The 115,343-nt window shown below is 63.9% G+C and carries 95 protein-coding genes, 1 tRNA gene and 4 pseudogenes; 52 read left to right on the top strand and 48 right to left on the bottom strand.

The window, feature by feature from the left end:
- Positions 1-12 precede the first annotated feature (12 nt).
- Positions 13-405: a hypothetical protein gene (locus HNS03_RS02920; RefSeq protein ID WP_367192950.1), complete on the bottom strand. Its 393-nt coding sequence runs from the start codon at positions 403-405 to the stop codon at positions 13-15.
- A gap of 106 nt (positions 406-511) precedes the next feature.
- On the opposite strand from HNS03_RS02920, the gene HNS03_RS02915 reads away from it, so the two are divergent.
- Positions 512-1,282, top strand: coding sequence for a Crp/Fnr family transcriptional regulator (locus tag HNS03_RS02915; protein ID WP_367192949.1), 771 nt, complete (start codon positions 512-514; stop codon positions 1,280-1,282).
- A 218-nt stretch (positions 1,283-1,500) separates the two neighbouring features.
- Here HNS03_RS02915 and HNS03_RS02910 read toward each other — a convergent pair whose 3' ends face one another.
- Together HNS03_RS02910 and HNS03_RS02905 are read right to left on the bottom strand one after the other, a co-directional pair.
- Positions 1,501-1,698 carry a CsbD family protein gene (locus HNS03_RS02910; protein WP_367192948.1) on the bottom strand — a complete coding sequence of 66 codons (198 nt, stop codon included), beginning with the start codon at positions 1,696-1,698 and terminating at the stop codon, positions 1,501-1,503.
- Between the two features lie 165 nt (positions 1,699-1,863).
- Complete coding sequence (locus HNS03_RS02905; protein WP_367192947.1) at positions 1,864-2,904, bottom strand: YihY/virulence factor BrkB family protein; 1,041 nt, start codon at positions 2,902-2,904, stop codon at positions 1,864-1,866.
- A 146-nt stretch (positions 2,905-3,050) separates the two neighbouring features.
- Here HNS03_RS02905 and HNS03_RS02900 point away from each other — a divergent pair, with 146 nt between their 5' ends.
- Positions 3,051-3,311 carry a Rho termination factor N-terminal domain-containing protein gene (locus HNS03_RS02900; protein WP_367192946.1) on the top strand — a complete coding sequence of 87 codons (261 nt, stop codon included), beginning with the start codon at positions 3,051-3,053 and terminating at the stop codon, positions 3,309-3,311.
- Positions 3,312-3,359: 48 nt separating this feature from the next.
- Here the strand turns inward: HNS03_RS02900 and HNS03_RS02895 are convergent, their stop codons facing one another.
- Entirely contained in the window at positions 3,360-3,920 is a 561-nt protein-coding gene (locus tag HNS03_RS02895) for a type 1 glutamine amidotransferase domain-containing protein (RefSeq protein WP_367192945.1), read from the bottom strand.
- A 187-nt stretch (positions 3,921-4,107) separates the two neighbouring features.
- Here HNS03_RS02895 and HNS03_RS02890 point away from each other — a divergent pair, with 187 nt between their 5' ends.
- Both HNS03_RS02890 and ligD read left to right on the top strand, forming a co-directional pair.
- Positions 4,108-5,037, top strand: a complete 930-nt coding sequence (locus HNS03_RS02890; protein WP_367192944.1) for a Ku protein — start codon at positions 4,108-4,110, stop codon at positions 5,035-5,037.
- Positions 5,038-5,040: 3 nt separating this feature from the next.
- Positions 5,041-7,623 (top strand): DNA ligase D, encoded by a 2,583-nt coding sequence (gene ligD / locus HNS03_RS02885; RefSeq protein ID WP_367192943.1) that lies wholly within the window; start codon positions 5,041-5,043, stop codon positions 7,621-7,623.
- Positions 7,624-7,689: 66 nt separating this feature from the next.
- On the opposite strand, the gene HNS03_RS02880 is transcribed toward ligD, so the two are convergent.
- Positions 7,690-8,697 (bottom strand): cation diffusion facilitator family transporter, encoded by a 1,008-nt coding sequence (locus tag HNS03_RS02880; protein ID WP_367192941.1) that lies wholly within the window; start codon positions 8,695-8,697, stop codon positions 7,690-7,692.
- A 359-nt stretch (positions 8,698-9,056) separates the two neighbouring features.
- On the opposite strand from HNS03_RS02880, the gene mepA reads away from it, so the two are divergent.
- The gene (gene mepA / locus HNS03_RS02875) at positions 9,057-10,082 is read left to right on the top strand and encodes a penicillin-insensitive murein endopeptidase (RefSeq protein ID WP_367192940.1); all 1,026 of its coding nucleotides are present in this window, start codon (positions 9,057-9,059) and stop codon (positions 10,080-10,082) included.
- A 106-nt stretch (positions 10,083-10,188) separates the two neighbouring features.
- On the opposite strand, the gene HNS03_RS02870 is transcribed toward mepA, so the two are convergent.
- From HNS03_RS02870 to HNS03_RS02860, 3 genes are all read right to left on the bottom strand, one after another.
- A complete protein-coding gene (locus HNS03_RS02870; RefSeq protein WP_367192939.1) occupies positions 10,189-11,094 on the bottom strand; it encodes a CHAD domain-containing protein in 906 nt (301 codons plus the stop codon).
- Positions 11,095-11,220: 126 nt separating this feature from the next.
- Positions 11,221-11,892 carry a peptide-methionine (S)-S-oxide reductase MsrA gene (gene msrA / locus HNS03_RS02865; protein ID WP_367192938.1) on the bottom strand — a complete coding sequence of 224 codons (672 nt, stop codon included), beginning with the start codon at positions 11,890-11,892 and terminating at the stop codon, positions 11,221-11,223.
- 61 nt (positions 11,893-11,953) lie between these two features.
- Positions 11,954-12,277: a hypothetical protein gene (locus tag HNS03_RS02860; protein ID WP_367192937.1), complete on the bottom strand. Its 324-nt coding sequence runs from the start codon at positions 12,275-12,277 to the stop codon at positions 11,954-11,956.
- 597 nt (positions 12,278-12,874) lie between these two features.
- Here HNS03_RS02860 and HNS03_RS02855 point away from each other — a divergent pair.
- Positions 12,875-12,964: transfer RNA gene (locus tag HNS03_RS02855), tRNA-Ser, on the top strand.
- A 361-nt stretch (positions 12,965-13,325) separates the two neighbouring features.
- Here HNS03_RS02855 and HNS03_RS02850 read toward each other — a convergent pair.
- The 10 genes and pseudogenes from HNS03_RS02850 to zigA all read right to left on the bottom strand — a co-directional run.
- Positions 13,326-13,437: pseudogene (locus HNS03_RS02850) on the bottom strand (IS5/IS1182 family transposase); the annotation flags it as partial.
- Positions 13,438-13,590: 153 nt separating this feature from the next.
- On the bottom strand, positions 13,591-14,223 hold the full coding sequence (locus HNS03_RS02845; protein ID WP_367192935.1) for a DUF1007 family protein: 633 nt from the start codon (positions 14,221-14,223) through the stop codon (positions 13,591-13,593).
- Complete coding sequence (locus HNS03_RS02840) at positions 14,220-14,975, bottom strand: hypothetical protein (protein ID WP_367192934.1); 756 nt, start codon at positions 14,973-14,975, stop codon at positions 14,220-14,222. The genes HNS03_RS02845 and HNS03_RS02840 overlap by 4 nt, the downstream gene beginning before the upstream one ends.
- Positions 14,976-14,994: 19 nt before the next feature.
- Entirely contained in the window at positions 14,995-15,600 is a 606-nt protein-coding gene (locus tag HNS03_RS02835; RefSeq protein ID WP_367192932.1) for a HupE/UreJ family protein, read from the bottom strand.
- A gap of 169 nt (positions 15,601-15,769) precedes the next feature.
- The gene (locus HNS03_RS02830; RefSeq protein ID WP_367192930.1) at positions 15,770-16,765 is read right to left on the bottom strand and encodes a metal ABC transporter substrate-binding protein; all 996 of its coding nucleotides are present in this window, start codon (positions 16,763-16,765) and stop codon (positions 15,770-15,772) included.
- A gap of 18 nt (positions 16,766-16,783) precedes the next feature.
- Entirely contained in the window at positions 16,784-17,656 is an 873-nt protein-coding gene (locus tag HNS03_RS02825) for a metal ABC transporter permease (RefSeq protein ID WP_367192929.1), read from the bottom strand.
- Positions 17,653-18,402, bottom strand: coding sequence for a zinc ABC transporter ATP-binding protein AztA (aztA, locus tag HNS03_RS02820; protein ID WP_367192927.1), 750 nt, complete (start codon positions 18,400-18,402; stop codon positions 17,653-17,655). Before aztA ends, HNS03_RS02825 begins: the two co-directional genes overlap by 4 nt.
- Before the next feature lie 109 nt (positions 18,403-18,511).
- Positions 18,512-18,928, bottom strand: coding sequence for a Fur family transcriptional regulator (locus HNS03_RS02815; RefSeq protein ID WP_367192925.1), 417 nt, complete (start codon positions 18,926-18,928; stop codon positions 18,512-18,514).
- A 37-nt stretch (positions 18,929-18,965) separates the two neighbouring features.
- Positions 18,966-19,661, bottom strand: coding sequence for a DUF1826 domain-containing protein (locus HNS03_RS02810; protein ID WP_367192924.1), 696 nt, complete (start codon positions 19,659-19,661; stop codon positions 18,966-18,968).
- Complete coding sequence (gene zigA, locus HNS03_RS02805) at positions 19,651-20,868, bottom strand: zinc metallochaperone GTPase ZigA (RefSeq protein ID WP_367192922.1); 1,218 nt, start codon at positions 20,866-20,868, stop codon at positions 19,651-19,653. The genes HNS03_RS02810 and zigA overlap by 11 nt, the downstream gene beginning before the upstream one ends.
- 416 nt (positions 20,869-21,284) lie before the next feature.
- On the opposite strand from zigA, the gene HNS03_RS02800 reads away from it, so the two are divergent.
- Complete coding sequence (locus HNS03_RS02800; protein WP_367192921.1) at positions 21,285-23,270, top strand: PhoX family phosphatase; 1,986 nt, start codon at positions 21,285-21,287, stop codon at positions 23,268-23,270.
- Positions 23,271-23,725: 455 nt separating this feature from the next.
- On the opposite strand, the gene HNS03_RS02795 is transcribed toward HNS03_RS02800, so the two are convergent.
- Complete coding sequence (locus tag HNS03_RS02795) at positions 23,726-24,643, bottom strand: LysR family transcriptional regulator (protein ID WP_367192919.1); 918 nt, start codon at positions 24,641-24,643, stop codon at positions 23,726-23,728.
- Between the two features lie 90 nt (positions 24,644-24,733).
- Between HNS03_RS02795 and HNS03_RS02790 the strand changes: the two genes are divergently transcribed.
- The 6 genes and pseudogenes from HNS03_RS02790 to HNS03_RS02765 form a co-directional block, all read left to right on the top strand.
- Positions 24,734-25,057, top strand: a complete 324-nt coding sequence (locus HNS03_RS02790) for a nuclear transport factor 2 family protein (RefSeq protein WP_367192918.1) — start codon at positions 24,734-24,736, stop codon at positions 25,055-25,057.
- Positions 25,054-25,833, top strand: a complete 780-nt coding sequence (locus tag HNS03_RS02785) for an SDR family oxidoreductase (protein ID WP_367192917.1) — start codon at positions 25,054-25,056, stop codon at positions 25,831-25,833. The genes HNS03_RS02790 and HNS03_RS02785 overlap by 4 nt, the downstream gene beginning before the upstream one ends.
- Positions 25,834-26,003: 170 nt before the next feature.
- Positions 26,004-26,125, top strand: a pseudogene (locus HNS03_RS02780) (GMC oxidoreductase); the annotation flags it as partial.
- Positions 26,126-26,547: 422 nt separating this feature from the next.
- The gene (locus tag HNS03_RS02775) at positions 26,548-27,372 is read left to right on the top strand and encodes an alpha/beta fold hydrolase (protein ID WP_367192915.1); all 825 of its coding nucleotides are present in this window, start codon (positions 26,548-26,550) and stop codon (positions 27,370-27,372) included.
- A gap of 524 nt (positions 27,373-27,896) precedes the next feature.
- Positions 27,897-28,239, top strand: a pseudogene (locus tag HNS03_RS02770) (tyrosine-type recombinase/integrase); the annotation flags it as partial.
- A gap of 30 nt (positions 28,240-28,269) precedes the next feature.
- Positions 28,270-28,725 (top strand): annotated as a pseudogene (locus HNS03_RS02765) (transposase zinc-binding domain-containing protein); the annotation flags it as partial.
- 395 nt (positions 28,726-29,120) lie between these two features.
- Here HNS03_RS02765 and HNS03_RS02760 read toward each other — a convergent pair.
- From HNS03_RS02760 to HNS03_RS02720, 9 genes are all read right to left on the bottom strand, one after another.
- A complete protein-coding gene (locus tag HNS03_RS02760; protein ID WP_367192913.1) occupies positions 29,121-29,429 on the bottom strand; it encodes a tetrahydrofolate dehydrogenase/cyclohydrolase catalytic domain-containing protein in 309 nt (102 codons plus the stop codon).
- Between the two features lie 3 nt (positions 29,430-29,432).
- A complete protein-coding gene (locus HNS03_RS02755) occupies positions 29,433-30,332 on the bottom strand; it encodes a methylenetetrahydrofolate reductase (RefSeq protein ID WP_367192912.1) in 900 nt (299 codons plus the stop codon).
- On the bottom strand, positions 30,317-31,033 hold the full coding sequence (locus HNS03_RS02750; protein WP_367192911.1) for a formyltetrahydrofolate deformylase: 717 nt from the start codon (positions 31,031-31,033) through the stop codon (positions 30,317-30,319). The genes HNS03_RS02755 and HNS03_RS02750 overlap by 16 nt, the downstream gene beginning before the upstream one ends.
- A 166-nt stretch (positions 31,034-31,199) precedes the next feature.
- The gene (locus HNS03_RS02745; protein WP_367192909.1) at positions 31,200-32,597 is read right to left on the bottom strand and encodes an aminomethyl transferase family protein; all 1,398 of its coding nucleotides are present in this window, start codon (positions 32,595-32,597) and stop codon (positions 31,200-31,202) included.
- Positions 32,598-32,655: 58 nt separating this feature from the next.
- A complete protein-coding gene (locus tag HNS03_RS02740) occupies positions 32,656-33,966 on the bottom strand; it encodes a TRAP transporter large permease subunit (RefSeq protein WP_367192908.1) in 1,311 nt (436 codons plus the stop codon).
- A 5-nt stretch (positions 33,967-33,971) separates the two neighbouring features.
- Entirely contained in the window at positions 33,972-34,514 is a 543-nt protein-coding gene (locus tag HNS03_RS02735) for a TRAP transporter small permease (RefSeq protein ID WP_367192907.1), read from the bottom strand.
- Between the two features lie 86 nt (positions 34,515-34,600).
- On the bottom strand, positions 34,601-35,770 hold the full coding sequence (locus HNS03_RS02730; protein WP_367192906.1) for a TRAP transporter substrate-binding protein: 1,170 nt from the start codon (positions 35,768-35,770) through the stop codon (positions 34,601-34,603).
- 426 nt (positions 35,771-36,196) lie between these two features.
- Positions 36,197-36,877, bottom strand: a complete 681-nt coding sequence (locus tag HNS03_RS02725) for a TetR/AcrR family transcriptional regulator (protein ID WP_367192904.1) — start codon at positions 36,875-36,877, stop codon at positions 36,197-36,199.
- 303 nt (positions 36,878-37,180) lie between these two features.
- A complete protein-coding gene (locus HNS03_RS02720; protein WP_367192903.1) occupies positions 37,181-38,035 on the bottom strand; it encodes a LysR family transcriptional regulator in 855 nt (284 codons plus the stop codon).
- 96 nt (positions 38,036-38,131) lie between these two features.
- On the opposite strand from HNS03_RS02720, the gene HNS03_RS02715 reads away from it, so the two are divergent.
- From HNS03_RS02715 to HNS03_RS02680, 8 genes are all read left to right on the top strand, one after another.
- Positions 38,132-39,436: an aspartate aminotransferase family protein gene (locus tag HNS03_RS02715; protein WP_367192901.1), complete on the top strand. Its 1,305-nt coding sequence runs from the start codon at positions 38,132-38,134 to the stop codon at positions 39,434-39,436.
- A gap of 64 nt (positions 39,437-39,500) precedes the next feature.
- Positions 39,501-40,418 carry a VOC family protein gene (locus tag HNS03_RS02710; protein ID WP_367192900.1) on the top strand — a complete coding sequence of 306 codons (918 nt, stop codon included), beginning with the start codon at positions 39,501-39,503 and terminating at the stop codon, positions 40,416-40,418.
- Positions 40,408-41,568 (top strand): dipeptidase, encoded by a 1,161-nt coding sequence (locus tag HNS03_RS02705; protein WP_367192899.1) that lies wholly within the window; start codon positions 40,408-40,410, stop codon positions 41,566-41,568. Before HNS03_RS02710 ends, HNS03_RS02705 begins: the two co-directional genes overlap by 11 nt.
- Positions 41,569-41,656: 88 nt before the next feature.
- On the top strand, positions 41,657-42,763 hold the full coding sequence (locus HNS03_RS02700) for a hypothetical protein (protein WP_367192898.1): 1,107 nt from the start codon (positions 41,657-41,659) through the stop codon (positions 42,761-42,763).
- A gap of 234 nt (positions 42,764-42,997) precedes the next feature.
- Positions 42,998-43,465, top strand: coding sequence for a TRAP transporter small permease (locus HNS03_RS02695; RefSeq protein ID WP_367192896.1), 468 nt, complete (start codon positions 42,998-43,000; stop codon positions 43,463-43,465).
- Complete coding sequence (locus tag HNS03_RS02690; RefSeq protein ID WP_367192895.1) at positions 43,462-44,766, top strand: TRAP transporter large permease; 1,305 nt, start codon at positions 43,462-43,464, stop codon at positions 44,764-44,766. The genes HNS03_RS02695 and HNS03_RS02690 overlap by 4 nt, the downstream gene beginning before the upstream one ends.
- Before the next feature lie 422 nt (positions 44,767-45,188).
- On the top strand, positions 45,189-45,278 hold the full coding sequence (locus tag HNS03_RS02685; RefSeq protein WP_367192894.1) for a potassium-transporting ATPase subunit F: 90 nt from the start codon (positions 45,189-45,191) through the stop codon (positions 45,276-45,278).
- Between the two features lie 10 nt (positions 45,279-45,288).
- Positions 45,289-46,452, top strand: a complete 1,164-nt coding sequence (locus HNS03_RS02680; protein WP_367192893.1) for a potassium-transporting ATPase subunit KdpA — start codon at positions 45,289-45,291, stop codon at positions 46,450-46,452.
- Here HNS03_RS02680 and HNS03_RS02675 read toward each other — a convergent pair.
- The 10 genes from HNS03_RS02675 to HNS03_RS02630 form a co-directional block, all read right to left on the bottom strand.
- Positions 46,441-47,172 carry an IclR family transcriptional regulator gene (locus HNS03_RS02675; protein ID WP_367192892.1) on the bottom strand — a complete coding sequence of 244 codons (732 nt, stop codon included), beginning with the start codon at positions 47,170-47,172 and terminating at the stop codon, positions 46,441-46,443. The genes HNS03_RS02680 and HNS03_RS02675 overlap by 12 nt on opposite strands.
- Positions 47,173-47,356: 184 nt before the next feature.
- Positions 47,357-49,699: a molybdopterin-dependent oxidoreductase gene (locus tag HNS03_RS02670; protein WP_367192890.1), complete on the bottom strand. Its 2,343-nt coding sequence runs from the start codon at positions 49,697-49,699 to the stop codon at positions 47,357-47,359.
- 2 nt (positions 49,700-49,701) lie between these two features.
- Positions 49,702-52,044 (bottom strand): molybdopterin-dependent oxidoreductase, encoded by a 2,343-nt coding sequence (locus HNS03_RS02665; protein ID WP_367192889.1) that lies wholly within the window; start codon positions 52,042-52,044, stop codon positions 49,702-49,704.
- Positions 52,045-52,066: 22 nt separating this feature from the next.
- The gene (locus HNS03_RS02660) at positions 52,067-53,395 is read right to left on the bottom strand and encodes an NAD(P)/FAD-dependent oxidoreductase (protein ID WP_367192888.1); all 1,329 of its coding nucleotides are present in this window, start codon (positions 53,393-53,395) and stop codon (positions 52,067-52,069) included.
- A gap of 36 nt (positions 53,396-53,431) precedes the next feature.
- Positions 53,432-54,304, bottom strand: a complete 873-nt coding sequence (locus tag HNS03_RS02655; protein WP_367192886.1) for an ABC transporter permease — start codon at positions 54,302-54,304, stop codon at positions 53,432-53,434.
- A complete protein-coding gene (locus HNS03_RS02650; protein ID WP_367192885.1) occupies positions 54,301-55,305 on the bottom strand; it encodes an ABC transporter permease in 1,005 nt (334 codons plus the stop codon). Before HNS03_RS02650 ends, HNS03_RS02655 begins: the two co-directional genes overlap by 4 nt.
- Positions 55,302-56,384: an ABC transporter ATP-binding protein gene (locus tag HNS03_RS02645; RefSeq protein WP_367193274.1), complete on the bottom strand. Its 1,083-nt coding sequence runs from the start codon at positions 56,382-56,384 to the stop codon at positions 55,302-55,304. The genes HNS03_RS02650 and HNS03_RS02645 overlap by 4 nt, the downstream gene beginning before the upstream one ends.
- 265 nt (positions 56,385-56,649) lie before the next feature.
- Positions 56,650-57,816, bottom strand: a complete 1,167-nt coding sequence (locus HNS03_RS02640) for an extracellular solute-binding protein (protein WP_367192884.1) — start codon at positions 57,814-57,816, stop codon at positions 56,650-56,652.
- A gap of 344 nt (positions 57,817-58,160) precedes the next feature.
- Positions 58,161-59,123, bottom strand: coding sequence for an NAD(P)-dependent oxidoreductase (locus HNS03_RS02635; protein ID WP_367192883.1), 963 nt, complete (start codon positions 59,121-59,123; stop codon positions 58,161-58,163).
- An 11-nt stretch (positions 59,124-59,134) separates the two neighbouring features.
- Positions 59,135-60,616, bottom strand: coding sequence for an aldehyde dehydrogenase (locus HNS03_RS02630; RefSeq protein WP_367192881.1), 1,482 nt, complete (start codon positions 60,614-60,616; stop codon positions 59,135-59,137).
- A 332-nt stretch (positions 60,617-60,948) separates the two neighbouring features.
- On the opposite strand from HNS03_RS02630, the gene HNS03_RS02625 reads away from it, so the two are divergent.
- A complete protein-coding gene (locus tag HNS03_RS02625; RefSeq protein ID WP_367192880.1) occupies positions 60,949-62,319 on the top strand; it encodes an aminotransferase in 1,371 nt (456 codons plus the stop codon).
- Between the two features lie 476 nt (positions 62,320-62,795).
- Here HNS03_RS02625 and HNS03_RS02620 read toward each other — a convergent pair whose 3' ends face one another.
- Positions 62,796-63,197 carry a RidA family protein gene (locus HNS03_RS02620; RefSeq protein ID WP_367192878.1) on the bottom strand — a complete coding sequence of 134 codons (402 nt, stop codon included), beginning with the start codon at positions 63,195-63,197 and terminating at the stop codon, positions 62,796-62,798.
- Positions 63,198-63,214: 17 nt separating this feature from the next.
- Positions 63,215-64,663, bottom strand: coding sequence for an FAD-dependent monooxygenase (locus tag HNS03_RS02615; protein ID WP_367192876.1), 1,449 nt, complete (start codon positions 64,661-64,663; stop codon positions 63,215-63,217).
- Positions 64,664-65,240: 577 nt separating this feature from the next.
- On the opposite strand from HNS03_RS02615, the gene HNS03_RS02610 reads away from it, so the two are divergent.
- Complete coding sequence (locus HNS03_RS02610) at positions 65,241-65,879, top strand: TetR/AcrR family transcriptional regulator C-terminal domain-containing protein (protein ID WP_367192875.1); 639 nt, start codon at positions 65,241-65,243, stop codon at positions 65,877-65,879.
- 304 nt (positions 65,880-66,183) lie between these two features.
- Here the strand turns inward: HNS03_RS02610 and HNS03_RS02605 are convergent, their stop codons facing one another.
- Positions 66,184-67,164, bottom strand: coding sequence for a LysR family transcriptional regulator (locus tag HNS03_RS02605; protein WP_367192874.1), 981 nt, complete (start codon positions 67,162-67,164; stop codon positions 66,184-66,186).
- Positions 67,165-67,311: 147 nt separating this feature from the next.
- Here HNS03_RS02605 and HNS03_RS02600 point away from each other — a divergent pair, with 147 nt between their 5' ends.
- The 6 genes from HNS03_RS02600 to HNS03_RS02575 are packed head-to-tail and all read left to right on the top strand — an operon-like array spanning position 67,312 to position 73,990.
- On the top strand, positions 67,312-68,022 hold the full coding sequence (locus HNS03_RS02600; protein WP_367192873.1) for an enoyl-CoA hydratase/isomerase family protein: 711 nt from the start codon (positions 67,312-67,314) through the stop codon (positions 68,020-68,022).
- A gap of 4 nt (positions 68,023-68,026) precedes the next feature.
- Positions 68,027-69,058, top strand: coding sequence for an alcohol dehydrogenase catalytic domain-containing protein (locus tag HNS03_RS02595; RefSeq protein WP_367192871.1), 1,032 nt, complete (start codon positions 68,027-68,029; stop codon positions 69,056-69,058).
- Complete coding sequence (locus tag HNS03_RS02590; protein WP_367192869.1) at positions 69,052-70,623, top strand: class I adenylate-forming enzyme family protein; 1,572 nt, start codon at positions 69,052-69,054, stop codon at positions 70,621-70,623. Before HNS03_RS02595 ends, HNS03_RS02590 begins: the two co-directional genes overlap by 7 nt.
- A 17-nt stretch (positions 70,624-70,640) precedes the next feature.
- Positions 70,641-71,609 (top strand): TAXI family TRAP transporter solute-binding subunit, encoded by a 969-nt coding sequence (locus tag HNS03_RS02585; protein ID WP_367192868.1) that lies wholly within the window; start codon positions 70,641-70,643, stop codon positions 71,607-71,609.
- A gap of 33 nt (positions 71,610-71,642) precedes the next feature.
- The gene (locus tag HNS03_RS02580) at positions 71,643-73,511 is read left to right on the top strand and encodes a TRAP transporter permease (RefSeq protein WP_367192866.1); all 1,869 of its coding nucleotides are present in this window, start codon (positions 71,643-71,645) and stop codon (positions 73,509-73,511) included.
- Positions 73,508-73,990, top strand: a complete 483-nt coding sequence (locus tag HNS03_RS02575) for a RidA family protein (protein ID WP_367192865.1) — start codon at positions 73,508-73,510, stop codon at positions 73,988-73,990. Before HNS03_RS02580 ends, HNS03_RS02575 begins: the two co-directional genes overlap by 4 nt.
- An 83-nt stretch (positions 73,991-74,073) precedes the next feature.
- Here HNS03_RS02575 and HNS03_RS02570 read toward each other — a convergent pair whose 3' ends face one another.
- Positions 74,074-75,015, bottom strand: coding sequence for a LysR family transcriptional regulator (locus HNS03_RS02570; RefSeq protein WP_367192864.1), 942 nt, complete (start codon positions 75,013-75,015; stop codon positions 74,074-74,076).
- 192 nt (positions 75,016-75,207) lie between these two features.
- On the opposite strand from HNS03_RS02570, the gene HNS03_RS02565 reads away from it, so the two are divergent.
- From HNS03_RS02565 to HNS03_RS02500, 14 genes are all read left to right on the top strand, one after another.
- Positions 75,208-76,272, top strand: coding sequence for a C4-dicarboxylate TRAP transporter substrate-binding protein (locus HNS03_RS02565; protein WP_367192863.1), 1,065 nt, complete (start codon positions 75,208-75,210; stop codon positions 76,270-76,272).
- A 52-nt stretch (positions 76,273-76,324) separates the two neighbouring features.
- On the top strand, positions 76,325-76,846 hold the full coding sequence (locus tag HNS03_RS02560) for a TRAP transporter small permease (RefSeq protein ID WP_367192862.1): 522 nt from the start codon (positions 76,325-76,327) through the stop codon (positions 76,844-76,846).
- Positions 76,847-76,883: 37 nt separating this feature from the next.
- Complete coding sequence (locus HNS03_RS02555; RefSeq protein WP_367192860.1) at positions 76,884-78,209, top strand: TRAP transporter large permease; 1,326 nt, start codon at positions 76,884-76,886, stop codon at positions 78,207-78,209.
- 40 nt (positions 78,210-78,249) lie between these two features.
- A complete protein-coding gene (locus HNS03_RS02550) occupies positions 78,250-78,954 on the top strand; it encodes a cyclase family protein (RefSeq protein WP_367192858.1) in 705 nt (234 codons plus the stop codon).
- A 25-nt stretch (positions 78,955-78,979) separates the two neighbouring features.
- Positions 78,980-80,377: an amidase gene (locus tag HNS03_RS02545; protein ID WP_367192857.1), complete on the top strand. Its 1,398-nt coding sequence runs from the start codon at positions 78,980-78,982 to the stop codon at positions 80,375-80,377.
- Between the two features lie 505 nt (positions 80,378-80,882).
- The gene (locus tag HNS03_RS02540) at positions 80,883-83,171 is read left to right on the top strand and encodes an FdhF/YdeP family oxidoreductase (protein ID WP_367192856.1); all 2,289 of its coding nucleotides are present in this window, start codon (positions 80,883-80,885) and stop codon (positions 83,169-83,171) included.
- Between the two features lie 172 nt (positions 83,172-83,343).
- A complete protein-coding gene (locus tag HNS03_RS02535; protein ID WP_367192854.1) occupies positions 83,344-83,883 on the top strand; it encodes an RNA polymerase sigma factor in 540 nt (179 codons plus the stop codon).
- Positions 83,884-83,950: 67 nt separating this feature from the next.
- The gene (locus tag HNS03_RS02530; protein WP_367192853.1) at positions 83,951-84,901 is read left to right on the top strand and encodes a FecR domain-containing protein; all 951 of its coding nucleotides are present in this window, start codon (positions 83,951-83,953) and stop codon (positions 84,899-84,901) included.
- 110 nt (positions 84,902-85,011) lie between these two features.
- The gene (locus tag HNS03_RS02525; protein WP_367192851.1) at positions 85,012-87,441 is read left to right on the top strand and encodes a TonB-dependent siderophore receptor; all 2,430 of its coding nucleotides are present in this window, start codon (positions 85,012-85,014) and stop codon (positions 87,439-87,441) included.
- 11 nt (positions 87,442-87,452) lie between these two features.
- On the top strand, positions 87,453-88,277 hold the full coding sequence (locus HNS03_RS02520; protein WP_367192849.1) for a siderophore-interacting protein: 825 nt from the start codon (positions 87,453-87,455) through the stop codon (positions 88,275-88,277).
- A gap of 56 nt (positions 88,278-88,333) precedes the next feature.
- Positions 88,334-89,296 carry a FecCD family ABC transporter permease gene (locus HNS03_RS02515; protein ID WP_367192848.1) on the top strand — a complete coding sequence of 321 codons (963 nt, stop codon included), beginning with the start codon at positions 88,334-88,336 and terminating at the stop codon, positions 89,294-89,296.
- A 2-nt stretch (positions 89,297-89,298) separates the two neighbouring features.
- Complete coding sequence (locus HNS03_RS02510; protein WP_367192847.1) at positions 89,299-90,351, top strand: FecCD family ABC transporter permease; 1,053 nt, start codon at positions 89,299-89,301, stop codon at positions 90,349-90,351.
- A gap of 5 nt (positions 90,352-90,356) precedes the next feature.
- The gene (locus HNS03_RS02505) at positions 90,357-91,190 is read left to right on the top strand and encodes an ABC transporter ATP-binding protein (RefSeq protein ID WP_367192846.1); all 834 of its coding nucleotides are present in this window, start codon (positions 90,357-90,359) and stop codon (positions 91,188-91,190) included.
- A gap of 92 nt (positions 91,191-91,282) precedes the next feature.
- Positions 91,283-92,149: an ABC transporter substrate-binding protein gene (locus HNS03_RS02500; RefSeq protein WP_367192844.1), complete on the top strand. Its 867-nt coding sequence runs from the start codon at positions 91,283-91,285 to the stop codon at positions 92,147-92,149.
- Positions 92,150-92,180: 31 nt separating this feature from the next.
- Here HNS03_RS02500 and HNS03_RS02495 read toward each other — a convergent pair whose 3' ends face one another.
- Positions 92,181-93,062: a helix-turn-helix domain-containing protein gene (locus HNS03_RS02495; protein ID WP_367192842.1), complete on the bottom strand. Its 882-nt coding sequence runs from the start codon at positions 93,060-93,062 to the stop codon at positions 92,181-92,183.
- Positions 93,063-93,325: 263 nt separating this feature from the next.
- Here HNS03_RS02495 and HNS03_RS02490 point away from each other — a divergent pair, with 263 nt between their 5' ends.
- The 4 genes from HNS03_RS02490 (at position 93,326) to HNS03_RS02475 (ending at position 100,225) form a co-directional block, all read left to right on the top strand.
- On the top strand, positions 93,326-95,473 hold the full coding sequence (locus tag HNS03_RS02490; RefSeq protein ID WP_367192841.1) for a TonB-dependent siderophore receptor: 2,148 nt from the start codon (positions 93,326-93,328) through the stop codon (positions 95,471-95,473).
- Positions 95,474-95,607: 134 nt separating this feature from the next.
- Positions 95,608-96,453 (top strand): iron-siderophore ABC transporter substrate-binding protein, encoded by an 846-nt coding sequence (locus HNS03_RS02485; RefSeq protein ID WP_367192839.1) that lies wholly within the window; start codon positions 95,608-95,610, stop codon positions 96,451-96,453.
- Positions 96,446-98,434, top strand: a complete 1,989-nt coding sequence (gene fhuB, locus HNS03_RS02480; RefSeq protein ID WP_367192838.1) for a Fe(3+)-hydroxamate ABC transporter permease FhuB — start codon at positions 96,446-96,448, stop codon at positions 98,432-98,434. The genes HNS03_RS02485 and fhuB overlap by 8 nt, the downstream gene beginning before the upstream one ends.
- Positions 98,435-98,488: 54 nt before the next feature.
- On the top strand, positions 98,489-100,225 hold the full coding sequence (locus HNS03_RS02475) for an ABC transporter ATP-binding protein (RefSeq protein ID WP_367192836.1): 1,737 nt from the start codon (positions 98,489-98,491) through the stop codon (positions 100,223-100,225).
- 189 nt (positions 100,226-100,414) lie between these two features.
- On the opposite strand, the gene HNS03_RS02470 is transcribed toward HNS03_RS02475, so the two are convergent.
- A complete protein-coding gene (locus HNS03_RS02470) occupies positions 100,415-101,635 on the bottom strand; it encodes an MFS transporter (RefSeq protein WP_367192835.1) in 1,221 nt (406 codons plus the stop codon).
- Positions 101,636-101,835: 200 nt separating this feature from the next.
- Between HNS03_RS02470 and HNS03_RS02465 the strand changes: the two genes are divergently transcribed.
- The 5 genes from HNS03_RS02465 (at position 101,836) to HNS03_RS02445 (ending at position 109,435) form a co-directional block, all read left to right on the top strand.
- The gene (locus HNS03_RS02465) at positions 101,836-102,732 is read left to right on the top strand and encodes a LysR family transcriptional regulator (RefSeq protein ID WP_367192833.1); all 897 of its coding nucleotides are present in this window, start codon (positions 101,836-101,838) and stop codon (positions 102,730-102,732) included.
- Positions 102,733-103,671: 939 nt separating this feature from the next.
- The gene (locus HNS03_RS02460; protein WP_367192832.1) at positions 103,672-104,367 is read left to right on the top strand and encodes a YoaK family protein; all 696 of its coding nucleotides are present in this window, start codon (positions 103,672-103,674) and stop codon (positions 104,365-104,367) included.
- 104 nt (positions 104,368-104,471) lie between these two features.
- Entirely contained in the window at positions 104,472-105,608 is a 1,137-nt protein-coding gene (locus HNS03_RS02455) for a cupin domain-containing protein (protein ID WP_367192830.1), read from the top strand.
- A 704-nt stretch (positions 105,609-106,312) separates the two neighbouring features.
- Complete coding sequence (locus HNS03_RS02450) at positions 106,313-107,437, top strand: TAXI family TRAP transporter solute-binding subunit (RefSeq protein ID WP_367192828.1); 1,125 nt, start codon at positions 106,313-106,315, stop codon at positions 107,435-107,437.
- A 60-nt stretch (positions 107,438-107,497) separates the two neighbouring features.
- A complete protein-coding gene (locus HNS03_RS02445; RefSeq protein ID WP_367192827.1) occupies positions 107,498-109,435 on the top strand; it encodes a TRAP transporter permease in 1,938 nt (645 codons plus the stop codon).
- Between the two features lie 66 nt (positions 109,436-109,501).
- On the opposite strand, the gene HNS03_RS02440 is transcribed toward HNS03_RS02445, so the two are convergent.
- From HNS03_RS02440 to aspT, 4 genes are all read right to left on the bottom strand, one after another.
- Positions 109,502-110,926 (bottom strand): MFS transporter, encoded by a 1,425-nt coding sequence (locus HNS03_RS02440; RefSeq protein WP_367192826.1) that lies wholly within the window; start codon positions 110,924-110,926, stop codon positions 109,502-109,504.
- A gap of 64 nt (positions 110,927-110,990) precedes the next feature.
- On the bottom strand, positions 110,991-111,542 hold the full coding sequence (locus HNS03_RS02435; RefSeq protein WP_367192824.1) for a hypothetical protein: 552 nt from the start codon (positions 111,540-111,542) through the stop codon (positions 110,991-110,993).
- A gap of 154 nt (positions 111,543-111,696) precedes the next feature.
- A complete protein-coding gene (clcA, locus tag HNS03_RS02430) occupies positions 111,697-113,058 on the bottom strand; it encodes a H(+)/Cl(-) exchange transporter ClcA (protein ID WP_367192823.1) in 1,362 nt (453 codons plus the stop codon).
- 463 nt (positions 113,059-113,521) lie between these two features.
- On the bottom strand, positions 113,522-115,210 hold the full coding sequence (aspT, locus tag HNS03_RS02425; RefSeq protein WP_367192821.1) for an aspartate-alanine antiporter: 1,689 nt from the start codon (positions 115,208-115,210) through the stop codon (positions 113,522-113,524).
- Positions 115,211-115,343: the final 133 nt, after the last annotated feature.

Raw genomic sequence — 115,343 nt, 5'->3', positions numbered from 1 at the left:
GAGGGATGGGAATCAGGCCATCAATCCAAGGCGCTGCAACGCACCCCGCATGGCGTCTGAACTGAAAGGCAGCTTGAGCGGCTCGCCGGACGACGGCGAACGTGTCTCGACGGGTTCAAAGCGCAGGACCGGAATGGCCAGCTTGTCCAGCATCGTTTCCAGATTGGACCGCGTCGCCGAAGGCGACAGCGCCACGACGGCAAGGTTCGCTCCGCCAGTCATGATCGCCGCGACCGCATCGTCGGCGCTTCGGGCGAGCATCACCGTCCACCCAAGATCCGCCTCACGTACGAACCCGTCGAGCTGAAGCGCGAGCGCTTCGTTTTCAACGGCAAAAAGGACGACACTCGACAGATCCGTCACACCACTTGCTTCCTTCGAGCGAACCACCGCCGCTGCACCCATGGGGACGCGGGGTAAAAAGGGGTCGACCACGTCGATCGACGAGTGGATAATGCCACGGCCTCGGGGGACGGTCTTTTAACAATCACACCACTGCGGCGAGAAAGAGATGCGAACCGAAGGAACGACCTCCCCGACACGGTCGTCCGGGTATCGAACCCCCTGCACTGCCTGCCCCTTGCGCAATCTCAACTGCTTCCGAGACTTCGGGCAGAACGAGCTCGCGTTCGTGAACGACTTCAAGCGCGGCGAGTTGGCCGTCGATCCGGGCGCGGTAATCGTTCAGGAGGGCACGGCTAGCCCGCACCTCTACACCGTGCTCGACGGCTGGGCCTTCCGCTACAAGACGCTGCCCGACGGCCGGCGTCAGATCCTGAACTATGCCCTACCCGGCGATTTTATCGGGCTGCAAACCTCCGTCTTCGACCTGATGGACCACGGGGTCGAGGCGCTGACGTCGATGGTGCTGTGCCTGTTCCCTCGCGACGAATTGATGACGCTGTTCGAGCGTCAGCCATCGCTCGCCTATGATGTGACCTGGCTCTCGGCACACCAGGAGCGGCTCCTGGACGCGCAACTTCTGACGGTTGGTCGGCGCAACGCCTTGGAGCGGGCCGCCTTCGTCGTCTGGCACCTGTTTCACCGCGCACGTCAGCTCGGGCGGGCGGACAAAGGACGGATCGCGTTCCCGATCACCCAGCAACATCTTGCCGATACGCTCGGCCTGTCGCTGGTCCACACCAACAAGACCCTGAAACGGCTCAGGATGAGCGACACCATTCGCTGGAGCGAGCGCTGGCTGGAAGTCCACGACGAGGAGCGGCTGATGGCGCTAGCCAAGGTCGAGGCGCTCGAGGACCGACCGCGACCGCTTCTTTAAATAAAAATTGGCGCACCGGCCTCGCCGGTGCGCCCTCTCATCTCTCGAATATCGGTCAGATATGTCGCGTCTTAGCGCTTCGCCGTTATCCGGTTTCCACTTGGCCTAGAAACGCTCTGGACCCGTTCCGCTATTCTCGGAATCGCAGAATGGGTCTCAGTTAGTGTTTCGACGCGTTCCCGGACGGCCAACCGGTTTCCACTTGGCCTGGAAACGCTCTAATGCCGCTGCAGCCAGTCGTCGATCTGGCGCTCGGCATCTTCCTTGGCCAGGCCGTAGCGCTCTTGAATGCGCCCGGCCAGCCGATCACGGTTGCCGTCAACCACGGCAACGTCGTCGTTGGTGAGCTTGCCCCACTCCTGCTGCACCTTGCCGGACACCTGCTTCCACTGACCTTGAATCTGATCCCAATTCATCTTCATCCTTTCCGCGCGTCGAAAAGCTCCGAAGCAGCTTTTGACACTGCGCTTTGTTGAATTGATTTGGCTCGTTTCTTCGACCTCTTCGTATTTTCGAGGTCTCGACACCAAAACGCTTCGCCTCGTGCCGAAGTTCCCACCTTCACCTGAAGAAAAACGCTCTCAGGAGCGCAGCGCGCCGAGCGTATCGGCCACGTGCGCCTTGCGTTCGCCCATCGGCCGATCCGGACCGATGGTGGTATCGCGGGCGGTCTGGTGTTCCAGCTCCGAATTGAGCTCGGCTCCAGCCAGGAAGATATAGACGGCGGCGTAGATCCACAGCATCAGGCCGATCGCGGCGCCCAACGAACCGTAGGTCGCCGTGTAGTCGGCAAACCGGGACAGATAGTAGGACAGCCCCAACGCAACCGCGATCCAGACCGACGCGAACACCACCGACCCGACCGAAATCCAGCGCCAGCGGGCATCCCTCCGGCTGGGCCCGATGCGGTAGAGGACCGAGGCAGCCGCGGCCATCAGAAGGAAGAACAACGGCGCCATGGCCAGTCGCATGATCAGCTCGACGCCCTGCCCGATCCCGAGCGCCAGCAGCACGACGGGCATGACGACGATGCCGTTCACCACCAGGATCGAACAGACGATGATGCCGATGGTGACGGCGAACCCCGTCGCATAGAGGCGCAGGAGCGAACGCGTTTCGCTTTCCCCGTAGGCGACGTTCAGGGCCTTGAAGACGGCAAGAACGGCGGTGTTCACACTCCAAAGCGCCAGGCCGATGGATATCAGCGCGGCAAAGCCGAGACTGCCGCCGCGCACCGTGGTGATCCGCTCCAACTCGGAGGAGATCAGGCCAAGCGCTTCTTGCGGCAGATAGCCGGACATCCATTTGAGCTGTTCCTGCAAGGTCGAGGCATCGGTCAGGAGACCGTAGATCGAGACCAGGGCGACAATGGCGGGAAACAGGCCCAGGATGGCGTAGAAGGTAACACCGGCCGCGATCAGGCCGAGCTGGTCCTCCACGATTCGCCGGTAGACCCGCCAAACGACATCCAACAGCCCCCGGGCGGGAATGGCATTCGGCCACCGCGCGCTTCGGCCCCGCCCCGATGCAAGATCGCTTTCGTCCACATCCTGCATGCTGGTGGAGCCGGTCACCCGCTCGCGCGCCCGCAACGCCTCTTCGTCGCTGTCTTCTTCCGCCATCAATCGTCTCCCCAATGCGGATGCCGCCATGGTGTCTCAACCGCCGGCGGCGCCGGTCGTTCCCGGTTAACATCCCAGCCGACGGGAACCGACACACCGACTGGGATGTTCATGTGCCATATCGCCGATCGATTCGGAGGTGCCCCATGGCCAAGTCACATGGCAGACAGGTGAAGAACGACGCGCTCTATGAGGAGTTGCGCAAACAGGGAAACAGCAAGGAGAAGGCCGCACGCATCGCCAATGCCAAAGCGGCCGGCGACAAGCCCTCCAAAAAGGGCGGAAAAGCCCCGCCCTACGAGGAGTGGAGCAAGTCAGATCTTTACGAACGCGCCAAGGAAATCGGGATCGAGGGGCGCTCGTCCATGAACAAGGGCGACCTGATCTCGGCTCTGCGCTCTCATTGAGACCAAAAGGCCCGGACGTCGGTCGCGACCGACGTCCGGGGCAAGGATTTACGCCGCCCGGCGCTCGTGGCGTCCTTCCTGAACCTCTTCGATGATCTTGCCGACGAAGGCCTCCAGATCACCTGGATTGCGGGACGTGATGATTCCCTCCGAGACGACCACCGGCTCGTCCTTCCAGAGGGCGCCGGCATTCTCCATGTCCTTGCGAATGGACTTGTAGGAGGTCATTTCGCGGCCGCGAACGGCATCCGCCTCGATCAGAAGCCACGGGGCGTGGCAGATCGCGGCCACCGGCTTGCCCGCCGACAGGAACACCCGCAAAAGCGCCATCGCGTCGCCATCGACGCGCAACAGATCCGGGTTGATCTGCCCGCCCGGCAGAACCAGCGCGTTGTAGGCGGCCGGATCGACATTCGCGATTTTCAGGTCGGCGGGGACCTCGCGGCCCCAATCGCTCTTGTCCCATCCCTTGATCGGACCGCCATCGGGCGTGGCGACGTGTACCGTGGCGCCGGTTTCTTTCAGCTTGTGCAGCGGCACTTCGAGTTCCGACTGCTCGAAACCGTGGGTCGCCATGATGAGGATCTGCGTATCGGTGATGTTGGGCATGGTCTTATCCTCCTGCTGAGACGCCGGACCGCCTTAAGCGTCCGGCCGATTTTTTCCCCAGCCGGTCAGCTCGCCAACGTTGGAGCCGAACCGATCGTTCCGAGAGGAGGAGACGCAATGCGACGTTGAACATTTTGCCGCCGAGCGCGTTGATTCGCGTTCACAGGCCATGAGAGGAGGACAGGAGATGGCGCCATCGCGTCCGGTGTGGAGCGGACAGATCCGGCTCGCCCTGGTGTCCGTTCCGGTGAAGCTCTACAGCGCCACGCGCTCGGGGGCGAAGCTCGCTTTTCACCAGATCCACGAGCCGAGCGGCAAGCGCGTGCGCCACGAGAAAGTCGTTCCCGGTATCGGTCCGGTCGACCGCGACGACATCGTCAAAGGCTATGAGGTGGAGAAGGGCAACTATGTTCTCGTGACAGACGAGGACATCGACGAAATCAAGATCGAGGCAAAAAAGACGCTGGAGCTCGTCCAGTTCGTCGAGGCGTGCGAGATCGATCCGATCTATTTCGACCGGCCCTATTATGTCGTGCCCGACGACGAGCTTGCCGAAGACGCGTTCCGCGTCCTGCGCGACGCCTTGCGCGAAACCGGCAAAGTGGGGCTCGGACAATTCGTCATGCGCGGGCGCGAATATGTCGGCGCGCTGAAGCCGTGCGGGTCGGGACTGATGATCGAGACGCTGCGCTTCTCCGACGAGTTGCACCGCGCTTCGCCCTATTTCGCCGGGTTGAGCAACGAAAAGCCAGATCAGGAGTTGGTGTCGATCGCCGAGGAGCTGATCGACTGCAAGACCGGCCCTTTCGAAGCGGACGCCTTCAAGGACCGTTACAATGAGGCGCTGCGTGCGTTGGTGGAGCGCAAGGCGCAAGGGCGCAAGCCTTCGGTGGCCGTGGACGAAGACACCGCGGAGGGCAGCAATGTGGTCGATTTGATGGCCGCGCTGAAAAAGAGCCTCGGCGACGACAAAGCGTCCAACTCAAAATCGCGCACCCGGAAGTCCTCCGGCAAAGGGGCCTCGACGTCCTCTCGCAAGAGCCAGCAGACCTCCAAGAGCAACCGCTCGACAAGCACGAAAGGGCGCGCGCGCAAAGGCACCTCGAAGGCGGCTTAGATCATGGCCGATCTCGCCACGTACCGGACCAAACGCGACTTTACCAAGACCCAGGAGCCTGACGGCGACATCGCCAAGGCCGAGGCCGACGGCTTTTTCGTCGTCCAGAAGCACGATGCGAGCCGGCTCCACTACGATTTCCGCCTCGCGATCGGCGGTGTGCTGGCAAGCTGGGCGGTCACGCGCGGGCCAAGCCTCGATCCGTCTGACAAGCGGCTTGCGGTCCGGACCGAGGATCACCCGATCGACTATGCCGATTTCGAAGGCATTATCCCGAAGGACGAATATGGTGGTGGCACCGTCATGGTGTGGGATCGCGGGCCGTTCGTTGCCGAAGGCGATCCCGCCGAAGGCCTGAAAGAAGGCAAACTCAGCCTGATTCTGGACGGCACCCGCCTCAAGGGTGGATTTTCTCTGGTGCGTATGAAGCCCCGCGACAAGCGCGACCGCGGGCGGGAAAACTGGCTTCTGATCAAGAAAGACGATGCAGCGGCCGAAGAAACCGGCGATGTGCGCGACGCGGAGGTGAGCGTCCAGACCGGTCGAACCATGCAGGAGATCGCACAGGATAAGCCGGCGAAGACATCCCACCCGAAGAAAGGCGCAAAAACCACCGCCAAAGGAGCCACGTCGGGCACGCGCTCGCGTGCGAAAGACACAAAAGCCGCCGCCAAATCGTCCCGGCTCCCCGCTTTCCGTCGCCCGCAACTCGCCACCCTGGTAGACGATCCGCCCGAGGACGGGGGCTGGATTTTCGAGACCAAATTCGACGGCTACCGGATCCTGACCGCCTGCGATGGCGACCAGGTCGTTTGCTACACCCGCTCCGGCAAGGACTGGACGGCGAAATTCGGCCCGATCCCCGACGTGCTCCGGCGGCTGAAGCTCAAGGGTGCCCTGCTGGACGGCGAGGTGATCGTCACAGGCAAGGATGGCCGCAGCGACTTTTCCGCCCTACAAAACGCGCTGAAATCCGACCAAAGCGCCCTCTCCTATGTTGTGTTCGACATTCTGGCGTCCGACGGCGAAGACCTGACAGAAAGGCCGCTGACCAGGCGCAAAACGGTTCTGAACCGCATCCTGAAGCGCGCAAAGGCGCCAATCCACGTTTCCACCGCGATCGAGGGAGACGGCGACCGGATTGTCCGGCTGGCGTGCCGACGCGGTTTCGAAGGGATCGTCGCCAAGCGCGCAAAGGCGGCCTACCGTGCGCAACGCAGCCGCGACTGGCTGAAGATCAAGTGCATCAAGCGCCAGGAATTCGTGATCGGCGGCTGGTCACCGTCATCGACAAAGCGCCCCTTTGCCTCGCTCTTGCTCGGCGTCTACGAGGGCGAAAAACTGCGCTATGCTGGCCGGGTCGGCGCCGGGTTCGATGATGATCAGCTGCAAGAGATTGCGGACAAGCTGAAGCGGCGCGCGCGCAAGACACCGCCCTTCGCGGATGTGCCGGCGGAGATCGCGCGGCGGGCCAAGTGGGTGCGGCCGGATCTCGTCGCCGAAGTGCGCTTTGCGGAAATGACACGGGACGGCGCGGTGCGCCATGCGGTGTTCGAGGGGCTACGCGGCGACAAGCCAGCACACGACATCGTGGCCGAACGCCCTCTCCCGCTCAAGGCGGGCAAAAGCACCGCCAAATCGACGGCGAACCGGGAAAAGACGATGAGCGAAACCGACAGCGAGACCACGGTTGCCGGCGTTCGGCTGACCCACCCCGACCGGGTGCTGTTTCCCCAGATGGACGTCACCAAGACGGCGCTCGCCTCCTATTTCGACGCAATCGCCGACGTCATGCTGCCCGAGCTTGCCGACCGGCCCGTGAGCCTGGTGCGCTGTCCGGAAGGCCGGCAGAAATCGTGTTTTTTCCAGAAACATGCGGGCGCCGGCCTGCCCGACGCCTTCACAACCAAGCCCATCGCGGAGCGCTCCGGCGCCACAAAGGATTATCTGTTCGTCGCGGACCGGAAAGCGCTGGTCTCCTGCGCCCAGGTCGGCGCCTTGGAGCTCCACATCTGGGGCAGCCGGTTCGACCGGCTGGAAAAGCCGGATCGAATGGTGTTCGATCTCGATCCCGGCGATAGTGTGGCCTTCGCCGACGTGCGCCGGGCCGCCTTCGATCTCGCCGAGGTGCTACGGTCCGCCGGGCTTGCAAGCTACCCGCTTCTGACCGGCGGCAAGGGCATCCACCTAGTGCTCACCTTGGAGCGCCGCCAAAACTGGAGCGAAGTCACCGGCTTTGCCCGCGCTTTTGCCGCCAAGATGGAGGCGCTCGATCCGGATCGGTTCGTCGCCGCCATGGCGAAGCGCAAGCGCTCCGGACGGATCTTCATCGACCATTTCCGCAATCAGTTCGGCTCAACCGCGATCGCGCCCTTCTCGCCCCGCGCCCGCGAAGGCGCACCGGTCGCCGTGCCGGTCGGTTGGGACCAGTTGGAGACGATCAAGTCTGCCGCGACCTTCAGCCTCAAGACCGACGTGGCCGATATTGCTTCCCAAGCCAACGCCTGGCCCGGCGAGGCGGATCGCCGTGTGCGGCTGTCGGCAACGGCCGTCGAAACGCTAGGTCTCACCATCGAGACCGACTGACGCGCCGATGATTGGTCGGTAGATCCTCACACAGGGCACTCAGAATGGGCCGCTCGCCGTACGAGCCTATTGCGCTCGATCCTGGCGGGCGTGGTCATGGTGATCGTGGTCATGTCCGTGCGCCCCTTGATCGCCCTCCGGCTCTGCCGCGCAGGCATCCGTCTCGGCCAGGGTTTCCCGCCCAGGGGCTTCCAGTTCGACCGTGGCATGGCCAACACCGAATTTGTCGGCAAGACGCGCCCGGATTCCGGCGGTCGCCATCGCCGCATCGACCTCCTCGGCGATGACAGCGTGCAGCGTGACCAGGGCGCGTTCTTCCGAAAGCGACCAGATGTGGATGTGATGAACCTTTTCCACACCGGGCACCATGGCCTGCAAATCCTCCGCGATCGCGTCCGGATCGACGCCCTGGGGCGCACCCTCCAACAGGATATGGCTCGATTCCCTGAGCAACCGGATGGTCGTGCGAAGGATCAGCGCGCTCACCACCATCGACAGGATCGGGTCGATCGCCATCCAGCCGGTGAACAGGATCACGCCGCCGGCAATGATCGCCGCCACCGATCCGAGCAGATCGGAAAGCACGTGCAGCACGGCAGCCCGGATGTTGAGGCTCTCCTTGTTCCCGCCGGAGAGCACCAAGAAGGAGGCGATATTCACCAGCAGGCCGAGCCAGGCCACGATCAGAAGCGGGATCGACCCGACCGTCTGCGGATTGACCAGCCGTTCCACCGCTTCGACCACGATCCAGGCGGTCAGCAGCAGAAGCACGATGCCGTTGGCGAACGCGACCAGCACCGGCATCCGGTGGCGTCCGAAGGTGAGCTCCGGAGTGGCCGGCTTGCGGGCCTGGCGGAACGCCCACCAGGCGAGCCCCAGCGCGACCGCATCCGTCAACATGTGCGCGGCGTCGGCCAGCAGTGTCAGCGAATTCGCAATGATGCCGCCGGCCGCCTCGGCGACCATAAAGCTTCCGGTCAGGATCGCAGCGATCGCCGTCGCGCGCTCGTTCTCGGAGGCGTGGCTGTGCGAGTGGCCGTGGGAATGGCCATGTCCGTGCGAATGTGACGCCATCCGTCCTTCCGATCGCTCTCTAAGACAAACGGATCTCTACGGGATTTGGTTCACCTTCACAACCGACCTGCGATCGACTTTTACTTTTTTCATAGCCTGACGATGAAACCGGAATATCAAGAACTACTCTACCTCAGCAGGACAGCCTCGTAATTTTATAACATCACTAAGAATCCGAGCACTCTCACTGGCCAATTCTATTCGCGCCAGCCGAACGCAAACGGACGGAACTGCAGCGGCAATGGGGCAAGGAGATGAAGCCGTCGGCGACGAAGTCGATGATGGTCCCCGCTCGACCGAAGGGCGGCGACTCGGTCATACTTCGCGTCCCCGACAAGATCCTGGGAGGAGGGTCTTCGATGTCCTCGCCATCGCCGATCGTCGGCCTGCTGCTCGCCGGGCTTCTGGGCTTTGCGGGCCCTGCGCTCGCCCAGGATCTGGTCGACCGTCCGGTCCCTGCCGCCAAGCCGGACCCGGCTGCCCCGATCGCGGCCGAGATTGTCGAGCTGGCGGCACTTCCGATTCCAACCCCTCTTCCCCGTCCGTCGGTTCCGGACGGCTATCAGGTGCCTCCGCCCGACCTCTCGCTCCCCGCGCGCTACCTGTTCGGCGGGCGGGCCGAGCCCGCTCCGCTGGAGGCCCGATCGATCGGCTCCTATGCGCGCGGTTGTCTCGCCGGTGCGGTTCCTCTGCCTGTCGACGGCGCGACCTGGCAGGTCATGCGGCTGTCGCGCAACCGCAATTGGGGCCATCCGGAACTGATCGCCTTTCTAGAGCGCTTGGCCGCCGATGCGCCGGATCTCGGCTGGAACGGGCTTCTGGTCGGCGACATGGCCCAGCCGCGCGGCGGGCCGATGGTCACCGGCCACGCCAGCCACCAGATCGGCCTCGACGCCGACATCTGGCTGACCCCGATGCCGGACCACACGCTTTCCCGCGACGAGCGCGAGCAGATGAGCGCGGTCTCCATGCTGAAGGACGCCGGCATGACCGTCGATCCGGCAATCTGGACCGACAGCCGCGCCCGCCTGATCAAGCGCGCCGCCTCAGATCCCGAGGTCGAACGCATCTTTGTGCATCCGGCGATCAAGAAGGCCTTGTGCGACTTTGCCGGCGACACGGAAGCGAACGCCGACTGGCTGAGCCATGTCCGCCCCTGGTACGGCCATCATTATCATTTCCATGTCCGGCTAAAATGCCCGGAGGACCAGCGCGGCTGCAAGAACCAGGCGCCTCCGCCGCCGCGCTCCGGCTGTGGCGCCGATCTGGCCTGGTGGTTCACCGACGAACCCTACAAGCCGAAGCCGGGCACGCCCGGCAAACGGCGCGAGACCCTGCTCACCGACCTGCCCGCAGCTTGCCGCACCGTGCTTCTGGCGGATTGACTCTTCGACCCGTTCCGCTTTTCACAAAATCTCCGGAACGGTTCTAACTCTTTGTTTTAAAGCATTTCCGGGCAGCCAACCGGCTTCCGCGCGGCCGGGAAACGCTCTATTGGAGGACCGATGCCGGCGCCCGACCGCGCGCCGGCCAGATCGCCTCGATCTCGGCGCGAACGTCGCCAGGCGCTGGCGCATAGATCTTGTCCCCAAGTCTCAGCGCCTTGTCCTGCAGCTTGGCCCGCCGAACGTCGATCAGATCGTGAATCCGGTCGGCACTGGCCCCCTCGCCTGCCAGCAGCGGATCGTCGAGCAGCTTGGCTTGCAGAACCGCATGATCGTTCTCCAAGCCAAGCGTTTCGCCCAGCTTATCGAGCCGCTTCACGCCCTTCTTGCGCACCAGGTCGCATTCGCTCTCCGCCATCTGGCTGAGATGCCAATGATGCTTCACACGCTTGCGCCATTCATGAAACGGATGCTCGCCATGGTGGGCGCGAGCCGCGTCCATCGCCTTGCGAGCCGCCTTGTAGGCGTGCGCGAGCTCGTGGGCGAACAAGCCGGCGGGATCGTCCGGATCGGGCAGCGCCTGGGTTTCGGCCTCCGCAGCGCGAAGGCGGTCGACCACGGCCGCAATCGGCGTCTCCTCGGCGTGGGCGCGTTCGGCTTCGGCCAAGAGCGCAGCGCGGAGAGCCGAAAGCGCAGGCTGCACCCGCTCCGGCGCATGCTCAGCCAGCTTGGCGCAGGTCACCGCCATGACGTCGAGATCGCGCGTTCCGGAAAGCGCCGCCGCCGCATCCCGCAGCACGATTCGGCGCCGGTCGTAGTCGTCCCCGAGCACGGGCCGCAGAATCCGCAGCATGGAGCGGGCGTGCTTTAGCCTGCGCCGGGCCACATGCACGCAGGCTTCGCGCTCGAGCTCCTCGTCCTCCAGCGCCTTGCGCGCCGCGGCGAGATCGGCCGCAAGCACACGCTTTGCATCGAGGGAGCCTCCGGTCGCCCGGCTCGTCTTGTTCGCCATCGCCGCCCCGCTTCCCCGTTCGCCCCAAATATCCCCCGCCCCGCCACTACGGCGGCCAACCGCACTCACCATGCAAGCTGCCATGCGACGCGGATATGACGGCGGAACCTTTGTGCGATCAGCGACTTACGAGGCCGCGGCGTCGACACCGGTCCCGACGGGGCAACTCACACCCGTGCCGCCGAGGCCGCAATAGCCATTGGGCACTTTGTGCAGATATTGCTGGTGGTAATCCTCGGCGAAATAAAACGGCCGCTCACCTAGGATTTCCGTGGTGATGCGCCCCAGGCCACGGGCGGCAAGCGCCTTGTTGTAGGCCGTACGCGAGGTCTCGGCCTTGGCCCGCCGCTCTTCGTCGGCCACGAAGATCGCGGAACGATATTGCGTGCCGACGTCGTTGCCCTGGCGCATGCCCTGGGTCGGATCGTGACCTTCCCAAAAGATCTGAAGCAGCCGATCGAACGAGATCTTGGCCGGATCGTAAACGATCAGCACCCCTTCGGTGTGGCCCGTCAAGCCGCTGCACACCTCGTTGTAGGTGGGGTTCGGCGTTTCCCCGCCGATATAGCCGACGGCGGTCACCAGCACGCCTTCGGTCTGCCAGAACAGGCGTTCGGCGCCCCAGAAGCAGCCCATGGCGAAGACCACCTGTTCGGAGCCCTCCGGATAAGGTCCCTTCAGCGGCACACCGGACACCGCGTGCGTCTCAGCGGTCAAAATCGGATCGGCGCGTCCGGGAAGCGCTTCGCCCGGCCCCGGCACCGTCATCTTCTTGGTCAGCATGTTGAGGAGTGACATCGCTCCGCTCCCTTGTTGTCGCGCGCAGGCGGGCTCGCCGGCGCGACCATGGCATGTAACCCTACTTGGAGCGCCAAATCACGCGCGCAAGCACCAGAAACACGATCCCGAACCCGCCAAGCACCAGCCATCCGGGTGCAAGCAGCAACATTTGGATATAGGGATCCCAAAGCGTGGGGCTGAGATAGCGCTGAACGACAGCCTGGGCCAGGTTGAGACTGCCCTTGTCGAGCGAAAACCAAAGCTCGCCAAGCGAGGTGGAGGCCGGCTTGTCGATCTGGACGCTCATGTAGATGTCGTAGCCGGCGGCGGCCAGCCCAAGCAGGAACAGGACCGTCCCCACGATCCTGAAGGGCAGGCTGATGATCCATCGAACGGCGCGCATGGGATCTCCTGGCAGGCGCGGACTCAGGCAGGGCGAGGATCGGCTTTATGGGCGAAATCGCAACCAAACAAATTGTCAAAGCGCTTCCCCGCCGACCGATCTATCAGTTGCGCTCGGCGATGCCTATTCGGCGGCCGGCCGGATGCTGGTTTCTGGCTTTGATCGTGCAGTTCGTCCAGTCCGGCCCCGTCGCCCACCGGCCTTTGGCCATATGGGCCCATATCGCTTGGACGCCTTGCCGCCCCCTACTCTCTTAGGACACGCACTTTCCCCTGATCTTCACGTCGAGATTGGCGAAAGCGTTGCGTTCCCTCTTGAACCGGACAAGCCGGATCGGCTAGACCCTGCACTCCCGGTCGGGGACGGTCGTTGGTTTGGAACCATCGACCGGCTTGCGGCGCGCGATGACCCCGTGGTCCAGCGTGGCGGGGCCGGTTCGCTCGCCGAGCGCGTTCCGGCTCGATGGCAGCGTTCCGAGCGAGGCGCCAGTCTCGCGCAAGCGCCGGTCGGGAATGAGAGTAGGCTGGCAGACCTTCCCGCAAGCGCGGGAAATGCCGGCTCCGGACCCGCCGACGAGTGCGGCGGCACCGGTGATAAGGATGGGTGGCCGAGTGGTCGAAGGCGCACGCCTGGAACGCGTGTAGGCGGGCAACCGTCTCGTGGGTTCGAATCCCACCCCATCCGCCATTTCTCCCATCTAATTTTATGATTTTAAAAGATAATTTGGAATTCTAGGTCACATCACCCACAAGCGATCCACAAAAACTCTTGGGTTGATCGAGCGCTTGAGGGTTCTGTTTGGCCAGGCCAACAGGCGTTCGTCTTCCGCCTTTGGTCTGCAGAACACACAACAACCGACTGTGTCCCCTTTTGATAGCCAGTTGCGTTCCAGAGCATTTTGACAGTCGAACGGGCTTCGACTGAGGCTCGATCGGACCTAGAATGCGATGAGGGTGACGAGCGCGACGGCGGAGCCTGTCGCATCACATCCCTTGTCCGCAATCAGGTGCCGGACGGGCCGCGTCGAGCAGTTCGTCGACCATGACGGGATCTTGATGGTCTGACCGCCACGTGGCGGGCCGATGGCCTGCGCTTGTGCCCCTTTTTCCGCCGTAGGCCGCACGATGGGCTTTCACATGGGTCGAGTCCACCGAGGCGGAGAGTTCAAGAACACCCTTCGCCACCAGGGCCTCGAGGATGTTGGTCCACACCCGACGCCGCACAAGGATAAAGCGCGGCGGTCGGGAGTCACGCTCGTGAAGCCGCCCGACTGGGAACACGAAGCAACTCCAGTTCGTGGCAGAAGCACCATCTCAATTACAGCGGACAGTGATCTGATCCTGAGGAAACGCGCCGCTGAAGTCGAAGGCGTCCGGTGCGTCGCTAACCTTCGGCACGCAGTCTCCCGTGTCCCCGCGGACCAGCACCGGCTGCTGCTCTGTCGGTTCCGGGAGAACGACGAAATCGGGGTCCTTGATTTCCAGACGGACGTGCGCGGGTGAGATCGGTGACGGCAGCACCATCGTGAAGGCGAAGGTGACCACGCCGCGTGCCAGGGTCGCCGTGAAGTTGGACGGCACAAGGTCCTCGACCCTCTCGGGCCCCGACCAGAGATAGGTGAAGTAGTCGGCATCGGCGAGGTTGGCGAGAACGGTATCCCCCATCTTGCTCGATTCCTCCGTATCGAATTTGCCGTCATGGTTGGTGTCGAAGGTGTCGAGAAGAGTCTGGCTGAAGGTCTGGTCGAACGTCCAGGATTCGCCGATGGCGTCGATCTTGTGGTTCTGGAAGTTCAGGAGCACCCGATAGTTCATCAGGATGTTCGGATGCGCTTCAACGCGACCGATCGGGATGAGGAAGACGAGCGCGACAAGCCATTTCCAAGGCAGTTGACGCCAGGAGCAGCGCTCGTCTGTCTTTCTTGACCACATGTCGGGGTACCTCATGGTTCGCGAAGTCCGTCGGCTCCCAGGTCGAGCGGATCGCGGCGAGGCGGAGCAAGATCCGGAAATGCGTCTTCCGGCGGCGGCACCGGGAGAGCCTCCGTCGGTTGCGCCGGCGGCAATTCGGGAAGCGGCGGCCGTGCAAGCAGCGCCGCCCCACCGAACAGCACGCCGATCGCGACAAGCCAGCTTCCGAGGATCCGGGCCGGGATCGAGAACCAAGGCCGCCGGAAACCGCGCACGGTGAGGCCGACGGCGACGAGCGTCCACACCGCGACGACGACGCCTGTGACGAAGATGGCCGGATCGTGCAGCGTCGGATCGGTGATCTTGGTCGCCACGGCCAAAACAGCGCCGGCGATAAGAGCGGCCAAGGGCAACAGCCATTGCCGGATCGCGGAGGGAGCCAGCAGAACCAGCCCCGCTGCGACGCTTGAAATCGGAAAGGTGAAGAAGAGGTGGCTTTCAGCACCCGGAAGCGCGCCGAGCGTGGCCAGCAGCAAGGCAAGCTCAAGCGACCCGAGCAGGACACCAGCCGAAAAGACCGCCAATCCGGCGAGGGCGAAAGAGGCCGGTACCAAGGCAGACGCCGCCGCAAGCCCGATGAGCGGCAGCAGGCGCGCGGGGGCGGCCGCATCGCTCACTATCCATCCCGCGATCACGCCCCTGTCCGCGGGGTCGCGCAGGATCAGAATGATGAGAATGCCCACGCCCGCAACGACGAGCGCCGGACCGCTCCACCGTGCGACAGTCACGCGCGACCGATGGTTTTCGTTACGCGACGAGATAGTAGAGGCCTCCGATCGCAATTACGCCCCCCAAGGCTTGGCACAGACGACCGCCAAGCGGCCGATTGAGCACCAGACCGACGCCAATGCCGCACAGGTGGATAAGGCCGGTCGCGACCACGAAGCCGATCGCGTAGTCGGCGGGATCGGCGGCATAGGGAAGCTCCGCCCCGTGGGCATAGCCGTGGCAGATGGCGAACACGCTGACGAACAGCAGAGCAATCCACTCGGCCGGATGCCAGGCAATCAGGACGGCGAGCCCAAGCGCGATGATCGAAACGGCGATCCCGACTTCGACGAACGGCAGCGGAACGCCGACAATGCCGAGGATACCGCCGACGACCATGATCAGGGGAAAGGTGACTGGAAGGCTCCAGACGGGCCGCCCGCCCATCTGTGCGCCCCACAGCCCGACGGCAAACATCGCAAGGAAATGGTCCGGTCCCGTCAGCGGGTGTTCGAATCCGCTTCCGAAACCGCCCTGCGCGCCGCGGATGATGTGGGCGCTCGCAGCATCGGGGATGAGGCAAAGGAGGCCGCCAAGCGCCAGGGCGAATGCTCCCGAGGCGCACATGTGGTCAAAACGGGTCATCGGTTTCCGTTTCTTGATGTCAAAAAAGCAAAGAGGCCCGACCACCTCCGAAAACAGTGGTAGCCGAGCCTCTCTCAGTTGGCATGTTACAATGTTGCAATCCGAGGCCTCGCACCCCCGCCTGCCGCGACGGCCCCCGGCTCGAGGAACCCGGGGCCAAGGCCGTGGATCAGCTGCCGCTGAGCGCGCCGAGCAGTTGCTTGGAGTTGTAGTCGAACATGTCGACATAGGTCGGGGCGGGACCGTCCGGGCCCGACAGGGCGTCGGAATAGAGTTCGCCGCCGACCTTGGCGCCGGTCTCCCGGGTGATCTGCTCGATGACACGGTTGTCGCTGATATTCTCGACAAACACGGCCGCGATCTGTTCATCGCGGATCTGATCGATGATCGCGGCGATGTCGGCGGCCGACGGCTCCGCCTCGGTGCTGATGCCCTCCGGCGCGATGAACTCCACGCCGTAGGCCTTGCCGAAATACTGGAAGGCGTCGTGGGAGGTGACGACCTTTCGGTGGCCCTCCGGCAGCGCCCCGAATTCCTTTTTCAGCTTCGCGTTAAGGACTTCGAGCTGCCCCACGTAGGCCTCCGCCCGCTGCTCGTAGCTGTCCGCATGGGCCGGGTCGGCCGCGGCAAGCGCCTGAGCGATGTTGTTGGCGTAGATCACGCCGTTGCCGAGGCTTTGCCAGGCATGCGGATCGTAGTCGCCGTGATGGTGATGCCCGTCTTCGGCGTGCTCTTCGTGATCGTGGTCATGGTCCGCGTGATCATGATCGTGCTCGTCGTGATCATGGTCGTGGCCCTCTTCCGGTTCGGCCCACGTCAGGGGATCGACGCCTTTGCTGGCGGTCACCTTGGTGCCGGAAAATTCCGAAGCCTCCACCAGCCGCGGAAGCCAGCCTTCGAAGTCGAGGCCGTTGACCACGAGGACGTCCGCCCGGGACAGCGCCTTGGCGTCGGCAGGCGTCGGCTCGTAGACGTGGGCATCGCCGTTGGGACCGACCAGGGTGGTGACCGACACGGCATCGCCGCCGATCTGGTGGACCATGTCTCCCAGGATCGAGAAGCTTGCGACGACGTCGAGCTTGTCCTGGGCGACGGCACCGCCGGTGAGCGACACGGTCAGCGCAAGCGCGGACGCAGCGCCGACGAACATGCGGCGTGACAACATGGGAGTTCCTTTCATTCGCTAACGTTGGAGGTGGGGGAGACGAAGGGTCTCGGAGAGAATGCTCCCGCGAGGCCCGACCAGCACCGACAGCGCGTAGACCGCACCCGCCCCGAGAATGATCGCGGGCGAGGACGGCAGATGCGCGTGGTAGGAGGCGAGAAGGCCGGCGATCGACGACACGATTCCGAACAGAACACCGGCGACGAACTGGCCGGGGATCGTCTCCGACCAGAACCGCGCGGCGGCGGCCGGCAGCATCATGATGCCGACGACCATCAGCGTGCCGAGGGCCTGGAAGCCGGAGACGAGATTGAGGACGACGAGGGTCAGGAACACCAGGTGGACGGTGCGCCCTGCCCCGCCGACCGCGCGCAGGAACCCCGGATTGAAGCACTCCGCGACCAGCAGCCGATAGACGATCGCCAGGATGATCACGGTGAGCGTGGTGACCACGGCGATCAGCAGGATCGAGGCGTCGTCGAGCGCAAGCACGGTTCCGAACAGGACGTGCATCAGGTCGACATTGGAGCCGCGGGTCGAGACCAGCAGCACGCCGAGACCGAGCGAGATCAGGTAGAAGGCGGCAAAGCTTGCATCCTCCCTGAGCGGCGTCACCCGCGAGACGAGACCGGCCAACAGCGCGACCGTCAAGCCGGCGACGACACCGCCGATCGTCATGGCCCAGAGCGACAGGCCGGCGAAAAGAAACGCAACCGCCGCACCGGGCAGGATGGCATGCGCCATGGCGTCGCCCATCAGGCTCATGCGCCGGATGATCAGGAGCACGCCGAGCGGGACCGAGCCGATGCTGAGCGCCATGCAGCCGACGAGCGCGCGGCGCATGAAGCCATAGGTCGCAAAGGGTTCGAACAGGAACTCGGAAAGCGTCATGCCGCCCCCCGATCGCAGACCGGTGCGTCTTCGGCGAAGGCCTCGCTCATCTGGCGGGCACGCAGGAGATTTGCCGCGCTCAGAGCCTCGGCGGTTCTGCCCCAGGCGATCGGCTCGCGGGCGAGAAGCAGCGTGTTGGGGATTTCGTGCCGCACGATCTCCAGGTCGTGCAGCACGGCAACCACCGTTCGCCCTTCGCCATGCCAGCGGTGGACGAGATCGAGCAGATCCGACGTCGTGCGGGAATCGATGGCCGTAAACGGCTCGTCCAGAAGCAGCACCTTGGCGTCCTGGAGCAGCATGCGAGCGAACAGGGCCCGTTGCATCTGACCGCCGGACAAAGTTCCGATCGTCCGCCGCTCGAAGCCCTCCAGCCCGACCGCCCTCAGCGCGTCCGCGGCCCGGTCGAGATCCGTCCCGGCAACCCTCCGGAACGGCCCGATCCGCCGCCACAGCCCCAACGCAACCAGGTCGAGCACTTGCATCGGAAAGGCGCGATCGAGCTCGTTCTGCTGGGGCAGATAGGCGATGTCGCGCCGGTCGATCCCCTCGATCCGGATGCGGCCGTCGTCGATGCGCAGCGCGCCGACGATCGCCTTCAGAAGCGTCGACTTTCCGGCCCCGTTAGGCCCGACGACGGCGGTAAAGCTGCCGGGCTCGAACGCGCCGGAGAGATGATGCACGACGGGATGGCGCCGATAGGCCAGCGTTACGTCGTCAAAGCGGATCGTGGGCGCGGCACTCATAGCGCGATCCACCCGAGTGCCCAGGCCACACCGAGCCAGATGACCGCGCTCAACAGGAACGCCAGGACGAGCCGGTCGCCGGCGGACGCACGCAGCGTGGACTGTCCTTTCATGTCCGCGCCTCCTGTCTTGCGGTGCCTGTCTGGCTCGCCGCTTGGCAGGTCTGGCAGGTGCCGAGGAGTTCGAGGACGGAGCGGTCGATCGCGAACCCGACCCGGTCCGCGTCCGTTTCAAGACGCGCCGTCACCTCACCGTCGATCAGGGAGATCGTCTCGCCGCAGCCCTGGCAGATGAGGAGAAACTTGGCGCCGGGGGACGCCTGCTCCCCGGTCGCCACGTAGGCGTTGAGGGATTCCACGCGCGTCACCAGCCCCTGGTGGATCAGGTCGTAGAGACAGCGATAGATCGACGTCGGAGCGATCGGCCGGCCAAGCTCGACGCGGAGCCGGCGCAAGAGCTGGTAGGCAGTTAATAGACGCGCTTCATCCCTCAGAAGCGCCAGCACGTCCTGCCGTAGTCCGCCCATCCCCATAGCCTCCGCCCGCGCGGGCGGCCGCCCCCTCCTAGCGCCCATGGCGGGGCTCGTGACGACGAACCGAAGGGGCCGGCTTCGGCTGCCCGCCTGGCCAATCGCGGGCATCGTCGATCGCCAGGAACAGGCGGGCCGCCTCGCGACTGCGTACCGGCGGCGAGCGATGCAGCAACGCCGGCGCATCGGATCCGGCACTCTTGGTGCCGCGCAAGACACCGACCCAGCCGCGCTGGAGCTGCCGGCGGGCGGACACATCGGAGAGTTCGCCGTCCTCCACGAGATAGGCATCGCGCGGGGAGACCCATTCGGTGCCCGGACCGCGATAGGTCGTGATCAGTCGATAGGTCACGTTGTCGGCGTGGAACCGGCGGCACGCATCGTCGGTGACGGGCTCGAGCCGCAGAGCAAGCGTCGAGGCACCGGTCAGTTCGGAATAAAGGCGGGCCAGAAACGCAATGTCGTCGCGCAGCCAGACCTCAAGCCAGGACTGCAATCGACGCAGGTCAGCCAACGCCGACCGCAACGCCGTATCGATCTCGGCAACGTCGCCCTCGGTGCGCAGCGAGGGGAAAAGGTCGAGCGGCAAGTCGTCGATCGCTCGTGCGATCACCGGATCGAGCGCGCGTCCGAAAACCGCAATCGGTCCGGCCTTGTCGAGGCTGTTTGTGATCCGGTCCGGACCGGATGGGCCCGGGATGGCGCTGGACCGGAACGCTTCATGCCGCATCGGCCCGCCTCCATGCCGGGAAGGGATCGGGCAAATTGCGGTAGGTTGCCGCGTCGAAGCGATCGCCCTCAGGCACGTCGACGAGGCAGTCGTCAAGCGCGGCGCGGATCGCCGCCTCGTCCATCGCGTTGCCGATGAAAACCAGCTCCTGGCGCCGATCGCCCCAGACCGGCACCCAGTGCTGTTTCAGCATCGCGCGCCAGTCCGGGTGATCCGGCCAGCGCTCCTTGGGCACCGCGGCCCACCAGAAGCCCATGGCCTCGGTGCGGACGATCGCCCCCGCCAGGCTGAAGTCGGCCACCCATTCCGGTCGGGTCGCGAGCCAGAACAGCCCCTTGGCTCGGATCAGCCCAGGCCAGAATTGGCTGGTGAACGCCGCGAATTTCTGAGGATGGAAGGGCCGGCGCGCCCGGTAGACGAAGCTGGAGACGCCGTACTCTTCCGTCTCCGGTGTGTGATCGGCAAAGCCGTAAAGCTCCTTGAACCACAGCGGATGCTCATGGGCGCGCTCGAAATCGAACCGCCCGGTGTCGAGCACGTCGGAAAGCGGCACGCGCGCAAAGTCGGTCTCGATCAGCCGCGCATCCGCGTTGAGCGCCTTGATCACCGCCCGCACGGCCCTGCGTTGACCGGCGTTCAGCTCGGAGATCTTGTTGGCGACAACAACGTCGGCGAATTCGATCTGATCGACCAGCAGGTCGACGATCGAGCGCTCGTCTCCGTCCCCCGCCGTCTCGCCGCGGTCGCGCAGGAAGTCGTGGCTTGCATAGTCGCTGAGCAGGTTCGCCGCATCGACCACGGTGACCATGGTGTCGAGGCGCGCGATGTCGGACAGCGACTGCCCGTCTTCGTCGCGGAACTCGAAGGTGGCTGCCACCGGCAGCGGCTCGGCGATGCCCGTCCCTTCGATGAGCAGGTAGTCGAACCGGCCGTCGTCCGCGAGCCGCCGCACCTCGGTCAGGAGATCTTCGCGCAGCGTGCAGCAGATGCAGCCGTTGGTCATCTCAACGAGCCGCTCGTCGGTCCGCGATAGGTCGGCCCCGCCGCCACGCACGAGGTCGGCATCGATGTTCACCTCGCTCATGTCGTTGACGATCACGGCGACGCGGCGGCCCTCGCGGTTGTTCAGGATGTGATTGAGGAGCGTGGTCTTTCCGGCTCCGAGAAAGCCGGAGAGGACGGTCACGGGAAGGCGGGGATTGGTCATGCGGGCCATCTTGATACGTAACGTTATAACATAACATTCACTATCAATCCTTGCCGCCGCTGGCAAGGCATAGATGACCAGCGCCATTTCCGGCCAACTGGCTCCCTGCGCGACCAATATCGCGCGGGATTCGAGCACCCGAGCCGGTTCTTTTCGGTTGGAGCGGGTCAGCGTGGACGGGACATGACCCACGCCGGAGAGGATCCCGGATCTCACCGCCACGACGGCGAGCGAACCAACCGCCGGCACACGCCCGTCATCTGATCGAAATATTATAACATTACTAATTTCAAGCGGAGCGCCTACCCGGCCGTTTGATCCGACGGGCGATCAGGACCGGTCCCAAGCCTGGGCGCTGCCAGTTCCAAGCCAGATCTTGCCAGTGTGCCGGCGGCGTCGGCGCAGAAGGAGAAGCTATGTCCGACACAGAGTTCACGGGCTTCAAGACCAGCCTGTTGGAAGAGGCGGAAGGCGAAGGCCTGAACCCCACCACGAACCCGACCATGGGCGAGGTCATAGCCGCCCGCTTTTCGCGTCGTGGCTTCCTGCAGGGCTCTCTCGCGATCTCCGCGATCGCCGCGACGGTCGGCTCGACCGCCCTTTTGACCGCGAACAAGGCTGCGGCCCAGTCCGGTTCCCGCTTCTCCTTCGAGGAGATTGAAGCCGGGGTCGACGAGACCCATCATGTCGCGCCGGGGTACGACGCGGACATTCTGCTGCGCTGGGGCGACCCGCTGTTCGCCGACGCGCCGGAGTTTGATCCGAACGCGCAGAGCGCGGAGAAGCAGCGCCGCCAGTTCGGTTACAACAACGACTATGTCGGCTTCGTGCCGTTCGACGGCTCCCATCAGCACGGATTGCTCGTGGTGAACCACGAGTACACCAACGAACACCTGATGTTCCCGGAGATCGTCACCATCGTCGACGGCAAGGCGAAGGTGGCCCCGGCCGACCGGAACCGCGTGGACATCGAAATGGCGGCCCACGGCGGCACGATCGTCGAGATCCGCAAGCAGAACGGCAAGTGGCAGGTGGTGAAGGACGGCGCGCTCAACCGCCGCATCACCGCCACGACCGAAATGGAGCTGACCGGGCCCGCCGCCGGGCACGACCGGCTGAAGACGCAGGCGGACGCCACCGGCCGCGCCGTCATCGGCACACTCAACAACTGCGCTGGCGGCGTGACGCCCTGGGGCACCTACGTCATGGCCGAGGAGAACTTCCACGGCTACTTCCTGGGCGAACTTCCGGAAGGTCACCCGGAGGCGGCGAACTACAAACGCTACGGCGTGCCAGACGGCGCCTACGAATGGGGCAACTTCTACGACCGGTACGACGTCTCCAAGGAGCCGAACGAGCCGAACCGGTTCGGCTGGGTCGTCGAGGTCGACGTCCAGGATCAGAGCTCGACGCCGAAGAAGCGCACGGCGCTTGGGCGCTTCAAGCACGAGGGCGCGGAAAGCATCGTCGCGCCCAACGGCCAGGTCGTGTTCTATCTCGGCGACGATGAGCGCTTCGACTACGTCTACAAGTTCGTCACCGCGGGCACGTTCGACCCGGATGACCGTGCCGCGAACATGGACCTGCTCGACGAGGGCACGCTCTACGTTGCCCGCTTCGACGCGGACGGCACGATGGCGTGGCTGCCGCTGACCTTCGGCGAAGGCCCCCTCACCGCGGACAACGGCTTTGAAAGCCAGGCCGACGTGCTGATCGAAACCCGCGGCGCCGCCGACCTGCTCGGCGCCACCAAGATGGACCGTCCGGAGGACATCCAGCCCAACGCCACCAACGGCCGCGTCTACGTGATGCTGACCAACAACACCAAGCGCACCGACGAGCAGCTGAACGCGGCCAACCCGCGGGCCAAGAACGCCTTCGGCCACATCGTCGAGATCGCCGAGGCCGATGGCGACTTCGCCGCCACCAACGGCACCTGGGAGATCCTGCTCAAGTGCGGCGACCCGTCCGTCGCCGAGGTGGGCGCGTCGTTCTCCACCGAAACCTCCAAGAACGGCTGGTTCGGCATGCCGGACAACTGCCACGTGGATGCCGCCGGCCGGCTCTGGGTGGCGACCGACGGCAACTCCCCGGGCGCGACCGGCCGCACCGACGGCATCTGGGCGGTCGATACCGACGGCGACGCTCGCGCCACCTCCAAGCTGTTCTTCCGCGTACCGGTGGGTGCGGAAATGTGCGGTCCGCTGGTGCTCGAGGACATGGAAACGATGTTCGTCGCGGTGCAGCATCCCGCCGACGGCGGCGACGATTGGGACGGCTTCGGCCGCCCCTCCTACTACGAGGACCTGTCGACCCGCTGGCCCGACTTCGACGACGCCATGCCGGTGCGACCCTCAGTGGTCGTCATCACCCGACAGGGTGGCGGCAAGATCGCGTCGTAGAGCAGTTCCCGCTCAGATGCTTCAATCTGAGCGGTGAGACATGGGGCAAATACGACGATAGCGAGCGCACGTCTTTAGGTTCAAATCGGGTCGACTTGAACGGGACATGCTCAACAAAGGCTAGGGTCAGGACCCATAAATCCGGAGGTCATGAATCCGGAGGTCATGGGTGGAGGCGATTTGGTCGAATGCACCGATCGGCCCGCGTTCGGCAGGTGCCGAATGCGGACGAGCCGATCGGAGCTTGCTGCGTCGTCGAGCCGCTCGGACGGGGGAAAGGCCCCGTCCGAGCGGCTCTCCTGGCATCTCTTTGCCGTTTCAGGCGCCATGGCCTGCAGATCTATAGGTCCTGACCCTAGGTGCCCGGATCGGCTCAATTCGGGCAGCTTCATCGCACGAAGGACGCCGCTAGCACATTGCGGAAGACAGGCCTGTCGCGGCCATCTGCGACCCAATCAGGATGCCGCTTTCTGGCCGAAGCTCCGCGCCATGCCGATGAAGGTCTTGAGGGCGGCGGACGGATTGCGCCGCCCCGGATAGTAGAGGGCGAGCGGCGCGAGCGGTGGCGTCCAGTCCTCCAGCACCCGGATCAGGGTTCCCGCCTCGATCTCCGCCCGGACGTTCGCCTCGATGAAAAAGCCGAGGCCGATGCCTCCCAAAACCGCGGTCCGCGCCAGGCTCGCCTCGTCCAGGGTGATCGGCCCGTCGACGTCGATCTGAGCGCTCTGATCGCCTTTCCTGAACGCCCACCGGTAGAGGGCTCCGTTCGGCAGCCGGACGCGGATGCATTTGTGGCTGAGGAGGTCGGGCGGAACGCGCGGCCTGTCGTGAACGTCGAAATAGCCCGGCGAGCCGACCACGGCGTAGCGCTGTGGCCGGCCTAGCGGGATCGCGATCATGTCGGTCGGAACCAGATCGGCGGACCGAACGCCCAGGTCGAAGCCCTCGGCCACGATGTCGACCAGCCGCCCTTCCGTGACGAGATCGACATGCACCTGGGGATGTCGGCGGAGGAACTCGAACACCAGCGGCGACAGGATCTCGCGCGCCGCCGTGGCGAACGTGTTGATGCGGAGCGTTCCAGACGGCATCGCCTGCTGCGACCGCACCCCGTTCATCGCATCGCGGATATCCTGAAGGGGCGGCCCAATTTGATCGACGAACAGGCGGCCCGCGTCGGTCAGCGAGACACTGCGCGTCGTCCGATTGAAGAGGCGGACGCCGAGCTCCTTCTCCAATTTTCCGATCGCGTTGCTGAGCGCCGTCGTCGACATGCCGAGGTCGACGGCTGCCGCGCGGAATGAGCCTCTGCGAGCGATGGCCAGCACCGCCTCCAGATCGTTCAGCCCAGGCCGATACATTATCCCGCTCATCGCAACACCTCATTCCGCATCATCCCGATTATCGGGATGGCAGTCCACGACTAGATGTGGACAGCGTGAAACGAGACAGGAAGCTCTGGCATGAACCTGCCCCAACCGATCGAGACCTACTTCAATGCCGACAGCCGCAACGATGCTGACGCGATGCTTCAGGCTTTCGGAACCGACGCCGTTGTCAGGGACGAAGGCAAGACGCACCGCGGGTGCCAGGCGATCGAAGCGTGGTGGCGGGCGGCCAAGGCCCAATATCAGCACGTTGCCGAACCACTCGAGTGCACGAAAGAGCGCGAGGAATACCGCGTGCGGGCGCGAGTAACCGGCAACTTTCCCGGCAGTCCGGCCGTGCTGACCTTCGCCTTCCGCCTTGAGCACAACTGGATCGCGCGGCTGGAGATCACCGCATGAGCACGTTCCTGACGCTGGAGGGCAAGAGGGCCCTCGTCACCTCCGGAACGCGCGGTGCGGGCGCGGCTACCGTGGTGCTCTTCCGCGAGCTCGGCGCGACGGTGCTGACGACGGCGCGATCGCGACCGACGGGGGTTCCCGAAACGATGTTCGTGGCCGCCGACCTCACCACACCGGAAGGCTGCACCGACCTTGCCGACGCCGTGAACGAGCGGCTGGGCGGGACCGACATCATCATCCACATGCTCGGCGGATCGTCTGCGCCCGCCGGCGGCTACGCCGCGCTCGACGATGGGGAATGGACGCGCGAGATCGATCTGAACCTGATGCCGGCCGTCAGGCTCGACCGCGCGCTGGTGCCGGGAATGGTGGCACAGGGCGACGGCGTCGTCATCCATGTGACCTCCATCCAGCGCGAACTGCCGTTGCCGGACGCAACCACCGCCTACGCCGCCGCCAAGGCCGCCCTTTCGACCTACAGCAAGAGCCTGTCGAAAGAGCTTGGGCCCAAGGGGGTACGGGTCGTCCGCGTCTCGCCGGGCTGGATCGAGACGGAAGCGTCGGTGCACCTGGCCCAACGGATCGCGCGCGAGGCCGGCGCCGACATCGACCACGGCAAGCAGGTGATCATGGACTCGCTGGGCGGCATTCCGATCGGCCGCCCTTCCCGGCCGGACGAGGTTGCGAACCTGGTCGCGTTCCTCGCCTCCGACCGCGCCGGGTCCATCACGGGCACCGAATACGTGATCGACGGCGGCACCGTTCCCACGGTCTAGGCAGCTCGCCTGGTCAACCGTGACACCTCAGACCGGAGGGTTCCAGTCGGAAATGTCGGAGTAGATCGCGTCGCGAAGCTCTCTGATGTCACGGTTGAGCTGGTCGGCCTCGGGCGGGCTCTTGCCGGAGGCCGACAGAAACGCGTCCGCGAGACAGCCGGCCTCGCCCCCAGCTCCACATGTGCGGCATTGACAACCTGCGGATTGCGGACGCCTCCGTCATGCCGCGGATCCCGTCGGCAACATCATGGCACCCTGCGTCATCATCGGAGAGCGCGCTTCGGACCTGATCCTACCCGAGCACAGCACGGCCGGAGTGAGCACTCCACGGCCGGTCTGGGACCTCAGCAGTAACTCACCAGGGCAGGAATCTGCACAGCCGCCTGACGGCGGCTCTTCAGACAAGCCAGTTGGTTAAATTGACCTAACAGGCATCGCCGATTTTATTGACTGAGCTGACCCGTATTCGTGCTCTAATCCAAGCACCCGACCCCAGCCAACGGCTCCTGTTTCAGTATTCGCATCAGTTGACCAACAAGGCTGTCCGCCTCTCCTCACCAGGATGAGCGGACGCCACCGGCGCGGCTGCTCATTCGGCTCGCCTGCTGCGCCCCTCTGCCGTTTCCGCAGTCGCCGCTGCGCACTGCTTTTCCCGCGCCCGGCGATCGGCGCGGCCTCTTCCCGACAGCGTCCTTTCTCAACGGAGACGAGACCATGGGCTACATCACCACCAAGGACGGCACCGAGATCTTCTACAAGGACTGGGGCACTGGCCAGCCGATCGTGTTCCACCACGGTTGGCCGCTCAGCGCCGACGACTGGGACAGCCAGATGCTGTTCTTCCTTCACAAGGGCTATCGTGTCATCGCGCATGACCGCAGAGGCCACGGTCGCTCGACCCAGACCGCGCACGGCAACGACATGGACACGTACGCCGACGACGTTGCAGCCTTGGCCGACGTGCTCGACCTTCGGGACGCTGTCCACATCGGCCATTCAACCGGCGGCGGCGAAGTCGCCCGCTATCTTGGCCGCCACGGGACCGACCGGGCGGCCAAAGCCGTTCTCATCGGCGCCGTCCCCCCGATCATGGTAAAGACGGAGCAGAACCCCGGCGGGTTGCCACTCGAAGTCTTCGACGGATTCCGCGCGGCGCTCTTCGCAAACCGCGCTCAGTTCTTCCTCGATGTTCCGGCCGGTCCTTTCTATGGCTACAATCGGCCGGGCGCCGAGCCATCGCAGGGGGTCATCCAGAACTGGTGGCGCCAGGGAATGATGGGAGGCACCAAGGCCCACTACGACTGCATCAAGGCCTTTTCGGAGACCGATTTCACCGAGGATCTCAAGAAGATCGACATCCCCGTCCTGGTGATGCATGGCGACGACGATCAGATCGTTCCGATCGGGGACTCCGCACCGCTGTCGGCCGAACTGCTCCCGAAGGGCACGCTGAAGGTCTACGAGGGCCTGCCGCACGGGCTCTGCACGACGCATCCCGACCTCGTCAACGCCGATCTGCTGGCCTTCATCAAGAGTTGAGCCCAATCGAACGCGACCCGCGGGCCGGGCGATGGTTGCTCGCCCGCGGTACCTCCAAGCACCGACGGCTATGGCTCTGGAAAAAGGCTCGAGACCCATTCGAGCGTTTGCGTTAGGTTCCCTGCGCTTGATGCGAAAACCGCTGGGTTAGCCGTGTATGCGGTGTTCGAAGCCTCGGGGATCCGAGCGACCTGATCTCGAGCACGATGGTGGCTCGGTTCGTTCAGGGTGGTGTCATCCAGACGACGACCGATGCGCAGGTTCCCGAAGCGCATCGAACCTCGGCTCCGCCGCACCTGCCGGTTTGGCAATATTTATCTCCTCTTGCGCAGAACCACAGCCAGTCATCTAAAGCGACTGACCTGAGCCCCTTCTTCCCTCCAGCAATTCGGAGAGGCTCGGGTTTCGTTTCTGGCCTTATGCGGCTTGGTTTTCCAGCCTGATCCTCCCTGCGAACTCGGCCGGCGGGATATTGCCGAGTGCTGAATACGGTATGTGCGTGTTGTAGTCCTCCTTCCAGTGGAGGGCGGCAGCAGGGTGTGATGCACCGCGACGGCTGGCTGTTCCCGGGACAGCACGCGATGAAGCCGATCAGCACGCGGCAGCTCTATCGCATCGTTGTCGAGGCGGCCCAGGCCGCCGACATCGCCAAGCGGGTCGGACCGCACACGCTGCGCCATAGTTTCGCGACCCCACCTCCTGGAGGACGGCACCGACATCCGGATCATCCAGGTCCTGCTCGGGCACGCCAAGCTCAACAGCACCGCGTTCTACGCCAAGGTCGCGACCCGGACGGTGCGCACGGTCACGAGCCCGCTCGACAAGCTCGGGCTGTTCAAGCCGAGGGAGAGTTCGCCCGACGGCTAAGCCGTGCGCGGCTCGATCGAGGTCGCCGACATCTTCCGTGCCGCCGGGCCAGTCTACCGGGCCGCACATGCAGGTCATCTGAGCTTACATCAGCTCAAGGTGATGTCTGCGATCGAGCATTGCCGCACCGCAGCCCTTAGCGGTCACGTCGAGGCCTGCGAGGACTGCGGCCAGCGGCGCATTGCCTACAACTCCTGCCGCAACCGGCACTGCCCGAAGTGTCAGGGCGCGGCGGCCAGGACATGGCTTGCCGAGCGCGAGGCGGACCTCTTGCCGGTCGGCTACTTCCACGTCGTGTTCACGCTGCCGGCCGAGGTCGCCGGCATCGCATTCCAGAACAAGGCGCTCATCTACGACCTGTTGTTCAAGTCGGCATCGCAGACGATGCTGACGATCGCGGCGGATCCAAAGCATCTCGGCGTACGCATCGCCATCACCGCCGTGCTCCACACCTGGGGATCCGCGATGACCCACCATCCGCACGTGCTGCGGCGGGCGCATGATCGTGACCCAGGTGTTCAAACAATGGAGGCAACCGCGCGCGCCGCCGGACGCAACCACGGCGAACCCGGAGAACTGTCCATGACCCGGCATGACATACTCAAGCTTCAAGCCGCTGACGCTCAGTCTCCGGTAACGGATGTGCACGCATCAATGGTGATTGCTGATGCCGACAGGCGCGTGTCGGAACCAGAACCGGGCCAACACCATCCCCCCGGTGGCGCAACGAAGCGGCCTGTCCGCATCCATTCCGACGCTTCCAGACGGCGGCCGCGCCGTCCCCGGCACCGGCTAAATCCGAAATCCCCATAGCCCATCGCCTGGGGCCCGCGGGTTCCTTGCTCGGGGACTTTCGTACGCCTTTCGGCGCCCGAAACTCTTCACGAAAGCGGAAGTTGCACCAGGATACCGTGAACCGACGCATCGGCGTTGAGCTGATCAATCGTCGCCAGGACCTCCTCCGGCAGAACGTCGGCTGGATATCGGTACATGCGCGAGATGAGGCCGACGTGTTCGGCCGCCCGTATCTTGTTGCGGACGTAGACCTCGGAGGGTGGATCTTCGCCGATCAGCAGCACGGCCAAAGCTGGCGTGATCCCTCTGGCGCGCTGCAGCTCCGCGACGCGCTGCCGATATTCGCCCCGCAAGGACTCTGAGAGCTTCTTTCCGTCGATGACACGTGCCGACATCGTCTACTCGGCCCTCGAAACGTCGAGCTCTCCATGACGGCCTCGATCCCAGGTTCCGCGGTGCTCGAGCCATTGCGCGGCCTTCTTGACCCCGCCGAAGGGAAAGACATGGATCTGCTCGATCCGCGTCTCTCGGTCCTGCAGCCAATGGGTCTCGATCGGACCAACCACCCCTTCCGGAGAATGGCTGGTGGCGAGTGCCGCAATCGAGCGCGTGTTCTTCTTCAGGAAGCCGATCGAGTTGCCCACGCCGCAGGCGGCGGCATACTTGACGAGGGTGCTGATCTTCGCGGGTCCGGCGACGCCCAAATGTATTGGCAGGTCGATACCGTGCCGGAGCAGGGTTTCGGCCCAGTCGGCCTGCTTCCGGCCGTCGAAGCCGAACTGGGTGACGATCCGCACCTCGATACCGGAGCGCTCGCCGAAGGACTTCTTCATCCGGAGCGCTTCGAGGGCCGACTGCTCGGCGAAGTTCGGGCTGCCCTCGGGATGGCCGGCCACCCCGACATGGGAAATCCCGTATTTCTCGAGAAAGCCGCTCTCCAGCACGTCCATGGAAGACGCATAGTCTCCGACGGGCCGCGCCAGATCGCCGCCGATGACGAGGATATCGCGGACACCCCCGTCCTGTGTCATCGACTTGATTTGCGTCTCCACCGCCTGCCTCGTCGACAGGCGACGCGCCGCAAAATGCGGGACGGCCGTGTAGCCCAGGTCCGTCACGCGTCGTGCGGCCTTCACCAGTGCAGACGGTTCGTCGGAGCCTATGTCGGTGACGTAGACGCGGGTTCCCGGCGGAAACAGGCCGGGCAGATCGCCCGAGTCCAGCGCCTGCTTCGAAGATACCTCTATCGAGGCGGGGATGTGCCCGAGCCGGGCAGTTTGCTTCATGTCGACGACCATCGATCTCGTCCCACGCAACGCCGGTCATCCAGATCGGCGGTCACATAGTGCGCCGTCGCCCCGATCATCTTCACACCCCGCTCGTGCGCCTGGTGATACGGCTTCGCTCCATTGAAGCCCGGTAGGAACGAGTGATGGATGTTGATGCAGCGCCCGGACAGAAACTCCGTCAGATCGTCGGACAGGATCTGCATGTAGCGCGCCAGAATGACGAGCTCTGCGCCCGTCTCTTCGACCACGGTCTTGATCCGCGCCTCTTGCTCGGGTTTCGTCTCTTTCGTGATCGGGAAATCGTGGAAGGGAATATTCTCCTGCAGGGTGAGGTTCAGGGATGTCTTGGGATGGTTTGAGACAATCCCGACACACTCCATGTTCATCTCGCCGATCCGCATCCTGTAGAGCAGATCGCCCATGCAATGGTCGAACTTCGAAACCAGGATCAGAACCTTGCGCATCTGCAAGGTCGGCCGAAGGAAACAGGTGAGACCGAAGCGCCGCTTCTCTTCGGCAAGACCGGCGGTAAAGTCGTCGAGTGCGCTTTCGAGTGCGAATGCGACCCGCATGAAGAACTTGCCGGTCTCGTGATCGTCGAATTGTTGGGCCTCGACGATGTTGCCGCCATGCTTGGCTAGGCAAGAAGCAACCGCGGCAACGATGCCGGGTCGGTCATCGCAGGTCAGTGTCAGTACATAGTTGGCCATTCGGCGGCCCCAATATCCGATAGCTGCAGGATCTCTGCAGGGGCGCGTCGAGGCCACCGTGACCGTCTGCGGTCCGGGATCGGGCAAAGCTCACCCGTGCCGGCTCGCAGCCAGCGGAGAAGCCTGCAACGCGCTTGTTGTTCTGCAGAACGAGACGGCCGACCGGTTAGATGACGGCCCGCAACTTCTCTTGCGCCGTCTTCGAATATGGCGCGTCGCAGACACGGCAGCGGATCTGCGTCTGCTCATGCCGCTCGACATGCGGCTTGCGCGAGCCGCCGTTCACTTCGCCCCAGGTCAGGACAACCTCGGTGCCCGGCGCCGCATACGCCTCGTCGATGCCGCAGAGCGACACCATCGCCCGTTCGTTGATGTTGTAGCCACAGTACTGAGACATCCCCACGCGCGTGCCATCCTTGGAAAGCACTTCGTCGGCTTGAGGCCAGCCCCAGTAAGCCGTCGGCATCTCAATCGACTTATAGAGCGGGCCGTCCTCGAACGCGGAGTTCATCACGCGCTTGACGTCTTCGAGGTTCCACTCAAGCACACGCTTGACGCGCTTCGGCCCCTTAAGCCCCGCCTCGATGGCCTCGCGCCCGATAAAGTCATGATCGAACTTAACCAGCTTTTCGTAGCCCAAGGCGGACGGTGTCCAGTAGTAATCCTCGATGTTGTCGCTGTAGAGGCTCCCACCGAGCTGCATGTTTGCCTCCCAGCTGTCCGGCGCCAGCCACTCGCGATAGGCGCGATTTTCCTCGCCCGTATAGATGCCGGGAAGCGGATACGGGATCCAGGCGTTCTCCAGGGGCGTGCTGTAGTAGGTTCGCGTTCCCGCTTGCCGAATGCCGTACTTTTCTCCGGCGCTGAGGATCGCGTCGCGGACCGTATCCATCTCGTCGAAAGGCCCGGAGATCTCGGCACCGGCGTGCCCCGCCATGCCGTGGCGAAGCACGTGCACGCGGCATCCCGCAATCTTCACGTATTCCGTGTGGAAGAACTTGATCTCGGGGAAACCGCCTTCGCAGACCTCATCGAGGATCTTGCGTGCACTCGGCCCTTCCACTTCGAAACGGTACTTCGACCGCTTGCCGTCCGGCGTGTAAGGCGTGGTCGGCTCGAAGGTGATGTCGACGTCGTAACCGCCGGTCTCGCCATGATAGCGGATCCAGTTGAGCACCGGCATGCCGCTGATCAGCTCGAAGCCGTCTTTCTCGCCGTAGTAGTGCAGGATGCAGTCGCCGACGTGGTGACCGCGCTCCGTGTAGGCGATGTACTGCTTGCCCCGGTTGGTCGCGAGATTGGCGAACGAGCACGGGCTCAGATATTCGAGCAGGCGCTTGGCGTCCGGGCCCTTCACGAAGAGTTCCGGCATATGATGCGACTGGTTGAACAGAACCGCACTTTCGCGCCAGGCACGCTGCTCCTCGCGCCAGTTGGTGTATTCAGGCGCAATCAGCGACGCAAAATAGCCTGTCCGGGATTTGTGATACTGGGAAATCGTGTCATTATACAGATAATCTACGAAATTCGATTTGGAATCCATCAGTTCTTGAAGGCTTTTCATCACTTCCTCCACTGTACACGAGGTTTAGACAGAAGGCGCAGCTTCGCCACCGGTAAGATCAGCGAAGGAGCCCGGGAAGATAGGTCACGATCGGCGGGAACAGCACGATCAGGAGCATTCCCAGCAACGTCAGGCCGACGAAGAGCCAGGAGGCGGCGAATATCTCCTTGATGGAGACGTTGGCTGCGGCCGCCTTCAGCGCGAACATGACGTACCCGAAGGGAGGTGTGATCGCGCCGAGGGTGATGTTGATCAGGAAGAGGACCCAGAACCACACCGGGTCGAAGTCCAGGACCCTTATCATCGGGACGTATATCGGAATGAGGATCAGCATCAGGCCGATCTGATCGATGAACATGCACAAGACGAACGGCAGGAACATCATCAGGAACAGCATCAGCCAGATGTTCGCATCGAGAGATGTCACGATGTGGATGACTGCGCTGATCGCGCCGGTGAAGGCGAGAAGCTGCGTGAACATTACGGCGCTGACGAGGATGAGAAGAATGACCGCGGACAGGGCAGCCGCCTCGCCGAACGAGGCGTACAGCATGCGCAGATTGAGCTTGCGGTAGTAGGCTGCGGTCAGCAGGCCGCCCACGACGCCGGTCGCGGCCGATTCCGACGGCGTGGCGATGCCGAGCATGATCAATCCGACAACCATGAAGATGATCAGGCTGAACGGCAGAAGCCCGAACGCCGCTCGCCATTTCTCGCCAGCGGAGACCTTTCCGAGGGCTTCGGTTTCGGGCGCAAGCGTCGGATCCAGCCTGATCTTCACGAAACAGGCAATCACGTAGAGTGCGGCGAGCAGCAAGCCCGGCCCGACGCCTCCGATAAGCAGCGACGCGATCGAGACGTCTGCAAGCGTGCCGATGATGATCGCAAGAATACTTGGCGGGATGATCGGAGCCAGGCAGGCTCCGCCCAGTATCGTGCCTACCGAAAGACGCAGGTCATACTTCTTTTCGAGCATAGCCGGCAGCAGGGAGCGACCCATCATCGCGCCCACCGCCATGGAGGACCCCGACAAGGCCCCGAGCACGGTCGCGAGAGCGATCGACAGCACGTACTGACGCCCGCGGATGCGGCCCACAAGCTTGTCGATCGAGTCCATCAGCACCTGGACGCAGCCGGATCGGAACAGGATTTCGCCCAGAAGGATGAAGAGCGGAATGCTGCCGAGCGACGCCGTCGTCGCGGTGTCGTACATGCTGTTCACGACCATGCCGAAGCCGGCACTGCCCATCATGAACAGAACACCACCGATAATGATGACCAGAAATCCGATAAAGATCGGCATTCCGGTCAGGAATAAAGCGACCAGAAGCGTCAGGCCGGATGACAGTACCACCCACCAATCAGCCATCTTCTTTACTCAATACCGCTGGAGGGAGATGGCGCGGCCATCTGCGTCACGAAGCTGACTGGGAGCACGGCGGGATACGGAAAGAGGGAGCGCAGGAAATAGAGCGCCGAACTCGCAAACCCGTAAGTAATGAACCCAGACATCCAGATGACCGGAAGCGGATGGTTCTGAGCGGTCTGTATCCCAAGGGCGACTTGCCGGACGTTTTCCTGAAGGCTCATCCAGGCGGCGAACCCGCACACGAATGCGCCCACAATCGAACCCATAGTCGCCAGCGGGCGACGCACTGACGGCAGCAGTTCCGGGATCAGGTTGATCTCGATATGACTGCCGATCCGCGTGACGTGTGGCACCATCGCGAAAATGGTGATGCACAAAATGTTGGAGAACGCGTCGTTGGCCCAGTCGAGCGCCGAGTTTAGAAAATACCGCGTAACGACTTCTGCGCAGTAGATGATAACCATGGACGCAAGGCCGAATACACCGATGATATAGGTTGTATCCGTCAATACGTCGTGCGCCCTGAAGAAAAGGCTGAGCGGCCTCATTCTCTCACCACGGTCGGAAGGGAAGAAAAGGGGGGTGCCGAGGCGGCGCGTTCGTTCGCCGCCGCCTCGACGGACCAGCGAAGGGACTATTCGGCGTCGCCGTTTTCGCGCGCCATCTTCCTCAGCTCTTCCACACGGCCGGCCGTCTGGGGATTGCCCTCAATGGCGGTTTGCCAGGAGCCCGCTACGAGTCCCGCCTCGATCCCGTTGGCCAGTTCCGGATTCAGAGAGACCTCTTTCATGCCCGCCTCTTTGAGGTCGGCAATCGTCTTGTCGGCGAGTTCGGCGAACTCTTTGGTGCTGCTCTCCTCGACGCGGCGGCCGGCTTCCAGCACGGCCTTCTGGTCCTGCTCGCTCAGCGCCTTGAACTTGTCGAGGTTCATGGTGACCGTAAAGGGAGATGTCCCGAAGCGTGGGCGCATCATGTAACCCGCCACTTCCTGGAACTTCAGCCGCTGCATGCCGGCGATCGGGAACGCGACGCCGTCGACGACGCCCTTCTCAAGCGCCGAATAGGTCTCGCCGATCGGCAGGTTCACCAGAGATCCGCCGAGGGGAACGACGACCGGTTCGTAGTATTTGTTGCCTCTTATCTTCCGACCGGCAAGCGGCCTGTCGCCGTCGCCCAGAGGTTCACGGAGAATGACCTGATAGAAATCATTGTCTCCGCTTCCCGACGTGAAGGCGATCAGCTTCTGATTGAAGCGCTGAAGCTCCTGATCGGCGAAATCCCAATAGCCTTTTTCGCGCCACATCGCAGGATCGGGCGGCAACGCAAAGAAGGCTGAGGGCACCCCGGTGGTTCCGATATAGTAGATCGGCGTGGCAAATCCGACATCGAACACGCCTCTTGAGACGGGCTCAAACTGCTGCCCCGGCGGAACCACTTCGGGCCCGCTGAACTGGAACGTAATACGGCCGTCGGACTCTTCTTCGGCAAACTGTACAAAGCGCTGAGCGACGGCAATCGTCCCGTCGAAGCGGTCGTCCCAGGCGGTCAGGAACCGCAACTGGGTCGTATCCTGAGCAGACGCCATCGATGACGTTAACGCAGCGCCGGCCGCAAGCGCGAGCAAAGCTATCCTGAGTGCGAACACTTTATGCCTCCCTTCTTTGTTGTTCCAAACACCGAGCGATGGACAGATTTGTTCTCCGCCTGAGTGTTCGGTCAGGTCTTTTGACCTTTTTTGTCTCTGCGATACCCAGTCTTTGCCCGGGCCTTCGCCACCATTTCGATGAGGGGGGAGGATATCCAAAATGGGGTCCACGTCAACTTACAAGCATTACTCCTTGTAAATTTTATTTGGCCGCTACTGCGAAAGCCCACCGACTCTCCCGTCGCAAGCCGGTTTCCGGCGTCGGCGAGGAAAGCGAACCTCGGCCACTGCAAGAGATCAGGCTTCGTCGGACGGGCTGGCGAGAGCGCAGTCCATGCAACGGGATCGAGCGTTGCTTTTCGCCGTTGGCAGTTTCTGAACCCGTCCGCCGGAGAGAGGGGGGGGGAACGGCTTGGCCGTTGATCGGCGCTAGAATCGGTCAGATGCGCATTACGGACGTCATACGGGCTCACCGCTGCCAGTCGTCAGGTTGCTGCTGAGACGATGACCTTCGGCGAAGGCCCCTCACCGCAATCGGCGACCGCACCGAAGGGCGACCCTCCCGCGGTGGAAGAGAGGCTGCAGCTATCGACCGGCCGATCGAAGAGGTGTTGGCCGCGCATTTTCGGACGTGCAGCCGTTATCGTGCGGCCGAAGCACGAGGGGAGCCAATGCACGCCAAGTGCGGATGACCTCCTCGCGATCTACGTCATAGGGGGTCCATGACGTGACGTAGAAAAGCCCCCGGAGCATGTAGTGCGACAATTCGACAAACCGCCGTACTTCGTCTCTCGAATACCCAGACTCTACGAGCGTTTCTGTCCAAATACCATCAAGTATGCCGCGCGTTTCCTTGATGATCGGATAGACGATACAGGCAAGATCCTTGTCGGCGCGCGCCGCGATCAACACCTCAGTCATCGCCATATAGGCTGGCATGAAGAAGAATTCTTCCGAAGACTGCAGGAAGCGATCGACTGGCTGGACGGAGGCTTTCGCTGTGCGCGCCAGACTTTCGGCATGGTCGATCGCCTGATCCATCGCCTGTTGCGTTGCCGCGGCGACAAGGTCGATCTTGCGGGGATAATAGTGCTCCAAAGCTCCCCGCGAGACTCCTGCCCGCGCCGCGACACCACTCGCGCTGAAGCGCGAGTATCCTTCCGTAATCAGCAGATCCAGCGCGGCATCCATGACCATCGCCTTTGTCTGGGCGCGTCGTTCTGCCTGTGTTCGGCGTCGCTTGGCAGCGGCGGAATTGACCTGCATGCCCTCAGCAATTCCTAATTGAAGACCGTTCCTCGTCGCAGCTCTTTTTAAGGGCAAACCGCAGCGCGAGGGAAGAGCCCGCACACTCCTAAGCCGAACCGCGGGATAGGGACCTTTTTCATATTCGATGAAATGAAATTTCTCATCTTTGAGGAAATGCCTGTTTAAAGCGCGACACAAAGAAAATTTGCTCAGGCGGTGGAGATGACTTCGATCTTGATGCAAAGGGACATAACCCACAGGCCAGGCAAAATACCCGAATATATTTCGATCACAAAACCAAAATACTCCTACAATGCTCTATCAATGCACCCGAATCTGTTCGTGGATATAGTCGCCGAAGGTGCGTACAGTCGCAGATTGGCTGCCTGAAGCATATGACAAGGCAATCTCAATGCTTGGAAGTACAGGCATGGGATCATCCAGGATGAACAAATCCGGCGGTGTCGCCGTTCGTGTAATGACACTGATGGCCTGGCCAGACCGCGCGACCGCGAGTAGTCCCGCCAGACTGTTGCTCGCGAACGAGATCCTGTAGGGCATTTGCAGCCGGTCCATGGCGTTGCAGGCCGCCCTGTGATCCAGCGTGTTGGATGCGGAAAGCGCCAGCGGTATCACCTGCTGCTGCAGGATGGACGGCTGCGGACTGCTCGCAATCCAGACGAAACTCTCCGGGCGGAGAATGTCGGTCCCGTTGGACGCAGCAGGCAGCGAGATCAAGGCGAGATCAATCTGTCGGCGATGCAACATCGGGCGCAGCTCGACCGTCGGTGCGCAGACCACCTCGATCTCAACAGCCGGATGCCGCGCACTAAAACCTTTCAAGATGTCCGGCAGAAACGCCGTTAGATAGTCTTCGGGACAGCCGAAGCTGATCGAGCCGTAAAGTCCCGTCCCGGAAATCTCGGCCACAGCTTCGTCGTGTGCCCCGAGGATCCGTTCGGCGTGCACGAGTAGGCGCTCGCCTGTCGTCGTCAGCCTCACGCCGTTTCCGGTACGGTGCAGGATGGGCTGGCCGAGGCTCTCCTCCAGGCGGTGCATCTGCATGCTGACCGCCGACTGCGTCCGACCGACCTGAAGCGCCGCCGCGCTGATGGATCCCATGCGCGAGACGGCGACGAGGCTGCGCAGCAAGGAGAGGTCCAGCGAAATCGACATATCAATCCTGCTGATATCCAAATTGATAATTATGAATTTGGCTGAAGTTAGCGGCGTGAATAGGCTTGCTCAAGAAAAAAGCAAACGAGGTTTCGCGTGTCGCACAATGATGAGCCGGATTTCTGGGCAAGGGCAGCCAAGCATCTTATCCGCTACGGCGGCAGCTTCGAGCCCAAGATCATCGAGCGGGCCGAGGGAAGCTATCTCTACGATGCTGATGGCCAGGCAATTCTTGATTTCACCTCAGGCCAGATGAGCGCGGTGCTTGGACATTCGCACCCGCGGATCGTCGAGACGGTCCGCACACAGATTGGTAAGCTCGATCATCTTTTCAGCGGAATGTTGTCGCATCCGGTAGTGGATTTGGCAGAACGGCTGGCCTCCAAGGCCCCGGGTCTGGATCGCGTGCTCTTACTGTCCACCGGGGCGGAAACGAATGAAGCGGCCATCCGCATGGCCAAGCTCGTGACAGGCAAGCACGAAGTGGTGGCCTTTTCCAAGAGCTGGCATGGCATGACCGCAGCCGCCTCCTCAGCCACCTATAGCGCCAACCGTCACGGCTATGGCCCGGCCGCTGCGGGGTCATTCGCGATCCCCGCTCCGAATCCCTACCGTCCGCGCTTCACTCATGCCGACGGCAGTCTGGACTGGCAGAGCGAACTCGACGACGCATTCGCGTTGGTGGACAGCCAGTCGACCGGCAGTCTGGCCGCGTTCATAGCCGAACCGATCCTGTCGGCAGGCGGTATTCTCGACCTGCCGCCGGGCTATCTCGCCGCGCTGAAGCAAAAGTGCGAAGAGCGCGAAATGTTGTTGATCCTCGACGAGGCCCAGACCGGCATCGGCCGGACGGGGACCATGTTCGCCTTCCAACGAGACGGTATCATGCCCGACATCCTGACGCTCTCCAAGACGCTCGGCGCGGGACTTCCGCTGGCGGCCGTCATGACAACGGCTGAGATCGAGGATGATGCGCACGCACACGGCTTCCTCTTCTACACGACGCACGTCTCAGATCCGCTTCCGGCTGCGATCGGACTGACGGTGCTGGACGTCGTCGAGGACGAAGGCCTCCTCGAGCGGTCGGCGCGCGCCGGCGCGAAGCTGAAGCAGAGGCTGCAGGTTCTACAGCAACGCTTCGACTGCGTCGGGGACGTCCGCGGGCGTGGGCTTATGGTCGGCCTGGAAGTGGTCACGGACCGGCAGAGCCGGACGCCAGACCACGAGCTAGGTGCCAGGATCAGCCGAGAGGCGATGGCTCGCGGACTGAGCATGAACATCGTGAAGCTGCCGAGCATGGGCAGTGTGTTTCGGCTCGCGCCGCCGATGACGATCTCCGACGAGGAGATCGAGACCGGCGTGCAGATCCTCGGAGCGTCCATCGAAGCGGCGCTTGCCTAGGGTCCGTGCCGATCAGGTGGAAACTTTGATCGACGCGCAATCTCTCGAAATGACAGGACGAAACATGCCGACCCGATCCGGACTCGTCGAGATTGATCATTTGATGTGCACCGTTTCGGACATGCCGGCCGCCGTTACCGCGATGTCCAGGCTGGGCTTTCGCCTGACGCCGGAGAGCGAAATCGGCGGCATGTCGAACCGCTTGGCACAGCTAACGCCGATCCGCGCCGGCAGCGCCAACTTCTTCGAGCTTATGACGATCAACGACCGTACGCGGGTGCCGGCGTTGATGCAGGAGATCCTGTCGGGCCCGGACGGCCTGAAGATGATCGTGCACGTCTGCGACGACATCGAGAGTGCCACACGGGCCTTCGCCTATGCCGAAGCGCCGATCGGCGACACCTGGCACGTCGAACGGGAATGGGTGTCCGACGACGGTCTCATCGAAGACGTCCGCTTCACCGTGCTGATCCCGCAGCGCGGCGCGCTGCCCTTCTTCATGAACGCCTACAAGCCGAATTCGCTGTCCCAGTACACACAGCCGAAATTCCAGCATCACGACAATGGCGCGCTCAATATCAGGCGCGTTTATGCGGTCTGCCCCGAGGGCCGCCTCGCCGAGGAGGTGGCGAAACTCGAGACCGTTTACGCGTGTGTTGCGCGGAGGTCGGCGGACGGGTCGTTCACCATCACGCCGCGCGACGTGGTCCTCGACGTGTCCGACCCCGGTCTGTCGGCTCACCGGTTCGAAGGAGCGGTTCCCCTACCCGCCGACGCTTCGACGCTCGTCGGGCTGCAGATCGCGGTGGTGGATCTCACCCACACCGAGCGCCTGCTTCGCGCCAATTCGATCTCGCCGATTTGCCGACCCGGTCGCGTGGTGGTCCGGGCGGAGGATGCCTGCGGGATGATGATCGAATTCGTGCAGGCGTCGGAGACACATTGCGAAGCGACCGAGCGGGGGACTGGCAATGAGCTATGAAGCGCAGTTGGAAAGCGCAAGTGCGCTGCAGAAGGATGCCTTCGTCTTCGACTACGTGCCGTGTGGCGAGCCGATCCTGATGACGGCACGCCATCGCCGGGTCATGGAGGCGGGGTTGGCGGCCAAGCACTCCGTCGGGCGGATTCTGCGGGATATGACGCGCGACCGGCTCGACGAACTGGAGGCGTCACCGGAAACGTCTCGTCTGGTCGGATCCACGTGGGAGGCGAGTGGCGTCGACGCGGTGCAGGTCACGCTAGGCGGACGCGCACTTGCCCCGCAGTCCTGGGAGGAGTGCATCGACGACGTCGGATACTGGCTGCATCGTGCCCGTATCGGCAACATGCGAGTCTGCGCCTCGACCAAGGAGCTGCGAGAGGCGCGTGCCGATGGCGAGATCGGTCTCCTGTTCGTGTTGCAGGATAGCGGCGTGCTGGGCGCCGATCTCGATCGTCTCGACCTCTTGTTCCGTATGGGCGTTCGCGTCGCTCAGCTGACCTACAACACGCGCAATCTCATCGGAGATGGCTGCGAGGAGCGCGACCAGAGCGGACTCAGCAAGTTCGGAGTGGCGGCGGTCCGGCGCATGAACGAACTCGGGATCGTCGTTGACGTTTCCCATTGCTCCCACGCGACCACCATGGACGCGATCGCCGTGTCGGAGGGGCCGGTCGCAGTAACTCATTCCTGCTGTTCGGCGGTGGCCGCGCATCCGCGCGCCAAATCCGACGACGTCTTGAAGGCGCTGCGCGACGTCAACGGCTTTTTCGGCGTCGTCACCGTTCCAAATTTCCTGGCGCCCGGAGAGGATGCCACGCTCGCGACCATGCTTCGTCACATCGAGCACGCGGTGTCGATCCTGGGGACGGAGCGGGTGGGCATCGCCACCGACTGGGGCGGCTGGACGCCGGACCTGCCCGCCGAGCTTATCGAGGCGGCCACCGAGAACTTTCGAAAGCTCGGCTTCAAGGCCGACACGTCGCCGAAATTCGGCGTCGGCCTGCCCGAGTTTGACGCTTGGGAGAAGTGGCCGAACCTTACTGCGGGACTCCTGGCGGCGGGATATTCGGAAAACGAGACCCGCCAGTTGATCGGCGGCAGCCGGCTGGCCTTCCAGGAGCGTGTCGAGGCCCGCAGCAGCGTCACCTGAAGCGGTTCACTCGTGTGGCCATTCCAGCGTCCTCCGGCACAACCTTTCCACACAAAGCAAAAACCACGTCACCGAGCGGGAACCTACGATGAAATCAGCCACTTTTCTTGCCGCTTGCGCGGCCGCGAGCCTTCTTGCGTCGCCGACCGCCGCCGGCAACCTGACCTACGGATCCGGTGTTCCGGAGCGTTCGGCCGCCAATCAGTTCGGCGTGTTGCCGATGCTCGATACGCTGAGCGGGGTGACCGCCGGCAAGACGACGTTCACGCCGTTTCTGGGCGGGCAGATCGTCTCGCTGCCGGGTGGCCTTCCCGGAATTCGCGATCATGTCGTCGATGCCGGCTTCTTCCTTACCCAGTTTCATCCGTCTGAGCTGCCGACCGCCTCTCTGATGGCAGAGCTCACGGGACTGGGCACGGATCCCTACGCGACCATCGGAGCGCTGAACGAGGTGTTCTTCGCCAAGTGTAAGACCTGTGCGTCGGACATGAAGGCGCAGGGCGTGGTGCCCTTGATGGTCCAGTCGGCGACGCCGCTGACGCTGCAATGCACTCGCACGGTCGAGAGTCTGGACGACGTGGAAGGATTGCGTGTCGCAGTCATCGGCCAGCCGGAAATGCGGTGGATCAGCTCCGTCGGCGGTGTGCCGGTTCAATCCTCTGTCGTCGACCTTCTGAGCGCGCTGCAGCTGGGGCAGGCCGACTGCGGTCTGCTTCCGGTCTCCTGGATCAAGAGCTACGGGCTGCAGGACACGGTCAAAAGCGTTATCGACCTGCCTCAGGGGATCATCACAGGCGCGGTGCCGCTGGCGTTCAACGCCGCGGCCTGGGCGTCGCTCGCCGGGACCGATCGCCAGGCGATGATCGACGCCATGCCGCAGATCATGTGGGACTATGTGACGAACGCCTACGTCGAGCCGGATCAGGAGGCGCGGGCGGCCTTGTCCCAGAAGCTGCCGTTCTCCGACGGAGGCGAAGCACTGACGGCGGCTTGGGCGATGTTCCAGGCGAGCGAGCCGGGGGCGCTGAAGCAACTCGCCGAGGCACGCGGCATCGATAACGCGGACGCGCTCGTTGACGAGATCGTCGAGACGTTCCGCGTCTGGCACGAAGACCTGCTGCCAAAGTTCAAGGGCGACCCGGACACCTTCGCCAGGATCGTGAAAGAGCGCGTCTACGGCGCGTTCCCCTACTGACGAAGACTGCCCCGTCGAGCCGACGAGATTGCCTGTTCGGGTCTGTCCGATCTGAGCGTGACATTCTCAAGGTTTTGAATCGGGAGCCACGTCTCGTCTCACTCAGGTGTCGCCACCCGATCGGGAGTGACTCTCGGAACCATCGCGCTCGGAGTGCACCCGCCGGCAGCATCGTGAACGGTGCCCGCAGGAGCGATGGGGCAGTCGGAGCCCGAAGCCTCTGGATCTATTGGCATGCAGACCTTCATGACCCAGCTCTACCGGGGCGGGGAATACCTCGCCGGTGCAGCCATCTGCGCGATGGTCGTTCACATCGGGCTCGATGTGGTCGCCTTGGCCATCTTCGAGCGCCCGCTACGCGGCACCACCGAGGTCGTCAGCGGCCTCTACATGCCGTTCGCCGTCTTTGGGGCGCTTGCGGCTGTCCAGCGCGCCCGCGCGGAGATCAGGGTCGATGTCATCAACAATCTCTTGTCGGACGCAGCGCAGCGCCGGCTCGACGCAGTCGTCCAGATCGCAGTCGCGCTGGTCGCCATCGCCCTAGCCTGGCAGACCTTCGATTTGGCAGTGCGCGCCTACGATCTCGGCGAACACATCATGATCGGCATTCATAAGATCCCGGTCTGGCCGGGCAAGGCGGTGATCCCAATTTCCTTCGCGCTGCTCGCCGTGGCCTCACTCCATCGTGCGGTGCGACCATGACGCCCGGTATCATCGGCGTGCTGGTCGTCGTGGGCGCGATCGCGCTCATCCTGTTGCGCTTTCCCGTGGGTCTGGCACTCGCCGTCTCGGCGTTCGGTGGTGCCGCAGCGGTACTGCCTCTGCCGGCGGCGATCAGCCTTATGACGCGCACCCCGCACGAATTCGCGGCGAGCTGGGAATATGCGGCAGTGCCGCTGTTCCTCGTCATGGGGGCGTTGATCGTTCAGACCGGTATGACGGATTCGCTGTTTGCACTTGCAAGCCGGCTGCTTGCCCGTATCCCAGGGGGGCTGGCGATCGCGACCAACTTCGCCGGAGCGGCGTTCGGGGCAGCCTCCGGCTCGAGTCTGGCGACGACGGTGGCATTAGGGCGGCTGGCGACCCCCCGCATGCTAAAGGCCGGCTACGACCCGGGTCTGGCAACGGCCGTGACGGCCTGTGCGGGTACCTTGGCCGCGCTGATCCCTCCCTCGATCCCGTTGATCGTCTACGGCATCCTCGCCGAGCAATCGGTCGTGCGCCTGTTCTTCGCCGGCGTCGTCCCCGGCCTTCTGACCGCGGTCGGCTACGCGATCATGATCGCGATCCGCGCAAGGCTGAACCCGGCATTGGCGCCGCCGCCCGTGCAAGAGGTTCGTGAAGAACCGATCTCCGCCTCGGTTGCGGCGCTGCCGCTCGTCGCGGTCGTGGTGCTCGGCGGCATCTATGGAGGTTGGTTCTCGCCCAGCCAGGCGGGTGCCGTCGGCACACTGTCTGTGATCGCCATTTCGCTGTTCCGGCCGGGCGCACACTGGCGCGCCTATCGGAACGCTTTCGCCGATGCCGCCCGGCAGACGGCCTCCATCCTGCTGGTCGCCATTGGTGCCATGATGCTCACGCGGACGATGGCGCTCACTGGCCTTCCCATAGCTCTTGCCGATGGCGTCCAGCTGATGGGGGTCTCCAAGCCCGTGCTCCTCGTCGGGGCGTCGGTGCTCTTCCTCCTATTGGGCATGATCCTCGATCCGTTCGGGATCATGCTCCTGGCCGTCGCGGTACTCCTGCCGACATTCGAGAAGAGCGGCTTCGACCTCGTCTGGATAGGCATCATCATTGTCAAGTACATCGAGATCGGAGTGATCACGCCGCCCGTGGGGATGAACGTGTTCGCGGCCAAGTCCGTCGCTCCGGATTGGGTGAAACTCACCACGATCTTCAAGGGCGTATCTTGGTTCCTGCTCGTCGAAGTGATCCTCCTCGTACTTCTGCTCTCGGTCCCGCAAGTGACGATGTGGCTGCCGGATCTGATGACCGGGTCGTAGCTAGGACAATGAAGCGTTCCACGTCATGGAGTGATGGGCCTTGATACGCAAATGGGGCACGGTGAAGAACAGGAATGCCCGCTAGGAAATGCTGAGCAGATGAATGACCGCCTTGAGGAAGGTACTCGGAGCGCGCGGGCGGCAACTATAGGCACCTCGCGGTCAGAATATGGGTACGAGCCTATTCGACGTTGGCCAATAATCCGGGAATAGGCACTCTTTCTTCCCGCAGATTTTACGCTCCGTTTATCCTCCACCGCCCCATCGCCAATTGCGTGTTTATGGGCCGCGGGCGCATCTGAGAGGCTCCACTCGCTCCGGAGTCCTTCGATGCTGGATATCGCCTATCTCGCACTCGCGGTCTGCTTCTTCGCCGGCTCGCCCCTTTCGCTGCGGCTGATCGAACGGTTGTAAGGCGCGCCATGACGATCGATCTTGTTCTCGGCGCCGCGACGGCCGCCGGTCTGCTCGCCTATCTCGGCTACGCGCTGCTGCGCTCCGAGCGGTTCTGAGGCGCGTGCCATGTCCTCCGACATCCGGCAGTTCATCCTCTACTGCTTGCTCGTCGCAGCGCTCGCCTGGCCCCTCGGTGTCTACATGGCGCGGGTCTTTGCGGGCAACCGCACGCCGCTCTCGCTCCTCGCCGGGCCGATCGAGCGAGCGCTCTGCCGCCTCTCCGGCATCGACGCCGGAACCGGCCAGTCCTGGGTGCGCTACGCGGCCGCCTGTCTCGCCTTCAATCTCACGGGATACCTCGGCCTCTACGCGATCCTGCGCCTGCAGGGTCACCTGCCGCTCAACCCGGAAGGCTTTCCCGGCCTGTCGCCGGCACTCGCCTTCAACGTCGCCGTCAGCTTCGTCACCAACACCAACTGGCAGGCCTACGTCGGCGAGACGACGATGTCCTATCTTAGCCAGATGGCCGGACTGCCGACTCCGAACTTTCTTTCCGCGGCGACGGGAATCGCAGTCGGCGCCGCCGTGATCCGCGGCTTTTCGGGCCACAAGACGACATCGATCGGCAACTTTTGGGTCGATCTCACCCGCGCCGTTCTCTACATGCTGCTGCCGCTCTCGATCGTCGGCTGTCTGTTCCTCGTCTGGCAGGGCGTGCCGCAGAACCTGTCGCCGACCGTCACGGCCACAACCCTCGAAGGCGCGCAACAAGCGATCGCACAGGGACCGGCGGCCTCTCAGATCGCGATCAAGCAGCTCGGCACCAACGGCGGCGGCTTCTTCAACGCCAACTCCGCCGTCCCCTACGAGAACCCGACGCCGCGCTCGAACCTCTTGGAGATGGTGGCGATCCTGCTGATCCCGGCGGCCTTCTGCTTCATGTTCGGCCGGATGAGCGACATGCACCAGGGGCGCATCCTGATCGTCGACGACGAGCCGCAGATCCGGGTGTTTCTCCGCGTCGCGCTCCAGGTGCACGACTTCGAGGTCGTCGAGGCCGAGAGCGGCCGTGACGGCGTTCACAAAGCCGCCCTCGAAAGGCCTGACCTCGTCGTGCTCGACCGCGGCCTGCCGGACGTCGGCCTCCTGACTGTCGCGGATCTGCCCGCCGCCCCTGCCGCAGTCCTGAGCCTACGACCGCCCTGTCACCTGCATGATCTCAATGCCAAAGCCGCGCTTACTGCGAAACTGGCGAGGCGCCCGGTACCGTGGGCAACATCAGGCCGGTAGTCCATCATAACAAGCGGAGCGCAATGCGCCGCTTAATTGGCGCGCCGATTGCAGGACATGGTGTTTAAGGTCATCCATCCGTTCCGGAACGAACCTGCTCCTCGGGCCTGACAATGCGATGGCTCCGATCATGCCCTGATTGAACGCAAAGACCGGCGCGGAAATACCCGCGATATCGGGACCTCGTTCTCCCAAAACGACAATTGGAAGCTTGGCGAGGATGTCTGGTGGCAGAGGGACGTCACTGCTGAACTCTCCGAACTCGGTGAAGACGTGACCGGCTGCGCCCTTTCCGATTTCCACCGCCTCTCCCTCGATGACATGCTCGCGAAGCGGCTGATCGCTGTCCTCCCGGTAGAGACAGACTCGACGCGTTCCTTCGCGTCGGAAGTACGAGCCGCTTTCGCCGGTTTCCCGCACGATATTTTGTAGGACAGGCCGGACGAGAGCCTCCAGCTGGAAGCTCTGCTGGTAGACGCGCCCGACGCGGAAGGTCTCCACGCCGATCGTATAGCGCCGATCTTCGGTCGCGGCGATGAATCCGGCCTTCTGCAAAGAAATCAGGATCCGCAGGACCGAACTCTTCACGAGGCCGGTTCGCTCGCTGATCTCGCCCAGCGACAAGACCGGACTTCCGGACCCGAAGAGGCTCAGGATTCGAAGAGCCTTATCGACGGCTTCCACACCTTTGGTCTTGAGCTTAGGTTGATTATCCAGCATCGGCCCCTTGCATCCAGTGATTGTGCGAACTCTTGTGTTTATGGCTGACCGCCCCGACGGTGCAACGGCCCGACCTGGCAATCCAGCCAAGCCAATCTGCTTTGAGCGAAAGACGCTGGCCATGGGTTGAATCAAACGGCTTTCGTGCCGTCAATTTCCCATGCGTATCGTCAAACTTCCGGTCTCAAACCGTCGGCTTATCCTGGTCGCGGGGGCCCTCCCCTGCCGGACGAGCGATCAACCCGGGCCGATCGAAGGCCTGCGGAGGCGTCACGGGGGCCGAGGGTCGTCGAACCTCTACGAGGCAGCTTTGTGCCGAACAGCCCTGGCTCAGCGACGAGGCCGGACGGTCGGCGGTCAAGACGTTCGGGTTTCCGTGCCTCTCCCGCCCGGAGACGGGATCTGGATCGAACCATGCGCCGGTCGCAAGCCGCACCACCCCGCGCATCATCTGATCGGACAGGCGCAGCCCTGCCAAGCAGCACCCGCGATCGTTGACCACTTCCACGACCTCGCCGTCCGCCAGTCCACGCTCCGCGGCGTCGGCGGGATGCATAGTGATCGGTTCGCGGCCGGAGATCTTGCCGGCCCGGCTGTGCGGCGAGGCGTCCAGCTGGCTGTGCAGTCGGCGAGCGGGCTGATCGGAAATCAGGTGCAGGGGGTAGCGCGCGGCAGCATCGGCCCCTAGCCATTCGATCGGCGGCTGCCAGACCGGATGGCCCGGACAATCGGCAAGCCCGAACCCGGCGATGGTGTCGGAGGCAATCTCGATCCGTCCCGAAGGCGTGGGAAGGGGGGCGGCGACGGGATCGGCGCGGAAAGCGCCGAGACAGATGCGGCCAAGCTCGTCGTGGGCCGAGAGATCGATCCGACCGACCTCTCGAAAGGTATCGAAATCGGCCACCGACACGCCGGCGGCGCTCCATTTCCGGCGCATTCCCTCATAGAGGTGCCGCAACCAGGCTTCGGTGTCGCGGCCCTCCGAAAAGGCCGCCTCGACACCCATGTGGACGGCGATGCGGCGGAAGATCTCATAGTCGTCCAAGGCCATACCGGAGGGGGCAGAAACCGGCCGGGAGGCGATCAGATAGCCCTCGAGCGTGGCATAGCTGATATCTTCGCGTTCCGTCGGCATCGTCACCGGGAGAACGATGTCGGCGCGTCGGGCCGTCGGCGTCCAGAACGGCTCATGCACCACGATCGTTTCCGGCTTCCGCCATGCGCGCTCGAGCCGCCCCAGATCCTGATGATGGTGGAACGGGTTGCCACCAGCCCAATAGATCAGGCGAATATCCGGATAGCGGTAGTGGCCTCCATTGTAGGTGAAGGGGGCGCCCGGATTTTCCAGCATGTCGGCGATACGCGCCACCGGGATGAAGGCATCGACTGGGTTGCGCCCCTGGGGCAGGCTCGGCCCGGAAAGCCGGGCGTGGGCGCTGCCGATCGAATTCTCGCAGCCATAGCCGACGCCGAAGCCGCCGCCGGGCAATCCGATCTGCCCCAGCATGGCGGCAAGCGTGATCAGCATCCAAAAGGGCTGCTCGCCATGGTCGGCCCGCTGCAGCGACCAGGCGGCGTTGATCATCGTGCGCTTTTCGCTCATACGGCGCGCGAGATCCCGGATTTGCTCGGCGGGAAGGCCGGTCAGCGGCGCCGCCCAATCGGCCGATTTCGCCTGACCGTCCGTGGCGCCAGTCAGATAGGCTTCGAAGGTCTCCCAGCCCGTGCAGTAGCGCGCAAGAAAGTCGCGATCGTGCCGCCCACGAGCATGAATGTCGTGGGCGAGCGCAAGCATGAGCGCGGTGTCCGACCCCGGCCGGATGGGAAGCCATTCGACCGGGCCGCCAGTGTTGAGGCCCGAGGCCACGGGAGAGATGTTGACGAATTCGCAGCCTGCCTCCGCCATCCGCCGCAGCGCCCCTTGCAGGCGATGACGGCCGGCGCCGGCCTGGCTGATCTGGGCGTTCTTCGCGGGCACGCCGCCGAAGCTCACGAACAGCTCGCAATGATCGGCAAGCACGTCCCAGGACGTGTGCGCCTTCATCAGCTCGTCCATCGAACCGACCACATGGGGAAGGATCACCCGGGCCGCGGCCAGCGAATAGCTGTCGCGGTGGGCGACATAGCCGCCGATGCAGTTGAGAAAACGGTGGATCTGGCTCTGCGCGTGATGAAAGCGCCCGGCCGAGGCCCACCCGTAAGACCCGCCGAAGATGGCCGCGTTGCCGTGGGCGGAGCGCACGCGCGTGAGGTCGTCCGCGACCAACTTTGTGGCCTCATCCCAGTCGAGCTCAACGAAGGGTTCCTTGCCGCGCAGCTCCGGCCGTGCGCCGGGGCCGTAGTCGAGCCAGCTCTTGCGGACTGCAGGCCTGGCGACGCGCACGGCCGCCAGTTCCGGAGCAAGCTGGTGCAGTCCGATCGGCGAGGCGTCGGGGTCCTCACGCATCGGGACGAGACGGGGTTCGCCCGGCCCACCTTCGATTTCGTAGACCCCCCAGTGCGCGGCCGAATAGCGGATCCCGCCCATGATCAGTGACGTTTCTCAGCCGTCGCGAATGCGGCATGAGGAACAACGTCCGGAGCCTCGGCGAGCCACTTCTCGACCGAAACCAGCGCGAGTTGGCCCGCGCAGCCCTGACTGAGCGCCGAGGCCCCTCGGTCGGAGGTCACGGCGTTCGGATTACCGTTCACGCAGGTCAAACCTACGCCGGGAAGATCGACAGGCGCGTACCACGCTCCCGTGGCGAGCTGCACGATACCGGGCGCGATCGCCTCGGAGACCTTGGCCGCGGCAAGAACGCTGCCGCGGTCGTTCCAAAGCCGGATCACGTCGCCGTCCAGGACGCCCAGTCGGGCGGCGTCTTCCGGGTTGAGACGGGCCTGTTCCCGTCCGGCTGTCTTGCCGGCCATCGACGTCTCGCCGAAATCGAGCTGGCTGTGGAGCCGGTGCGCGGGCTGATTGGCGACGAGTTGAAAGGGATGCGACGCAGCTTTCGGTGCTCCGAGCCATTCCTCGGGCGGAAGCCAGGCCGGATGGCCCGGCAATCCGGCACCGGCGACGACGTCCGACCAGATCTCGATCTTGCCGCTCGGCGTTTCCAACGGATTGGCGACGGGATCGCGATGAAAGCGGCGAATGAGGCCATCCTCTTCGCGCACCGGCAACCGGACGACGCCGCCCTCGCGAAACGTCTCATAGTCGGGCGCTGCCATGCCGCAATCGGCGAGCGCGGCGCGGGTCGTCTCGTAGAGCGATGCCATCCACTCGTGGGCACTGCGCCCTTCGGTGAAGGTCGGGGCGCAGCCCAGGCGCTCGGAGAGCGCGGAGAAGATCTCGTAATCGTCGCGCGGGCCGTTGGCGCCATCCGCCCCGCGATCGACCAGAGGCTCCATCGCGTGCAGGAAGGGATCGTTGCCACTGGCACCGATGTCCTCGCGCTCGGCGGTGATGGTGGCGGGAAAGACCAGATCGGCGTGACGCGTCGAAGCGGTGGCGACGCTGTCGTGCATGATGATGGTGTCGGGCTTGGCGAATGCCGCCCGCAGCTTGGAGAGATCCTGATGATGGTGGAACGGATTGCCGCCGGCCCAATAAACCAGGCGAATGTCCGCGTAGGTCCGCGTCTCGCCCTTGTAGGTGTAGGATTTCCCCGGGTTCAGGAGCAGTTCGGAGATCCGCGCGACGGGAATGAAATCGCCCACACGGTTGCGGCCTTGCGGCAGGGTGGGCAGCGGCACGCCGAGCTGTTCCTTGCCGATATTTCCGATGGAGCCGAAGCCGTAACAGAAACCGGCGCCGGGAAGGCCGCTCTGCCCGAGCATCGAGGCGAGCGTCAGTGCCATCCAGACCGGCTGCTCGCCGTTTTCGGACCGCTGCAGGGAATAGGTCACGCTGATCAGCGTGCGCTTTTCAGCCGCCCGATCGGCGAGGTCGGCGATCGTCTTCGCCGGGACGCCGCAGATGTCCGCCGCCCACTCCGGCGTTTTGGCGACACCGTCCTGCGCGCCGGTCAGATAGGCCTCGAACCGCTCGTAACCCGTGGTGTAGCGGTCCAGATAGTCCCGATCCACGCGGCCCGTCGCATGGAGACGGTATGCCATGCCCAACATCAGTGCGGTATCGGTCGCGGGGCGCGGGGCGATCCGCGTCACGTTGCCGACATCGGCCGCATCGTCGGCCAGCGGGCTGACGGAGACGAATTCGCAGCCCCGAGACGCGGCCGCATCCAGGACGGAGCGCGCGACATGCTGCGAATTCCCGCCGGAGCTGACCGCGAGATTGCGCATCGGCAAGCCACCGAAGGAAATCAAAAGCTCCGTATCGTCTTTCAGCTCACGCCAGTACGGATGATCGCGGGTGAGCTTCGGCGCACTGCCCCAGACGAGAGACAGGATCACCGAGCCCGCTCCGGTCGAGTAGGTGTCGACGCTCGCGACATAGCCGCCGAACACCGTGTTCAGGAAGCGATGGACCTGGCTCTGAGCGTGATGGAAGCGACCGGCCGACGACCAACCATATGAACCGCCGAACACATTCGCACCGGGCAACGTGCCCGTTTGCGGAAGATCCGGCCCCGCACCAAGACGGCGCAACTCGGCAGCGGCCATGTCCAGTGCCGCGTCCCAATCCATCTCCACATAGCCGTCCTCGCCGCGGCGGGGATCGGGGCCCGGCCCGTTCTCCAACCAGCCGCGCCGCACCAGCGGGCGTTTGAGCCGGGCGGGATGATCGATTGCCGCGGGAATGTTGGCGAGCAACGGCGAGGGATCGGGATCCTGGTCGAAGGATCTGACGTCCAGCCGCCCATTTTTCATGCGCGCGCTGAACGCACCCCAGTGACTGCTGTGCTGACGGAAGCGGTCCGTCGTCATTTTCCGTGCCTCTTTGTCACGCTCATATCCAGTGATGAGCCGGATGCGGCTTCCCCTCTCGAAAGCGGGAAAGCCGGAAAGGAGAATCGTCGAAACCGGGCTTTTCACCAAGGATTTGCATCGCTGCAAGCCATCCGGCACCCGGTCCGAGCGCGAAGCCATGACCGCTGAAGCCGCTTGCGAGAAAAACCCCCGGGCGATCAGGAACAGGGCCGATCACCGGTACCATGTCCGGTGTGGCGTCGATGAGGCCGCCCCAACTTTCCGCCACGCGGACGTCCGAGAGGATCGGAAAGGCTGCGCGGAACGCGGTTATTCCCGCCTCAACGAGTTTGGGATCGGGGTCGGGATCGAGAATGCGCACCGCCTCGAACGGCGAAGGGGAATCCAATGCCCAGCGCCTGAGAGCGAACGGCCCGTCGAAAAACGACCGACCGAGACCGAGCGTCAGTTCCCCCTTTCGACGGAAGAACAGCGGCATGAACTGGCGGGCGCGCAGGAGCCCCATCGGCGTGAGGTCCACCCTGCCCCGGCCCCGCATGCCGATCGTATAGCCCCCGTCGATGCGTCGCCGGACCGAAAACAGCGGACTGCCGACGCCACCGGGATAGACCTCGGGCGCACTTTCGGTGCGAAAGGCGCTCGCATAGACGCCGGACTGCGGAAAGGAGATGCCCGCCCGGCGCAACAGCATCGACGACCACGCACCGCCGGCGACCAGGACGGCGCTCGTCCGGATCTCGCCCTTCTCCGTCATCACGCGGGTCACGCGTCCGGCCTCGGTCTCCCAGCCGCGGACGGCGCAGTTCTGCAAAATGATCGCGCCTTTTTGCTGCGCCCCGCGCGCGATGGCTGGCGCGGCCACCGACGGTTCCGCCCAGCCGTCGGTCGGCGAATGGATCGCCGCGATCCAATCGTCCGAGGTCGCGGGCAGCATGGCTTTGGTTTCCGCCGCCGAAAGGACGCCACCTGCCAGTCCGCAAGACGCCGTGGCCTTCTGCCAATCGCGCCACCGGGCGACTTCCGCCTCGTCCTTGGTGACAACAATCATACCGGTCTGGCGGTAGCCGGAATCGGCGCCGATGCGCTCGCTCATGCCCCGCCAGAGTTCCATGGAGCGCATCGCCAGCGCCACCTCCGGCAGCGCCCTCAGTTGCTCCCGACACCAGCCCCAATTGCGGCTCGACTGCTCGCCGCCGACAATGCCCTTTTCCACGACCACGACCGACTGGCCCCTTTCGGCCAGTGTCAGAGCCGCCGAAACGCCGATGATGCCTGCGCCGACGATGACGACGTCGGCGGTCTTCGGCAGTGAATTTTCCGAGCGAACGCTCTCCACGTGAGGCGACACAGGTCTTTCTTTCGTTCCTGCTGGCGTCAGCGGCCGTTACGGCCCCGCCAGTTCCGCAGCTTCCTCCGCACGCGCCGCCGACAGGCGGACGGCGCGGCGTCGGTCTTCCCGCCGCTTGATCCATTCGAAGACGAGGGTCGCGACGATGGTGAGGATCACGATGACGGTGGCGAGCGCACTGATGGTGGGAGAGGTGCCCGAGCGCACCCGCGCCGCCAGGACCGTGGTCAAGGTCTTGTCCGCCAGAATGGCGAAGGTCGTGGCGTTGTAATTTTCGAAGGAGGTCAGGAACGCCAGCACGGCGGACGAGAGCAGCGCAGGCCTCAGGAACGGCAGCAAGATGTCGCGAAAGACCTGCGAATAGGAGGCCCCGAGATCGAGGGCGGCCTCTTCCAGCGCGAGATCGAAGCGCTGCAGCCGCGCCATGATGATCAGCATGCAATAGGAGGAGATGAAACTCGACTGGGCGAGCACAGTCAGGACGGTGCCGTTATAGAGATGGGCGCGCAACCCGATCAGGCCGGAAAAATCGCGCCAGAAGACGACGGTGGCGATGCCGATGATGATGCCCGGCGTCAGAATCGGAGCGACGACCACGAAATAGTAGAAGGACTTGGCCGAGCGAAAGAGCTGCGTCATGACGATCGCGCCGGCCAGGGCGAGCGGCACGGAGATCACCACGACCCAGAAGCCGATCACCACGCTCGTGCGCAGCCCTTCGAGCAGGGTCGCGTCGCTCGCGAGCGCCTCGAACCAATGCAGGGTCACCCCATCGATCGGCCAGACCCGCGGATAGGTCGAGGTGTTGAACGCCGAAACGCCCATCACCACAAGCGGACCCAGCAAAAAGACGAAGAACGACAAGAAGTAGAGCCCGACGATAGTGCGGTTCAGCATGTGGCCGGTCATTTGGTGATCTCGCCAAGCTTCAGTCCGGTGATTTTCAGGACGCCAAGGACGAACACGATGCAGGCCACGAGCAGCGCCATGGCATAGGCCGCGCCCTGCGGCCAATCGAAGAGCTGATAGAACCGGTCGTAGATGATCGGCGTGAACCAAAGGGAGCGTGGTCCAGCCAGGACCAAAGGTGTCGCGATGGCGCCCGCCATCAGCATGAAGGAGAGGGTCATCCCCGACGCGATACCCGGCTTCGCCTGGGGCATCACGACGAAAAGGTGAATGTGCCACCAAGGGGCGCCAAGATCGCGCGCCGCTTCGATCTGATTGTGATCCTGCGCCTCGATCGCATTGTAGAGCGGGAAAATCATGATCAACAGGTTCGAATAGACCAACGCCAAATAGAGCGCGACGTTGGCTCCGATGAAATCGACCGGCGTGTCGGTAATCCCGAGCCAGGTCAGAACGTTGTTCATGAAGCCGTTGTACGACAGCAAGATGCGGAAGGCGAAGGCCCGCAGGATGTCGTTCACCCAGTAGGGAATGATCAACAACAGCACGAGCAACCGCAGCCGAGGAATGGATGCCGATTGAGCCATATAGTAGGCGATCGGATAGCAGACGGCGAAGTTGAGGAAGGTCAGACCGATTGAAATGCCGATCGTGCTGAAGAAGCTGCGCAAATGTAGCCAGTTCAGCTGATCGGTGCTGGTGGCGCTGCCGAACAGGAACATCCGGTAGTTCACGAGCGTGAATACGTCTTCCGGCCCTCCGGCCATGGATGGCGGCAGCTTCGGGTGGAACGACAGATCCACCATGAACACCATCGGCATGATGATCGTCAGAATGCACCAGAAGCCGACGCAGAGGATCAGATAGAGCCCGACGATCACGCCGTTTCGGGTGAAAAACTTGACGCGCTTCTCTCCCGGCCGCCGATCGAAGCGGACGATCAGCAGAAAGACGACCAGGATGAGCGCCGTCGCGGCGAAGGTCATGCTCAGATTTGTCATGACGAGCGCGCCGTGTCGGGCAGAACAACCGCGTTCGCCGGCGCGAAAGACGCCGTCAGCGGATCACCGTCGGCCGGAAGCTGGTCCAGATCGGCCGCCACCAGCATCGCCACGATCCGCGTGCCGGTGGGCGTTCGCAAGGTCAGATGCGTCATGCTGCCTTCAAAGGCCGCCTCGACAAGGGTCGTCGCGACGCTGCAATCGCCGTCGGAGGCGGTCAGCCTGACGAGCTCGGGCCGGATGAAGAGCGTCGCGGTGTCACCCGGCTCGAGGCCGCGGGCATTGCGACCGCTCAGCGCGCCGAGCGGCGTGTCGATTGTCGCAAGGCCGTCGGCGACGGAGACCACACGACCGGAAGTCGCGTTGCTCTCTCCGACGAAGGAAGCGACGAACGGCGTCTCGGGATGTCCGTAGATCGTTCGACCGTCGCCGACCTGCTCGATCCTCCCTGCGTTCATCACGGCGACCCGGTCCGACATGGTCAGGGCCTCGCCCTGATCATGTGTGATGTAGATGAAGGTGATACCCACACGCTGCTGGATCTCGCGCAGTTCGCGGCGCATGTGCTGGCGAAGTTTCAGGTCGAGTGCGGAAAGCGGCTCGTCGAGAAGCAGGACCTTCGGCTCGACCGCAAGCGCCCGGGCAATCGCCACGCGCTGTCTCTGTCCGCCGGAAAGCTCACTGACCTTCTTGTCCGCGTGCTGGCTCAAGGCGACCTGGTCGAGAAGACGTTTCACCTTCTCGTCCCGCACACCGCGCGCCACGCCTCGGACCCGCAAGCCGTATCCGACGTTCTCGGCGACCGACATGACCGGAAACAGCGCCAGATTCTGAAAGATCAGCGCCGTCGGCCGCTTATTGGGTCCGACGCCGGCCATATCGGCCCCATCGATCCTGATCTTGCCCGCCGACGGTTCGATGAACCCCGAAATCGCCCGCAACAGCGTCGTCTTTCCGCATCCCGATGGACCGAGGAAAGAGAAAAACTCGCCACTCCGGATATCCAGGTTGGTCTCGTGAACAGCCGTAAAGGACCCGAAGTCGACCCTGGCCTGTTCGAATTGGACTGCACTCGTCATTGCCATTGAAGGCTCAATTCCTTGGCAAATAAGCGGGAAAAACCGTGCGGATCATGCTGACTCGGATCGGCGAAGACGCCTGGAGCCGGCGCGCTGGACGGCAGGCGGACTGCGCAATCGAATTGCCTCGTCTGCCCTCACCGTCGATCAGGCGCTTGCGCACACGATCTGGCTTCGCCGAACTGAGAGCGGCGAAGCATCCTCTCGTCACGGCCGACAGGCCGCCATGCCGGCGGCTTGTGTCGACGCATGTGCCATGAAGCGATCAGGCCGCCTGGAACCGCTCGGCGTACTGATTGCGAACGGAGTTGAACCAGGCCGGCGCCGGCGGATACCACCAGAGCTTGTCCAGAGCGTTCTCGGGATAGGCGCTGCGGAAGAGCGCCTTGTCGGCCGCCGGGACGTAGTCGTCCGCCCCTTTGATCACCGCGTTGTAGTTCGACGAGGTGGCGATCTTACCGGCCACTTCCGGCTTGCCGATATAGCTGAGGAAAGCGTAGACCTCGTCGACGTTCTGGGCGGCAGCGGAGAGCGCGAAGCCGTCCATCCAGGTGAGCGCCCCTTCCTTGGCCGCCATGAACGTGTACGGCTCACCGTTCTTGATCATGGCCTTCACCGGGCCGTCCCAGGTCTGCCCGATCGTGCAGCCATTCTCGCGGAAGCCGGCCTGGATGCTGTCGGTGCTGTCCCAGAACTGCCGGATCTGGTTCTTGTGCTCGATGGCGTACGCGGTCAGCTCGTCGTAGATCTTCCGCATCGTCGCTTCGTCTTTGTAGCTGTCGAGCATGCGGTTGGTCGGCAGCTTACCGGTCGCGTCCATCCAGAGCCCGAGGCCCAGCAGGCCGGAATAAGTGCGCATCTGCACCTTGCCGACATACTCGGGATCCCACAGGAGGCCGTAGCTCGATTCCGCGTAGCTGAGCTTGTTTGCCTCGTTGTTCCAGGTCATCGCTTCCGTGCCCCAGACGTGCGGCAGGTGATAGAGCCCATCCCAGGTCCAAAGATCGCTCGAGGCCTTCAACAGCGAAGGCAGATAGGCGGAGAGATCGACCTTGGATTCGTCGAACGGTTTCAGCACCTCCAGAAACTGGAAGTCTTTGGCCCGGTTGAAGGACGGCATGCAGAGGTCGAAGCCCTGACCGAGCGTCGCCTGCATCTTGTTGATCTGCTCCTCGTTGGAGGAGAAAGGCGTTTTCGTGACGGTGATGCCCGTCGCATCCTTGAAGTCGGCGAGGACGGGTTCCGGCAGCTCGTCCGTCCAGCAGAGAATGTTCAGTTCGCCTGAACTCGCGAAGGCCCGTTTGACGTAGTAGGGAGCCGCCACAGTTGTGGCTCCGAGCACCGCAGCACTCTTCAGCAGTACTCTGCGCGAAACGCCCCTCGCCGTCTCGCCAACAAGACCGGTTCCGGTCTTCACCTTGTCATCGGCCATCTTTCACACTCCGCTGCTGCGTGCCTCGAACGCGGGCCTTGCCTCAATCGGGCTCAACCCCTCCTCACCCGTTCTACAGGCGCGTCAGATCATGATTATTCTACTTGATGAAACGCCGTACTACACAATGGAATGCTAGCCGTACCCCCAAAATGAGTCAAGCTGCCGTGGGCAGACGACAGGCATTGCTATTTTTTAATCAGCGGCCCGGAAAGCGGGGGCAATCGCGCCCTTAGAGAAACGTCGGGCCAAGGCTTTGCGCTGCAAAAGCGAGGCGAGCCGTGGAACTGGCACGGAAACGGAAACGAAATGGGCCGTGATCGCCCACGCGCGCTGGTTGCCTCTCAATAGCCCCGCGCCGGATCGACGAGATCTTCCATCGGCGTGCCGTGCAGATAGGCGTCGAGGTTCGCCGTCACCTTCGCTGCGAAGCGCTCCGCTTCTCGCCCCCCCTTGTAGGAGATGTGCGGCGTCAAAAGGATCTGCGGATGAGTCCAAAAGGGGTGGCTCGCCGGTAACGGTTCCGGCGCGGTGACATCGAGGGTCGCGCCTGCGACATAGCCCGCGGCGAGCGCGGCGATCAGGGCCTCGTCGTCGAGCACCGCTCCCCGTGAGACGTTGATGAGATGCAGGCCCGGCTTGGCCTGCCGGAACAGCTCCGCACCCATCAATCCCCGAGTCTGCGGTGTTGCAGGAATGGCGAGCACGAGGTGATCGGCGATCGAGACAAGGTCGGGGAGGCTCGCACAGCCTGTCACCGCGGGGTCGTCGAACGTGCCCGAACTTCTACGGCAAACGCGGATGTCTATGCCGAAGGCGGCCGCGCGCTTTGCGATCTCCTGGCCGATCGAGCCATAGCCGATCAGGCCGAGGCATAGGCCTTCAACCGCCCCCACCTCCTGGTCCGTCCAGGCGCTCGGAGAACGGGCGCGAACGTCGTCCAGCCGCTTTTCGAACCGCAGAATGGCGGCTAGAACATATTCCGCGATCTGCGGCGACGTGAGTCCGCGTCCGCAGGTGACGAACCGCACGCCGAGCAGACGGGACGGATAGATGTCGACGCCCGCGGAATAGGTCTGCACCCATGCGAGCTTTGGTGGCGGTGTCCAGTCCTGCGGCGTGTTGCGCCAGGACTTCAAGGCGCTCGTGATCAGGATTTCCGCTTCGTCAGGAAGCTGCCAGGGGCTCTCAGGATCGAAATGATCGATCACCGTCGGCCGGCAGCGATGATCGGCCAGCAGGCGGGTGAGGGCCGGATCGGTCTGGTTGACGATCACCGGGCCCGAGCGAGCGGTTCTCTCTGCCATCTCGCCGGGCCCTACAGCGGAAAGCCGTAAGGAACCTCATCCGTCAGGTTGAGCCAGACGCTCTTCGTCTGGAGATAGTCGGCGATCATCTCCACGCCCCCTTCACGGCCGAGGCCGGAGGCTTTGTAACCGCCGAACGGCGAGGTCTGCGACGTGATCTTGTAGGTATTCACCCACACGCTGCCGGCTTCGATCTCCGCCGCGACACGGTGAACCCGCGCGACATCGCGCGTCCAAAGCCCGGCCCCCAGGCCGAAGGCGCTGTCGTTGGCGATCGCGACCGCCTCCGCCTCGTCATCGAAGGGAATGACGGCGAGGACCGGGCCGAACACCTCCTCCTGGGCGATCCTCATGTCGTTGCGCACGCCCGTGAAAATCGTCGGCGCCACGAAGAGCGCCTTTCCGCCGCTCGGATCGGGCACTTGAACGCCGCCGGTCGCAAGCCTCGCGCCGTCCTCCTTCGCCCACCCAATGCAGGTCATGATCCGCTCGAATTGCGGGCGGGTCGCCACCGGGCCAATATCGGTCTCCGGCGCCATTGGATCGCCGAGCCTGATCTTCTCGGTTAGTTCGACGATGCGCGCCACGAAGCGGTCGTGGATGGACCGTTGCACGACGAGGCGCGAGCCAGCCACGCAACTCTGTCCGCCCGAGCCGAAGATGCCGGCGACCACTCCACGTGCGGCCATCTCCATATCGGCGTCCTCGAAGACGATGTTGGGCGACTTGCCCCCGAGCTCGAGGCTGACCGGTTTCAGCCCGCCGGCTGCGGCCGAATAGACCGCGCGCCCTCCCCCGACACCACCGGTGAAGGCGACCTTGGCGACGTCAGGATGCGCAACCAGGGCGGCGCCGGCCTCGGAGCCGAGACCGGTGACGACATTGAGCACGCCCTGCGGCAGTCCGGCTTCGAAGACCAGTTCAGCAAAGCGCAAGGCGGAAGCGGAGGTGAATTCCGAGGGCTTGACCACCGCCGTATTGCCGGCTGCGAGCGCCGGGGCCAGCTTCCACGCCAACAGCATCAGCGGCGAGTTCCACGGCGTCACCATCGCAATCACACCCAGCGGCTCGTGACGGACATAGTTCATGTGGCCGGGCCTGTCCGAGGGCAAAACAGCCCCGTTGAGCTTGTCGGCCAACCCGCCGAAGAAGCGATACCAGTCGGGGATGCGCTTCACCTGCGCGAACATCTCCTTGAAGGTCTTACCGTTGTCGCGCACCTCGATCCGCGCCAGCTCTTCTGCGTTCCGAGCAACGACGTCGGCGATCCCGTAAAGCGCCGCCCCGCGCTGTGACGGAGCCATCGTCGGCCACGGGCCGTGACGAAACGCCTTCTTCGCGGCGACGACCGCCCTCTCGACATCCTCCGCCCCCGAGCGCGGAACGAGCCCCCAGGCTTCCGCCGTATAGGGATTTTCGGTTTCCCAATAGGCCCCACCGACCGGCGGGCAGAATGCGCCATCCACAAAGTTTGCGAGTGTTTCGAGGCTCATGGCTTGTCCTTCGCGCTGGCCGGTCGGGTGTGGTGCGGGTGGACTACTCGACCTGAAGCCAAGATCACCTGAACGGAGACACAACCGTCCGTAATTCCATTCAATAGAATTTAGTTTCGTCTATTAGAATTCCGGAAGAGCCAAGATTCAAGAGGCCCACGTGAAGATCGGCTCAAGCGTCAGCCATCTCGGACGTGCCTTCTCACGAAAGAGCTGAAACACCGCTCTTGACGAACGCAAGACGGTGAATTCTACTGTTAGCAACACAATTCTATTGTACGGAACGCCATCAATTCCCGCCCACTCGGCGTTCCTTTAGAGAAACGATCCGGATGTCCCTCATCAATCGCAGTCCCGCCGCAGCTCTCGACGCCGCGCATCAGGTTCACCCGCACACCAACCTTCGCGAGCACCTCGACCTTGGGCCGACCCTGTTCGTCAGAGGCGAGGGAATCTACGTCTTCGGCGAAGACGGAAAGGAATATATCGAGGGTGTCGCCGCGCTCTGGTGCGCGTCGCTCGGCTTCGGCAGCGAGCGGTTGGGCGAGGTCGCGAAAAAGGCCATCACCGAGATCGGCTACTATCACAATTTCCGTGGGTCGGGCACGCCGGCGGCAGGGCTCCTGTCGGCCAAGCTCGCCTCCATCGCGCCGGACGGCATGGACAAGGTGCTGCTGCAGTCCTCCGGCACCGAGGCCAACGACACCGCGATCAAGCTCGTCTGGTATTACTGGCACGGGCGCGGCGAGCCGCAGCGGCGCAAGATCATCTCGCGAACGCAGGCCTATCACGGCACCGGCACCCTGACCTCCTGCCTCACCGGCAAGCCGAATTTCCACCAGGGGTTCGGACTGCCGTTCGACGGCTTCCTCTATGTCACGCAGCCCTACCACTATCGCCTCGCCGAGCCCGGCGAGAGCGAAGAGGAGTTCTCCACGCGTCTCGCCGAGGAGCTGGAAGCGCTGATCCTGAAGGAAGGCCCGGAGACCATTGCGGCCTTCTGGGCGGAGCCGGTCATGGGCTCCAGCGGCGTGATCACGCCGCCGGCCGGCTATTTCCAGAAGGTGCAGGCCGTCCTCGACAAATACGACATCCTGTTCGTCGCGGACGAGGTCATTTGCGGCTTCGGGCGCACCGGCGAGATGTGGGGCAGCCAGACCTACGGCATCCGGCCGGATCTGATCTGCGCGGCCAAGGCGCTCTCGGCGGCGGTCATTCCGATCTCCGCGGTGATCATCGGCGAACGGGTCTTCGAAACGATGATGGCCCAGAGCGATCACTTCGGAAGCTTCACCCATGGCTACACCTATTCGGGCCATCCGGTCGCCTCCGCAGTCGCGCTGGAAGTACTGACGATCTACGAGGAGATGGACATCGTCGGGCGCGTGAAGGGCCTCGAACCGATCTTTCTGAAGGGCTTTGCCGACCTGAAGGATCATCCTCTCGTCGGCGATTCTGGCGGTGTCGGGCTAATCGGCGCGATCGAGATCGTCGCCGACAAATCGACGAAGGCCATGCATGATCCGTCGCTCAAGGTGATGGCGCGGCTAGATGCCGCCACGCGCAAGCACGGGCTGATCACCCGCCTGATGGGCAACCGGATCGGCCTCTCGCCGCCCCAGATCATTACCGCCGACGAGACGCGGGAAATGTTCGCGCGCCTTGGCCGCGCCCTCGACGACGTGACGGCCGAACTCGGATAGGCAATCCGGAAATCCTAACCTGGGGCCCTCGTGGACCACCCCGTTTGCGAGCACCTCGCGAGAAGTCTCGAGAACGATAGAGCCATCGGAACCGCGCCACGCCAGATGATGATGTTGATCGTCCACGTCGTGCCGAAGGCGAACCGGTAAACTTCTTCCAAATGGCGTGGGGCTCGCGTCGGCGCGACGGGCCCAGCCATTGAAAACGGCGGCCAATGTTTTGCGGTTGCCGGACGCCAGACTTTAAGCGCCGCCGAAGCAGACGCATACGACCGACTTTGGCGCAAAGCCGACCGAGCGAAGGTGGCCGAGCAACCAGACCAACAAACAGCAACCGGATTGAGTCCGTAAGTCCACCTCGCGACAGCCACCTGCTCAGTGGCACACAACTGTCAAGCGCTACAAAACCTGCCTTCCTGGCGCTCGCTAGGCGGGCGGCGGCGATATAGCCGGTCGTCCTCCGTCCGGGGCGGATCTCACCCGAGCGCAATCACTGCGTCGATCTCGACGAGCCACTCCGGAAAGCCGAGGGACCCCACACCCAGATAGGTGCTGGCGGTCACCGGCCATGCGTCCCCGAATACGTCCGCTCCGGCCCCAAAGATCTCTTCGATCCGCTCCGGCTTGTGGTCGACGACGTAGATCGTCATCTTCGCGATCGCTTGCGGGCCAACGCCGAGAGCGACAAGCGCCGCCTTGATGTTCCGGAAGCACTGTGCGGCCTGGAGCCGGTGATCTCCGGGGCCAACGAGATCGCCCGACCTGTCGAGTGCGACCTGGCCGGCGAGGAACGCGATCCGACCAGTGTCCACTATAGTCAACTGCGCATAGAGGCCCTGGATTGGCGGGGCCACGGTCGGCGGATTGAGAATCTGCATTACAGGCATTCCTTCGCTTAACCTGCGGGAAAGACCGGGCCGACGTAGCCGTCGGGACGCACGAGTATCGCCTTTTCGCCCGGGACCAGTTCCTCGCCTTCCACGATGGTCGCCGATACGAAGCCGCCTGGAACCGATACGATCGGCGGGTTCGGGCTCGTGGTGCGCACCAACAGCCAATCGCCCCGGGTCAGCATTTCGTGGAGCCCGACCGTACGTCCGTCGTCCATCCGGACCGGTCGGTCCAGCGCACGCCGGCCACTGTGCCCCGGATCGTGCCTCCAGCCGTGTGGTAGAAGAAGCGGCGCTTCGTACCGGATCCCGAACCCCGAAAGCTCTTCCGCCAAGAGCCGATTCGCCGGAGGTAGCTGCAATATCGCGTCCAGGGTCTCGCGGAGCGCGAGGTTGCCCGGGGCGAAGTTCGCGATCAGCGAGGTCTGCGCCAGGGTGTTGCGGAAGAGCGTCTGCCCGACCGGGTGACGCTCAGCCTCATAGGTATTCAGAAGGTCGTCTGAGGCCTCCTTGCGCGCGACCCGTGCGAGCTTCCAGCCGAGGTTCATCGCATCCTGCAGACCAACGTTCATCCCTTGGCCGCCAGCCGGGGTATGAACGTGGGCGGCGTCGCCGCAAAGCAGAATTCGCCCCTTCCGGTAGGTCTCGGCAAGTCGCGTTTCGGTGCCGAAACGCGACAACCAGATCGGGTCGTGGGGCTCGACGTTTCTGCCGAGGATCTTCATCGTTGCAGCGGTGATCTCTTCCAGGGTGACCGGCTCCTGGACGGGGACGCCGGTCCGGTCTGGGTCGACCGCGACGATGCGATGGTGCACCCCGTCACCGAGCGGCGCCAACATCAGACAGCCAGCTTCGGTGTGCGTGGAGACGACTGGCGCGTCCGGAGGTGCTCCCAACACCACGTCGGCGAGCATCATACTCGCGCGATTGGGATGGCCTTCGAAGACAATGCCCGCCTGATTGCGGACAACGCTGCGGGCTCCATCGGCTCCGACCACATAGTCGGCCGTTACCCGGAACCGCCCGTCGGATCCCTCGCCGGCAACCTCCACGCCCTCGCCCGTCTCCGCCACCGTCTCCACCACGTGGCCACGGAAGAGCCGCACCCCCAGCTCCAAGGCGCGCTCCTCGAGAAGCTCCTCGGTGACGGCTTGAGGCAGAAACAGCGTGAAGGGAAATTCCGTTTCGAAGACGGAAAAGTCGAGCCGCGTATTGAGGACCGCAAAATGGCCGGTCGGAACCTTCACGCCTCGAGACAGGAAGCGCTCGGCGATGCCACGAAGCGCAAACAGTTCGAGCGTCCGGCCATGAACGGTCAGCGCCCGTGACTGGCTGACCCTCTCCAGGCGCCGCTCCAGCACGGCGACAGAGACCTTTCTGAGCGCAAGCTCGCTCGCGACGAAGAGACCGACCGGCCCACCTCCCACGACGACGACATCAACATTCATTTCCATGATCACCATCCAAACTAACGATGTTAGATTCAAACTAACGATGTTAGATTGACAGTTGCAAGCCAATAGCCACGTGCCGCTCCGCCAGCCGGGCAGGATCGCCGCAAGCAGCGCTGCGACCTTGGCGGAGTGCGAGGTGATGGCCAAATCGCCGGTCACGCCAAAGGCGACAGCGGGTGGAGCACATATGTCGCTGACGGTCCGACCGTGCGCAGCGGCGAGCGTGGCAATCGGGTCTTCGTAGCTGTGCCCAACAAAGGCTAGCTGCCGCGCATCCCTCAAACCGAAGCAGTTCGACGATGTCGGCAACATGAGTGAGCCAGCTCATGCGTGCTCTGAGAAGATGGGGCCACTCGCCAAGTCCTTTAGGCCCGGCGTTGCCACCCTGTGCGCATTCGTCCCTGAATCGTGTCACATGCTGCCAAATCCAGCCCCGCCTTAGGAGCCGTGGACCAGCACCACTGTGGGCACGTCCAACTTCCGCTTGCCGTAGCGAACAGTCATGTGAGATCCCTCCGGCTTACAGTGTTAGCCGCGAAGCTAACGCTGTTGGTTTTCCATTCGAGAGGAATGCGTTTTGGGACTCGAACGGGACGATGTGGTGCGAGCGGCGATAGATGTACTCGATAAGGGCGGCCTGGAAGGCCTCACGATGCGCAAGGTTGCCGCCGAGCTGAACATCCGTGCTCCGTCGATCTACTGGCACTTTCCAAACAAGCACGCCCTGATCGATGGCATTGCCGATGCGTTAATCGCCAATGTGCGGATTCCCGACAAGGCGGAAGGGCTTACATGGCAGGAGCGACTACAGGCGATTGCACGCGAGCTTCGCCGGTGCCTGCTCGCCCATCGCGACGGCGCACGGCTTTTCGCCGGAACCTACGTAGTGACGGACAACGTGCTGCGTGTTGCCGAGCCGATGTTGGCGGCGCTGTCCGAAGCCGGCCTGTCGCCGGAGGAGGCGGCGACCGGCTCGTTCACGCTGCTCTATATGGTGCTGGGTTTCACGGCCGAAGAGCAGGCCCTCGATCCGACCGTCCCGGAGGCCCTCGATCTCGCGACCCGGCGTGATGCGTTCGAGCAGCTTGCGGCGACACGCTATCCTTACCTTCTGCGCGCGGCAGCGCAGATCTTCGACACCAATTTTGATGCGCGTTTCGAAGCATCCATCGATCTGATCATCCGTGGCGCCGCGGCGGAGCGTGCGGGGACCTAAAGCATTTCCAGGTCGAGTGGAAACCGGTTGGCCGTTCGGAAACGCACTAAAATAAAGCGTCAGAATCGTTCTGCGATTTCGTGAAAGCACGTGCGTTCGGATGGTTTGAACCGCGACTGCCAAGCTATGACTGACGCAGCACGTCCTGCCTTCGGGATGGCGGTCGATCTGAGCCTTTGCGAACGGGGCAAAGCGGAATGATGACGATCCCTTCGTTCCGAGCATCCTCGACCGGCTAGCATACCATCCGCTCGCCGACCTTAGAGCGTCCAGCGCGATCGCACCAACCCGAGCGGCAGTCGAACTACTCCACGCGCCGGATGCGAGGGTCCGCCTCGAATTCCTGCACGACGAGTTCGATGAACGCGTTAGCGAGTTTCGATGGCATGCGCCGCTCCGGTCGTACGAGGCGGAAATCGAATGCGACCCGCGGCTGGAACGGTCGAAACACGAGCGACTTGCCCGAGAACACCGCCGCTGTGAAAGGGTCCAGGACGCTCACCCCCATATTTTCGGCCACCATCGCACAGGCCATGGACGAGATCAGCGCCTCTACCTGGGGACGCGGATCGATCTGCGCCTCGGCCAGAAGCTTGTTCAGTTGCAGGCTCACGGACGTGTAGTGCGGCAGGCCCACGCGCCGCAGGCCACGGAGATCGTCGAGACCCACGGTCTCTCGTCCTGCGAGCGGGTGACCGCCGGGCATCACGCAGACGCACTCCGTGGTGTACTGGGCGATGGTCGCGACCCCGGGCATGCGGCCCCAGCCCAGCGACACGGCCACATCGATGTCCTCGGCCGCCGTGGCGACCAAAGTGCGCTCTGAAGTTCTCTGTTCGCACAGCACCGAAATCTCGGGCCGGTCGGAGGTCAGCCGGGCGATCGCACGCGGCACCGGGCCAAGGCTGAGGGCGGGCACGACGGCCACATGGAGACTGCCGGCCCGCAGGTCCCGGATGTCGTCGGCAAACCGCGTCAACCGATCCAGGCTGGTAAAGCAGCGGTTGACCTCCTCCCAGAACTGCCGGCCTTCGGGGGTGATGGCAAGGCGCTTGCGGTCGCGGCGGAACAAGGCGAAGCCGACATTGCGCTCCAGATCCGCGATCAGCCGGGTGACACTCGGCTGCGAAAGGGCGAGCCGGTCGGCCCCGGCGGTGATGCTGCCTTCGCTCGCGACCACATCGAATGCCTCGAGCTGGCGCAGGCTGATCCGCGACGAGGACCCGCGCGCCCTCCAGCCGTCGACTTGCGCATCTGTTGCGGCCACACCCTGGCTCTCATCCATCGTCGTTCTCTCCGATCCATAGCATTCGCGTATGAAGTTGGAAAAATTCCGTATTTGTCTAGTTCCTAATCGCTGCATCTAATTCGTGCACTCAGACGATGAGGCAGACGATTGGACAGTATCCTTCTTGATCGACGGGACGACGGCGTGGCGGTCGTCTCCCTCAATCGGCCCGAACGCCTGAATGCCCTCGACGTGGCGTCGAAGGAGCGTCTTGGAGCCATGTGGAGCGAATTGGCCGCCGATACGGACGTTCGGGCCGTGGTCCTGTGCGGGGCCGGTCCGCGCGCCTTCTGCGCCGGTTCGGACATCACCGAGGTCCGGGAGACCAGCCGGATGGTTTCGACCGAGATCCTGCTTGCCGCCATTCCCGGCATGGCGACACCGCTCTGGAAGCCTGTGGTTGCCGCCCTGCATGGCCATTGCGTCGGAATGGGCCTTACCCTCGCGATTCATTGCGATTTCCGGATCTGTGCACCGCAGGCCCGCCTCTCCTATCCCGAGGTCAATCACGGCATGATCTCGGCGGTGAGCGCGATGCATTTGGCGGATCTAATCGGCCGCGACGCGGCGATGCGGATGCTGCTGCTCGGCGAGTCCCTCGATGCGGAGACGGCCCGGGCGGTCGGCCTCGTCAGCGAACTCGCGGAAGACCCGCTCTCCCGCGCCCTGGAGCTAGCAAGCGCGCTTGCCGCCAAGCCCGCCGCAGCCGTGCAGGCTCACAAGCGGCTCGCGGGCTTTGCGGTCCGCCGGCTCTCAGCCGCCGAGCGTGAAGAAGTGATCGAGGTGCGGGCGTGGCTGGAATCCTTCGGAGACTACAAAGACGGCGCTGCGCGTTTCGCGGCCCGGAAAGGTTAGGAAATTGAAGGCGTTAACTTTCCACGAATTCGGTGGGCCCGAGGTCTTCCAGGTGATCGAGATCCCGACCCCAGAGCCTGGACCGGAGGACGTCCTCCTCCGCGTTCACGCTGCCGGCATCTGCTACCATGACGTGCTATCGCGTGCGGGCAAGCTCCCGCGCGACCGGACTGGCGTGGTGCTCGGCCACGAGATTTCCGGAGAGATCGCCGCCTGCGGCGAGAACGTTGATCCCTCGCGTCTCGGCGAACGGGTCGTCGTCTATCATCGGCGCTTCTGCGGCGAATGCCGTCATTGCCTCGCCGGACGTCACGATCTGTGTCGCAACAGCGTTATCATCGGCGAGGATGGCGGCGGCGGCGGGTATGCGGAGTTTTGCTGCGTACCGGCGACCAATGCCCTCCGGATCCCGGACGAGCTGGACCTCTTGCCGGCGGCGCTTGCGGCTTGTCCGGTCGGGACGTCGGTCCGCGCCACTCTCGGCGTCGCCGACACGCGTCCGGGCGACGTCGTTCTGGTGACCGGCGCGAGCGGCGGGCTCGGCCTGCACCAGATCAAGGTCGCGAAGGCCGTGGGCGCCCACGTGATCGCGGTCTCCACCTCCGAGGCCAAGGTCGATGCCATCTCTGCGGCGGGCGCCGACGAGATCGTCGTGAGCCCCAAGCTCGATTTCAGCCGCGAAGTCTGGTCCCGCACGGCCAAGCAGGGCGTCGACGTTGTACTGGAGAATGTCGGCACCGCCACTTTGCCGGAGAGCATGCGCGCCTGCGCCCAGAATGCGGCCATCGTGGTGCTGGGCAACATCGGTGCGGCACCCGTCTCGATCAATCCGGGGCTGGTGATCGGGCGGCGCCTGCGGATCATGGGCTCCGGCAACTGCACCTTCGCCGACCTTCGCCAGGCACTGCGGATGATGGCATCAAAGCAGATTGTGCCGGTGATCGACACCGTGCTGCCTTTTGCCGAAGTCGGCCGCGCTCATGCCATGATCGAGGGGCGCGGCGTTACCGGCCGCGTGGTGTTGAGCGGATGGTGAGCAAGGACCATCTGGCGCAGGTCTTCGCCGAGCTGGCCGACCGCTACGGAGACCGATCGGCCGTCCGCGACGCAAAGGACACCTTGAGCTACGCGGTGTTTTTCGAGCGGGTCTTCCGCTTCGGATCCGGGCTCAAGACGCTCGGACTGGCTCCGGGCGACAAGGTCGGGCTGCTCCTTCCGGACGTGCGCGCCTATCTCGAAGCCGACTACGGCGTGATGGCCGCGGGGCTCGTACGGGTGCCGCTGGACCCGCGCATGGCGCCGGTCGAGAAGGTCGCGCAGCTTGTCTCCGCCGGCGCCAAAGCGGTCGTCACCACCGCGGACCATACCGGAGACCTCGATGCGATCCGGGCAGCCCTTCCCGATATTCGCGTTGTTTTGGCCGCCGGCGCCCTGCCGGATGCAACGCCGATGGAGACGGTGATCGCCGCCGGCGACCCCGAGCCTTGGGATGGAGGCTGTCCGGATGACCTGGCGGCCCTCAACTTCAGCGGCGGAACCACGGGCCGGCCGAAGGCGACCATGATCCGGCAGAGAAACCTCGCCGCCGTGATGGCGGCGACGTCGGTGGGCTTTGCGATCTCGCCGGACGACGTGTTCCTCAACATCCGACCGCTGTGGCCGATCGCCCAGGTCATCGTCATGAGCCATTTTGCCGCCGGCGCGGAGGTCGTTCTCGGCGGTCGCTTCGATCCGGCGCGCTTTGCCGATCTCTTCGCCGAAACCGGCGCCACCCGTACCTCGATGGTCCCGACCCAACTCGTCCGCGTTCTGGATCACATCCGCAAGGACGATCCGCGTCTCGCCCGCCTGACCGCGGTCCACGTCGGAGGCTCACGCCTGCCGCCTGCGACGTTTGCCCGAGCGCTCGATCTCATCGGCCCTCGGATCGGCGTGCTCTACGGACTGACCGAGGCGCCAATCACGACCTATCTGTCGCCTGCCGATTTTGCAGCAGCCCCAAATACCGCCGCGCGGAAACACCTGATGCGCGCCTCCGGCCGCGTTCTTGCCGACTACGAGATCCGGCTCGGAGAGGGTGGCGGCCCGGCATCGGACGGTCTCGGGCCTTCCGGCGAGGTGACGATCCGCGGCGACAACGTCATGGCCGGATACTGGCAGGAGCCGGAACTGACCGAGGCGGCACTGCGCGACGGTTGGCTCCACACCGGCGACCTCGGTGCCTTCGATGCGGAGGGGCGGCTCACCATCACGGGCCGGTTGAAGGAGGTGATCCGCTCCGGGGCGAGCTCGATCCTTCCGAAGGAGGTGGAGGACGCGATCGCCCAGCAGCCAGGCGTGTCCGAGGTGGCGGTCGTTGGCCTGCCCGACGAGGAATGGGGCGAGATCGTCGCCGCCTTCGTCGTCGCGAGCGAAGGCGCCGAACTGAGCCCGCGCGCGCTGATCGACGGCTGCGACGAAGGTCTCGCCCGGTTCAAGCGTCCCAAGCGGGTGTTCGTGGTCGATGAGATACCGCGCTCGCATTACGGCAAGGTGCTGCGGCCGCAGCTTTTGTCGAAGCTCGATCAACTGACGGAAGATCAGACCCGAAACCAGAGGTGAAATAAGGACCTACCGCCATGCGCATTCATCTGAAGGCTGCCGTCATCTCGGCGCTGTGCATCCTTTCCGCCGGTGCGGCCGTCGCACAGAGCTCGGCACCGCCCCGCCTCACCATCGCCTCCGGTCCCGTCAGCGGTGGCTGGTATCCGATGGCCGGCGTGCTGGGAGAGTTGATCGAGAAGGCCTATCCCGACACCAACGTCACCGTGACGACCGGGGGCGGTGTGGAGAACCTCCCGAAGGTGGCCGGCGGTCTCGCCGACGTCGGATTCACGCAGTCGGACATCTATGCCGCAAGCCGGTCCGGAACCGCGCCGTTCGAGCAGAAAGTGCCCGGCGTCGCCGCCCTCGGCTATCTCGGCTTCGTTCCGCAAGCCTTCTTCCTGGTCAAAGAAGGCTCCGACTACACCACGATCGAGGATCTTGTCGCCAAGAAGAAGGCGATCCGCCTGGTCGTGCCGCCCCGCAACAACGGCGGCGAACTGATCGTGCGTCGTCTGTTCGAGCAGATGGGTGTCACCTACGACGACATCGAGAGCTGGGGCGGAAACATCGCGTTCATGGGCTATTCCGAAGCGAGCGGCCTGATCGGCGACGGCCACGCCGACGCCTACGTCGGACCAGTCATCGGCGGGATCCAGGAACTCATCACCCAGCAGAAGATGCGGCTCATGCCGTGGCCGGAAGCCACTATCGACGCCGTGTTGCCCGCCGGCTACGGCAAGCAGACAATCCCGGCTGACAAGTGGTATTTCGTGACACAGGACGTCACCGTTCCCGTCTTGAAGAACATCCTGATCGTTCCGGAAAAGATGGACCCCGGTTTCGCCGGGGGGCTCGCCAAGGTGCTTGCCATCCATCCGGACGAGATCCGGCAATCAGCGGCTATGTTCGGCTCGTTCTCGGCCGACAACCTTCCGGACGTCGCGGGCGGACCGCTGCATCCCGGCGCGGAAGCATACTACAGGAGCATGGACAGCAAGTAGCCTCAGGCGCATCCAGTGACAGGATCGAACGCGATGCCGGCTCGCATCGTCGACACGCTCGGTAAGGCGGTGGCGCTGGGGCTCGCCCTGTTCCACCTCTACACCGCCGCCTTCGGCACGCTGGTCGCGATCGAGCAGCGAAGCATCCATCTCGCGCTCGCCGTCGCGCTGGTATTCCTGACCCACCCGGCAAGCCGCCGCGGCCGTGCCGTGACGGCGGTGGTCGACCTCGCTTGCGCCGCGCTCGGCGCCGTCGCCTTCCTCTTCGTTGCGATCAACCACGAGGCCATCCTGTTGCGGATGACCTTCATCACGCCGATCACCCCGACGGAGTTAATCCTCGGCGCCGCGGCGATCGTCCTGGTGCTGGAAGCAGCCCGACGGACCCTGGGGCTGACGATGATGCTCCTGCCGGTGGTGGCGATCCTCTACGCCCTGTTCGGCGACCTGTGGCTCGGGCCGCTCTCCCACCGGGGCTTCAGCCTGCCGCAGGTAATCGAGTACCAGTATCTCGGCACCGAAGGCATTTTCGGCATCCCGGTCGGCATCGCCGCGACCTACCTCGTGCTCCTCGTCCTGTTCGGGACGATGCTGGAACGCTCCGGCGTCGGCGACTTCATCATGCGTTTCGCCCTCGCGCTGGCCGGCCGCTCGAAGGGCGGACCGGCCCAGGTCGCCGTCGTCGCAAGCGCCCTGTTCGGCTCGGTCAGCGGATCTGCGGTGGCCAACGTCTACGCGAGCGGAACCTCGTCGATCCCGCTGATGAAACGGTGCGGTTATACGCCGGCCTTCGCCGGTTCGGTGGAAGCGGTCGCTTCGACGGGCGGCCAGCTCGTTCCGCCGGTACTGGGCGCCGCCGCCTTCGTCATGGCCGACATCATTGGGGTTCCGTACCTCACCATCGTCGGGGCCGCCGCAATCCCCGCGATCCTCTATTTCCTCTCGGTGGGCACGATGATCCACTTCGAGGCGGCCCGCACCGGCATGCAGCCGCTTAAGAGAGAGGAGCTGCCGCGGCTGCGTGAAGTCGTCCGCGAGATCTACATGCTCGTCCCCCTGGTCGGCATCTGCGTCGCGCTTTTCGAGGGCTACTCGGTTTCCCGCTCGGCCCTGATCGGTATCGTGCTCGCCTGGCTCGTCAGCCTGCCGCGCGCGAAGACGCGGATGGGTCCGCGCGCCGTGGCGTCGGCGCTCATGGACGGCGCCCGCCGCGCAGTGGTGATCTCGATCGCGACGGCCTGCGCCAGCCTCATTGTCGGCGTCTTCACCCTCACCGGGCTCGGCCTGTCGCTCACGTCGATGGTCGCGCTGGTCTTTCAAAACAACCTGTTTCTGGCGCTCACCTGCACTGCGCTGGCCTCCCTGGTCTTGGGCATGGGGGTACCGACGGTGGTCGCCTATCTCCTGGTCGCGTCGCTGGTGACGCCGATGCTCACAAAGCTCGGCGTGTCGGTGCTGTCGGCGCACATGTTCGCCTTCTATTTCGGGATCCTGTCGATGATCACCCCGCCGGTGGCGATGGCCGCCTGGGCCGGCGCGCAGCTCGCCCAGTCGAACTTCTTCCGCACGGCCCTTGTCTCGACGAAACTCGGTGCTGTCGCATTCGTGGTGCCGTATTTCTTCGTCTACCGTCCAGAGCTGCTCGGCATCGGGTCGTCCTCTGACATCGCCCTGTCGCTCGCCAGCGGCTGTGTCGGCGTCGTGTCCCTCGCTGCAGGCCTCCAGGGTTGGTTGTTGGTCCGATGCAATCCCGTCGAGCGCATTGCTCTGATCGTTGCCGGCCTGTCCCTGATCTGGTCCGGCGGGCTCAGCGACCTGGCTGGGCTTGCCGTTCTGGCCTCGGTGGTCGCCGTTAACTGGCGCCGGCGCGGCATCGCGACCGTCAAGGCGGGTGCAGCATGAGCCGCGAGCGCACGATTCTCGCCGAGCTCGGCCATGAACTACCTCCGACGGCGCCTCCCAAGGGGCGGTTCGTGCCGGGGGTGTGCGCCGGAAACCTTTTGTTCCTGTCCGGCGCGATCGGCACCGTCTTTCGGGACGGCGCGTGGAGCATGCCCGTCAAAGGCAAGCTCGGCGGCGGGGTCAGCCTTGAGGACGGGCGTCGGTCCGCCGAGCTTTGCGCACTGCATCACCTCGCCCAGATCGAGGCCCTGGTCGGTTCTCTGGAGCGGGTGCGCCGAGTGGTGAAGCTCTCGGGCTACGTCAACGCCGCCCCCGGCTTCACCAAGGCGCCGCTCGTGCTCGACGGCGCGTCGGACCTCCTGATCGCGGTGTTCGGAGACGATCGCGGGCCCCACGCGCGGATCGCGACCTATCAGCCCGAGATGAGCTTCGACGCACCGATCGAGACCGATCTGATCGTCCAGATCGACCCGATCTGAGCGCGGCCGGCATCTCAGATATCGCATCGCCACCACCAAGCTCGACAGTCAGACTTCTTTCTTTCGCCTTCGGCCGAATGACGTCACGCCGAAATACCGTGGGCAGTCGGCAGTCGTCCCGGCCAAGCGCCCCGCTGCACGAGATTGGTGCAGATTTCCACCACCAACCGCGCCGTCGCCATGCTGGCGCGCGGTCGCGTCGCATCGTGACGCGTCGCCAGATGGAGGGTCCACTCCAGTTCCGGCCGCGTAATCTCGACCGGAACGATCGTGCCCTCGCGGATATGATCCCTCACCAGATAGGTCGGCAGGATCGTGCAATGACCGGTCTTCACCAGATTGATCAGTCCCGGCAAAGAGTCGATGTCGGCCACGGCATTCAGCGCCAGCCCCTCAGCATGGCACGAGTTCTCGATATATCTGCGGATCGTATGATCGCGCCCCGGCAGCACAAGACCGAGTTGCACGACCTCCTCGAGACGAACCTTGCCGGACCGGGCGAGCGGATGGCCCGGCGGGGCCAGAAACTGCAATTTTTCCAGGAGAAGCGGTTCGCTCCGTAGTCCGGCCATCGGCTGGATATCGAACATCACCACGAGATCGAGACGGCCGAGGTGGAGAAGCTCGGCCAGCACGCCGCTCATGGCCTCGACGATATGGATCTTGATCTGCGGATAGCGCGCCCTGAGCAAAGGCAACAGCTCCGGGATCAGGCCGCCCGCGACGGTCGTCGGCAGGCCGAGCCGCACATGCCCGACGGGCTCCTCCGCAAGGTTCGAGACAACCGACGTGATCTCGGCCATCTCGTGCAGAATGTCGTAGGCCTTCTGCAGGACATAGCGGCCTTCTTCCGTCAGTTCCGCCCCGCGCGAGTGGCGGCGAACGAGGGTGACGGATAGCTCAGCCTCCAAACGCCTGAGGGACATGCTGAGTGCAGGCTGCGTCACATTCAGCCGCCGCGCCGCCGCCGACAAGCTCCCCGTCTCCGCAATGGCGATGAGGGATTTCAGATCGCGGACGTCCATCGCCACCCCGGGTGAGCAGATACCAGCGCCGGCATAGAAGAAAGATATAATTATAACTTATATCAAGTATCCTTTTTTTCCAGATTGTCAACAGAAACCGGGAATGGAAGCATTCGGCCATAAGCAAAACGAGGCGTCCGTTACTGCCACCCAGGAAGGACGCCCTTACACCGTTCGCAGAAAGGGTCCGTCATGTCGAAGCTCTCGCTTAGCGCCTCCTGCCTTCTCGCCGCCCTAGCATCCAGCACCAGCCTCGCCCAGGCCGATACCATCAACCTGAGGCTCGGCTCCGGCCATCCCATTGGATTTCTTGCCTATACCGAAAGCGCGCATAATTGGTTCGCGCCGGAACTCAAGAAGCGGGTCGAGGAGCGCACCGACCACACGGTCAACATCCAGGAATTGCACGCCGGCCAAGTCGCAAAAGTCACCGAAATCCTCGAGGCGACGCGTGACGGCATTCTCGATATCGGCTTCATCAGCCTGATCTTCGAGCCGTCCAACGCCTATCTGCAGACCTTCACGTTGTTCCTGCCCTTCAATTCTCCCGACGCCTACATGGTGACCGACGCGGCGAAGGCCACTTTCAAAGAATTTCCCGTGCTCTCCGAAAGCTTCGAGCGCGATCATAATCAGATCTATCTCGGCGGCTCGTGCCTGGAAAACTACGGCCTCGGCACGAATTTCGCCTGGGAGGCGTTTGAGGATCTTGAGGGTCACAAGATCGCCGGCGCCGGCACGAACCTCGAATGGATCAAAGGCGCCACGGCCGTCGCCTCCAATCTCAACGAAGCCTACCAGTCCATGCAGTCGGGTGTTTACGAAGGGTATTTGAGCGCGGCGACGTGGTGGTACACGTTCAAGCTCAACGAGATCGCGCCATACTTCACAAAGACCGATTTCGGCGCCCAGTATCTCAACGCCGTAACCATCAACAAGCAGACTTGGGACCGCCTGCCTCCCGAAGTCCAAGAAATCCTCGCCGAAATGGGCGAAGAGTGGGCCGCCGTTACCGCCGAAATCTGCGCCAGAAACGACGCGGAAGGCCTCAAGAAGCTGAGCGAGCTCGGCGTCGAGGTCACGGAGATCAGCGACAAAGCACAGACGGATTGGGCAACCGCGCTCCAGGATTTTCCAAACCGAATGGCACAGGAGCTCAACGATCGCGGCCAGCCAGGGTCCGGGGTCCTGAACTTCTACATGGATAAGGTAGAAGAACTCGGCCACGAATGGCCGTACCGCTACGAGATCCAGTGATCCGTCATCTCGCAAAAGGAGACAGGTCCGGGAAGACGGCGGAGACATCCAAATGCTCTACACGGTCGACCGGCTGGCATCCTTCGTCAGCCAGATCCTCAAATATGTCGCTTCCGTCCTCCTGATCCTGGTGGCGATCCTCATCACGGTGGACGTCGTGATGCGGTTCATCCTCAACATGCCGATCATCGGCATTGCGGAGATCGTCGCCAACGGGATCGTGGTCATCGCCTTTCTCCAGTTGGGCTATGCGGTCCGGATCGGCGGCATGCTTCGTTCAGAGCTGCTGCCGACCCGGCTCGGCCCCCGCGGTCGGGTCGTGCTGGAGGCGGTCGTTTCGTCCTTGGGCCTGCTTCTCTTCGCACTCATCGCTTGGGCATCCTGGGAACCGATGATGCGCGCGATAGCGGTGCATGAGTTCGAGGGACACGCTGCGTTCCAGGTGCCGACGTGGCCGCTGAAGTCCGTGATCGTCGTCTGCTCGATCCTCGCGGCGTTCAATTACCTGCTGATCGTCCTGCGGGCCGTCCTCCACGGCGACGTATCGGTGGAACGGGAAGCCGCTTCCCACTGATCTCTCCCTCTCTTTCCGACAGACGAGGTACCAGTTCATGGGCGGTCCCGAGTTCGCCATCGCCATTATTCTCATCCTGATCGGGCTTATTCTCTGCAGCGTGCCGGTCGTGATCGCACTCGGCCTGTGCAGTTTCTTCGGCCTGGCCTACCTGACCGGCAGCCTGCAGGTGGCGGGATCCCTCCTCGCCAACACGACCTACGAGGCGATCCGCGACTACGTCTTCGCGGTCATCCCGCTCTTCGTCCTGATGGGCGAGTTCATTTCGCGCTCCGGTGCGGCCGGCGATCTCTACAGCATCATCAACCGCTCCTTGAAGCGGCTACCCGGACGGCTGGCGCTCGCGACGGTCGGCGGCAACGCGGTGTTCGGCGCCGTGACCGGCGTCAGCATCGCCTCGGCCGCCGCCTTCTCGCGCATCGCCTATCCCCAGATGCTGCGCCACAACTACGACAAGTCGGTCGCGCTCGGCTCCATCGCGGGAAGCGCCTCCCTCGGCATGCTGATCCCGCCCAGCGTGCTCCTGATCGTCTGGGGCGTCATCGCGGAACAATCGATCGGGCGGCTGTTCGTGGCCGGTGTACTGCCGGGGATCGTGCTCTCGGCGATGTTCTTCGTCTTCATCGTGGCCTACGCCACCCTACGCCCCGCTGCCTTCGGCGCATCCTCGCATCAGGTATCCGCCGACGAGATCGAAGATGCGTCCGAACGCCGCCGCGAGATCTGGGGTGGCCTTGGCGTCGCCATCCTGATCCTCGTCGTCCTGGGCGGCATCTGGCTTGGCGCCTTCACGCCAACCGAGGCCGCCGGCGTGGGCGTCCTGTTCGCTCTGGTCCTGGCGCTGTTCAAGGGCGTCAGCCTGAAGGGGTTGGGCGAGGCCGTTCTCGAAACCGGCCGTATCTCAGCCCCGCTCCTGTTCCTTCTCATCACGGCGCAGATGTATTCGCGCTTGCTCGCTCTCGGCGGCATCGTGACCTTCATTCAGGACCTGTTTCTGAGCGCCGGCGATTCCCCGCTCATGGTGCTTGGGATCATGGTGCTCGTCTGGTTCTTCCTCGGGATGTTCATCGATTCCGTGTCGATCATCCTGCTGACGGTGCCGATCTTCGGGCCGCTCGCCGCCTCCATTGGCTACGACCCGATTGCCTTTGCGATCATCGGCATCGTCGCGATCGAGGCGGGGTTGCTCACGCCACCGCTCGGCCTCTGCGTCTACACCGTCAAGGGGGCCATCACCGACCCTGACGCGACACTCGCCACCATATTCCGAGGGTCGATCCCCTACTGGATCATCCTGCTCCTGCTCGTTGCGCTCATCGCCTTCGTGCCCGGTGTCGCGACGTGGCTGCCCTCGCTCATGTGACCGTTTCTCCCTCCCCTACGACCCAAGAAAGGAAGAGCCAATGGCCAAGCGCATTATCGACCTGAGCCTGACGATCGAAGACAACATGCCGGCTCACAAGCTGTTCCAGAGCCCGATCTATCTGAAGGCCCTCACCCACGAGAGCACCGTCTCGTTCGGTCTCGGCGTCGAGGGCGACGCGATGACCTTCCAGACGAACTATATCGGCATGCTCGACCATGTGGGGACACACGTCGACGCATACCTCCACGTCAATCCGAACGGTGCACCGATCAACGAGATGCCGCTCGATCTCTTCATGGGCAAGGCCGTGTGCTTCGACCTTCGCCATATCGGCGATCTCGAGGACATCACGCTCGCCCACATGGAGGAAGCCCAGGCGAAGGCCGGCGTGAAGGTGGACGGCCACATCGTTCTTCTTTGCACAGGCTTCCACGAGCGCAACAAGGACGACAAGCGTCAGATCGTTTGGGGCAATCCCGGCCTGACAGTCGAGGCCACCAAGTGGCTCTACGACCGCGGCTCCAAAATGCACGGCGTCGAGGGGCCGTCGACCGACAAGCCGACCGACAACATCTTCGCGCAGCACCGGCTCTGCCGCGATCTCGGCATCTCGCATTACGAATGGCTGGTGAACCTGGAACAACTCCTCGACAAGGGCGAGTTCGAGTTCATCGGCCTGCCGATCAAGTTCAAGGACGGTTCGGGCTCGCCGGTGCGCGCCATCGCCCTCGTCGAAGAATAATCGAACCGTCTTTCGGAGGATCGGAATGTCATCCGATTTCGCATTCAAGACCATCCGCGAGCTCTCCAGCGGCTTGTCTGTGAAAGAGTTCTCTCCGGTCGAGCTCCTCGACGACGTCATTCGGCGTATCGAGGAGCTCGAGCCGAAGCTGAACATGTTCGCGCATCTCGATTTCGACGGCGCGCGCAAACAGGCCGAAGCTTCGCAAGCCCGGCTGATGCGGGGCGAGAAGCTGGGCGAACTCGATGGCATTCCGACCTCCGTCAAAGACCTGATCGCCGTGGCCGGGATGCCCCAACGCTTCGGGTCGAAGTCGACGCCGGACGCACCGTCGCCCGTCGACGCACCTTCGGTAGAGCGTCTGCGTGCGGCAGGAGCGGTTATTCTCGGCAAATCGACGACGAGCGAGTTCGGTTGCAAGGCGGTCGGCGACAGCCCGCTGACCGGCATCACCCGCAATCCCTGGAACACCGAAATGACGCCCGGCGGATCAAGTTGCGGAGCCGCTGCGATGGTCGCCGCCGGGCTGGTGCCCTACGCATTGGGAACGGACGGCGGCGGCTCCGTGCGCATCCCCGCTGCGCTGACTGGCCTGTTCGGCATCAAGCCGCATTTCGGCCGCGTCGCTGTCTTCCCGACGTCCGCGACACCGACGCTCGCCCACGTCGGGCCGCTGGCACGCACGGCGGAAGACGCCAGCATCGTCCTGTCGGTGATCGCCGCCTACGACAAGCGAGATCCCTTCACGGTGAAGGGGCCGCAACCTGATTTCAGGGGGGCGACGCGGACATATCGCAAGCTCCGTATCGCCTGGAGCCCGACATTGGGCTACGGTCGGGTCGACCGTGAAGTGGCCGAATTGACCGAGCAAGCGGTACAGCGCATCGCCGGTCTCGGCGCCGAGGTCGAACTCGTCGAGCAGGTGATGGATGACCCGATCGAACTATGGACGGCGGAGTTCTACGCCGGGGTCGGCACCAAGCTGAAGGACACCATCCTCAACCGTCCCGAACTCCTGGATCCGTCGGTGCTGGAGGTTCTCCAGCTCGCTCTGGAACAGGAGATGGGTGCATATTACGAGAGCGTCTTTGCCCGCTACGCCTTTCGCGAGAAGATCCGCCAATTCTTCGAACGGTACGATCTCCTGCTCACGCCAACGGTTCCGGTCACCGCCTTTGAGGCAGGGCTCGACACGCCCCCTGGCTATGAGGACAAGAACATCGTTTCGTGGGCGACCTTCACCTATCCGTTCAACCTGACCGGCAACCCCGCCGCCTCCATTCCCGTTGGCTTGTCATCCGAAGGCCTGCCCGTCGGCCTTCAGGCCGTGGCCTCCGCCCACGACGATATTTCGCTCCTATCCGTCGGCGGCGCCTACGAACGGGCCACCGGACACTACAAGCGCGCATACCCTCCAGAATAAACACGACGAACAGAGAGCGGACGACCGCCTGCACGAACCCTTATTTGCGGCTACCCGATGTCCAGCGCGACCATGAGGGCCGCTCAGATCTCTTCCAGCTCGTCCTGGATCTCCGCAAGCCGCATCGGATCCAGCGTCGCCACCTAACCTCGGTTCACCTCACCGCTCGTGTAAGGTGCCGAACGGATTGGCGATGGTCCGCAGGGACCCTGTTCCAGGTCGATCTATCCCGGATCGTCGCTCATGAAACCGACGAGCTCGCATCGAGCTGAAGCCTGCCTTTCGTAAGCTCGATATCAACCTTCGGGCACAAACGCGTGCCCTTAGACATCCAAATTCGGACTGGTGGGGTCCAGCCCGGACCGCTAGCCTGGCAGTTGGGCGCGAAGGATCGACATTGCTCCGTTGACAGCAATCGCAAGTCCAGCGTGCCGGATGTGACCGTCCGAGATCCGGGATCGACCGCCGAGACTCCGTCAACCAGCAGAAAATTGGGGCCTCCACCATGAGCAAGTCCTCCGAAAGCAGCGGAAACAAAGTTGAAGGCGTCGAGCCCTATTCCGGCCCGGCCGGAGGTTGGGGAGCGCTCGCCGCCGTTGCGCGAGCGGTCCGCGAAGAAATGGGAGCAAGCGCGGACAACCGCGCGCTCCTGACCATGAACCAGCCGGATGGCTTCGACTGTCCTGGCTGTGCCTGGCCCGATCCCAAGCACACATCCTCCTTCGAGTTCTGCGAGAACGGCGCCAAGGCCGTCACCTGGGAGGCCACCTGGAAGCGGTTGACGCCGGAATTCTTCGCACAGCACACCGTTTCCGAATTGTGGACCTGGTCGGATCATGATCTGGAGGACGCCGGGCGCCTCACCGAGCCGCTCCGCTACGATGCGGACACCGATCGGCTGGTTCCGGTGAACTGGGAGGAGGCTTTTGCGGGCATCGCCGCCCGGCTGAACGCGCTCGACCATCCCGATCAGGCCGAGTTTTACACCTCGGGCCGCGCCTCGAACGAGGCCGCGTTCCTCTATCAGCTTTTGGCGCGCCGGCTGGGCACCAACAACTTTCCAGACTGCTCGAACATGTGCCACGAGCCGACCAGCGTCGGCCTGCCGCGATCCATCGGCGTCGGCAAGGGCACCGTCACGCTTGAGGACTTCGAGCACGCCGACGCGGTCTTCTCCATCGGACACAATCCGGGGACCAATCATCCGCGGATGCTGACGACCCTCCGGGCGGTCTCGCTGCGCGGCAAGCCGATCGTCGTTCTCAACCCTCTCAAAGAGCGGGGGCTGGAGCGCTTCGCTCCGCCGCAGAACCCGATGGAGATGCTGACACTCTCCTCCACCCCGCTTGCCTCCGCCTACCACCAGGTGAAGGTCGGTGGCGACGTGGCAGTCCTCAAAGGCATCATGAAGGCCCTGCTGGCCGAGGACGCGGCCCGCCTTGCGCGCGATGACGACGGTCTCCTCGATCGGGACTTCATCGAAGAACACACGGTCGGCTTCGACGAGCTCGTCAGCGATCTCGACCTGACCTCCTGGGAGGAGATCGAACAGCGCTCGGGCCTTGCCCAATCGGCGATCGAAAGCATGGCCGAGACCTACTGGTCGGCCGACAGCGTGATTGCCTGCTATGGGATGGGGATCACCCAGCACCGCCACGGTACGGAGAATGTTCGCCAGATCGTCAACCTGCTGCTTATGCGGGGAAATATCGGCAAGCCCGGTGCCGGTATCTGCCCGCTCCGCGGCCACAGCAACGTGCAGGGCGATCGCACCGTCGGGATCACCGAGATCCCGGCGGAGCCCTTTCTCGCCCGCCTCGACAAGGCGTTTGGGATCTCGGCGCCGCGCAAACACGGCCACAACGCGGTGGATGCGCTCGCCGCGATGGCGGACGGATCATCACGCGCCTTCATCGGTCTCGGCGGCAACTTCGCGGTCGCGATGCCGGACCCTCAGCTGGCTTTCTCCGCCTTTCGCGGGCTCGATCTCAATGTGCAGATTTTGACCAAGCTGAACCGGTCCGCGCTGCTTACGGCCAAGCACACCTACATTCTGCCGTGCCTGGGACGGACCGAGCGCGACGTTCGAAACGGCGTCCAGCAGTCCGTCACCGTGGAGGACTCCATGTCGATGGTCCATGCCTCGCGCGGCACCTTGAAGCCCGCATCGGAGGCCCTGATGTCGGAGGTCGCGATCATCGCGTCCCTCGCGCAGGCAACCTTCCCCGACGATGGTATCGACTGGGCCGCGATGGCCGACGACTACGGTCGTATCCGCGACAAGATCGAAGAGGTCTTTCCCGACTTCTACGACTTCAACGAGCGCATTCGCGAGCCGGGCGGCTTCCGTCTGCGGGTCGATGCCTCCGAACGGAAATGGGATACGCCGGACGGCAAGGCCCATTTCTTCGTGTCGGCAGGAACCGATGAAGACGACGGGCTCGATGAGGGAACCCTCATCTGCACGACCCTGCGCAGCCACGATCAGTACAATACGACGATCTACGGCCTCAACGATCGCTATCGCGGAATATCGGGCCGCAGAGACGTCGTGTTCGTCAACGAGGAGGATCTTGCAAACCTCTCGCTCGCGCAGGGCGACACGGTCGACCTGGTCACCCGCGACGGACGCGTCCTCGCCGGCATGACGGCCGTGTCCTACCCGATCGCTCGAGGGTCGGTCGCCGCCTACTATCCGGAGGCCAATGTTCTCGTCGGCGCAGCCGACTTCGATCGCGATTGCGGGGTCCCGGCCTACAAATCGATCCCGGTCACGCTTCGGCGTCACGGCTAGAGAGCCGATCCGCCTTTCTCGGGATCGCAACAGACGATCTTAACGACGCCCTACGCTCCAAACTTGACTAAAATAGTCATATTTGGTCGTGTGAGGGCGCGACGGAGGATTCATCCCCTTCCGCACGCCGTCACTGTGTCGAAGTCCGAGCCCCAAAACATCAATGAACATCATGTCACCGCATCGGTCAGAGGATCGCAGCCGGGAGCGCCACGCTCTCGATACGGCGATCCAGGCGTACTACGCAGACCTGTGCTCCGCGGTGCAACGAAGGGGCGTCGACCCCGCTCTCGCGCCCGATGTCGTTCATGATCTCTACGTCAATCTCGCGGCGTCGCCGGAGAAGATTACGCGGGTCTCCTCGCTCCGTTCGTTCCTGCTGCGGGCGGCGGCCAATCTCGGCGTCGACAGACTCCGCCGTGCGTCCTTCGAGGCTCGGCTTTTCACCATCCTCGACCAGAAGGCGGAGGAAATTGCCTCTTCGCCACACGCCATGGAGACGCGCCTCGATGCGCCGAAGCGGTTGACCGCCCTGCGCGACGCGATCGTCGTGCTCCCGCCCCAATGCAAGCTCGTTTTCGTTGCCCATTTGATCGGCGGCGTGGGCAAGGACGAGATCGCCCAGGAGCTCGGGATCAGGCGCCGCATGGTCGATCGCCATTTGCGAAAGGCATTGCTTCATTGCCTGGACCGCATGGAAGCGTTCGAATAGGTCAGGGTCTCGACCCTGAACGTCGGTTCGAACCGCCATGCCTGGATCTTTGGACGATCAATCGCACATGCCCGCGCCCGAAGCCGTCTCCGACAAGGACCGCATCCGCGGAGAGGCGGTGGACTGGGCAGTGCGCCTTACCGACGGACGGATGTCGGCAAGGGAGCGCCGCCAACTGGAGGCTTGGCTCAGCGATCCAGCGCAGGCCAGGGAATTTGAGAAAGTACGAAGCCTTCTTGGCGACGCGCGCAGCGCCGTCGTTCGCGATCCGGCGTTGACCAAGCGGCTGCTGCGTCGAGGAAGCGGATCCAAGACGTTGCCCGCCGTCGTCGTTGCCGCCATCGCCCTCGCCACCGGGCTCTTTTTCGCCTTCGATGGTCCGCTCCATCTTCGCGCGGACGTCGTGTCGGGCAGCGATGAGATGCCGGTGATCGTCCTGCAGGATGGCTCGCGCATCTATCTGAATGCCGACAGCGCAATCGACGAACGCTTCACCCCGGCGACGCGCGAGGTCGCCCTGCTCAAAGGAGAGGCGTTCTTCGAGGTGGTGCACGACGAAGCCCGTCCCTTCCTGGTCGTTGCCGGAAGCGGCACCATCCGGGATCTCGGCACGGCTTTCGACGTCAATCTCGTAGATGGTCAGGCGGAGGTGACGGTCGTGGAGAATATGGTGGAGGTGCACGGTGCGGGCGGGGAGACGGCTATGCTAACATCGGGCATGCGCATTTCCTACGATCCGCAGGGCGATCTGGGGCCGATCGAGACCGTGCCGGAGGCGTTCGTGGCGCAATGGCGCTCCGGCCGGCTCGTGTTCGAGGACCGCCCCCTCCCCACCGTGGTCCAGGAAATCTTTCGCCATCTGCCCGGTCGGGTTGTCGTCGCCGACAGCGCACGGCGCGCGCAGCGCATTTCCGGCACGTTCGACCTCACCGACCCCGAAGAGGCGATGCGGAGTTTCGCGCGCGCTTTCGATCTCCGCCTGGTGCGCGTCGGACCGTTCCTGACGGTGGTGTATTAAGACGAAAAAAGTTCCCGCACCGACGGACCAAGATCCGCTTTCCGAACGTCCTGTTGAAAGAGCGTCTTTTTCGCGGGCGCGACATCAGTCAACGGGGGTTTGCGTTTCACATGGTCCGAAGAGCCACTCGCCGCCGAACGTCTGCGGCCTTCACGCTTGCGCTCTGCTTCTGCACGGCCGCCCAGGCGCTCGTCGCCGCGCCCGATGCCCGGGCCCAGCAATCCGCCCAAGCGATTGCGATCCCGGCGGGCAGCCTATCGGCAGGGCTCAACAGGCTGGCGATGCAGACTGGAGTCCATCTGGGCTTCGACACCGCGCACGTTGGCGGCAAGCGAACGAAAGGGCTCTCGGGCACCTACACGCTGGAAGAGGCGCTCGATCGGCTTCTCGCCGGAACGGGGCTGCGATACCAGTTCGACGGACGAATCGTCACGATCGCAGGCGCGTTCGATGAAACGCCGGCCAGCGCCGGCCTGGATCCGACCGGCGCAGTCGTTCTCGACGAGATCAGCGTCAGCGGCAGCGGAGGCGTCATCCTCGCCGACGGATATGTCGGTCTGTCCAGTGCAACCGGGGCCAAGGTCGACACCCCCTTTGTCGAAACGCCGCAGTCGATCTCGTCCGTCACGGAGCAGCAGATCAAGGATCGCAATCCGCAATCCCTGCTCGACGCGATCTCCTACACCCCCGGCGCACGGGTGAACGCGTACGGGACGGATCCCCGGTTCGATTCGTTCTTCGTTCGCGGCTTCAACGTGTCCAACACTGGGGTCTTTCGAGACAACTTGCGCCAACCCGTGGCCGGCTACGGCTATTTCCTGACGGAACCTTACGGGCTGGAGGGCATCTCGATCCTGCGCGGACCCGCCTCCGCCCTCTATGGGGCAACGGGTGCGGGCGGTCTCTACAACGTCATCAGCAAACGGCCGACCAAAGTGCCTTTCCACGAAGTGCAACTGCAGCTCGGCACCGACAATCGCTATCAGGGCCAGTTCGATCTCTCCGGCCCGGTGAGCGGCAGCGATACGGTGTTCTATCGCCTCACGGGCCTCGGACGCTCGGCCGACACGGAGTTCGAGTCGGTCGCTGACGACCGTTACTTCTTCGCACCGGCGTTGACCTGGCAACCGGATGCAGCGACCAAGCTCACGCTGCTTGCCGAAGTCTCCCGTTCCGACACTGGCGGCAACCCGGCCTACTACAACGACTATTACGGCCACGTGAGTCCGTTCGAGGCGGGCGATCCCGCCTACGACGACATGACCCACGATCAGGCGCGGATCGGCTGGGAGTTCGAGCACGCGCTCAGCGACACCGTCACGGTCCGACAGAACGCACGCTACTCCACCCAAAGCATCAACACGGAGTATGTCTACACCTACAACGGCCCGCAGCACGCCCTGAACCCCGCCCTGATCGACCGGGGCAACGGACACGACAACCAACGCCTCGACGCGTTCGTCGTCGACAATCAGGTCCAGTTGGACGTGGCGACCGGGCCTGTGGAACACACGATGCTGTTCGGCCTCGATCTCTCCGCCACGTCCTATAGCGGGCTGACAGGGTCCGGCACGATCGCGCCGCTCAACACAGCTGCGCTCAACTATGGCGGCTACATCCCCTCTCCCGCCTATACGTCGCGTACCGACCAGGATCAGCTTCAGGTGGGCATCTACGCTCAGGATCAACTGCGCTACGGACCGTGGCTCCTGACGCTCACAGGTCGCCACGACTGGGTCCGGCTGTCCTCCGACTATACGGATCTCACCACGGGCGACGTCGAGGATCTCGACCAGGACGACGGCGAGTATTCGTTCCGTGCCGGCTTGACCTACCTCACGCCATTCGGGCTTGCGCCCTATGTGAGCTATTCGACCGCCTTCTCGCCGAACATCGGATGGAACACCACGACGAACGCGCCCTTCGAACCAACCACGAGCGTGCAGGAAGAGGTTGGCGTCAAATATCTGATGTCCGACTACAACGTCATGATGAGTGCGGCCTTCTTCAACATCGACCAGGAGAACGGCCTGTTCTACGAGGTCATCAACGGCGTCAACACGCAGGTCCAGCGCGGGAAGTTGCAGAGCCGCGGCGTGGAGCTGGAGGCGACCGCGAGCCTGGGCAACGGCCTCTCGTTCACCGGCTCCTACAGCTATACGCAGTTGAAGATCATCGAGGGCCCGGCCGATACCATCGACAACTACGTCTCCAGCGTCCCCGAGCACATGGCCGCGCTGTGGGCGGACTATACCCTGCCCCTCGACACCCCGTTTGCGGGTCTCAGCCTCGGAGCCGGCGTTCGCTATATCGGAAAGAGTTACGGCGACGATACCAACACGCTGGTCAACGAGCCTCGCACGCTCGTCGACGCGGCCGCGCGCTACGACTTCGGAGAAGTCGATCCGAAGCTCGACGGACTGCAGCTGCAGGTCAACGCGACCAACCTCTTCGACGTTCGCGACACCACGTGCACGGGAGGCTACTGCTATCTCGACCCGGGCCGTACGGTGATCGGCTCGCTGGTCTATCGGTGGTGACGGTGTCCGCCATGGGAATGCGTGGAAGCGCCTTTCATCAGGTCGAGCTCGTCGCACGGCGTAACCTGTCGGCCGGCATGGTGCGGCTCACCTTGTCCGGCGACCTTTCGGCGTTCCGTGCGACGGGGGTGAGCGACGAATATTTGAGGCTCTTCTTCCCCTGCGAAGAAACCGGCGAGGTCGTCCTGCCAATCATCGACGCGGAGGGCCGCTGGAGCTATCGCACAGACAAGCCGCCGGTTCGCTGCGCGACCTACACGGTGCGGCGGTTCGATCCGACCGTCCACGAGATCGACATCGACTTCGTCATACATGAGGGCGGGCTCGCCAGCGAATGGGCCCAGTGCGCCGATATCGGCAGCCCAATGATCATCAACAATCCCCGCGGCCTCTACGCGCCCCCCGCGGGGACCCGGCATCAGCTCCTCCTGGCCGATGCCACCGGGCTGCCGGCGCTTTCGCGCATTCTCGAGGAGACGCCTTCGGACGTCCGTTCGGAGATATTCGTCGAGGTCGAGGGGCCGGACCATAAGATCGAGCTTCCCGCGCATCCCGGGGCCGAGGTCACCTGGAACTGTGGCGAGTGCCGCCGATCGACGGCGGCTATGCTCGACTACGTTCGCACCCGTCGCGGCCCGGACATACCGGACTATGTGTGGGCCGCCGGCGAACAGAGGCCGATCCGGGCGCTCCGCAAGCACGTGCGATCCGTCTTCAAGCTGCCGACCGACCGGCACAAGCTCGTGGCGTATTGGATCGACGATCCCACCCGCATGCGACGACCGGCGACGGCGGCGCAAAGAAGCGGCACCGAAATGGCCGCATCGTCCGCTTGATACGGCCGATCTCGTTCGCGGGGCGAGCGGCGTCGACTGGGCGGGCGGAACTGGCCATGGCCATCGTCGCCCTTGCGCTGGTCGTGGTGCTGAGCCTCGCAATCGGCTCGCGGCAGATCAGCCTGCCGGAACTGTTCGCCGGCCTCTGGGCGGGCGAAGGACCCGATCGCGCCGTGCTTCTGGATCTCAGGTTGCCGAGAACGCTGCTGGGCATTCTCGCGGGGGCGGGCCTCGCTGTCGCCGGAGTGGTGATGCAGGCGACCACCCGCAATCCCCTCGCCGATCCCGGCCTTCTCGGGGTGAATGCCGGCGCCGTTTTCGCCGTCGTCGCCGGGATCGCCCTGTTCGGCCAGACAGGGATCCAGAGCCAGATCTGGCTCGCGCTTCTCGGCGCGGGCGTGGCGTCGGCCGCCGTCTATGCGGTCGGGTCCGTCGGCGGCACGCGGGCCACACCCCTCCGTCTCACGCTGGGCGGCGTCGCCCTCGGCGCCGTTCTCGGTGGCGCAGCCCGCACGATCATGCTGCTCGATCCGAGCGGTTTCGACTTTGCACGCCACTGGATGACAGGTGCCATCGCCGTCGTCGGATACGAGGTGCCGCTTTCGATTGCTCCCTTCGCTGCGGCCGGGTTCGTCGTAGCTCTCGCCGTGAGCCGGTCGCTCGACGCCCTGGCGTTGGGCGACGACCTCGCGCGCTCCCTCGGGCTGCGTCTTGCGACCACGCGCGTCCTGTCGATCGCCTCGATCGCCCTGCTCGCCGGTTCGGCGACGGCAGCTGTCGGACCGGTCGGCTTCGTGGGGTTGATCGTGTCCCACATCGCCCGGCAGATCGCAGGGTCCAGCCAACGCCGGATCCTCGCCTTCGCCGCACTGCTCGGCCCGACCCTCGTGCTTCTCGCCGATATCGTGGGGCGCGTCGTGGCGTGGCCGGAAGAGCTGCCGGCGAGCATCGTCACCGCAGTGGTCGGCGGACCGGTGCTCATCCTGCTCGCCCGGCGGCTTGCCGCTCAAGGACAATAGCCATGGGCGCCATCGACCCAATCGACTTCGGTCGGCCAATGCTGCGGCTGCGCGTGTTCAGCGGACGGTTCGCACAGCGGATCGACCTGCGAGCGGTTGGATGGAGCCTTGCGATCCTGGCTGCCGCACTGGCCGTCGCAGGCGCCGGCCTCCTCAGCGGTGCCTACCCGATCACGGCCGACGACCTCGCCAACCTCATAGGCGGCACGGCCGACGAGCGGGTGCATATGGTGGTACTCGAATGGCGCCTGCCGCGGATCGCGGCCGCCCTTTTCCTCGGAGCGTCGCTGGGTGCCAGCGGCGCGATCTTCCAGTCTCTGACCCGCAATCCCCTCGGCAGCCCAGATGTGGTGGGCTTCGACGCCGGCGCCTACGCCGGGGCATTGGCCGCAATGCTCCTCCTCGGCGCCGGGCCCGCCCTGGTAGGGGGCTGCGCCTTTCTCGGCGGGCTGGCGACCGCCGCCTGCGTCTATCTCCTCTCCCGCGGGACCGGCGGAGTTGGCCTCATCGTCATCGGGATTGCGGTCGGCGCTATCCTCGCCTCGCTCAATACCTGGATGCTGGCCGGCGCGCGGCTCGAGGTCGCCGCTTCGGCCGCGTTCTGGGGCGCCGGCTCCCTGAACGGCATCGATACGGCGGCACTCGGCGCAACGGCAGCGCTCGAAGCGGTTCTGCTCGCCTGGGCGCTGGCCCTGTCGCGATCGATGCGGCAACTGGAACTCGGCGACGACCTGGCCTGCGCAAGCGGCGTTCGGACCGAACGGACGAGGCTCCTCCTGGTCTTCGTCGGAGTGGGGCTCACCGCGCTCGTGACGGCAACCGCAGGTCCGATCAGCTTCGTCGCCCTCGCAGCCCCCCAGCTTGCACGGCGCTTCACCGGCTCCCCCCACCTGTCCATCGCATCGGCCGCCGCGATGGGAGGGCTCCTGCTTGCGGCGGCGGACTATACGGCCCACCACGCCTTCGCGCCGACCCAGCTTCCCGCCGGCCTGATCACGTTGCCGCTCGGCGGGCTCTATTTCGTTTGGCTGCTTCTGCGCGAAACCGGGCGGTAGGCGGCATGGTGGACCAATCGACCCCTTCCAGCCTTGCCGCGCGCGACGCTGCATTCGGCTACGGTGACAAGACAGTCGTCGACCGGCTCGACCTCGCCATTCCAGCCCGCTCTCTGACCGTCATCGTCGGCGCCAATGCGTCGGGCAAGTCGACCGCCCTGCGCGGGCTCGCGAGGCTGTTGAAGCCGCAGCGCGGAACGGTCGTGCTCGACGGCCGCTCGATCGCAGACCTTCCGACCAGAGACGTCGCCAGGCGGCTCGGCCTGTTGCCGCAGATGCCGATCTCCCCGGACGGAATCCGGGTGGCCGATCTGGTCGCTCGCGGGCGCCATCCGCACCAGTCGCTCCTCCGCCAATGGACATCGTCGGACGAGCGAGCTGTCGTACGCGCGATGGATGCCACCGACGTTGCCAACCTGTCGCACCGTAGAATGGACGAGCTCTCCGGCGGCCAGCGCCAGCGTGTCTGGCTTGCAATGGTGCTCGCTCAGGAGACGGAGTTCCTGCTGCTGGACGAGCCGACCAGCTTCCTCGACATCGCGCACCAGATCGAGCTCATGGAGCTGCTTGCCGTCCTCAACAGCAACGAAGGCCGAACGATCGTCGCCGTCCTCCACGACCTCAACCAGGCCTGCCGCTATGCCACGCATCTGGTGGCCATGTGCGAGGGACGAATCGTGGCCAAGGGCGCTCCGCGCGAGATCGTCACGGCGGATCTGGTGGAACGCGTCTTCGGCCTCTCCTGCGTGATTCTCGAGGATCCTATTTCCCACAGCCCCCTAATCGTCCCTGGGACGCCGTCGGCCCGCGTCGAAGCACGGGCACGGGGGCGGCGATGATTGCGCACGCCCTTCGTTCGCTGCTTCTTCTTGCGGGTCTCGCCGTCGCCGTTTGCGTCCTCGCGTTTCCGGCACGGGCGGATGGGTTTCCCGTGAGGATCCGGCATGCGCTGGGCGAAACGACCATTCCGCAGCCGCCGAAGCGGATCGTCGCGCTCGGCTACACCGACCAGGATTTCCTGTACGCGCTCGGTCACGCACCCGTCGGCGTGAGAGAATGGTGGGGTCGCCAGCCGTTCGCCACATGGCCCTGGGCCGAGGACGAGCGCCGGGCCCTCGGCGCGGAGCCGGCGGTCCTGCGTGGCCCGGCAATCGACGTGGAATGGGTGCTCGCGCTTGAACCGGATCTGATCGTGTCCGCCTACGGAGCCCTCGATCGGCCAACCTACGAAAAGCTCTCCCGGATCGCTCCCGTCATCGCCGCGCCGGCCGGATATCCCGCCTGGGGGGCGCCCTGGCAGGCCCGACTGCGGCTCCTCGACCAGGCGACCTCGGGCGGAACGGCCGAGACGGACACGATTGTTCGCAGCATCGAAGCGAAATTCGCAGAGATCCGGCGCCGTCACCCCGAGTTTGCGGGAAAAAGCGCGGCGGTTGCCGACCTCAGATCGGGTCAGTTCACGCTGTGGGGCAGCCACACACCGGCCGTCCGATTCCTGAGGGAGCTCGGCTTCCGCTTTCCCGCCGATCTAGAGGCCCGAGCCGATGCGGCCGGTTGGATCCGGCTCAGCCTCGAGCAGGCGCCGCTTCTCGACGTCGACATGCTCCTGTGGCCGAACGGCAAGCGAAAAGAGGTGGAGAAGATGGATCTCTACCGCACGCTGAAGGTGCACCTGGAGGATCGCTCCGTCTGGATCGACGATCCCGCTTTGAGCGCGGCCATCTGGTTCCAGACCCCCCTGTCCATCGAGTTCGTGCTGGAGCAACTCCCCGGCCGCATGGGGGAAGCTGTTGAGTGAGCCCCCCTCCCTCGACCCGGTAGAAAGAGCTTCAATTCCGATGCGCGCGACGCCAGGCGGCGGGCGTGGTGCCGGCAACCCGGCGGAAAACTCGAGTGAAGTGCGCCTGATCGGAGAAGCCCGCCATCAAAGCGATCTCCGTGAGCGGAAGGTCATTTTGCCGAAGAAGCTCCTGGACCTTCCGGATCCGCGCCGTCATGTGCCACTGGTAGGGTGGCATGCCAGTCGCCGCTTTGAACGCCCGGCTGAAATAGGATTGCGACAGCTCCGTCAGGGCGGCGAGTTCCTGAAGGCGAATGTTGCGAAGGGCGTTCGCCTCCATGAAGTCCTGCGCCCGCCGAAGCTGCCAATGGGCGAGCTTTGGTTGTGCGGAAGGCATCCTGCGGCCGAGCCGCATCAAATCGACGAACAGCGCCAAGGTAAGTCCGTCGCCGTAAAGGTCGTGATGGGCCTCGGGGCTCGTGCATTCGGCAGCGATCAGCTTGGCGAGGGCGAAAAGCCTCTCGTCGAAGAACATCAGGTTCGGCGTGTCCAAACGCTCCGCATCCAGCTCCTCGCCAAGCCGCTGGCTGAGCGTCGGCACATCGAAATGCAGGTCGAGATGACGTACCCGCCGGGGGCGCTCCGTCCGCGACCAAAGAGGAACGCCCGCCGGAACGTAGCTGATGTGGGTCGGACCGTCCGGCGGCGGAAGATCGGGCCCGCGCGGGCTGCTGCGCACGTTGAAGCCGGCGCCTTCATTCTCCAAAAGCACGAACAAACGAGCATTGCGGGAGACGTACTCGCCGCTGGCACCGGGCGCACAGGCGGCATGCCAAACATCGGCAATCACGCCATTCCAGCGTCGCCAGCACAAATCCTCCAGGACGGTGATTCCCTCGAGGGTCGACGTCATGCCCGGCTGAAACGTCATCGTGCAAACTCCGGCTGGTGCAGCGAGACGCTGCATCTGCATCCTTGCGCTGAAGCAAATGCATGCGAGCCGCCAAACGAAAGCGGCAGGATGCAGTGTCGCAATATCATCGCAAAACTATTCAATCCATGGCAGAAGTGAACAATCTGAATCGTTCGCGTATCGATATGACGTCTCCAACCCCGATCGATCGAACTTCGAGAATTTATATTTGAATAATTCTGAAATTTGATCGCGAGGTCTGTGGAAATACGGAGGCGTTCATGCATTTGAAAAGTCGGCTGCGGACTACAGTGGCGTGGAGCGTGGTGTCCATGTGCTTGGCTCCGGCGCTGGCGGTCGCCCAGTCCGCGGACAATTCGGCCGTCCGGCTCTCCACGATCAATGTCGAGGGGGCAACGGGCACGCGGGCGGCAACGGCGCCGGTGGAGGGCTATGTCGCCGATGTCACGCTGACCGGTTCGAAGACGGCGACACCGGTGCTCGAAATCCCCCAGTCGCTGTCGGTGATCACCGCCGACCAGATCGAGGCCCGCGCGGCAGAGAATCTCGGCGAGGCGCTGGACTACACCGCCGGCGTCTTCTCCGAACCGTTTGGAAACGATGCGCGCTTCGACACGCCGTACATTCGCGGCTTCTCAGCCGCCAACAGCCAGTTTCTCAACGGCCTCAAGATCATTCGCGAGCTCGGCGCGACCTCGATCGAGCCCTACGGAATGGAGCGCATCGAAGTGCTGCGCGGACCCTCCTCCGTCCTCTACGGACAGGGCAATCCCGGCGGCATGGTCAACCTGGTCAGCAAACGTCCGGTCTTCGAAGCGTTCGGCGAGATCAACGCCGAGGCACAGACCGACGACCGCTATACCGGCAGCTTCGACGTAGGGGGCCCGGTCGCTGGCCGCAGCGATCTCGCCTACCGGCTCACCGGCCTCGTCCGGAACGGCGGTACCCAGATGGACCATGTCGACGACGACCGGTATTTCCTGGCGCCGGCGCTCACCTGGGCCCCGTCCGCCGTTACCTCGCTGACGATAATGGCTAACATCCAGTACGACGTCTCCGACTCTCCGGTCGGTCTTCCGCTCGAATACACGCTGGAGACCACCAACGGCTACCGGGCACCACGCAGCCTCTATATCGGCGACCCGGACTTCGACAGCTCCGACCGCACGCTGGCGAGCATCGGCTATGAGTTCGAGCACACCTTCCAGAACGAGCTTACCTTCCGGCAGAACGCTCGCTATCTCTGGCTCGATTGGGACTATCAGAACCTCTACTACTCCGGTCTCAGCGCATCCGACCCATTCGTGGCGAACCGGGGGTCTTCATACAACACCGAAGATCTCGGCACCTTCACGATGGACAACCAGCTCCAGTACGGGTTCGCGACCGGACAGCTGACCCATGAGGTTCTGGCCGGTCTCGACATCCGGGCACACCGGGTCGACACGTTGACGGAGTTCGGCAACGCGCCGTCGATCGATCTGCGCAATCCGCAATACGGGCAGACGATCCCCGGCGGCGCTTGGTACAGCTCGGATGTGGACGGGACGCTGTCGCAGTTCGGCTTGTACGGTCAGGACCAAATTCGCCTCGACCGGTGGCTGCTGACGCTTGGATTGCGTCACGATTGGACGCGGATCGATTCCACGACGACCTCCGGCGCCACTGAAACCCGCCAGCTCCAATCCGACAGCGCCTTCTCCACACGGGCGGGCCTCAGCTACGAGTTCGACATTGGGCTCGCACCCTATGTTAGCTATGCGACTTCGTTCGAACCGGTGATCGGCAACATGCCAGTCGCCCTCGGCGGTGCACCGTTCGACCCCTCGACCGGCGAGCAGTACGAGGTCGGCATCAAGTACGAGCCGACCTTCTTCAACGGCCTGTTCACGGCCGCCGCCTACGATCTGAAGCAGAAGAACGTGACCTCGTCTGAGGTGATCAACGGTGTCAGCCAGACCGTCCAGAACGGTGAGGTCCACGTTCAGGGTGTCGAACTCTCCGGCACCGCGAGCCTGGCGCAGGGGCTCAACCTGCTCGTCAACTACACCTATACCGATGCGGAGATCACGGAGGGCGACAACGCCGGCAACCGTCCAGCGAACGTGCCCGAGCACATGGCCAACGCCTGGCTCGACTACACGGTCCAGACCGGAAAGTTGGAAGGTCTCGGCTTCGGCGGTGGTGTGCGATTTGTGGGCAGCCGCTACGATCTGGACTCCAACGCCAATCTGTTGCCGTCGAACACGTTGTTCGACGCCGCCCTTCACTATGAGCGGGGCAACTTCAAGGGATCCCTCAATATCAACAACATCACCGATGAGACCTTCGTCGCGACCTGCACCTCGTTCGGCTGCTACTACGGCGATGGCCGGACGATCATCGGGCGCCTGACCTACGAATGGTGACACGGACGCGGCCCGCGTTTCGGGCCGTTCCCGATGGAAGGAGATCCCGGCTCATGTCGACGCGGCGTAGCGGTAGCCGGATGACGGGCCCTGCTATCGGACCAATGTCGCGGCGAGCGTTCCTGGGCGGAGCCATGGCATGTGCCTCGGCTGGCTTCGCCCGAGCCAATGAGCCGCGGATCGCGACGATCGACTGGGCGGTGCTGGAAACCCTTCTGGCGATCGGGATCGTTCCCGTCGCCGCGGCGGAATTGATCCTGTTTCGACGCGTGTCGGTCGAGCCTATGGTCCCGGAGAGGGTCGCGGACATAGGCCTGCGCGGTAGCCCGAACTACGAGGCGCTGATGCTGGCCTCTCCGGATCTGATTTTCTCGTCCAACTACTACACCTGGGCCGAGCCGAAGCTGCGACTGGTGGCTCCGGTCGAAAGCGTTTCGGTCTACGACCTCGACATCTCGCCCTTCGAGGCTGCGGAACGCGCCGCGCTGACGATCGGGGCAGGCACGGGCCGCCGGAGCGCCGGCCAGGCACTCGTCGATGAGACGCACGCGCACATCGCGCGGCTGCGGGACCGGCTTGCCGGGTATTCGGGCGAACCCGTTATTCCGATCAATCTGGGGGATCCACGCCATTTTCGCGTCTTCGGTGCCGATTCCATGTTTGGCGGCGTGATCGAACGGCTCGGACTGACCAACGCCTGGCGGCAGCGCACCCGGTACTCAGCGACGGCTCCCGTCGGGCTGGAGGCGCTCGCCGGCATCGAGAACGCCTGGATCGTGGTGATCCCGCCGATCCCGCCCGATGCGCGTCGAATCCTATCCGAAAGTGCATTCTGGACGGCTCTGCCGAGCGTCCGAGACGGACGGGTGCTGACGTTGGCGCCGATCAATCCATTCGGCGCCTTGCCCGCCGCATTGCGGTTTGCCGAATTGCTCGCCAATGCGCTTACCGATCTCGGCCGGGAGCGCGGACTTGGCTGAGCTTGCGTTGAGGCGTCCGGCGCCGACGACCACGGCGACCATGTGGGGACTGCTGGCGCTCATCGCAGCCGCCTTCTTCGCACTCACCGTTGCCGACCGACCGACACTGCCGGGCCCCCCTTCCACGAGCCAAACCCTGGACCAAATCCTGCTTTGGCAGAGTATTGTGCCAAGAGCGGCGACCGCGCTTCTCGCCGGGGCGGCCCTCGGCCTCGCCGGTGCGCTGCTGCAGCGCGTGCTGCGCAATCCGATCGCCGATCCGTCCACGCTCGGGATTGCCTCGGGTGCCCAACTTGCCTTGACTGCCGCAACGGTCTGGGGATCCGTCCTTGCCGCCGTCCCCCGCGAACTGATCGCTTTCGCCGGAGGACTGGCTGCCGTTGGACTCGTGCTCGTGATCGGCTGGAAGCGCGGCCTCGAGCCGGTGATGGTTGTCCTATCCGGAATGACCATCTCGCTGATGGCGTCCGCATTCAGCGCCGCGCTGGTGCTCGCGAACGGCGACTATGTGCTGTCGCTGTTCGTCTGGGGCGCAGGCTCGCTGCAGCAGCAGAGCTGGGACGCAGCTATCACGCTCGCCGTCCGCCTCGTGTTGGGGTTGGGCGCCGCGTTGCTGCTCCTGCGGCCGCTGGCGCTGCTCGCCCTCGACGACGCGAGCGCGCGCAGCCTGGGACTCGCGATCACCGGTACCCGCCTGGTGCTGATCGCCCTCGCCGTCTGGTTGGCGGCAAGCGTCACCGCCGAGGTTGGCATCATCGGCTTTGTCGGTCTCGCCGCCCCTGCGCTCGCCCGCCTGAGCGGTGCCCGCTCGCCACGCCAGATGCTCGCGGCCGCACCGGTTATCGGTGCGCTCACCCTGTGGCTTGCCGATGGAATGGTGCAGGTTGCCAGCATCAGCGATGGCGAACTGATGCCGACCGGCGCGGCGACGGGCCTGCTCGGCGGACCGTTGCTATTGTGGCTTCTCCCCCGGCTGAGGGTCGACGACCGACCCATCGGTGCCCAAATGCAGGTCTCGGTTCGTCGCCGGAGGGCGCCCTGGCAAACGATTGGGTGGCTGGCGTTTGCCGCCGTTCCGCTGGTTCTCCTGTCTCTCAGTTTCGGCCGCGACTACGGCGGCTGGCAGCTTGCCCATGGCCAGCTCTTTGCCGACCTACTGCCGTTCCGGGCACCGCGTATGCTGGCGGCAGCCGCGGCGGGCGCCCTCCTCGCCGCCGCGGGAACGCTGATGCAACGACTGACCGGAAATCCGCTCGCCGGGCCGGAGGTACTCGGCGTCGGCGCCGGGGCTGGCGTCGGGCTTGCCGCCGTCCTTCTGCTAACCGCCTCCCCCGGCTTGACGATGATGATGGCGGGATGCACGGCCGGCGCGATCGCCGCAGTGCTTGCCATTCTGGCCATATCCGCATCCGTCGGCTTGCGGCCCGAGCACCTGCTTCTCGCCGGCATTGCCATCGGAGCGCTCAGCCTGGCGATCCTGAGCGCCGTGTTCGCGACCGGGGCGCCGAACGTTTTCATACTGCTCACCTGGATGTCCGGCTCGACGGACCGCTTCGGGATCGGGCCGGCAGCGGCTGCGCTCGCAGCGGCAGTCGCCTTCATCGCGCCGCTGACGCTGGCTGGCAGGTGGCTCGACATCCTGCCGCTCGGCGACGACGTCGGCCGATCGCTCGGTCTTGCCGTACGCACGAGCCGGATTACCCTCGCCTTCGCCGCCGCTCTGATGGCGGCGATCGCCTCGCTCATCGTCGGCCCTCTCAGCCTGGTCGGACTCATCGGACCGCATTTGGCCCGCCTGTCCGGCTTTGCCCGCGGCACGCACCAACTCGTCGCATCGGCATTGATCGGTGCCGAACTCATGATCCTCGTCGACTGGCTTGGACGAACGATTGCGTTCCCCTATCAGATCCCGGCCGGTCTGCTCGCCGCCGTGGTCGGTGGGTCCTATCTAATCTGGCTCCTGCGTCGCACCGGCGGGTGACGAAAACGGTTCGCCGCCGAGCAAAGCCCGCAAGAAAACGATCCTGGATTTTCAATGGACGTCATCAAACAGTTCTTCGCCTACTACCTGCCCTACAAGCGGCTGTTTTTGCTCGATTTCTCCTGCGCGGTGCTGTCCGGGCTGCTGGAGCTGGGCTTTCCGATGGCCGTGATGATGTTCGTCGATCATCTGCTGCCTGCCGGCGATTGGGGCGTGATCGTGCTGGCAGCCCTCGGACTGCTGTCCGTCTACATTCTGAACACGGGGCTGATGTCGGTGGTTACCTATTGGGGCCATATGCTCGGCATCAACATCGAGACCGAGATGCGCCGGCGCGCCTTCGACCATCTGCAGAAGCTCTCCTTCTCCTTCTACGACAACCAGAAGACCGGCCATCTGGTCGGCAAGGTCACCAAAGACCTGGAAGAAGTAGGCGAGGTCGCCCATCACGGGCCGGAGGACGCCTTCATCGCGGTGATGACCTTCGTCGGCGCGTTCGTGCTAATGCTGACGATCAATACGCCGCTTGCGCTCGTCACCGGGGCGATCGTCCCGATCACGGCGTGGCTCACCACCCATTACGGCGCCCGCATGACGCAGAATTTCCGCAGCCTGTTCTCTCGGGTCGGCGCCTTCAACGCGCGGTTGGAAGAAAATGTCGGCGGCATGCGCGTCGTCCAGGCCTTCGCCAACGAGGACCATGAGCGCGCGCTCTTCGCCCACGACAATGCCTGCTACCGGGAGACCAAGCTTGCCGCCTATAAGATGATGGCCGCGTCGACCGCCATCAGCTATTTCGGCATGCGGCTGACACAGGTCGTGATCATGGTTGCCGGGACCTGGCTGGTCCTGCACGGGGACCTGACCAACGGCGGGTTCGTCAGTTTCCTGCTGCTGATCAACGTCTTCTTCCGTCCGATCGAGAAGATGGCCGCCATCATCGAGATCTATCCCAAGGGCATCGCCGGCTTCCGCTCCTATCTGGAGCTTCTGAAGACCGAGCCCGACATCGTCGACCATCCCTCCGCTGCCGCCTTTCCCGAGACCTTCCGGGAAATCCGCTATGAGAAGGTCGGCTTCGCCTACGCCAGCGGCGCGCCGGTTTTGACCGACATCGATCTGACCATCCGCTCCGGCGAGACGGTGGCGTTCGTGGGTCCCTCCGGTGCCGGCAAAACGACGATCTGCTCGCTGCTGCCCCGCTTCTACGAGCCGAGCGCCGGCCGCATCACGATCGACGGCACAGACATCCGGAACCTGCGGCTGCGCGACCTACGCAGCCAGATCGGCATCGTCCAGCAGGACGTGTTCCTGTTCGCCGGAACGATTCGGGACAACATTGCCTACGGTCGGCTCGGGGCCTCCGAGGACGATATACGACAAGCGGTGACCAAGGCGCGGCTGGACGACCTTGTGAACCAGCTTCCCGACGGGCTCGACACCATCATCGGCGAACGCGGCGTGAAGCTGTCCGGCGGCCAGAAACAGCGGCTCGCGATCGCCCGCATCTTCCTGAAGGATCCGCCGATCCTGATCCTCGACGAGGCCACATCGGCGCTCGACACGGAGACCGAGCGGGCAATCCAAGCCTCTCTTGCCGCTCTCGCCGAAGGTCGGACCACGCTGATGATTGCCCACCGCCTCGCCACGATCCGCGATGCCGATCGGATCGTCGTCGTCACGCGCGACGGCATCGCCGAGGAAGGCCGCCATCGCGACCTCCTTGGGGCCGACGGTCTCTATCGGCGGCTCCACGACACCCAATTCGCACATATGGAGAAAGCGCAGTAGGAGGCACCATTCGGTCGGCAAGCCGCCGCGTGCCCCCTACTCGAAGACGTAGTTTACGCTTTCGGAACATGATCGACAGCTAGATTTTAATATTAGATATTTCAAATCCTTAGCTCATCGCCTTGGTTAATACTGCCCCCCGTCATTTGTTGGCGCACATGGCTGACGCGCTGCCTCCGGACCAACCAGTCAGGCCGGGCAGCCGCTTGGAAAGCCATGCGGGCGCGCGTTGAGAGTGACAGCGAAGGAGGCGGCGAGCAGGATCAGAAGGCTTGGGGCAAACGCGCCGATGCCGAACTGATCGAGCAGCACGCCGCCGAGGAGGCCGCCACCGGCGATCGCGGCGTTCCAGACCGTCACCAACATCGACTGGGCAAGGTCTGCCGCCGGGCCGGCGGTCTTGGCGCTCGCCGTCTGAAACAGCGTTGCGCAGCCGCCGAACGCCAGGCCCCACACCCCTGCCGCGCCGTAGATGACCGGCGGAACGTCGCTCCAGATCCAAAGCGCGGCCGAAGAGAGCGCGAAGAGGGCGATGCTGATGAGGGTCAGCTCCCGCAGGTGGCGATCGATCAGGACGCCGACAATCCAGATGCTGACGAGCGACGCCACTCCGAACACCAGGAGGACGACGTCAGTCCGCTCAATCATGCCCGCGGCTTCGAGAAAAGGCGCGACATAGGTATAGAGAATGTTGTGGGCGAGCACGAAGCTGAGCACGACGAAAAGCACCGGACGCATGCCGGGCAACGTGAAGACGCGTTTCAGTGACCTGCGTCCGCCTGCGGGCTCGCCGGCAAAGTCCGGCACCTTGGCCAACACCCAGAAAACCAGAACAATGGTCAACCCGCTGATCAGGCCGAAACAGGCACGCCAGCCGATGGCTCCGCCGAGGAACGTTCCCGCCGGCACCCCGAGCGACAGTGCCAACGGCGTTCCGGCCATGGCGACCGCGATCGCCCTCCCCTTCAAATGCTCAGGCGCCATGCGCGCGGCATAGCCGGCGGCAAGCGCCCAGAGCAGGCCCGCCGACACGCCGGCCACGAAGCGCGCAACCAGCGTCAGCCCATAGCTGCCTGAAACGGCCGTGATCGTGTTCGCGACCCAAAATCCGGCGATCGCAGCAAGAAGAAGCGGACGCCGCCGCACCCCTTGCGTGACCGTTACGAGTGGGATTGCAGCCACGAGCGAGCCAACGGCATAGACCGTCACGAGCTGTCCGGCCGCCGCTTCCGATACATCGAGGCCGGTGCCGATCCGGGGCAAGAGCCCCGCCGGCAGAGCCTCGGTCAAGATGGTGATGAAGGCCGCCATGGAAAGCGCGAGCAGGCCGCCCCAAGGTAAACGATCGGCTGCCTCCAACGTGGCACGGGCGTCTGAACCCCCAATGCGAGGCTCTCTCTCCCCGGTCATCGACCACCGTCCGGGCTCAAATGCGCCTTACATGTCTCGGCGGCGGCGCGCGGAAGGTGCATCGAACGAGCGACTGGGATCATGGGAAACCTCTTTTGAACCGTGTTCGGATCCGGAAGTTGGCATGCGGCTCATTCATGAAACACAGGCTGCAATTCCGATCACTTCGGACTAATATGTCCGATGTTATGTCGGTTCCCATGGATAGCCTCGGCGCGCTCAACGTCTTCGTTCAGGCTGCGGAAGCCCGCAGCTTCACGGCGGTCGGTCGCCAGCTCGGCGTGTCGTCCTCTGCTGTCGGCAAGGCTGTGGCGCGGCTGGAAGAACGCCTTGGCGTTCGACTGTTTCACCGTTCGACGCGCGCCATCACGCTCACGCCGGAAGGCAGCCTGTTCCTGGAGCGCTGCCGCCGCATCTTCTGCGAAATCGAAGCGGCCGAGCTGGAGCTTTCTCAGACCCGAGGCCATCCGAGTGGCGTGCTGAAGGTCAGCCTGCCCCTGGTTGGCATGCTGATGATGCCGACCCTGTCCGCCTTCATGCGGGCTTGGCCGGACATTGAGCTGGACCTCGACTTCACCGACCGCCTGGTCGATGTGATCGAGGAGGGCTTCGACGCGGTCATTCGCACCGGCGAGGCCGGCGATTCAAGGTTGATGACGCGAACGCTGGGTACCTTCCGGTACAAGCTGGTTGGCGCGCCGGACTATTTCGCCGAGTACGGCATTCCCCGGGAACCTGTCGATCTTGTGCACCATCGCTGCCTGCACCACCGCTATCCCAGCACCGGCAAGCTGGAAAAATGGGGGCTCTTCGATGAGGCGGGAGCGGCGCTTGGAGACATACCGAGGACAGCCGTTTCAAGCGCCATCGAACCTTTGCTCTCCATGGCCGAACGCGGCATTGGCGTCGCTTACCTGCCGGATTTCGCGGTTGTCGACCGGCTTGCCGCAGGAACGCTGGTAAGCGTCCTCGATGAGGCCGTCCAACGTGGTGGCACCTTCCGCATCCTTTGGCCGTCGAGCCGACATCTATCGCCGAAACTGCGCGTTTTCGTCGACCATATGGCGGAGACGCTATTCTCCGGTCACCTCTCGTAGATCGATCGGCTCACAGCCGCGTCTGCAGGACACCGAGCCCAACCGGACAGGCCTCGGTGCCAATCCTCCATTTTGACCCGCCTACTCCGGAATTTGCGCCCGAACGCCGCAGATTCAGGATGCCCCCTTCGACGGCGTTCCACGGGCGCCTCGTCGCCGCCCGCCTGCCGACGACATCAATGCTCGCGAGAAAACACCCGAAGCCGACTTGACGAAGCAACATAAGACGGCTCTAAAATAAGAATATCTCTAACATGTTCACATTTGACAATTTCGATCTACGGATGAAATATTTCTCATTTATTTTCCCTCAAACTATCATCGATATTATTTTCAATATTACGCTATACGGAAATTGTATTTGAGTAAAAATCAACGCGCGACATAGATTAGCCGGAAAGAGTTTCCGAGCTGGGTCGCTATGCTTGAATACATCCAACGTAACGGGTCCGCTCTGCTCAGAGGGACCAGGTCTAAACGGCGCTTTTTCCTCGGCCCTATTCGGTGCGCGCGGCTCTCTCGGTGCCTTCCGGGTGCTCCGAACGCCAAAAACGCCAACGCGGCCTCCCAGCAAGAGCTGATGCCCATCCGGCCTTGCGATGCATTCCGTATCCCGGCCGCACACTCCCTGCTCTCCGCAGACTCGTCGACTGAACCGTTCGGTCCGGTAGCCACAAGCCGGGTACGCACGATTCGACTTGCTGATCGAAAGCTTAGTCGAAGCAAACGGCGCACCGCCGCTCCTCTAAGTCCCGATATATGAAATCCGATCGCCCCCAACCCGATCGATTCCATTGAAAATCGCTGTTCCGGTCATTCCCGATACGCGTCGCAGTACCGGATCGTCCGTGCAGCCCCCGGTGGTCCAAAAGCGCAAGGGTGCGTCAAATGTCTTACAAGCAAGTTCCAGCTCATCCCGAAGCCGTACGGTTCCCCTTGATGGGAAGACCTTTGGTCGGCTTTCTTTTGGCGTTCATGGCCGGATCCATGAACGCCTGGACTTTGGAAAATGCTCAGACGTTCGCGACGGTTCAGTCCGGCAACGTGGTGCAAAGCGGTTACTGGCTTATTCAGGGTGATTGGGAGAAATTTACCTTCCCTTTCCTGTCGGTTATTTGCTTCGGACTTGGCTCGGCGATTTGCGGCGCGATCATGTCGGGCCTGCTCCGGCGCCACAAAGTGCTCACCACCACCATTCTGTTCATCGAATTTCTGATCCTGGCCGCGCTCGTCGTGGTGGTATGGATGGGCGGCTATGAACCGCACCTGATCGCCTATGCCGTCAGCTTCGTGGCGGGCATGCAGGGCAATGCCTACCACAAGGATCACGGCATGCTTTACGGCAACGTAGCCGTGACCTTCGTCGTGCAAATGGCCTTTAACTTCCTGATCCAGTCTTTCTTCAGCAAGAAGGGGATCAACAACGAGCCGAACCTGATGTGGTCGGGCATTTTCTTCCTCATCCTGCTTGGATTTGCGGGTGGTGGTGCCATCGGTTTCTTCGTCGACCAGATCATCGTCGCCGGCGCCCTGATCATGCCGGCGCTGATCGCCCTCATCCTGTTCTTCATCGCCCTTGGCGACACCAAGGAGGGCGAGCGCGTCGATCCGCTTCCCGGTGGGACCTTCGCTTAACCCGTAGCCCGCCCGCGCCGGCGGCCCTTGCCGCCAGCGCGATTGCCGTCTCCGGCGGAAAAGCCCGCCGGAAAATCCCGATACTTCGAGCCAAAGGAACTGACATGACTGACCAGAACGCCCCACAGCCCATTCGCGGCAGCCGAGGAGCCGACGATCCCGGTCCGCGCAATGTCGCCCTCGACAAGATGAACCCCAACATCTTCATGCCGCCGGCGACGGACAATGGCGGCATCCCGAACCTGAAATTCCCGTTCGCGATGGCTCATAACCGCCTTGAGGACGGAGGCTGGGCGCGCGAGGTCACGCTGCGCGAATGTCCGACGCTGAAGGAACTCGCCATCGTCAACATGCGCCTTGGCCCGGGCGTCATTCGCGAGCTCCACTGGCACAAGGAAGCCGAATGGGCCTACGTCACCCAGGGCCGCGTTCGCTTCTACCTCGTCGACGAGAACCGCGAGACGCTGGTCGAGGACCTCGAGCCCGGCGATCTGTGGCTCGCCCCCGCCGGATTTCCGCACGCCATCCAGGGCCTCGAGGAAGGCACCGAGTTCGTGCTGGTCTTCAATGACGGCAATTTCTCCGAAAACGAGACGCTGCTGGTCACTGAGCTCTTCGCCCACATGCCACGCGAGGTGCTGGCCAAGAATTTCGGCATTCCGGAGGCCGCCTTCGACACCATTCCGGCGTCGGAGAAATATATTTTCCGTCAGCCTGTGCCCGCCCCGATCGAGCAGGTTCGCGAAGAGCTGGGTGCCGGCAACATGACCGGCAAATATGTGTTCCGCGGCGGCGAGGTGCCGGAAAGCAAGTGGCCGGGCGGCGCAACCAAGATCATCGATTCCAACAACTTCGACATCACACCGATGGCCATGTTGATGATCGACATCGAGCCCGGCGGCATGCGCGAGATCCACTGGCATCCGGACGCTGACGAAATTCAGTATTATCTCTCCGGCCAGGCGCGAATGACGGTCTTCAACGCCGTCAGCAATGCGCGGACTTTCGACTACGGTCCTGGTGACGTCGGCTATGTGCCGAAGAACCTCGCCCATTATATCGAAAACACGGGCGACGAGCCGGTTCGGGTTCTCAACGTCTTCAACAAGGGCGCCTACCGCGACATTTCGCTGAACCAGTGGTTGGCATTGACCCCCGCGGCGATCGTGCAGGGCCATCTCGACGTCGACGATCGGTTGATGAAGGCGCTGCGCCGCACTCATTGCCCCGTCGTCAAATAAGGCAACACCGACGACCACGGTTCGACCGGCCCCTTCAGGGGCCGGTCTTCTAACGAACGACAGGCATTGGCAACGATGCCGATGATGCCGAAGGGCGAAACGCCGCCTCGGCAAAGAAGGAAACGGCACAGGGCCCTCCTGTGACAGCCGTGTCCCCAACAAGGCACCGGTTCCCGCACCTTGCGTGCGTTGCACCCCGCCTCCGGCGACGCCCCCTCCAGGCTTGATTCCACCGAGCAAGCCCGCGTGCGCCGGCCACCACGTCTTGGCAGTGCAGCTCCCCCCCTCGCCCATCCCCGCGCCGTCCCAAAGAGGCGCCACCCCGTCGCGCTCAACTTCGGGGACGTTGACGTCGCCGGACATCTCGCCATTCATTGAGAATTGAGGGGTTTCGCCTTAGAGACCCAATGGTGGGGGAATATCTTATGTCCGCGATGGAGACGAGCGCCGGCGAACGGCGATTTCCAGTAGAGCGCCATTGCCTATGGCCTATTGGGGAAATAGAACCCGCGCTTCCGTTTCCCATGCTCCCGACGTCATTCACGGCAGGACGGCGACAATTGCCGGTATGACCGGGTCGAGGGCAGGACGGAGACGAAAAATCTGGAGACGACACCGTTTTGCTCCGGTTCAAGCGCGCCGAGATCTCGTGCGAACCGGCACCGAAACGGCCAAGAAATAACGTCCAATAGAGGGAGGCACGCATGAGATTTCTATCGGGGGGCGGCATCGGATTGTTCGTCTTGCTGGCGCTTGCGCCGGCGGCCAGGGCTCAAGACCTTCCCAAACGGATGACGTGGACGTCCTACGATGCCGGCTCCCAAGGCTACACCGAGGCATCGGCGATCGCCGACGCCTTCGGTCGGAAATACGGAACCCGCGTACGCATCCAGCCGTCCGGCTCGAGCATCGGCCGGCTGCAACCCTTGCTGAATGGCCGCGCCAGTGTCGGCTTTCTCGCGACGGAGACATTTTTCGCCACCGAGGGCGTGGAAGATTTCGCGAACCCGAAATGGGGACCGCAAGATTTGCGGACCATTGCCGGCCGGCCCGGCTCGATCGCCATGGTCACCACCCAGGAGTCCGGCATCGACACGATCGCCGACATGAAAGGCAGGCGCCTCGCCCTGACGGTGGGCAACGCGTCCATCAACGTGAAGTGCGCCGCGCTTCTCGCCTTTGCCGGCCTGTCGCTGGACGACATCGAGCCGGTCTACTTCCCAACCTACTCCTCCTCCCAGTCCTCGCTCAATTCCGGCGAGGCGGACGCCACCTGCGGCGCCACCACCTCGAGCGCCATGTACGAGCTCGAAGCCTCGCGGCGCGGGATCAAGTGGCTGTCGGTACCGGCGGAAAACACGGAGGGCTGGGAGCAGCTGACCAAGGTCGCCCCGTTCTTCTCTCCCTTTTACGAGACCTCCGGAGCGGGCCTCAGCGAGGACAATCCGGTCCAGATCGTCGGCCTGCGCTACCCGATCATCGTCGTGCGGGCGGAAATGGACGACGACGTGGTCTACGCGCTCACCAAGGCGCTGGACGAAACCTTCGGCCTCTACGAGAACGCCACCACGGTCACCGAGCGCTGGTCCCTCGACGGTGCTGGCACGCCGCCAATTGACGCCCCGTTTCACAACGGTGCGATCCGCTATCTTCGGGAAATCGGGGTCTGGAACGACCAGCACCAGTCCTGGAACGACGCCCGGCTCGCCCGACTGAACACCCTCAAAGACGCCTGGATCACATACAAGGCGGCGAACGAGAAGCTCGACCGGGAGCCGTTCGTCGAAGGTTGGATGGCCAAGCGCTCCGAGCTTCTCGCCAACTTCTGATCCGTGATGCCGCTGCGGCTCTTGGGGCTGCGTCCGCCCGCTTCCTTACCGAGATAGATTATGGATTCAGAAGACCTCAAGCCGGCCGATATTCCGCTCGCCGCCGACATCAACCCACGCCTGTGCGGGGTGCCTTTCTGGGCGGTGCTCGCGCTGGGCGCGGCCGCCTTCCTGCTCACCGTGAACCAGGTGTTCCGGCTGCAAGTGTTCGGCTTCATGCCGGTGGGCAACGCGTTCCTCTATTACTTGGTCGGGCTCTACCTGGCCGCGACCTTCCTGATCCTTCCCGCCCGCAAGGCCGATGCCCGGCACGTGCCGTTCTATGACTGGCTGCTGGCGTTGGTCGCCCTTGGCTCCGGCACCTGGCTTGGGGTCCACGGGCTCGACATCATCCGGCTGGGCTGGGACTACGAAGCGCCGCTCCAGGCAACCATGATTTCCAGCGCGATGCTCGTCGTGGTGCTGGAAGGGGTTCGGCGGAGCGCGGGCGCCGCTCTCCTCTGCGTCGCATTGATCTTCGGCGCCTATCCGCTTTTCGCCGGCGTCATGCCCGGCTTTCTCTGGGGAACGGCCTACAGCTTCGGCGAAACGATCCGTGCCCACGTCATGGGCGTGGAGAGCATCATCGGCATTCCGATGCAGGTGGTGGCTAATCTGATCATCGGCTTCGTGCTGTTCGGCTCGACGCTGATCGTCACCGGCGGTGCCCGCTTCTTCATGGATCTGGCGGTTGCGCTTTTGGGCTCCACGCGTGGCGGTCCCGCCAAGGTCGCGGTCCTGTCGAGCGGGCTGATGGGCAGTCTCTCCGGCAGCGTGGTGACGAACATCCTCACCACCGGACCGATCACGGTCGGCATGATGAAGCGGTCGGGCTACCCGAAACACTACGCCGCCGCCGTGGAGGCCTGTGCCTCGACGGGCGGAACCCTGATGCCTCCGGTGATGGGCGCGGTCGCCTTCATCATGGCCTCGTTCCTGTCGGTGTCCTACGCGACGATCGCGGTAGCGGCCTTCTTTCCGGCCTTCCTGTTCTATGTCGCACTCTTGCTGCAGGTGGACACCTACGCGGCCAGCAAAGGGCTGGAGGGTCTGCCTCGCGAAGAGCTTCCCAAGCTGCGCAACACCCTGAAGAGCGGCTGGCCCTATCTCCTCAGCCTGGTCCTGCTGGTCTACATGCTGCTTGTCCTGCGGCTGGAGACCTACGCGCCCTACTATGCCTCGGCGCTGCTGATTGCCGTCGCGCTCCTCAAAAAGGGCAAGGATCGTTTCAATCTGCGTCGGGCCGGCGAACTTTTGATGGAGCTCACGGTCTCCACCGCGAAGCTCGTCTCCATGCTTGCCGGCATCGGGCTCGTCGTCGGCGGCTTGACCTATAGCGGGGTGGCAGGCGCCTTCGCGCGCGAGCTGCTGCTTTACGCCGGCAACTCGGTACCCATGCTGCTCTTGGCGGGAGCGGTGGCGAGCTTCGTGCTGGGCATGGGGATGACGGTCTCCGCCTGCTATATTTTCCTATCGATCCTGCTTGCGCCAGCGCTGGTCGGGAGCGGGCTCAACAAGGTCGGCAGCCATCTCTTCATCCTCTACTGGGGCATGCTGTCCTACATTACCCCGCCGGTGGCGCTCGCCTCCATCACAGCGGCGAACCTTGCCGGCGCGAACGCTTGGCGCTCCGGGCTCGCCTCCATGCGGCTGGGGGCGGTGCTGTTCGTCCTGCCCTTCGTGTTCGTGCTGAACCCGGCGCTCATCCTGGAAGGGAATTGGCCGCAGGTCGCCCTTTCCGTCACCACCGCGATGATGGCCGTCTGGCTGCTCGCCTCCGTCTCCGAAGGCTATCTCTACTCCTGCGGGCCGATCGATCGGTGGGCGCGCGCCCTTCTCGCGATCGCAGCCCTCGCGCTCATTTATCCTGGTCTGGCCAGCGATGCCGCCGGCACGGCCCTGGTGGTACTCGTCTACGGCTGGCTGCGTTTTTTCCGGCGTCCATTCGCCACTCCGTAACCGCGGCGCCCGGGATCGCTCCATCCCGGGCGAGCGGGACAACGCGCCCGATCATGCGGCGAAGGCCTACCCGTCAGCCCCTGCCTTCTTGCGTCGCGGAGAGCCCTTCTCGTGTGGCAGGAAGATCGCAGCCACGACGAGCGCGATGAAGAAGACCGCCGCAACGAAGCCCACTCCCGCCGCGACTGCCTCCGCGCCCGCTTGCGGCACCGGATCGCGCGTTGCGAGCGGATCGACGCCCAGAACCACCGCTCCGACCAGCGCGACGCCAAGCGTGCCGCCAAGCTGCCGCGCGGTGAGCAGCAGGCCGGACGCCTGGTTGCGCTTCTCGTTCGGCTCCTGCTCCAGGGCATCCGTTCCCGGACCGGAAATCGTGATGCCGAAGGCGAACCCCACGCATACCAACGCGGGAACGAGGAGACCGTACTGAAGCTCCGTCAGCGCGAAGGCGAGATAGAAAAGGGACGCTGTGGCCAGCATCATGCCGAGGAGGGTTGGAACGCGCACCCCGTACCGGTCGTAGGTCCACCCGCCGATCTGCGAGCCGACCACCTGAGCCGCCACCATCGGCAGCATGGCGATGCCCGCCCGCGTCGCGCCCATCTTCAGGATGTCCTGCAGATACATGGCAAAGTAGAGCGAGATCGGCAGGATCGTGAAGCGCAGGATGAAGGCGACGAACAGGTCGGCCGAAAACGCACGCTGAGTGAGCATCCGCAAATCGATCAACGGCGGGTGGAAACGCAGCGACAGGACGACGAAGGCTGCGACGCAGGCGGCGCCAATCGCGCCGCTGCAGAGCGTCGCCGGGCTTGTCCACCCCCAAACCGAGCCTTGCTGCAGCGCCAGAATGACGCCCGCGATGCCGATCACGAGCAGGCACGCATTGCGCACGGAGATCGGCACTGCGCGATCGCCGAAATTGGGCGGCCGTGCGATCGAGACGAGGACGAGCGCCAGAACGCCCAGCGGGACATTCAGCCAGAACACCGCGCGCCAGCTCACGAACTCCGTCAGAAAACCGCCCAGCAGCGGCCCGAGCGCGAGGAAGATCTGACCGATACCGCTATAGACGGCCATTGCCCGGCCAGCCAGGCTCTTGTCGAACACGCTGAGGACAATGGCGCCCGTCACCGGCATCATCAGCGCCGCACCGATGCCCTGAACGCCGCGGAAGCCGATCATCCAGGCCTCGCCCCAAGCGTTCTCGGGCGCAAATCCGCAAGCCGCCGACGCCAGAAAGAATACGAGAACGCCGAAGCGAAACAGGGTCACGCCGCCGAGCTTGTCCCCCAGCCGACCACCAATGGCGACGAACGCCGCCATCGCCAGGAGATAGGCGTTGACGATCCACGTCTGCCCCGAGGCATCCAGGTGAAGATCGTCCGTAATCGTCGGCAACGCGACGGCGACCACGGTCTGATCCGTCAGCACCATGGAGAGGGAGCCCGTCATCGCAGCGAGGATGAGCCATCGGTTCGCTTGAGCCATAGTAGCCCTCTGGCTGAAACGCTTCAAAACACGCGTGTGGGAAAGATGCGCCGGCGGGCCGCCGTCAGGCGCGCTGGCTGCGGTGCCACAGGAAGGCGAAGAGCCCGATGACGAGGACCGCGACCGCCGCGAAGAGAAGCACAAAGGCCAACCGGTCGACCCAGGCGACAACCGGGACGAACAGCGCGAGGATCACGCCGTTAAGCGCCATGCGCCAGGACAGGGTGTGAACGCCTGCGACGAACGTGCCGAGCGCAAGCAGCAGCATCACGAAAAGCCCCGTTATGTCGGACGCGGCGTCGGACTGCACCGTCGGCAGGTAGAGCAGAATCATGATGGTGAGAAAGGCCCCCCAGTGCAGGATCTGCGTCCCCACGAGCCGGAAACGCTCCTTGCGGTCGGCCGCGTAGTGCCAGCCGACATAGATGCAGGCCACGCAATTGCAGACGGCCACGAAATCCCAATAGGCCCCCATCGGCTGCATGTTGAAGGTCGCGTAGCCGACGCCGGCAAGCATGAGGAGCAGGATCGCGAGATAGGGCAGCTCTCGCAGGAGAAAGCCCCAGATCCCATGGGGTCGCGCGTGCCCTGCTCCGGTTTGCGTGAAAGGTTCCATCGCTGGTCGGTATCCGTGTCTCGGGTTTCGCGTCTTCGGACTTGTTGACGGTCACCGCGCGGGCTGCGCCACGGCCCGACCTGGGTTCAGACAGGAAGCGAGAGCGTGTGCGGGCGACGAGGGCGCCGGTTTGCCGGCGGGGACGCCGTCTTTCTCAGCGCGCATCCCATCCCCCCATAGTGCGCTCGATCCGGTCTTCCGGGGGGCGCGGCGTTCCGGCGAGGTGGAGCGTGCGATCTAGCAGCACCTCGTAGATCGGCTTGCCGCCCAGCGCATCGGCAACGACGTTGGCAAGCAGGCAGGTGATGATCGCCGGCACCAGCACCGAATAGGCTCCGGTCAGCTCCGCGATCAGGACCACCCCGACGAGCGGCGCACGCACGGTGGACGAGAACAGTCCTCCCATGGCCGCGATCGCGAACGCCGCGAAGGCTCCCGCCGGCAGCTCGAAGAAGACGTCGAGGACAAGGCCGTAGAGCACGCCGATGGCAGTGGCGAGCGCCAGGATGGGCGCGAAAATGCCGCCCGGCACATTGGTGGAATAGCTCGCCATCGTCATGATGAAGCGCACGACGACGATGAGGGCCATGGTCGCGAGCGGCAGGTTCTCCGTCATGAGCGAGACGGCCAGGTTCTCGCCCCCCATCGTCGCCTCCGGCCGAACGATGAGAAGAATGCCGATCACAAAGCCCACAACAGCCGGCACGACATAATAGTTGGAGCGCCGGCCGACGGCGGCGGCGATGTCCATGCTGCCGATCAGGCAGCGATTGAAGAGCAATCCCACCACGCCGAGGAGGAGGCCGAGCCCCACGAAGGCCGGCAGCAGGGAGAGCGGCAGCTCCGGCACCGTGATGAACATGAACGGGCGCCGGCCGGTGATCATCTCCGTGACCAGGCCGCTCGTGACCGAGGCGATCATCACGGCCGTGTAGGTTTTCAGGCTGTAAGGAAACTGCCGGCGGGTCTCCTCGATCACGAAAAGGATGGCAGCCAGCGGCGCGTTGAAGGCGGAAGCGAGCCCGGCGGCCGCGCCAGCGGCCAGAAGACCGCGACTGTCGTGGGTGTCGAATTTCAGCTTTTCGGCGCAAGCCTGGGCGACGGAAGCGCCCATGTGGATCGTCGGCCCTTCGCGGCCGGTCACGAAGCCGGCGCCGAGAGAGCAGAGGCTGCCAAAGAACTTGACGGGCAACACCCGACGCCAATGCACCGCGCGCAGCCCCTCCAACGTCCCCTCGATTTCCTGCACGCCCGAACCGCCCGCCTCCGGCGCGAAATTGCGCACCAGGACGACGGCGACGACGCCGAGGCTTGCCGCGATGCCGCCGGAGATCAGAAGGAGCCCGAGGTCCCCGACTTCGACCGAGGCACGCAGAGCGGCCGGCCAATGGAGCGCCGCATCAACGATGAGATGAAGGACCGCGCCGATCACACCCGTGATCGCGCCCACCAAAATCGCGATGACATAATAAGGCAGATCGCTGCGCCGACCGCTGTCGGCATGGCTCGGATCCATGGACGAGGGTGCCTTTCTTCCGTTCGCTGAGGGCGGGACGCGAGGTGTCTCGCCAAGACGTCGCCAGCCGCGAATGCGCCGACCGGCTGTTGCTAGCCGGTTGCGGGTTGGTGAGCTCGGTCAAGCAAGGGGCATGCGCAGGCGGGGCGGGATCGGGCATCGGCAGGCGCGCGCGTTCACCCGCTTCGTAAAAAATCTGCGCCGGGACATGTTCGACACATCTATGAGTCTTGGGTCAGCGTTTCAGCCATTCTGTCGCGTCACTTTATTCCGCCGGACCCCACCTGTCGAATAAAACGAGGCCGAAAACTGAAAATTATTCTGGGAATCGCCAACATTTAGGTGAAACAATACTACTCTTGCTATCGAACAATAGCGAAATGGCAATTTGGCAAAAGCGCATTGGCCCGGATCGTCTCAAGAAGAGCTCTAAATTGGCGATCGCCCGGATCGACGTCGAAAATCAAGAAAGAAGAACGATCACCATGCCAAACAGGGTGAGAATCGTCGACGACGTGGCGTAGGCAACCGAATAGCCCAGCGCGGGGACCTGGCTTTCGGCGCGATCCAGCACCATGCTGAGTGCCGCCGACCCGCTGCGCGCGCCCGCGCAACAGCCGAACAAGATCGCATCGTCGAACCGGAAGAGATAGCGGCCGATCAGGATCGCCGCGAACAGCGGCACGGACGTCGCAACCACGCTCCAGAGGACAAAGGCGAAGCCGAGTTCCTGCAATCCGTGTAAGACTCCCGGCCCTGCCGATAGCCCGATGACGGCGATGAACATGTTCAGACCGACGGAGTTCATGAACCAGCCGGTCGCCCTCGGAACGCGGCCGAAGGCCGGCCGGACGGATCTGAGCCAGCCGAGCAACAGGCCGACGAGCAAGACACCGCCCGCCGTAGAAAGGGTCAACGGCACCTCGCCGACTTTCCAGGTCAACGAACCGAGGATGGCGCCCGCCGCAATGGCGATTCCGATGAAAGAGACGTCGGCTCTGTCCGTTTCCCGATCCGCATAGCCGAACTTGCGCGCGGCGGCGGAGATGTCCGCCGGTCGTCCGACCACGGTCAGGATATCGCCGCGATACAGCGTGGTGGCCGGCAGGATCGGGATACTCACCGCCATGGCACCCCTGTGGATCTGGGTAAGAAAGATGCCTCTTGCTTCCGGAAGATGAGCAAGCTGTGCCAGCGACTTGCCCACGAGCTGCCTGGAGGTGATCAAGATGTCCGTGCCTTCGACGGGGACACGCAGAAGCTCCGGATCGTCGACTTCCGTAAACACATGCCCGACCACATCCAGGAGCGTGCTGCGGGTCCCGGAAATCGCGACGACATCTCCGCCTTGAATGACCGTGGCGGAGGTCGCTTCGATGATCTCGCTGGCGCGGCGCAGCCGCACCACGAACAGGCGATACTGCGGAAACATGGCTTCGATCTCGGCCGACGTCTTGCCCGCCAGCGGCGAGTCGGCCTCGATCCGGTACGCACGCGCCACATATTGGTGCCAGGCCGTGCCCCGTCCGCTGGGATCGCTGGTTCCGCCCATCCGTTCCGCATAGGCCCGGCAGGCGGCCGCCAGATCGATCCGCATGACGGCCGGACCGATGATCCCGAGGATCAGCACGGATCCAAAAGTGCCTACGATGTAGCTGACGGCGAACGCGGCGGGCATCAGTTGCGAAACGGCATTCATGGCCTCAGGCGACAGATTTAGCCGGTCGATGGCCGTGGTCGACAGACCCAACGCGGACGACGTGGTGGTGGCACCGGCAAACAGCCCGGCCGTCGTGCCCAGATTGGTGCCGGCAAGCCAGGCGACGAGAAGAACCGATCCCAGACACAAACCGCACACCACGCAGGCGAACACAGCCTGTGAGGCTCCGCCGGAGAATAGCCCGCGCACGAATTGAGGGCCCGCGCTGTAGCCCACGGAAAACAAGAACAGGACGAAGAAGACCGTCTTGATGTCCGGCGAAACCGTGATTCCCAGCTGGCCGATCACCAGGCCGGCGAGCAGTGTCGCGGTAACGTCTCCGAGCGAAAGCCCCCGAACCTTCAATTTCCCGACGAAATACCCGATCGCAAGACACAGGAACAGCGGGATCTCGACGTGCGTTCGGAAGATGGAAACCAACCACTCGACCATGTCGGTTCAATCCTTTCCTAGGCGAAGTGGAAACCACACCGCGTTAGTGTCCTGAGGCGCGGTCGGGAGCGTTTTGGGAGGTCATTTTCCCGAGCGAGAAGGCCAGCGTTGAGGCGGCGACCAGCGAGGCGGC

The organism is Amorphus sp. 3PC139-8 (assembly GCF_040750475.1).
In the GTDB taxonomy this organism is placed as follows: domain Bacteria; phylum Pseudomonadota; class Alphaproteobacteria; order Rhizobiales; family Amorphaceae; genus Amorphus.
This window is presented reverse-complemented; position numbering and strand designations above follow the sequence as displayed.

What these genes read in the sequence shown, in the direction of transcription:
- HNS03_RS02920 (WP_367192950.1), bottom strand. Translation starts at nt 405, where the DNA reads ATGGGTGCAGCGGCGGTGGTTCGCTCGAAGGAAGCAAGTGGTGTGACG.
- HNS03_RS02915 (WP_367192949.1), top strand. Translation starts at nt 512, where the DNA reads ATGCGAACCGAAGGAACGACCTCCCCGACACGGTCGTCCGGGTATCGA.
- HNS03_RS02910 (WP_367192948.1), bottom strand. Translation starts at nt 1,698, where the DNA reads ATGAATTGGGATCAGATTCAAGGTCAGTGGAAGCAGGTGTCCGGCAAG.
- HNS03_RS02905 (WP_367192947.1), bottom strand. Translation starts at nt 2,904, where the DNA reads ATGGCGGAAGAAGACAGCGACGAAGAGGCGTTGCGGGCGCGCGAGCGG.
- HNS03_RS02900 (WP_367192946.1), top strand. Translation starts at nt 3,051, where the DNA reads ATGGCCAAGTCACATGGCAGACAGGTGAAGAACGACGCGCTCTATGAG.
- HNS03_RS02895 (WP_367192945.1), bottom strand. Translation starts at nt 3,920, where the DNA reads ATGCCCAACATCACCGATACGCAGATCCTCATCATGGCGACCCACGGT.
- HNS03_RS02890 (WP_367192944.1), top strand. Translation starts at nt 4,108, where the DNA reads ATGGCGCCATCGCGTCCGGTGTGGAGCGGACAGATCCGGCTCGCCCTG.
- ligD (WP_367192943.1), top strand. Translation starts at nt 5,041, where the DNA reads ATGGCCGATCTCGCCACGTACCGGACCAAACGCGACTTTACCAAGACC.
- HNS03_RS02880 (WP_367192941.1), bottom strand. Translation starts at nt 8,697, where the DNA reads ATGGCGTCACATTCGCACGGACATGGCCATTCCCACGGCCACTCGCAC.
- mepA (WP_367192940.1), top strand. Translation starts at nt 9,057, where the DNA reads ATGTCCTCGCCATCGCCGATCGTCGGCCTGCTGCTCGCCGGGCTTCTG.
- HNS03_RS02870 (WP_367192939.1), bottom strand. Translation starts at nt 11,094, where the DNA reads ATGGCGAACAAGACGAGCCGGGCGACCGGAGGCTCCCTCGATGCAAAG.
- msrA (WP_367192938.1), bottom strand. Translation starts at nt 11,892, where the DNA reads ATGTCACTCCTCAACATGCTGACCAAGAAGATGACGGTGCCGGGGCCG.
- HNS03_RS02860 (WP_367192937.1), bottom strand. Translation starts at nt 12,277, where the DNA reads ATGCGCGCCGTTCGATGGATCATCAGCCTGCCCTTCAGGATCGTGGGG.
- HNS03_RS02845 (WP_367192935.1), bottom strand. Translation starts at nt 14,223, where the DNA reads ATGAGGTACCCCGACATGTGGTCAAGAAAGACAGACGAGCGCTGCTCC.
- HNS03_RS02835 (WP_367192932.1), bottom strand. Translation starts at nt 15,600, where the DNA reads ATGACCCGTTTTGACCACATGTGCGCCTCGGGAGCATTCGCCCTGGCG.
- HNS03_RS02830 (WP_367192930.1), bottom strand. Translation starts at nt 16,765, where the DNA reads ATGTTGTCACGCCGCATGTTCGTCGGCGCTGCGTCCGCGCTTGCGCTG.
- HNS03_RS02825 (WP_367192929.1), bottom strand. Translation starts at nt 17,656, where the DNA reads ATGACGCTTTCCGAGTTCCTGTTCGAACCCTTTGCGACCTATGGCTTC.
- aztA (WP_367192927.1), bottom strand. Translation starts at nt 18,402, where the DNA reads ATGAGTGCCGCGCCCACGATCCGCTTTGACGACGTAACGCTGGCCTAT.
- HNS03_RS02815 (WP_367192925.1), bottom strand. Translation starts at nt 18,928, where the DNA reads ATGGGCGGACTACGGCAGGACGTGCTGGCGCTTCTGAGGGATGAAGCG.
- HNS03_RS02810 (WP_367192924.1), bottom strand. Translation starts at nt 19,661, where the DNA reads ATGCGGCATGAAGCGTTCCGGTCCAGCGCCATCCCGGGCCCATCCGGT.
- zigA (WP_367192922.1), bottom strand. Translation starts at nt 20,868, where the DNA reads ATGACCAATCCCCGCCTTCCCGTGACCGTCCTCTCCGGCTTTCTCGGA.
- HNS03_RS02800 (WP_367192921.1), top strand. Translation starts at nt 21,285, where the DNA reads ATGTCCGACACAGAGTTCACGGGCTTCAAGACCAGCCTGTTGGAAGAG.
- HNS03_RS02795 (WP_367192919.1), bottom strand. Translation starts at nt 24,643, where the DNA reads ATGAGCGGGATAATGTATCGGCCTGGGCTGAACGATCTGGAGGCGGTG.
- HNS03_RS02790 (WP_367192918.1), top strand. Translation starts at nt 24,734, where the DNA reads ATGAACCTGCCCCAACCGATCGAGACCTACTTCAATGCCGACAGCCGC.
- HNS03_RS02785 (WP_367192917.1), top strand. Translation starts at nt 25,054, where the DNA reads ATGAGCACGTTCCTGACGCTGGAGGGCAAGAGGGCCCTCGTCACCTCC.
- HNS03_RS02775 (WP_367192915.1), top strand. Translation starts at nt 26,548, where the DNA reads ATGGGCTACATCACCACCAAGGACGGCACCGAGATCTTCTACAAGGAC.
- HNS03_RS02760 (WP_367192913.1), bottom strand. Translation starts at nt 29,429, where the DNA reads ATGTCGGCACGTGTCATCGACGGAAAGAAGCTCTCAGAGTCCTTGCGG.
- HNS03_RS02755 (WP_367192912.1), bottom strand. Translation starts at nt 30,332, where the DNA reads ATGGTCGTCGACATGAAGCAAACTGCCCGGCTCGGGCACATCCCCGCC.
- HNS03_RS02750 (WP_367192911.1), bottom strand. Translation starts at nt 31,033, where the DNA reads ATGGCCAACTATGTACTGACACTGACCTGCGATGACCGACCCGGCATC.
- HNS03_RS02745 (WP_367192909.1), bottom strand. Translation starts at nt 32,597, where the DNA reads ATGAAAAGCCTTCAAGAACTGATGGATTCCAAATCGAATTTCGTAGAT.
- HNS03_RS02740 (WP_367192908.1), bottom strand. Translation starts at nt 33,966, where the DNA reads ATGGCTGATTGGTGGGTGGTACTGTCATCCGGCCTGACGCTTCTGGTC.
- HNS03_RS02735 (WP_367192907.1), bottom strand. Translation starts at nt 34,514, where the DNA reads ATGAGGCCGCTCAGCCTTTTCTTCAGGGCGCACGACGTATTGACGGAT.
- HNS03_RS02725 (WP_367192904.1), bottom strand. Translation starts at nt 36,877, where the DNA reads ATGCAGGTCAATTCCGCCGCTGCCAAGCGACGCCGAACACAGGCAGAA.
- HNS03_RS02720 (WP_367192903.1), bottom strand. Translation starts at nt 38,035, where the DNA reads ATGTCGATTTCGCTGGACCTCTCCTTGCTGCGCAGCCTCGTCGCCGTC.
- HNS03_RS02710 (WP_367192900.1), top strand. Translation starts at nt 39,501, where the DNA reads ATGCCGACCCGATCCGGACTCGTCGAGATTGATCATTTGATGTGCACC.
- HNS03_RS02705 (WP_367192899.1), top strand. Translation starts at nt 40,408, where the DNA reads ATGAGCTATGAAGCGCAGTTGGAAAGCGCAAGTGCGCTGCAGAAGGAT.
- HNS03_RS02700 (WP_367192898.1), top strand. Translation starts at nt 41,657, where the DNA reads ATGAAATCAGCCACTTTTCTTGCCGCTTGCGCGGCCGCGAGCCTTCTT.
- HNS03_RS02695 (WP_367192896.1), top strand. Translation starts at nt 42,998, where the DNA reads ATGCAGACCTTCATGACCCAGCTCTACCGGGGCGGGGAATACCTCGCC.
- HNS03_RS02690 (WP_367192895.1), top strand. Translation starts at nt 43,462, where the DNA reads ATGACGCCCGGTATCATCGGCGTGCTGGTCGTCGTGGGCGCGATCGCG.
- HNS03_RS02685 (WP_367192894.1), top strand. Translation starts at nt 45,189, where the DNA reads ATGACGATCGATCTTGTTCTCGGCGCCGCGACGGCCGCCGGTCTGCTC.
- HNS03_RS02680 (WP_367192893.1), top strand. Translation starts at nt 45,289, where the DNA reads ATGTCCTCCGACATCCGGCAGTTCATCCTCTACTGCTTGCTCGTCGCA.
- HNS03_RS02675 (WP_367192892.1), bottom strand. Translation starts at nt 47,172, where the DNA reads ATGCTGGATAATCAACCTAAGCTCAAGACCAAAGGTGTGGAAGCCGTC.
- HNS03_RS02670 (WP_367192890.1), bottom strand. Translation starts at nt 49,699, where the DNA reads ATGGGCGGGATCCGCTATTCGGCCGCGCACTGGGGGGTCTACGAAATC.
- HNS03_RS02665 (WP_367192889.1), bottom strand. Translation starts at nt 52,044, where the DNA reads ATGACGACGGACCGCTTCCGTCAGCACAGCAGTCACTGGGGTGCGTTC.
- HNS03_RS02655 (WP_367192886.1), bottom strand. Translation starts at nt 54,304, where the DNA reads ATGACCGGCCACATGCTGAACCGCACTATCGTCGGGCTCTACTTCTTG.
- HNS03_RS02650 (WP_367192885.1), bottom strand. Translation starts at nt 55,305, where the DNA reads ATGACAAATCTGAGCATGACCTTCGCCGCGACGGCGCTCATCCTGGTC.
- HNS03_RS02645 (WP_367193274.1), bottom strand. Translation starts at nt 56,384, where the DNA reads ATGACGAGTGCAGTCCAATTCGAACAGGCCAGGGTCGACTTCGGGTCC.
- HNS03_RS02640 (WP_367192884.1), bottom strand. Translation starts at nt 57,816, where the DNA reads ATGGCCGATGACAAGGTGAAGACCGGAACCGGTCTTGTTGGCGAGACG.
- HNS03_RS02635 (WP_367192883.1), bottom strand. Translation starts at nt 59,123, where the DNA reads ATGGCAGAGAGAACCGCTCGCTCGGGCCCGGTGATCGTCAACCAGACC.
- HNS03_RS02630 (WP_367192881.1), bottom strand. Translation starts at nt 60,616, where the DNA reads ATGAGCCTCGAAACACTCGCAAACTTTGTGGATGGCGCATTCTGCCCG.
- HNS03_RS02625 (WP_367192880.1), top strand. Translation starts at nt 60,949, where the DNA reads ATGTCCCTCATCAATCGCAGTCCCGCCGCAGCTCTCGACGCCGCGCAT.
- HNS03_RS02620 (WP_367192878.1), bottom strand. Translation starts at nt 63,197, where the DNA reads ATGCAGATTCTCAATCCGCCGACCGTGGCCCCGCCAATCCAGGGCCTC.
- HNS03_RS02615 (WP_367192876.1), bottom strand. Translation starts at nt 64,663, where the DNA reads ATGGAAATGAATGTTGATGTCGTCGTCGTGGGAGGTGGGCCGGTCGGT.
- HNS03_RS02605 (WP_367192874.1), bottom strand. Translation starts at nt 67,164, where the DNA reads ATGGATGAGAGCCAGGGTGTGGCCGCAACAGATGCGCAAGTCGACGGC.
- HNS03_RS02590 (WP_367192869.1), top strand. Translation starts at nt 69,052, where the DNA reads ATGGTGAGCAAGGACCATCTGGCGCAGGTCTTCGCCGAGCTGGCCGAC.
- HNS03_RS02585 (WP_367192868.1), top strand. Translation starts at nt 70,641, where the DNA reads ATGCGCATTCATCTGAAGGCTGCCGTCATCTCGGCGCTGTGCATCCTT.
- HNS03_RS02580 (WP_367192866.1), top strand. Translation starts at nt 71,643, where the DNA reads ATGCCGGCTCGCATCGTCGACACGCTCGGTAAGGCGGTGGCGCTGGGG.
- HNS03_RS02575 (WP_367192865.1), top strand. Translation starts at nt 73,508, where the DNA reads ATGAGCCGCGAGCGCACGATTCTCGCCGAGCTCGGCCATGAACTACCT.
- HNS03_RS02570 (WP_367192864.1), bottom strand. Translation starts at nt 75,015, where the DNA reads ATGGACGTCCGCGATCTGAAATCCCTCATCGCCATTGCGGAGACGGGG.
- HNS03_RS02565 (WP_367192863.1), top strand. Translation starts at nt 75,208, where the DNA reads ATGTCGAAGCTCTCGCTTAGCGCCTCCTGCCTTCTCGCCGCCCTAGCA.
- HNS03_RS02560 (WP_367192862.1), top strand. Translation starts at nt 76,325, where the DNA reads ATGCTCTACACGGTCGACCGGCTGGCATCCTTCGTCAGCCAGATCCTC.
- HNS03_RS02555 (WP_367192860.1), top strand. Translation starts at nt 76,884, where the DNA reads ATGGGCGGTCCCGAGTTCGCCATCGCCATTATTCTCATCCTGATCGGG.
- HNS03_RS02550 (WP_367192858.1), top strand. Translation starts at nt 78,250, where the DNA reads ATGGCCAAGCGCATTATCGACCTGAGCCTGACGATCGAAGACAACATG.
- HNS03_RS02545 (WP_367192857.1), top strand. Translation starts at nt 78,980, where the DNA reads ATGTCATCCGATTTCGCATTCAAGACCATCCGCGAGCTCTCCAGCGGC.
- HNS03_RS02540 (WP_367192856.1), top strand. Translation starts at nt 80,883, where the DNA reads ATGAGCAAGTCCTCCGAAAGCAGCGGAAACAAAGTTGAAGGCGTCGAG.
- HNS03_RS02535 (WP_367192854.1), top strand. Translation starts at nt 83,344, where the DNA reads ATGTCACCGCATCGGTCAGAGGATCGCAGCCGGGAGCGCCACGCTCTC.
- HNS03_RS02530 (WP_367192853.1), top strand. Translation starts at nt 83,951, where the DNA reads ATGCCCGCGCCCGAAGCCGTCTCCGACAAGGACCGCATCCGCGGAGAG.
- HNS03_RS02525 (WP_367192851.1), top strand. Translation starts at nt 85,012, where the DNA reads ATGGTCCGAAGAGCCACTCGCCGCCGAACGTCTGCGGCCTTCACGCTT.
- HNS03_RS02520 (WP_367192849.1), top strand. Translation starts at nt 87,453, where the DNA reads ATGGGAATGCGTGGAAGCGCCTTTCATCAGGTCGAGCTCGTCGCACGG.
- HNS03_RS02515 (WP_367192848.1), top strand. Translation starts at nt 88,334, where the DNA reads ATGGCCATCGTCGCCCTTGCGCTGGTCGTGGTGCTGAGCCTCGCAATC.
- HNS03_RS02510 (WP_367192847.1), top strand. Translation starts at nt 89,299, where the DNA reads ATGGGCGCCATCGACCCAATCGACTTCGGTCGGCCAATGCTGCGGCTG.
- HNS03_RS02505 (WP_367192846.1), top strand. Translation starts at nt 90,357, where the DNA reads ATGGTGGACCAATCGACCCCTTCCAGCCTTGCCGCGCGCGACGCTGCA.
- HNS03_RS02495 (WP_367192842.1), bottom strand. Translation starts at nt 93,062, where the DNA reads ATGACGTTTCAGCCGGGCATGACGTCGACCCTCGAGGGAATCACCGTC.
- HNS03_RS02490 (WP_367192841.1), top strand. Translation starts at nt 93,326, where the DNA reads ATGCATTTGAAAAGTCGGCTGCGGACTACAGTGGCGTGGAGCGTGGTG.
- HNS03_RS02485 (WP_367192839.1), top strand. Translation starts at nt 95,608, where the DNA reads ATGGCATGTGCCTCGGCTGGCTTCGCCCGAGCCAATGAGCCGCGGATC.
- HNS03_RS02475 (WP_367192836.1), top strand. Translation starts at nt 98,489, where the DNA reads ATGGACGTCATCAAACAGTTCTTCGCCTACTACCTGCCCTACAAGCGG.
- HNS03_RS02470 (WP_367192835.1), bottom strand. Translation starts at nt 101,635, where the DNA reads ATGACCGGGGAGAGAGAGCCTCGCATTGGGGGTTCAGACGCCCGTGCC.
- HNS03_RS02465 (WP_367192833.1), top strand. Translation starts at nt 101,836, where the DNA reads ATGGATAGCCTCGGCGCGCTCAACGTCTTCGTTCAGGCTGCGGAAGCC.
- HNS03_RS02460 (WP_367192832.1), top strand. Translation starts at nt 103,672, where the DNA reads ATGGGAAGACCTTTGGTCGGCTTTCTTTTGGCGTTCATGGCCGGATCC.
- HNS03_RS02455 (WP_367192830.1), top strand. Translation starts at nt 104,472, where the DNA reads ATGACTGACCAGAACGCCCCACAGCCCATTCGCGGCAGCCGAGGAGCC.
- HNS03_RS02450 (WP_367192828.1), top strand. Translation starts at nt 106,313, where the DNA reads ATGAGATTTCTATCGGGGGGCGGCATCGGATTGTTCGTCTTGCTGGCG.
- HNS03_RS02445 (WP_367192827.1), top strand. Translation starts at nt 107,498, where the DNA reads ATGGATTCAGAAGACCTCAAGCCGGCCGATATTCCGCTCGCCGCCGAC.
- HNS03_RS02440 (WP_367192826.1), bottom strand. Translation starts at nt 110,926, where the DNA reads ATGGCTCAAGCGAACCGATGGCTCATCCTCGCTGCGATGACGGGCTCC.
- HNS03_RS02435 (WP_367192824.1), bottom strand. Translation starts at nt 111,542, where the DNA reads ATGGAACCTTTCACGCAAACCGGAGCAGGGCACGCGCGACCCCATGGG.
- clcA (WP_367192823.1), bottom strand. Translation starts at nt 113,058, where the DNA reads ATGGATCCGAGCCATGCCGACAGCGGTCGGCGCAGCGATCTGCCTTAT.
- aspT (WP_367192821.1), bottom strand. Translation starts at nt 115,210, where the DNA reads ATGGTCGAGTGGTTGGTTTCCATCTTCCGAACGCACGTCGAGATCCCG.